Genomic DNA, 113,675 nt, shown 5'->3' with positions numbered 1-113,675 from the left:
TCGCATGCCGGCGGGTGTGTCGGGACGGATCTCGACCCGCTCCGTACCCGGCTCGACATGCCACCCCACCGGCACGGTCAGGTGTGTTCCCGCGACCGAGAAGTCGGTTCCGGCGGGAGCAGTCGAGGTCGTCGTCGCAGCGGTCGACGTGGTGGTGGGGTCGGTGTACCGGGTGGGCCCGGCAGGGACCATGGACGGCTCCGCGGCGCGTGGTCGCTCCGTCGCAGGCGCGGGCGACCGTCCGCTGGTCAGTGCCGCGACCCCGAGACTGACGCACACCAGCGTGGTCGCCACCGCCGCCACCAGGATCGGGCGTCGGGTCGTGCGCCGACGGTCCACGGCCGCTGCGGCGGCTCGTTCGGCCAGCCACGCGCCCGTTCTGCCGGGCGTCGGCTCGGCCGGCGCGGACGGTGTGGACGGTATGGACGGTGTGACGGGCGGAAGTGGAAAGGGACTCGCGCTCGCGCTGGGGACCACGGCTGCCGCCATCTCCTCGTCGTCCACCGTCACCACCGTCAGGTCGCTCATCTCCTCAATTACGGCCCGCGGCAGGGTGTCACCCGCGCCGTGGACGACGAGTCGACAGGCCGCCGCGGCGGCCAGCGCACCGTCCACCGCGGCACGAGTGCGGGACACCGTGAGCGCACCGTCCCCTCCGATCGTGGGCTCGGTCAGGACGCAGTCCACGACGTCGCTGCTGATGACCGTGCTCACCACTGTCGACACCGTGGTGCGATGCGGAGTGCGATCCAGAACGACTGTGCGGCAGCGTGTTCCTCCGCACGGGCAGGGGCGGGCCGACTGCGCCGCGTCTCGTGCGACGAGCGCCGACGACACGAGGAGGACGTCGCGCGCGAGGGGTCGTGCGGCCGCGGTGAGGACGCTGCAGCGCACGGCCCCCCAGTGCGGTGGGTGCACCAGCACGAGGTCGTGGTCCCCGCCGTGCACACCCGCATGGTGCAGGGCGTCGGTGAACATGTCGGACACCATCGTCGACACCTCGACCTCCTGTCCGTCGGCGAGGGTGACGACGCGGTCGTCGATGTGGCCGAGGACGTCCACGGACGCGGAACCGTCTGCGGGAGTTCTCGACAGCACCCCGAACCGTGAACACCACACCGCGTCCACGGTCGTGACGAGCCCGACGGGCGACGTCACTGCTCGTCCGGTGCGGTCTCGCACAGCGCGATCTGCACCAGTGCCGACGTTCCGCGTCCGACCAGCACACCGCGTCCGGGTGGGAGTTCGGTCGGACGGACGGAGCCGAGCAGGACACCCTCCTCTCGGCTCCCGCTCATCACCAGTCCCGGTGATGCCAGATCCTTGAGCCTCGCCAGGACCGGTTCGTACAGCGCCCGAGCGGATCCGCCGCACCGACGTGCGACGACGAGGTGCAGACCGACGTCCCGCGCCTGCGACAACAGTTCCAGCAGTTCGGTCAGCGGGTTTCCGTGCGGCGTGACGACCAGGTCGTAGTCGTCGACGACCACGACGATCTCGGGTCCGGTCCACCAGGATCGCGCAGCAAGTTCGCGACGAGTGGTGTCCGGTCCCGGACGGCGGGCACGCAGGTACGTCGCGAGTTCGGCGACCATCGTCGTGGCCTGTTCGACCGTGGACGCGTGACCGGCGAGCCGATCGGACGGGATGTCGCCGAGCAGGGTTCGCCGGTAGTCGACGGCGAGGATTCTCAGCGACGCGGCGTCGTTTGCCGACGCGAGCGACCGGCACATCGATCGCAGCAGACTGGTCTTCCCGCAGCCCGAATCGCCGAGGACGAGAAGGTGCGGATGCTCGGCCAGATCGAGAACGACCGGCGCGAGATCGTTCTCGTCGACACCCACCGGGACGGTGCCGACGAACGTCCCCGAGGCGGACGGTGGCCACCACGCCGACACGGACGACAGAAGGTCGTCGCGCTCGAGTCGCCGCGGTAGCAGTCGCACCGGCGGCGTCGGTGCGTCACCCCGCCACCGGTGGACCGACTCGGCGATCGCGCGGTCGGTCCCGTGACCGAGATCGTCCGTGTCGGCTGTGCCGTCGACGCGCGGAAGCGCGACGAGCAGATGCAATCCGTCCGGGGTGATGCCTCGACCGGGTCGACGCGTCGGGACGTGCATCGCCCGCGCTCTGCCGATGTCCGAGTCCGACGGATCACCCATGCGCAGTTCGAGTCTCGTGGTGACGGCATCCTTCACCACGGGACGGAGCTCGGCCCACCGACTCGCGGCGAGGACGACGTGCACCCCGTACGACAGTCCGCTCGACACCAGCTGGTGCAGGGACGGTTCGAGAGCCTCGAACTCGGCTCTGATCGTGCTCCACCCGTCGACGACCAGAACGATGTCCGGCAACTGCGGTGCACCGTCGCCGTCCGATTCTCGCCTCCGCCGTACGTCGGCCATCGACCGGATCTCGCCGGTGCGGAACGACTCCTCGCGGCGTCGAACGGTTCCGACCACGTCGGCGACGATGCGTCGCACGGCGTCCGCTTCCGAGCGGACCGCGACGGATCCGACGTGGGGCAGGCCGACCAGACGTCCGACGGATCCACCGCCGAAGTCCAGGACGTGGAACTGCACGTGGTGCGGGGAGTACCGCAGAGCCAGATCGAGGACGAGCGTGCACAGCGCGGTGGACTTGCCGGACTGCGGCCCACCGACGACCGCGACGTGCCCGGACGCACCGGTGAGGTCGAGTTCGAGTGCGTCGCGCCGCTGGTCGTACGGCCGGTCGACGAGTGCGACCACGGCGCGCAGTGACCCCGCCGCGTCGGGCCGGTCGCCGTCGAGTGCCGTGTCCGGTGACACCGAGTCGAGTGTGACGGGCCGGTCGAGCGGCGGTAGCCACACGCGGTGTGCGGGACGCCCGTGACCGCGCACCCGCGCGACGACGGCGGAGAGGACTGTTCCGCCGTCCGACGACTCGGACGGAGACGGTGGTTCGCCCGCCGGTTCGAGGACGGTCTCGTCGAGCAGCGGCACCGGTGCCGCAGTGAAGAGACGGGGCACGGTCGAGCCGACTCCGACCGAGGATGCCGCCGGCCCGTCGCTCCGCTCACGGGGACCCGAGACGTACATCGCGGTGAAGCGCACCAGCTCACTGGAGTCCGTTCTGAGGAATCCCACTCCCGGACCCCCGGTCACGTGATGCGCGTCGGCGACACCCAGTACCGATCGAGATTCGGAGGCCGAGAACGTCTTCAGGCCGATGCGGTAGGAGAGGTGGCTGTCGAGTCCGCGCAGCCGACCCTCGTCGAGCCGCTGGCTCGCCAGCAACAGATGGATGTGCAGCGAGCGTCCGAGTCGGCCGATCGCCACGAAGAGTTCGGCGAACTCCGGGAACCGGGTCAGCAGTTCGGAGAACTCGTCGACGACGACGAAGAGCGCCGGAAGAGGCGCGAGTGCGGCACCACCCTCGCGCGCACGGGTGTAGTCGGAGACGTTCGCGTAATTGCCGGCGGCTCTGAGCAGTTCCTGCCGTCGAGTCATCTCGCCCGCGAGCGCGTCGCGCATCCGCTCGACCATCTGCGCTTCCTCGGACAGATTGGTGATGACGGCCGCGACGTGAGGCGCCGATTCCAGTCCGAGGAACGTGGCCCCACCCTTGAAGTCGACCAGGACGAGATTCAGGACATCGGGCGGGTGCGTCGCGACGAGTCCGAGCACCAGGGTCCGCAACAGTTCCGACTTTCCCGATCCCGTGGCGCCGATACAAAGTCCGTGCGGTCCCATACCCCCCTCGGCGGCCTCCTTGAGGTCGAGCTCGACGACGCGACCGTCGTCGTCGAGTCCGAACGGGACACGCAGTCTCGACCGCCCGGACCGGGAGGACCAGGCGACGCTGGGGTCGAGACTGTCGGGAGACGTCATGCCGGGCAGGTGTTCCCATGCTCGGACGCGCGGGCCACCCTCCGCCCGCACGACGGTGTCGGCCGTCCGGAATCGAGCGAGTCCCCGCGCCACGACGGCGGCGGTGACGACGTCCACACCGTCCGCGGTACCGAACATCTCGACTCCGGCCGCGCTCCGTGCGCCGAGCGCCGGCCCGTCTGCGCCGTCGCCGACGACCAGGACGAGTGTGCGATCCGCGGCGCCGTCCCGGCCCACACCGGACACGGTCAGGACCGTCACGTCCTCGCCCCTCGTCACGGTCTCCCACGCCTCGGCATGCTCGACACCGTCCTCGACACCGCGATCCACGACGACGATGCGATGGGGCCGCGTACCGGACGACGAGTCTGCCGCCGGGACGGCGAGGTCCCGCGCTGCCTCCGCCGACGATCCGAAGGTCAGCCGCCGTCGCCCGCCACCGTCCGACGTCGTCTCGTCCCCGTGGTGCGGCAACCACTTCGTCCAGTCCCACGTGGCCGCGGTGCGGTCGTCCACGACGACGACCACAGAGAGGTCGTCCGGTCCGTGAAAGGTGCATGCCTGCAATACCATCGAGCGTACGAGCGCTCGCGCCGACTCGACGGGGCCGTCGACACCGATCTGAGAGAAGGCGCGCAACGAGACCGCGGTGGGAAGGTCCGACACGATGGAATGGGCCCGGACGAACGAGCGCAGGAGGGCGGCCGACACCGGCTCGAGGCCCTCGGGCGGACCCGTGTCCGGTGTGACGAGACGAGTGGCGAGTCGTTGGTCGCCCACGCCCACCCGCAGATGGACGAAGTCGTCGTCGGTCGACCGCCTCTCCCACATGCGCGAGGTTCCGGCGAACGAGGACAGCATCGACGGATCAGGATGGGAGAAGGCCAATGCCTCGTGCTGCGCCGACGCCGTCGACCGGACTCGCTCGCGCATCCCACCGAGATACGTCAGATAGTCCTTGCGCGATTCGTCGAGCTCGGCCGTCCGGGGCCCGCCACCGCGGCCTCCCCCGGCGAACATCCCGAGCATGGACACCACCATCATGGCCGGGAAGAGCAGCGTCATCGGGTTGGCGGCCGCGCCCGACGTGATCATGAGGGCCACCATGCCGACCATCGCGACCACCATGACCAGCGGCAGCATCTTCAGGAGCGGGTTCCCCGGAACCACCCGCGGAATCTCCGGCGGCGGCTCCATCTCGACGGTGCCGCCCGGCACCCGCGGCGCGTCCTCACGCGGCGATCGACCCTGGACCACCCGCGTGTCCACCGCCGTCGCGTACTCGCCCTCACGTCCGACCACCACGTCCACCCCCCAGTGGCTCGCCACCCCGTTCGGCGAGTCGGGTCAGACCGTAACGCCGGACGCCGACGACCGGGAGGGAAGACGACGAGGGTTGTGGACGAACCCTCGTGCCTGTGCATATCGCGAGGCGATGTCACCGAACTGACCTATAGTGCTCGCACGACCCGCGGTGCGACCGCGAGAAGAAGTTCGGGGGGACTTTCGATGACCATCGCGCCGACCGCTGCGCCGATGTCCACGACGCGCGAATCCGCGGTACGCCGGATCGACTCGGCGATCCTGCGCATCACCGTGATCACGGGGGACGTCGAGGTGGACGTCTCGGTACCCGGCGGAGTCGCCGTCGCCGCGACGGTGCCCGCGCTGACGGCGCTGATCGACGAGCGCGCCGGCTCGGAATCTCCGCCGGGCCCACGGTCGCTCTCCACCATGGTGGGAGTGCCTCTCGACGCACGTCTCTCATTGCTGGACAACGGCGTTCGGGACGGCGACGTCCTGGTTCTCCACCGTGGACGAGAGTCGTCACCGCCGGTCTTCGACGATCTGACGGAGGCGGTGGCCGTCCTCGGCAACGGCCGCTCGTGGACCCGGTCCGACTCGGTCGTCGCAGCCACCGTCGTGTCGTCGGCGGCCCTGGCGGCCGCGGGATGGACCGCGACGAGAACGAGCGGAGTCCCTGCGGCGGCGAGTCTCGCCGTCCTCGCGCTGCTCACCGTCGTGGCCGCGTGTGTGTGCACCGCGGCGCGCGTCCCCTCGGCCCTGAGCTTCGGGCTCAGGTCCGCCGGGTGTCTCCTCGCGTTCGCCGCGGGCACGATGCTCGTTCCCGGCCAGGATGCCGCGGCCGACGCGGTGCTCGGGTTCGCGCTGAGCGCGGCGGCCTCCGTCGTCACCTCGATGATCGCCGCCCGCGAGGGTCGCGCCACGTTCACCGCGGTGTCGACGGTGAGCCTCGTGGGCGCCGTCGCCGCTGCTGTCGAGGCGCTGAGCGACGTGCCCACCGTGACGATCGCGGCGATCACCGCCGGAGTGTGCACCCTGGCGCTCACCCGCGCCCCTCGACTGTCGGCCGCACGAGCCGGAATACGCCTTCCCCCGGTGCCACTCGCCGATGCCGGCGCTCGTCTCGACCATCCGGGACACGAGGGACCGCCGACGCGGCCGTCGGAGGCCGCCCTCGTCGCCGCACACGAATCCGCACTCGCCGACGTCGGTGTCGTCGCGGAACGAGCTCGCACGGCTCAGCAGTACCTCACCGGCTACACCACGGGGTTGTCCCTGCTCGCCTCGGTGGGAGCGATCGTCGTGGCCACGCACGACATCGCCGCGACCGTCGATCCCGGCAGACTCGCTACCGCTGCCGCGATCGCCCTCGTTCTGTGCTGCCGAGGCCGCGCGGGCGTCGATCGTCTGCGCTGCGCCGTCGCTGTCACCGCGGGTGTCGCGGCCGTCCTCGTCGTCCTCGCAGTCGGTGCGTCCACACGTCCCGACCTCTGGCCGTGGTGGACCGGGGCGGCGGTGACTGTCGGGGTCCTCGCGATCCTGATCGGTGTCGTCGCGCCCGGTCGGCGGTTCTCCCCCGTCGCGCGCCGGGCCGCTGAACTGGGCGAACTCGCCGTCGTGGTCTCGATCGTTCCCCTGGTCTGTCTCGTCGTCGGGGCGTACTCGGCAGCGCGTGGCCTGTGACGAGCCAGCGGCGACCAGGCAGGACGGCCGCATGTCTCGTCGCAGCCGTGGTCGTTCTGGCCGTGCCCACGGCGGGTACAGCAGCTGCGGACACACCGATGATCGACCCCGGACTGCTCCCCGAGCCGGCTGCCGCGGCCCCGTCCGAACCGACCGAGCAGCGCACGCGGTGCGCGGCCGTCTCCGAGGTGCCCGTGACGGCGGTGGTACCCGCGGCTCAGAGGACGCTCCGGTTCTCGGACGTGTGGAGCCTGACCCGAGGCGCCGGTCAGATCGTCGCCGTCATCGACACCGGCGTCGCACCACATCCCCTCCTTCCGACTCTGCGCGCGGGCGGCGACTACGTCTCGACGGGCGACGGGCTCGAGGACTGCGATGCTCACGGCACCGTCGTCGCGGGGCTCATCGCTGCTCGGCCTGCCCCGGGTTCCGGCTTCGCCGGCGGAGCGCCGGACGCCACGATCCTCTCGATTCGTCAGTCCAGTGCAGCCTTCGCCGCGACGTCCTCCGAGCGGGAGGCCGACGAGAACGGTTCCACCTCCGCGGGGTACGGCGACGTCGAGTCGATGGCCGCGGCGATTCGCACCGCTGTCGACGCGGGCGCGGACGTCGTCAACATCTCGGAGGTCGCCTGCGCGAGCGCTGGATCGTCGATGGGCGACGGCGCGCTGGGAGCTGCGGTGCAGTACGCGGCGGTGGACAAGGACGCCGTGATCGTCACTGCTGCAGGGAATCTGGACGGCCGTCGGTGCCGGACACAGAACGACCTCACCCGCGGCATTGATCGACGAGACACGGCGCTGCCGGTGACTCTCGCGTCGCCGGCGTGGTTCGACGAGTACGTCCTCACCGTGGGATCGCTGGACCCGGACGGGCGGCCGTCGTCGTTCAGCTTGAACGGGCCGTGGGTCGACGTCGCGGCTCCGGGTACCGAGGTCACTTCCCTGGGTATCACGGGTGCCGGCCTGGCCGACGGCACCCTCGACGACGAGGGACGCCGAACAGCGTTCACGGGAACGAGTTTCGCCACCCCGTTCGTCTCCGCGACGGCAGCCCTGGTGCGAGCGCGTCATCCGGAGCTGTCCGCGGCGGACGTCATCGACCGCATCGTGACGACGGCGCACTCACCGGCAGGTGACTGGGACTCGGCTGTCGGCCACGGCAGTCTGGATCCGGTCGCGGCGGTGACGGGCAGCGCGGTCGCACGGGGTGACGACGCGTCCGTACGACTGTCCCCTCGCACCACACCGCCGGTCACCGACCGTCGCGACGCACTACTCGCCCTGGCGTCCTCCGTCGGGATCCTGCTGCTCGTCTGCGGCGCACTGGCGGTACGCGCGGTGGTCCGGCGTCAGGACCCGTCGTGACCCACTCGAGCCGCATCGACGGTCAGCGCCGGACCGGGCGGCAGCAGTCCCACGACGGGCCACGGCGCCGGTGCCGGATCGCCGAGCCCGAGCGCCTGCGCGTCCTGCGTGAACGGGACGCCGAAGCGGGTCCCCGCGTCGGCGACGTAGAAGGCGGAATCGCGGCGTGGGTCGTCGGCCGCCTGCCCGGTGGTGGCGACGTACAGGCCGGACCCCGGTGCCACGAAGAAGGTGTCCAACGCATCCCCTGCACCGTCCGCCCCGGCCAGCGACACGGCGCGCGCGTCGGCCGTCGCGCCGATCGTCATCCTCGTCTCCGCACCGCGACCCGTCGACTCGTCCGGACCGACCCACTCCACGCAGGTGGCGTCGCCGCCCGTCACGATGGTCGGTGGTCGCTCCGGGAACGTGTCGACCGCCAATGGAGCAGCGGTTCTCGGAGCCCGAGCGATCACGTCGGGCGGGACGGCGTCGACACCCACCCGGCCTGCCGAATCGGAGAAGCGCAGGAGCTGCGCCGTGGCCGCTCCGATCGCCTGCACGCCGTCCTGCAGAACGACGTAGTGCTCACTGCGGTCCCCCAGATCGACCGTCACCACGGATCCGACGGGCCGACCCCCGATCGGGTACGGGGCAGCAGCGCCCGACCCGATCACCCCGGGAGTCACGATCTCCGGCGCTTCGGGCACCGCGTCGAAGAGCCCCGCGGACACCGGAGTGGGCACCGCGTCCTCCAGGCCGAGGGCTCGGGTCACCGCGGTGTTCTGCAAGTCCACCCGTGCGCGCACCTGTCCGTGCACCAGGTAGTCGACGCCGTCCCGTCGCCACACCAGCGCGTCGTCGGGGTCGAGCACGCGACGCGGTGCCACGGACTGCGTCCCCACCGGTTCGACGGTCACATCGGTCGTGCCACTGCCCGACTCCTCGCACACGGACCAGACCATCGCACCCGTCGTGACGGGAAGTGCCTGCGGGGCACCGCCGATGCCGATCGCGGCGCCTCGAGCACGTCGAGCGATCTCGTCCGGACCGACCGCGGTGGGCTCGTCCGGCCGTCCGACGAACAACCGGGCGGACGCCAGATCGGACGCGGGGTGAAGCGTGTCGTCCTCGACGACGTACAGAGCGCCGCTCTCGTCGTCCAGCACGATCACGGCATCACCGATACGTGCGGCCGGTCGGACGAAGGCGAGAGCCGCACAACCGGCGAGGATCAGGACCGCCACGACGACGCCGACCGCGGAGGCCCGCGCCGTCGATCGCAGAGGTTCGTGCCGCATCGACGTGTCGCCCAGGACCAGTGCGTGATCGAGCCGTCTCATCGAGAACCGATGCGCGCCGATCTGCCATCGCGTTGTCGGTGTTCCTGCCATCGAGATCCCCTGCCCTCGGTGCCGCTGCGACGCGGCCCGGCCCCCCGCCGGACACGCAGGACCCGATGGAGGAGTCCCGCGTGAGGGCACAGTACATCGACCACAGAGAAGGAGCCACGATGTCCGAGAGTCGCCCGGGGATGACGGCCGCACGCGACGTCGTGGTGTCGCAAGCGGTGGCGCTCGGCGTGGCCGTCGCCCTGACGACGTCGGGAGTGCCTGCGCGATGGGCGATCACGGCCGCGGTGGTCGTCATGATCGGACTCAGCCTCCCCCGGGACGGGCGTCCTGTCGTAGGTCACGTCTCGACGTGGCTGCGGCTTCTCGCGCGTCGCCCGGTACCCGCGCGCACGGTGCTGTCGTTCGACCGTCCCGGCGGTCCGATCGGAGTGGTGTGGAACGGATCCGACCTGACGATCGTCGCGGAACTCGTCGTCGAACCGGCTGCGAGCGGATGGTCGACGGTCGGCTCACGCGGCGCGACACCCGATGCGGTGGTGCCGCTCCGCGACCTCGTCGACCGACTGTCGCAGTGCACGGACGCGCCCACCCACCTGGGTGTCTCCTCCATCGGCACGCGCCCGGTTCGGGGTCGTCGCGCCGCGGACGCATACCTGTCCATGGCCGGACCACTGGCGTCGGTGGCGCGACGGCGAACCTTCCTCTCCCTCTCGACCGACGTCCACGAGGGTGCGCCGGCCGCAGCACGCCGGGGCGGAGCTGCTGCGGGGTCGGTGCAGATGCTGGCCACGACCATGGCCCGACTGCAGCACGTCATGCGCACCCATCGTCTCGTGGGCAACCTTCTCACCGCCGATCAGATTCGTGCAGCGGATCTCCTGGTGACGAGCGGGGCCCCCCTCCGTCACGTGCGTCCGCAGTGGCGCTTCGCCCGGCTCGGCGGATCGACCTGGCGCACCCGGTCGCTCCCACCGTCCGCCTGGAACGCGGCGGCGGTCGACTCGATCGGCGATCACGACGCGGACGTCACGAGTCTCGCCGTCCGGGCGACCCTCTCGACCACCACCACCGCTGCGACGGCGACGTACGGCTACCTGTCGGCCGACGTGCCGCAGCGCCGATCGATCCGGGTCGCGGGATCCAGAACGCTCGACGGCCTGCATCGACACGGTCTCGAGGACATTCTCGTGTCGTCCGCCCGGCCGGCGACGCCCACGCACCCCGTCGAGGCTGCGCAGTGGGGCACTCTCGCGTTGCCGGTCGCGGGATACGGTCAGGTCGTCGGTGTCGACTCCGACGGAACCACGGTCACCGCGCGACTGTTCGGCAGGGACGTCCACACCGTCGACGTCCACGGCGAGCTGTACGTGGTCCACCAGATCGTCTTCCGCTCCGTGGCCGTCGGCGCGGTGGTCCTGGTGATGACCGACCGACCCCATGCATGGCGCCATCTCGCCGTCGCGGTCGCGGATTCGGGCACCCTCTCGGTGGTGACTCCCGTGTCGGACGTCGAGTCCGACACCGCGGTGGATCTCGTGGTCGCCGATCATGCCGGAGACAGACCGACTCCGGTAGCAGGAACGGTGTTGCGGGTGAACCCGGCCTCGTCGACCGGCGCGACCGACATCGTGATCGACCAGTCCTCGGACGTCACCGACGAGGTGATTCTCACGATGGCGTCGCGGAGCATCACTCTGCGGCTCGTCACCACCGCGGCCGAGACCGAGGCCATCGGTCGACCGCGAGGTCTCTCGCGACCGGTCTCAGCCGTGCGGGTAGGGCTGCCCGGCGCCCTCTGACCACCACAGCAATTGATCGATCATTCGCTGTGCGCCATCGATCGCGGCACCGTCGGACGTCTCGCCGTGCGCGTCGAACGCCTTCTTCACTCGGGGAAACAGCACGGCGTCGCGCACGGAGGCCATGTGCAGCTCCGCCACCACCTGGCGCAGCTGCTCCACGGCGCGCACTCCCCCGGCCGTGCCGCCGTAGGAGACGAAACCCACCGGCTTGCCACGCCATTCGAGCTTCACCGAGTCCAATGCCAGCTTCAGCGATGCCGGGTAGCCGTGGTTGTACTCGGGAGTGACGAGCACGAAGGCGTCGCAGCCGTCCACCCAGCGGGTCAGCTCGTCGACACCGGGGCCACCCGAGAGATCCATCGGCAGAACGACATCCGCGAGGTCGAGTACTCGGGCTTCGAACCGCCCGTCCGCCGAGGCACGGCGCACGAACCACCGCGCCACCGTGGGGCCGACACGCCCCGTCCGGACCGAACCGATGATCACGCCGAGAAGAGGAGCCATGCCTGAAGAGGCTAGCCGCAGCAGGCACCGGGCAACGAGCGCGTGGCCCGGGTCGTGCGACTCCGATCGGCCAGCTCCGCATCGGCTGGATAATCGACGCGCACCAGCGACAGACCGTGAGCCGGGGCCACGGTGATCGAACTCGACCGCGCACCGGCCCCCAGCAGGCCGCGTACCCAGGTGAGGTCGCGGCGTCCTTCACCCACAGCCAGCATCGCCCCGACAAGGGAACGCACCATCGACCAGCAGAACGCGTCCGCGCTCACGTGCGCGGTGAGATCGTCTCCGTCCCGCACCCAGTCGAAGCGCTGCAGCTCTCGCACAGTGGTCGCGCCCTCACGGCGTTTGCAGAAGGCGACGAAATCGTGGAGGCCGACGAGGGTCGACGACGCGTCCTGCATCGCCGCCACGTCGAGTGTGCGGGTCCATGGCACCACGAAACCCGCTCGCAGGGGCGGAGTTCCGTAGGGCGCGGTGGACAGTCGATACGCGTAGTGGCGCCGCAGTGCGGAGAACCGGGCGTCGAAATCGTCGGACACGAACGTCACGCGCAGGACGCGGACGTCCGGCGGCAGGAAACGCGCGAGTCGCCGCACCAGCAACGACGGGTCGGGTGCGCGGTCGGGATCGCGAGGGTCGATGCGGGCCAACGCGGTTCGCGGCACGTCGACGTGCGCGACCTGCCCCTCGGCGTGCACGCCGGCATCCGTCCGCCCGGCCACGGTGAGCTCGAGTGGGGTGCCGAAGATGGCGGACAGTCGCTCTTCGAGCACACCGCACACGGTCCGTTGGTCGCGTTGTCGAGCCCAGCCGGCGAAGTTCGTTCCGTCGTAGGCGATGTCGAGACACAGTCGAACGACGTCGGAGGAGCCATGTGACAAACGGGCGAGCCCGCCACCCCCGGAAGGGGTGACGGGCTCGCCCAGAGAGTCCGAGGACACTTTTACTTCTTGTCTGCCTCATCGGCGTTGGCCGCGTGAGCGTCCTCTGCCTCGACACCCTCGATGACGGCGTCTGCATTCTCGACCTGAGCGTCGGTTGCCTCGGCCTCGACGGCCTCGACGACGTTCTGATCGGATGCAGCCTCGTCAGCGGCGGTCTCGTCGTTCGTGGCGGCAGGCGCGGCCTGCGATGCCTGGACACGACGAGCACGGTCCGCCTCGTTGGACACCGTCTGCTCGCGAACGAGCTCGATGATGGCCTGAGGAGCGTTGTCGCCCTTGCGGGGGACAGTCTTGATGATGCGGGTGTAGCCGCCTGCGCGCTCGGCGAAGTGCGGGCCGATCTCTGCGAACAGAGTGTGAACGACGTCCTTGTTGCGGATGTCCTTCATGACCTCACGACGGTGAGCCAGCGAGCCGGCCTTCGCGTGCGTGATGATCTTCTCGGCGTAGGGGCGGAGGCGCTTGGCCTTCGACTCCGTGGTGGTGATCCGTCCGTGCTCGAACAGCGCCGTGGCCAGGTTGGCGAGAATCGCCTTCTGGTGCGACGCCGATCCGCCGAGACGGCGACCCTTGGTGGGCTTGGGCATGTCAATCTCTCCTGATCAAGAGCTCGGGACGCGAGTGCGTCAGAGCTGTTCGGTCTCGGCGTAGTCCTGCTCGGCGCCGTCGGCATCGCTCACGGCGGTGTCGGTGTCGCTCCAGGTACCGGTGGCGGCGTCGTATCCGGCGACAGTGCTCGGATCGAACGTCGCGGGGCTGTCCTTGAGCGAGAGGCCGAGCGAGTGCAGCTTGACCTTGACCTCGTCGATGGACTTCTGTCCGAAGTTACGGATGTCCAGCAGATCCGACTCGGTACGGCCGACCAGCTCGCCGACGGTGTGAACACCCTCGCGCTTGAGGCAGTTGTAGGACCGGACGGTGAGGTCCAAGTCCTCGATCGGCAGACCGAAGGATGCGATGTGATCGGCCTCGGCGGGCGAGGGTCCGATCTCGATGCCTTCTGCTTCGACGTTGAGCTCACGGGCAAGCCCGAACAGCTCGACCAGGGTCTTGCCCGCCGAGGCGAGCGCGTCCCGCGCGGTGATGGAGTTCTTGGTCTCCACGTCGAGAACGAGCCGATCGAAGTCGGTGCGCTGCTCGACGCGGGTGGCCTCCACCTTGTAGGTCACCTTCAGCACGGGCGAGTAGATCGAGTCGACCGGGATACGGCCGATCTCGGCGCCCGACGCCTTGTTCTGAACAGCCGGAACGTATCCGCGGCCACGCTCGACGACGAGCTCGATCTCGAGCTTGCCCTTGTCGTTCAGGGTCGCGATGTGCAGATCCGGGTTGTTCACGGTGACGCCGGCCGGAGGAACGATGTCGCCTGCGGTGACAGTGCCGGGGCCCTGCTTGCGGACGTACATGGTGACCGGCTCGTCCTCTTCCGAGGACACGACGAGACCCTTGAGATTCAGGATGATGTCGGTGACATCCTCCTTCACACCGGGGACCGTGGTGAATTCGTGCAGAACGCCGTCGATACGGATGCTGGTGACAGCAGAGCCGGGAATCGACGAGAGAAGCGTGCGGCGAAGCGAGTTGCCGAGGGTGTACCCGAAGCCAGGCTCGAGGGGCTCGATGACGAACTTCGAGCGGTTGTCAGCGATGACCTCTTCGGTCAGCGTGGGTCGCTGAGAAATGAGCATTGATGTCCTCCTGGGAAGAGCGTCCGCTATTTGACGCTCGGGATGTGGCCTACGGCCCCGTGCGCCTTTTGCGTATCCGGAGATACGCAAGAGGCGCACGAGGCGCGAAGCGCCTTACTTCGAGTAGTACTCGACGATGAGCTGCTCGGTCAGCGGGATGTCGATCTGCGAACGCTCCGGCTCCTGGTGGACCAGGATGCGGAGACGGTTCGGAACGACCTGCAGCCAACCGGCAACGGGACGATCGCCATAGGTCTCACGGGCGATCTGGAACGGCAGCGTGCTCAGCGACTTCTCGCGGACGTCGATGATGTCGTACTGCGAGACGCGGTAGCTGGGGATGTCGACCTTCTTGTTGTTGACCAAGAAGTGGCCGTGCGTGACCAGCTGGCGTGCCTGACGACGCGTGCGAGCGAGGCCCGCACGGTAGACGACGTTGTCGAGACGCGTCTCGAGGATGCGGAGCAGGTTCTCACCCGTCTTGCCCTTGAGGCGGTTCGCTTCCTTGTAGTACAGCGAGAACTGCTTCTCCATGACGCCGTAGGTGAAGCGTGCCTTCTGCTTCTCCTGCAGCTGGAGCAGGTACTCGCTCTCCTTGATACGCGCGCGGCCGTGCTGGCCGGGCGGGTACGGGCGACGCTCGAAGGCCTGGTCGCCTCCGACGAGGTCGACGCGCAGTCGACGCGACTTGCGGGTGATGGGTCCGGTATAACGAGCCATGTTCTGTTACTTCCTTCCCGCTAGACGCGACGGCGCTTGGGCGGACGGCAGCCGTTGTGCGGCTGGGGGGTGACATCGGAGATGGTGCCGACCTCGAGGCCTGCCGCCTGGAGCGAACGGATCGCGGTCTCGCGGCCGGAGCCGGGACCCTTCACGAAGACGTCGACCTTCTTGACGCCGTGCTCCTGCGCCTTGCGCGCGGCACTCTCGGCAGCGAGCTGAGCGGCGAACGGAGTCGACTTGCGCGAGCCCTTGAAGCCCACGTGGCCCGAGGACGCCCACGAGATGACGTTGCCCGACGGGTCGGTGATCGACACGATCGTGTTGTTGAACGTGCTCTTGATGTGAGCGCTGCCGTGCGGGACGTTCTTCTTGTCCCTGCGGCGCGTCTTCTGGGTCTTCTTCGGACCGGAGGTGCGTGACTTCGGGGGCATTACTTCGCCTTCTTCTTGCCGGCAATGGTGCGCTTCGGTCCCTTGCGGGTGCGCGCATTGGTCTTCGTGCGCTGTCCACGGACGGGCAGACCACGACGGTGGCGAAGGCCCTGGTAGCAGCCGATCTCGATCTTGCGACGGATGTCGGCCTGCACCTCGCGGCGCAGGTCGCCCTCGACCTTGAGCGACTCCTCGATGTACTCGCGGAGCTTGGTCAGGTCCTCGTCGGTGAGGTCCTTGCTCCGGAGGTCGGGGCTGACGCCCGTGGCGGAGAGAATCTCCTGCGAACGGGTACGGCCGATGCCGTAGATGTAGGTGAGTGCGATCTCCATGCGCTTCTCGCGCGGAAGATCCACACCGGCTAGACGTGCCATGTGGCGTTTTCCTTCATTCGTGCGGAGGTCTGCTCCCAGTCCGTCCCCATACATGTGGTGCTCGGGGCCCCGGCCTCCGCGGCCGGGGGTGTACTACCCGCGTGTGGGCAGCTGGTGCTGGGAGGTCTTCTTCTGGCATGTGGAGCCAAGTAGATCTTCGAGAGGGGGTTGATCAGCCCTGACGCTGCTTGTGGCGCAGGTTGTCGCAGATCACCATGACCCGGCCGTTACGGCGGATCACTTTGCACTTCTCGCAGATCGGCTTGACGCTCGGCTTGACCTTCACGTCTGTTCGATCTCCTGGTCGCGTCCGAGAGTCACGCGCGAACGCGTCGAACCTCGGACATGGTTGATCCCCGGCTCACGAGGAACCGGGGACTCTTGACTACTTGTAGCGGTAGACGATTCGCCCGCGTGTGAGGTCGTAGGGAGACAGCTCGACCACGACGCGATCCTCGGGGAGGATGCGGATGTAGTGCTGCCGCATCTTGCCGCTGATGTGGGCGAGCACCTTGTGACCGTTCTCCAGCTCGATGCGAAACATCGCATTGGGCAGGGGTTCGACTACTCGGCCCTCGACCTCGATTGCGCCGTCCTTCTTTGCCATGTCCTCCGCGATCCTGGCTTGTCACACCTGATTGACTCGTAACCACACTTCGTGCAGGCACGCGTGAACGCACCGACGTTCCATGTTACCGGGTCGGAGCGAGCAGGCCAAACCAGCCGTCCACAGGCGCGGAGCACCCTCAGCCCGAATGGCCCCGATAGGTGCCGAAGGACCAGTGCACTCCCTCGGGATCGAGGCAGGTGAAACCCTGGCCGCCGTAGTCCTCGTCGCGCAGGGGTTCCACGATACGGGCGCCGGCCTCGCGCGCGCGATCGTGCAGTCGCGTCAGTTCGTCCTGTCCCACGGCAACGTAGACGGCGCCGACTCCGGGCGGCAGGCCCGCGATGGTGCTGTCCGGTCGCACGGAGCCGAGCATGACGGCTCCGCCGCCCGGGCGGACGAGCTCGGCGTGGTCGATGCGCTCCCCCTCGCCGTACACGGCGGCCTCGGTGAAGCCGAGGACGTCGACGAGGAAGGCGATCGCGGCACGCGCGTCGTCGTAGCGGAGTGCGGGCCAGACGACGGTCGGGGTGGTCTCGGTGTGCTGTGTCTCGGTCATGCCGTCGATCCTGTCGCCGCGGAGGTGCGCTCGTCTTGTACGGATGCGAACACCTCGTTCGCACGCCACACGGAGGGAGCCGACCCCGCCAGCGCGCGCCAGTCCCGCGCCATGTGCGCCTGGTCGAAGTAGCCGCAGACCGACGCCACCTCGGCGAGCCGGGGCGGATCGGCCACCCGCAACATCGCATGGGCCCGGGCGAACCGCCCCAACCGGACCGCGTCCCGCGGTGTGACCGCGTACTCGGAGGCGAACCCGGTCTCGAGTCGTCGCCGGCTCCACCCGACCTCCGCGGCGACCTGCTCGACCGACATCGCGGTGGGTCCGGTGGTCCGTGCCCACGCCCGCTCCAGCCGGGCATCCGGCTGCGGGGCCCGGCCCAGTCGCGCGCACAGCGTGCGGTCCAGCAGCGCGAACACCGCACGCCACTCGGTCGCTGCGTGCACGCCGTCGAGAAGCCGAGAGGCATCGCGCCCGAGCAGGTCCTGCAACGGCACGATGTACTGGCGCAACTCGGCGGGCGGGACGTGGAGCAGCGCGCGGCACCCCGCAGGCGTCAGCGTGATCTGGACACCGTGCTGCTCGCCGTCGTGCTCGATCACGACGGGTTCGGTCCCCAGACCCGATGCGAGGGCACCGAACTCCCCCGGCCGCTGGTCCGCCATCGCGGTGCGGGAGATCGTGAGCGGTGGCCCGATCGGCAGAATGATCGTCAGGTCGACGGACGGCATGCCGACGTGCGAGCCCGGCGCGAATCCGGAGAGGCGGTACCCCTCGTAGCGACGCACGAGGCCGCGGAGGGGCCGCGACGGTACCGCGGTCGCGCCGTCCGACACGGCTGTCATGGGCACACGGTAGAACGGTACGAGCGAGGCCGCACGGCATTCGTGCACACGCTGCGGACGAGGAGGACCGATCGATGGCCGAGGATCCAGGACGCGTCGAGAAGGCGTTGGTGTCGATCCTCGACAACGGGAGCCGACTGCAGGGCCCCGCCGTCGAGAAGTACGTCTGGCGAATCCGCCGGGCGCACCCCACCGAGTCGCCCGCGCAGATCATCGGTCGCCTGGAGAAGACGTTCCTGAACGCCGTGACGGGAAGCGGCGGGGCTGCCGGCGCCACCGCCGCGGTGCCCGGCATCGGCACCGTCGCATCGGTCGCTGCCGTCGGCACCGAGACGGCCTTCTTCGTCGAGGCCTCCGCACTGCTCACCCTGTCGGTGGCCGCCGTCCACGGCATCGCCGTGCACGACCACGAACAGCGACGTGCGTTGGTGCTGGCGGTCGCTCTCGGCGAGTCCGGCCGGGAGATCGTCGGCAAGACACTGGGCCGCGGCAACGTGGGCCGCGTGCTCACCGCCGGGATCCCCGGCGCGAACCTCGGCAGTCTGAACAAGCGGCTCGTCCGCAAGTTCGTCGCCAAGTACGCCGCGAGGCGTGGGGCGGTCATGCTCGGCACGCTGCTGCCCGCAGGCATCGGAGCCGTCATCGGCGGTGCCGGCAACCGCGCGTTGGGCAAGGGCGTCATCACCAATGCACGCGACGCCTTCGGGCCCCCGCCGGCGCGGTGGCAGGACGCACCGGGCGTCGTCGAGCCGGACGCCTGACACGTGCACGTCACCACCGAGACGAGCCCCGGACACGCGCTCGAGGCGCGTGACCTCACCAAGACGTACGGCACCGCGGTCGCCGCCTCGCGGATCGGATTCGTCGTACCGCGCGGATCCGTGACCGGGTTGTTCGGACCCGTCGGTTCCGGCACGTCGACCACACTGAGAATGCTCCTCGGGCTCGTGCAGCCCGACGAGGGTGCGGCGCTGGTGGAGGGCGTGCCGTACGCGGCACTCGTCGAGCCGGGCCGCACCGTCGGCGCTGTGCTGGGCGGCGGCGCGCACCCCCGCCGGACGGCGCGAGCTCACCTGCGCACTCTCGCGCCCGTCCTCGGTGTCGCCGACTCTCGCGTGGAGGAGGTGCTCGCACTCGTCGGTCTACACGACGTCGCCGGTCGCCGCGTCGGCGAGTTCTCTCTCGGGATGCGGCAACGCCTCGCGCTCGCGGCGGCGCTGCTCGGCACACCCCGCATCCTCGTGCTGGACGAGCCGACCGACGGTCTCGACCCCGGCGGCATCGTGTGGCTCCGCGACTTCCTGCGCGGATTCGCTCGTGCGGGCGGCTCCGTTCTGGTGTCCGGCCACGTCGTTCGCGAGCTCGAGGGGATCGTCGATCACGTGGTGATCCTCGACCGCGGCTCGGTCGTCTTCCACGGCAGCATCGGCGAGCTCCGTGGTACCCGTCCCACCCGCATCCTGGTGCACAGTTCCAACCCCGCCGCCCTCGCTCTGGGGTTGGCCGCGTCCGGCCACACCGACGCCGTGCTGGGTCCCGACGGCCGACTCGCCGTCACCGGCGTCGGCGAGACCGTGATCCGGTCGACGGCGCACGCGTCCGGGGTGACCGTCCACGGAACCGTGGTGTCCGCCGTGGACCTCGAACAGATCTATCTGTCCCTCGCGACCCCGGTCGGTCCGCATCCCGCCCTCACCGGAGCTCGGCGATGAGCCCCACGGCAGGCGGTCTGCTCCGATCGGAGATCCGCCGGGTCGGATCGTTGCGGTCGTGGTGGGCGCTGGGTCTGCCGCCCGTCCTGATCGGCGGATTCGCCAGCGCCGTGTACGCCGCCATCGCGTCGTCGGACGCGCTCACCGGCGTCGACGACGCGAACCGCGTCGCTGCTCTCATCGGGTTGTACGTCACCGTGGGCGTGTCGGTGCTGTTCGCCGCCGTGTTCGGCGCGGTGCACGCCGCCACCGACCTGCGCCACGGCGCCGCGTCCACGACCTTCCTCGCCGCGCCGCGTCGCGGTCAGGTGGTGGCCGCCAGGATTCTCGTCTCGGCCGCCGTCGGTGCGGCGTACGCCGTGGTGTCCGTCCTCGTCAGCGTGGCGTCGCTCGCACTGTTCGGGGGCAACGCAGTGGTGGACGACGGACTGTTGATCGCGATCTGTCTCCTCGGCATCGTGGTCTCCGCGCTGTGGTGCGTCCTCGGCTGCGGCCTCGGGCTGCTCACCGGCTCCCCCGCCATCGCGGCGATCGTCGTGGTCGCGTGGCTACCGATCGGTGAGCTCGTCGTGATCGCGGTGCTCAGCGGGATCGGCGCGGACGCGGTCGCCGCCCTGCTCCCCGGAGCCACCACCGTCGCCGTCCTGGCGGCGGACAGGGGGACGAACGGCGACATGCTGCTCCCGTTCTCCGCAGCCGTCATCGGACTGCTGCTGTGGACCATCGGCATCGCCGGAGCCGGGTGGCTGCGCACCACTCGCCGAGACGTGTCGTGAGCACTCCCGATTCGCGAGGGTGGATCCGCAGGCTGGCGTCGGACTGCTTCGCGCATCGCCGCGTCGCGGTGGGCGCACTCGCGGTGACCTTCGTGGCCGCGGCCATCGACATCATGTTCCCCCTCCTCACCCGCGCCGCCGTCGACGGCGCATCCGCCAGTCGGACCGACGACATCGCCACCATCGCCGCGGCCATCGCCGGACTGGCCGTCGTCCGCTTCGCGTGCCAGTTCGGGCGGCGCCTCCTCGCCGGCGCTCTGTCCATCGACGTGCAACACGGACTGCGCCAACGCCTGCTCGCGTCGCTGCACCGCCTCGACGGAGAGCGGCAGGACGAGGTACAGGTCGGTCAGGTGGTGTCGCGATCCATCACCGATCTGCAGCTCGTTCAGGGTCTGCTCGCCATGGTCCCGTTGTCGGCGGGCGCCCTGCTGCAGTTCGTGCTGGCTCTCGGGGTGATGGCGTATCTGTCGCCGTTGCTCACCCTGGTGGCGCTTGCCGTCGTGCCGGCCATCAGCGTGCTGGTGGTCCGCATGCGCCCCACCCTGTACGCGGCCACCTGGTCGGCCCAGCAGCAGGCCGCGGAGCTGGCCGGGCACGTGGAGGAGACGGTCACCGGCGTGCGCGTCGTCAAGGGCTTCGGCCAGGAATCGCGTGCCGTGGACACGCTCGAGCGCATCGGTCGCCGGCTGTACGCCGAGCGCCTGCGCGCCGCCGTCGTGAACTCCCGATTCGCCCCCGGCATGGCGGCGCTGCCGCAGCTCGGTCTGGTGGGTGTGGTGGCCCTGGGCGGGTGGCTGGCTCTGTCCGGTTCCATCACCGTCGGCACGTTCCTGGCCTTCGCGAGTTATGTCGCCACGATGGCCGCCGTGACCCGGACGCTCACGTCCGTCGTGGTCATGGCCCAGCTGTCCCGTGCCGCGGTCGAGCGGGTGTACGGCGTCATCGACACCCGGCCGGCGCACGAGGAACCCGAGAATCCGGTGCCGATCCCGGACGGACCACTGGGGCTGCGTCTGCGCGACGTCCGCTTCGGTTTCGACCCCGACGCCCCCGTGCTGGACGGACTCGACCTCACCGTCACTCCGGGCGAGACGGTGGCGGTGGTGGGCCCTTCCGGTAGCGGCAAGTCGACCCTGTCCATGCTCCTGCCGCGGTTCTACCGACCGTCGTCGGGCAGCATCGTGCTCACCTCCGAGGACGGCGACGTCGACATCGCCGACCTGTCCGCCGACGACCTCCGCGCGGCGGTGTCGGTCGCGTTCGACGATCCGTTCCTGTTCTCCTCCAGCGTCGCGCGCAACATCGCCCTCGGTGCCCCCGACGCGTCGGAGGCGCGTGTCCGCGACGCGGCCACGCGCGCCATGGCCGACGACTTCGTCCGCAACCTGTCCGACGGATACGACACCACGGTGGGTGAGCGCGGTCTCTCGCTGTCCGGTGGCCAACGCCAACGCATCGCGCTCGCGCGGGTCCTGCTGTCCTCCCCGCGTGTCCTGGTCCTCGACGACGCCACCTCGGCCGTCGATGCCCGCACGGAGGCGGCGATCTTCGACCGACTGCGTTCCGGTCCACGCCGGACGACGGTGGTGCTCGCACACCGCCGGTCGACGCTGGCGCTGGCCGATCGTGTCGCGGTCCTGGACCGGGGGCGCATCGTCGACATCGGCACCGAGGCCGAACTCGACGAGCGGTGTCCCCTGTTCCGCGCCTTGATGTCCGGCGCCGGCGAGAAGTCCGAACCGGCGCAGGACGACGCGCCCGCCGGCCCCCTGTGGCCGGACGACGGCGACTCCACCGAGTTCGCGTCGTCGCCCGCCTCCCGTGCGAGCGCGGACGGCGCCGCTGCCGGCGGCCCTCCCGGCCCTGGCGGTCACATGGCGTCGTCACTCGGCGGCGCCGTGCCCACCGAGGCGATGACCGAGATCGTGACCCGCCTCGCTCCGGCCGACGAGGACCCGCGTGTCGACGTCGCAGCGGCTCGGCGGGACGAGTCGACGTTCACCCTGCGGCGCACCCTCGCTCCCGTCGCCGGACTGCTCGCGGTGGTCATGGTCTGCCTGGCGTTCGACTCGGCCGTCACCATCGCCTTCCCGTCGATCGTGCGGTTCGCCGTCGATCACGGTGTCGCCGAGAGGTCCACCGGAATCCTCGCGGCGGTGTCGGGCATCGCGCTGGCGCTGGTGATCGTCGACTGGCTCGTGGTCCGCACCATGACGGTGGTGACCGCGCGCGCCGGCGAGCGCGTGCTGTTCGGGCTCCGCGTCCGCAGCTACGCGCACCTGCAGCGCCTCGGCCTCGACTACTACGAGCGAGAACTGTCCGGCAGGATCATGACGCGTATGACGACCGACGTGGACGCCTTGTCGGCGTTCATGCAGACAGGTCTCTCGACGGCCGTCGTCAGCCTCCTGACCATCGTCGGCGTGTCGGCCGCGTTGATTCTCACCGACGGCGTCCTCGCCGCGGTGGCCCTGTCGGTCGTCCCGATCCACGTGGTGGCGACGCTGGTGTTCCGTCGCATCTCCGCTCGCGCGTACTCGACGTCACGCGAGCGCATCTCGGCCGTCAACGCGGAGTTCCAGGAGAACGTCACCGGGCTACGGGTCACACAGGCGTACCGGCATCAGCCGGCCGCGGCACGCTCCTTCCTCGCCCGCTCCGAGTCGTACCGCCGCAGCCGGATGCGGTCGCAACGGGCCATCTCGGTCTTCTTCCCGTTCATCGCGTTCCTGTCGGACCTCGCCCTCGCCGCCGTGGTCCTCGTCGGTGCGTACCGCGTGGCCGACGGTCGCACCTCGGCCGGCGCTCTCGTTGCTTTCGTGCTGTACCTGGGCCTGCTCTTCGGTCCCATCCAGCAGTTGTCCCAGGTGTTCGACGGCTATCAGCAAGCGTCCGTGGGTCTCACCCGCATCGGTGATCTGTTGCGCACCCGCAGCTCGATCGAGCAGGCCGGGTCGTCCACACCGGTCGCGGTCCCACCGCGACTGCGCGGCGACATCGCGCTGAAGGACGTCACCTTCCGCTACGCCGGGGCCCCTCGTGATGCGCTGACGTCGGTCGATCTGCACGTTCCCTCGGGATCGACGGTGGCGCTGGTGGGCCGCACCGGCGCCGGCAAGTCGACCATCGTGAAACTGATGGCGCGGTTCTACGACCCGACCACCGGGGACGTGGTCGTGGACGGCGTGCCGGTACGGTCCTACCCGCTCGGCGACTACCGCCGACGTCTGGGAGTCGTTCCGCAGGAGGCCCACCTCTTCAGCGGCACCATCGCCTCCAACATCGCCTTCGGGCGTCCGGACGCGACGCGCGCCGACATCGAGAGCGCGGCCCGCGCCGTGGGGGCACTGCCCGCCATCGCCGCACTCCCCCTCGGCATGGCCACGCCCGTCGGAGAACGCGGCCGAGGCCTCGCGGCGGGAACCCGGCAGTTGCTGGCGCTGGCGCGCGCCGAGCTGGTCGATCCGGACATCCTGTTGCTCGACGAGGCGACAGCGACCCTGGACCCGGCGACGGAACGAGCCGTCCTGGACGCCGGCCGCACCGTGACCACCCGTCGGACATCGGTGATCGTGGCGCACCGCCTCGCGACCGCCGCGCGGGCCGATCTGGTCGTGGTGGTCGACGACGGACGCATCGTGGAGAGCGGAACTCACGAGAATCTGGTGCGCTCGGACGGTTTCTACGCCGAACTGTGGGAAACCACGGAGGGACGCACGACGGCTGCGAGTAGCACGGGTCACACATCCGGCGACGGCACGACCACGCCACACACCGGTGAAGCCGATCACAAGGGTGATCCGGACACACGGCCGCGGACCGAAAGGTCTAACCTTGATCGTGCCGTGCGCTGAGCGAGAACGAAGAAGGAAACGAGGCGAACACCTGCCGTGAGCAGCAGCTCTACAACACAGTTCGGACAGAATCAGTGGTTGGTCGACGAAATGTACCAGCGTTTCAAGACCGATCCGTCGTCGGTCGACGAGAGCTGGCACGAGTTCCTCGCCGACTACACGCCCGAGCAGAACGGTAGCGGCGATCCCGCCACCGACACCGAGACCACCACAGCCGCACCCGCTTCGGCGAAGGGCGCGAGCGACAAGTCCGCTGCGCCGGAGGCGGACAAGTCCGCTGCGCCGAAGACCGAGAAGGCTGCTGCGCCGGAGGCCGACAAGCCTGCCGCAGCGAAGTCCGACAAGCCTGCACCGAAGGCGGAGACCAAGCCCGTGACCACAGCTGCCCCCGCGAAGTCGACCGCCGCCGCCGGGCCGGCCGAGAAGAAGTCCGCCGCCGTGCCGCCTGCACAGCCGGAGTCGGACACGCCGAAGGAGGACACGACCAAGGTGCTCCGCGGCGCCTCGGCCGCGGTCGCCAAGAACATGGCCGCCTCGCTGCAGATCCCGACGGCCACCAGCGTGCGCGCCATCCCCGCGAAGCTGATGATCGACAACCGCCTCGTGATCAACAACCACCTCGCGCGCACCCGCGGCGGCAAGATCTCGTTCACCCATCTCCTGGGCTATGCCATCGTGCAGGCGGTCAAGTCGTTCCCCAACATGAATCGGCACTTCGCCGAGATCGACGGCAAGCCGAACGCCGTCACCCCCGCGCACACCAACCTCGGCCTCGCGATCGACCTGCCGGGCAAGGACGGCTCGCGGTCTCTCGTCGTCGCCGCGATCAAGGGCTGCGAGGAGTTCACGTTCAACCAGTTCCACACCGCCTACGAGGACATCGTTCGTCGTGCGCGCGACGGCAAGCTCACGGCCGCCGATTTCAGCGGCGTCACGATCTCGCTGACCAACCCGGGCACCATCGGCACCGTGCACTCGGTTCCGCGTCTGATGAACGGTCAGGGCACCATCGTCGGCGCCGGCGCCATGGAGTACCCGGCCGAGTTCCAGGGCTCGAGCGAAGAGCGCATCGCCGAGATGGGCGTCGGCAAGCTCATGACGCTCACCTCGACGTACGACCATCGCCTCATCCAGGGTGCGGAGTCGGGCGACTTCCTGCGCACGATCCACAACCTGCTGATCAGCGACGAGTTCTACGACCAGATCTTCCACGGTCTGGCCATCCCGTACGAGCCGATCCGGTGGCGGCGCGACCTGCCCACGGGCGGCGTCGACAAGAACACGCGCGTCCTCGAGCTCATCGCGGCGTACCGCAACCGTGGCCACCTCATGGCCGACACGGACCCGTTGATGTTCACCAAGGACAAGTTCCGGATGCACCCGGACCTCGACGTGATCAGCCACGACCTGACGCTGTGGGACCTCGACCGCGAGTTCCAGGTCGGCGGCTTCCACGGCGAGGACAAGATGAAGCTGCGCGACGTGCTCAGCGTGCTGCGAGACTCCTACTGCCGTCACGCCGCCATCGAGTACACGCACATCCTCGAGACCGATCAGGTCGCCTGGCTCCAGGAGCGGGTCGAGGCCAAGCACGTCAAGCCGACGGTCGCACAGCAGAAGTACATCCTCAGCAAGCTCAACGCCGCCGAGGCCTTCGAGACGTTCCTGCAGACGAAGTACGTCGGTCAGAAGCGCTTCTCGCTCGAGGGCGCGGAGTCCGTCATCCCGATGATGGACTCGGTCATCGACCAGTCCGCGGAGCACGCCCTCGACGAGGTCGTCATCGGCATGCCGCACCGCGGTCGCCTGAACGTGCTCGCCAACATCGTGGGCAAGCCGTACTCGAAGATCTTCACCGAGTTCGAGGGCAACATGAACCCCGCTGCCGCACACGGCTCGGGTGACGTGAAGTACCACCTCGGAGCCGAGGGCAACTACATCCAGATGTTCGGCGAGAACGACATCAAGGTGTCGCTCACGGCCAACCCCTCGCACCTCGAGGCGGTCGACCCGGTCCTCGAGGGCCTGGTCCGCGCCAAGCAGGACATGCTGAACAAGGGCGACTCGTCCGACGGCTTCTCCGTCCTGCCGCTCATGCTGCACGGCGACGCGGCCTTCGCAGGCCAGGGCGTGGTGGCGGAGACGCTCAACCTCGCACTGCTGCGCGGGTACCGCACCGGCGGCACCGTGCACATCGTCGTCAACAACCAGGTCGGGTTCACGACGGCACCGGAGCACTCGCGCTCCAGCGAGTACTGCACCGACGTCGCGAAGATGATCGGCGCGCCGATCTTCCACGTGAACGGCGACGACCCGGAGGCGTGCGCCTGGGTGGCCCGACTGGCGGTCGACTTCCGTCAGAAGTTTCACAAGGACGTCGTCATCGACATGATCTGCTACCGCCGTCGCGGCCACAACGAGGGTGACGATCCCTCGATGACGCAGCCGGCGATGTACGACGTGATCGACACCAAGCGCAGCGTCCGCAAGAGCTACACCGAGTCGCTCATCGGTCGTGGCGACATCAGCCTCAAGGAGGCCGAGGACGCACTCCGCGACTACCAGGGGCAGCTCGAACGCGTCTTCAACGAGGTGCGCGAACTCGAGAAGTACACCCCGGAGCCCAGCGAGTCGGTCGAGCTCGACCAGCAGCTGCCCGCCAAGCTCACCACCGCGGTGGACAAGTCGGTCCTGCACCGCATCGGCGACGCGTTTGTCAACGTTCCGGACGGCTTCACCGTGCACCCGCGCGTGCAGCCCGTCCTCGACAAGCGTCGCGAGATGGCCTACGAGGGCAAGGTCGACTGGGCGTTCGGCGAGCTGCTCGCACTCGGCACGCTCATCGACGAGGGCAAGCTCGTGCGTATGTCCGGCCAGGACACCCGCCGCGGCACGTTCACGCAGCGCCACTCGGTCATCATCGACCGCAAGACCGGCGAGGAGTACACGCCGCTGCACAACCTGGGCAGCGACGATCCGGGCAAGTTCCTGGTCTACGACTCCGCGCTGAGCGAGTACGCGGCGGTCGGCTTCGAGTACGGCTACTCCGTGGGCAACCCGGACGCTCTCGTGCTCTGGGAAGCGCAGTTCGGCGACTTCGTCAACGGCGCGCAGTCGATCATCGACGAGTTCATCTCGTCCGGTGAGGCCAAGTGGGGCCAGCTGTCCGACGTCGTGTTGCTTCTGCCGCACGGCCACGAGGGCCAGGGCCCCGACCACACCTCGGGACGCATCGAGCGGTTCCTGCAGCTGTGCGCCGAGGGATCGATGACGGTCGCGGTGCCGTCCACACCGGCGAACTACTTCCACCTGCTGCGTCGTCACGCACGTGACGGCATCCAGCGGCCCCTGGTCGTGTTCACGCCGAAGTCGATGCTGCGCAACAAGGCTGCGGTCAGCAACATCGAGGACTTCACCGACGGCAAGTTCCACTCCGTGTTCGACGAGCCGACGTACGACTCGGGCGACGGCGACCGCAAGAAGGTCGAGCGGGTGCTCATGGTCAGCGGCAAGCTGTACTACGAGCTGCTCGCCTTCAAGCAGAAGAACAAGCGGGACGACGTCGCCATCGTGCGGGTCGAGCAGCTCTACCCGATCCCGAGCCGCCGCATCGCGGAGGCGCTGGACGGCTACCCGAACGCCACCGAGTACCGGTGGGTCCAGGAGGAGCCGGCCAACCAGGGTGCCTGGCCGACGTTCGGTCTCGCGTTCCCGGAGCTGCTGCCCGAGCGTCTGTCCGGCATCAAGCGCGTCTCGCGGCGTCCGATGTCCGCACCGTCGTCGGGTTCGAGCAAGGTCCACGCGGTCGAGCAGGCCGAGATCATCGACACGGCCTTCAACGGGTAGACATTCACCTGTGACGCTGCCACTGAGCCGGGTCGAGTTCACTCCACGGAGAGGATTCGACCCGGCTTCGTGGTATCTGCAGGTACCCGTGGTCGCCGAGATCGTGCGCACCGGGCTCGACTTCGACAGTCCTGTGACCGTGATCGTCGGGGAGAACGGAACCGGGAAGTCGACGCTGATGGAGGCGCTGGCCGCGTGCTGGGCCTTCGGACTCGGTGCGGCCGACGCGATGTGGTCACCCGGCGGCGGAGCGCAGGACACCGACCTGCACAAGCACCTGACATGCCACGGTGCTCGACCTCGGCCGCAGGGCGGGTGTTTTCTGCGCGCCGAGACGATGCACGGGTTGTTCGAGTCCGCGGACGCACGGCGAGTCCGCGACACCGACGTCGTCTACAACGCGCTGTCCCACGGACAGTCGTTTCTGCGCTATGTCGCGGATCGCCCTGTCGCAGTGGGGCTCTGGTTGATGGACGAGCCCGAGGCGGCCTTGTCGTTCCAGTCGTGTCTCGCGTTGATCTCGGTGATGAAGGAACTGGTCGAGGAGGGCTCGCAGATCGTGATGGCGACGCACTCACCGGTGCTCGCGGCCATGCCGGGAGCACGCCTGCTCGAACTCGGCGAGGACGGTCTGTCGTCGACGACGTGGGAGGAGGCGCAGGTCGTCCGGGACTGGTCGGCGTTCTTCGACGCCCCCGACCGGTTCCTGCGCCACCTCTGACACGATCAGGCGGTCGGAGCCTCCGGCAACGTGACGACCTGACCGGCGAACGACAGGCCGGCACCGAACCCGAGCAGCAGGGCGGTGTCGCCCTTCTTCGCCTTGCCGGTGCGCAGCACCTCCTCCACCGCGAGCGGGATCGAGGCGGCCGAGGTGTTGCCGGCCTCGGCGATGTCGTGCGCCACCGGGATGTCCTCGGCGAGCTCGAGGCTCTTCGCCAGCAGATCGGTGATGCGGGAGTTCGCCTGGTGCGGTACGAAGACGTCCAGCTCGGAGGCCTTCACGCCCGCCTTGTCGAGGGCCTCGCGCGCCACCTTGGCCATCTCGAACGCCGCCCAGCGGAAGACCGCGATACCGGTCATCGCGATCCACGGACGATCGGCGTTCGGATCCTCCTTCAGGTCCGCGAAGTACTGCAGCCAGTCCTTGTCCTGCTTGATGGCGTCGGCCTGCGAACCGTCCGAACCCCAGACGACCGGTCCGATGCCGGGCTCCTCGGTGCGGCCGACGACCATGGCACCGGCGCCGTCGCCGAAGATCATGCGCGTGCCGCGATCGTCGGGTCGCGTCGTGACACTCAGGTGCTCGGTGCCGATGACCAACACCTTGTCCGACGTGCCCGCGCGGACCATGTCCGAGGCGAGCGCGAGGCCGTAGCAGAAGCCCGCGCAGCCCGCGCCGAGGTCGAAGGCGCCGGGACCACCGGTGCCGAGAGCGTCCGCGATGATCGACGCGGCGGGCGGTGTGAGCAGCAGGTGAGTGGATGTCGCGATGATGACGCAGCCGATCTCGGCGGCGTCCACGCCGGAATTCTCGAGGGCACGGCGTCCGGCCTCGATCGACATGGAGACCACGTTCTCGTTCTCACCGGCGAAGCGGCGGGACTCGATGCCCGTACGGGTACGGATCCACTCGTCGCTCGAGTCGATGGTCTTGCAGATCTCCTCGTTGGTGACGACACGCTCGGGCCGGTAGGCCCCGATTCCCAGGATTCCTGAGTGTCGCGTCTCGGTCGGGATACTGATCTGCGCGCCCATCGAAGGCCGTCCTCTCGTGCTGCCGACCGCCGCTCGTGCGCCGGTGTACGCCCTCACGTTACTGGTGCGGACCCGTCGATCGAAGGGGGTGTCTCTCGAGGTGTCATCCCGCGTCGGCACTCGCCCACGACAACTCGGTCGTGTCCGCCGTCGGCAGCACCACGGCAGGCAGCGCGTGCACCAGCAGTTCGATCAGCTCGTCCCGGCTGAGGTCCTCCTGGTTCAACCAGGTGATGGTGACCTCCTCGCAGAACGCCACCCAGCCGCGGATGGCCAGTGCGATACGCGGGGTGCACTCGACACCGAGCAGCGGGAACTGCGACACCGTTCGTTCGACCATGACGTCGCGGGTGCGCTCGAAGACGGCCCGCATGTCGGGATCCCCGCTCGCGGTGCCGCGCAACAGCGAGACGTAGCTGGAGCGGTGCTCGGTGACGTAGTCGACGTAGGACGCGAGCGCCACGGCGAGCGTCGTCAACGGGTCGAGCCCGACGGGCGGCTCGGTGGCGTCGAGCATCTGCCGGCTGGTGTGCTCGACGATCGCGACGTGGAAGTCGTGCTTGGACGAGAAATAGTGGAAGAGCAGCCCACGCGACACGCCCGCCTGGTCGGCGATGTCCTCGACCGAGATGGCGTCCAGCGTGCGCTCCGAGAGCATCTCGACCCCCAGGTCGATGAGCTGGGCCCGCCGCTGTTCCGGACTGAGCCGCGTTCGCTTCACGCTGTCCATGCGCTCCATACTACTGAACGTTCGTCAGTAACTGTTGACCTGCGCTCAATAAGGACCTAGTCTGAGTTCATGAGTCTTCCAGTCACAGATACCGAAGCTGTCGCTGCACGCTACGTCGACACCATCATCATCGGCAGCGGTTTCGCGGGACTGGGCGCCGCGATCAAGCTGAGCCAGCAGGGAAGCACCGACTTCCTCGTCCTCGAGCGCGGCAGCGACGTCGGTGGCACATGGCGCGACAACACCTACCCCGGTGCCGCCTGCGACGTGCCCTCGCACCTCTACTCGTACTCGTTCGCGCTGAACCCGGACTGGACCCGCTCGTTCTCCCGTCAGCCGGAGATCCAGAAGTACATCGAGAGCGTCGCGCGGCAGTACCGCGTGTACGACCGTCACGTCTTCGACTGCCACGTCGAGTCGGCCCGCTGGAACACCGCCACCTCGCAGTGGGACATCGTGACCACGCAGGGAAACTTCACGGCGAAGAAGGTCGTGTCCGCCGTCGGCGCCCTGTGCGAGCCGAATCTCCCGGACATCGCCGGCATCACCGATTTCCAGGGCGAGATCTTCCACTCGGCCCGCTGGAACCACGACGCGAGCCTCGAGGGCAAGCGCGTCGCCGTCATCGGCACCGGCGCCTCCGCGATCCAGATCGTCCCGGCCATCGCGCCGACGGTCGCCCATCTCGACGTCTACCAGCGCACCGCCCCGTGGGTCCTCCCGCGCTTCGACCGCGAGTACACCCGCATCGAGAAGCTGGCGTTCAAGCACCTCCCCGGCTACCAGCGTCTGTCACGCACCGGCATCTATGCCGCGCGTGAGACCCAGGTCGTCGGCCTCACCCGCGTCCCCAAGCTCATGAAGGCGTTCGAGTTCATCGCGCGCCGACAGATCGCGAAGGGCATCCGCGACACCGAGCTGCGCCGCAAGGTCACACCGAACTTCCGCATCGGCTGCAAGCGGATGCTGATCTCCAACAACTACTACCCGGCACTGGATCGACCGAACGTCGACCTGGTGACCGACGGTATCCGTGAGGTCCGGGCGCACTCGATCGTGACGGCGGACGGCACCGAGCGCGAGATCGACGCCCTGGTGGTCGCCACCGGATTCCACGTGACCGACTCCCCCACCTTCCAGGGGATCTTCGGCAAGGACGGCCGCTCGCTCGCCGAGGTCTTCGACGAGCGCGGACAGCAGGGATACAAGGGCGCCACGGTCGCAGGCTTCCCCAACCTGTTCTTCCTGGTCGGACCCAACACGGGCCTGGGCCACACCTCGATGGTGTTCATGATCGAGTCGCAGCTGAACTACGTGATCGACGCGCTCAACACGATCGACAAGCACGATCTCGGTGTCGTCGAGGTGCGCCGCGAGGTGCAGGACGAGTTCAACGCCGACCTGCAGACCAAGCTCAACAAGACGGTGTGGCTCAACGGCGGGTGCGCGAGCTGGTACCTCGACAAGCACGGCAACAACACGACGCTGTGGCCGGACTTCACCTTCGAGTTCCGCCGCATCACTCGCAACTTCGACCTCGAGGCGTACGACGCCCTCGCGGCCGGCGACGTCGCGAGGCCTGTGAGCGCAGTCGACGGCACCCCCGCCCCTGCGACGACCGACAACGACGACGAGAAGGCGATCTCCCGATGAGCGAGTTCCGTGGCCGAGTGGCCGTGGTGACCGGGGCCGGATCGGGTATCGGCCGCGCGCTGGCTCTCGAACTGGCCTCGCGCGGAGCACGACTCGCACTGTCCGACGTCGACTCCGTCGGCCTGGCCGCCACCGTGGCGGCCGTGGAGCAGCGCGGCGCCGAGGTCCGCAGCGACCACCTCGACGTCAGCGAACGCGGCAGCGTGCTCGACTACGCCGAGACCGTGCGTCGGCACTTCGGTGTGGTGAACCAGGTCTACAACAACGCCGGTATCGCCTTCCACGGCGACGTCGAGAAGACCGAGTTCAAGGACCTCGAACGCGTGATCGACGTCGACTTCTGGGGCGTCGTCAACGGTACGAAGGCATTCCTCCCGCATCTCATCGAGTCGGGAGACGGTCACGTGGTCAACGTGTCCAGCCTGTTCGGCCTCCTGTCGATCCCGTCCCAGTCCGCCTACAACGCAGCCAAGTTCGCCGTGCGCGGCTTCACCGAGGCGTTGCGCCAGGAAATGCTGATCGCCCGCCACCCGGTGCACGTCACGTGTGTCCACCCGGGCGGCATCAAGACGGCGATCGCTCGCAATGCGACCGTCGCCGAGGGCCAGGACCAGAAGTCGGTGGCCGAGTTCTTCGACCGTCGACTCGCGAAGACCACCCCGGAGCAGGCCGCCCTGGTGATCCTGCGCGGAGTGGAGAAGAACAAGGCCCGCGTGCTCATCGGCAACGACGCCCGTGCGCTCGACGCCCTCGCCCGCGTCACGGGATCGCGGTACCAGGACATCATCGTCAGGCTGTCCTCGCGCGTCCTGCCGCGGACCACCACCCAGCGGTAGGGCTGACGGTAGGTTCGGGCGATGCGACCGATGACTCTGCCGTTGCCCGTGGTGTCGCGAGTTCTGAAACCGGTGTTCCGTGTGATTCTGAACCCGCACCTCCCGGTTCCGGTGCAGCGCACACTGCTCGAGGTCGCGGCCCGGTCGCTACCGCTGCCGGAGGGCACGGTGATCCGCAGCGAGACCGTGGGCGGTGTTCCGGTCGAACGGGTCACCGTCGGTGCCACCGTCCGCCGCACCGCCGTGCTGTATCTGCACGGCGGTGCGTACACGCTGGGGTCGCCGCTGACGCACCGTGTCGTCACGTCGTCGCTCGCTCGGGACAGTGGCGCCGTCGTGGTGGCGGCGCACTACCGACTGGCTCCGGAGCATCCCTGCCCGGCCGCGCTCGAGGACGCACTGGCCGTGTTCGACGGGCTGGTCGCCGACGGGTTCGACGCGAATCATATTGCTGTCGTAGGCGATTCGGCCGGCGGGGGTCTGGCCGCAGCGACGACACAGGCGCTCGTCGACCGTGGCACACCACCGTCGTGCGTCGCGATGATCTCCCCGTGGGCCGATCCGGCGGACCAGGACTTCCCGGCACCGCGCGACTTCCTGCTCGACGCACGATGGTTGCGGAACTCGGCTCGGCAGTATCTCGGGGACGGTGACCCGACCGATCCGCGCTACGCCCCCGCCCGTGGCACGTTGACCGGCTTCCCCTCGACGTTGATCCAGTACTCCGCCGGCGAGATCCTGCGGCCACAGATTCTCCGATTCGCCGACGCATTGACCGAGGCCGGCGTCTCCGTACGGTGCACCGAGCTCACGGATCTGTGGCACGTCGCCCACCTGCAGGCCACCCTGCTGGCCGAGGCGGCGGCAGCGGTCCGGGAGATCGGCGCCTTCGTCCGCGACGCGACAGCCTGGTCAGAACGACTGCATCCCTAGCCAACTCGCGGCGATCGCGCCCGGATCCTCGCCGTCGCGGACACGATCGACCATCTCCGCGAGATCCGCGGTGGTGAGTTCGCCGGCAACGACCTGCAGCGGACGGTCCAGTGTCTCGTCCACGGCGCCCTTGCGCACGAGGGGGACGAGGACGTCGGCGGTGAGGCCGTCCCGATCGTCGGCGAGCACCACGTCGGTCGCATCGACCTCGGCGACCCGGTCCGTGGCCCGGACGACCGTCACCTCGGTGGGGCCGGCAGGAGCGAACGCACAGTCGTAACTCTCGGCGAGGGCACGCGTCACCGCGGCCACATCGACGGCCGGGTCGATCGCTGCGGAGAGGCGGGAACACTGCGGAGACAGAGCCGACAGAGTGGCTTCCGGGAGAGCCGATCCCGCGGCCGCGGTGACGGACACCGTCGGCCCGTTCTCGGCGAGACCCTGGTCGGTGACGGCCAGCCACTCCGGCAGTGCGCGCGCCAGATCGGCGTAGACGTCCTCGGGTGCCCGCGCGGTGGACGACGGATCCAGTTGTGCCAGCAGCGATCCGGTGAAACCGGGGACGAGCGCGACCGAAGCGTCGTCGAGGCCGGCGAGCGCGCCGGTGAGACCGTCGACCGTGTCCACCCGAGCGGCCGCTCCCCCGCGCGACAGCGCGTCGGCATACAGGTGCGCCAGTACCGTCTGCACCGGAGTTCCCGTGTCGGCGACCACCAGCGGCTGCGGCTGCGTCGTCCCCGCGGGGCCGCCGGTGCTCGAACACCCGGCCACCACCGAGGTCGCGAGCAGCGCCGCGACGACCGACCTGCAGACCCGCATCGACCATCCTCTCGAACCCGCCACCGGCGTTCCGGCGCCGAAAGCGGGCCGGTGTCGGGGCCTATCGTTACACTCGAACAGTGAACACGACACGTCGCACCACCTCACGTTCCGTGCGCGTCGCCGCCACCGCTCTGGTGGCCGCTGCAGCACTCACCCTGTCCGCCTGCGGCGGCGACTCCGATCCACTGAGCAGCGGCGGTGAGGGTGGTAGCGGAGGCGATCCGAACACCATCGTCGTCGGTTCCGCGAACTTCACCGAGTCCGAGATCATCGCCAACATCTACGCCGACGCGTTGAAGGCCAACGGCTTCGACGCCAGCACGCGCCTGTCCATCGGCAGCCGTGAGGCCTACATCCCGGCCGTCCGCGACGGCTCCATCGACCTCATCCCGGACTACACCGGAAACCTGTTGCTGTACTTGGACCCCGAGGCCACGGCCACGGCCCCCGACGAGGTGAACACCGCCCTCACGGCGGCACTGAGCGATGACCTGCTGGCATCCACGCCGGCCCCCGGCGAGGACAAGGACGCCGTCGTCGTCACGCGGGACACCGCGACGCGCTGGAACCTGACCAACATCGCCGATCTCGCGCCGTACGCGGGTGAGGTCAAGTTCGGCGGGCCGCCCGAGTTCGCCGAGCGTCCCGTCGGCCTGCCCGGTCTGCGCGACAAGTACGGCGTCGACATCCCGGCCGCCAACTTCGTTCCGATCTCCGACGGCGGCGGCCCGGCAACCGTGGCCGCCCTGGCGGCGGGAGACATCACCGCGGCCAACCTGTTCACCACCACGCCTGCCATCGTCGAGAACGACTTCGTGGCACTGGGCGACCCGGACAACAACTTCCCGGCGCAGAACGTGGTTCCCGTCTACAACGCGTCGAAGAAGTCGGACAAGCTCACCGCCGTTCTGGACGCCGTCTCGGCCAAGCTCACGACGGTCGAGTTGCTCGCGCTGAACCAGGAGGTGTCGGGCGACGCGAAGACCGAGCCCGCCGCCGCCGCGAACGCCTGGGTCGTCGAGCAGGGTCTGGACAAGCCGGTCTCGTGATCTCGTTCGAGGGAGTCACCAAGCAGTACCCGGACGGAACGCTCGCGGTCGACTCTCTCGATCTCCGGATCGAGGATCGATCGTTCACCGTCTTCGTCGGCCCGTCGGGCTGCGGCAAGACGACCTCGATGCGGATGATCAACCGGATGATCGAGCCCACGTCGGGCACGATCAGCGTCGACGGTCGAGACATCTCGACCGTCGACGCCGTCAAGCTCCGGCTGGGCATCGGTTACGTCATCCAGAGCGCCGGCCTGTTGCCTCACCGCACCGTCGTCGACAACGTCGCCACCGTTCCGGTGCTGACGGGTCGTTCGCGCAAGGAGGCCCGTCGCGACGCGATGGAGGTCCTCGAGCGCGTCGGCCTCGATCTGTCGCTGGCCACGCGGTACCCCTCTCAGCTCTCGGGCGGCCAGCAGCAGCGAGTCGGAGTCGCCCGTGCCCTGGCGGCCGATCCTCCGATCCTGTTGATGGACGAGCCGTTCAGCGCCGTGGATCCGGTGGTGCGCGAGGACCTGCAGACCGAGATGCTCAGGCTGCAGGCCGATCTGAAGAAGACCATCGTCTTCGTCACGCACGACATCGACGAGGCCGTCAAACTCGGCGATCGCATCGCCGTCTTCGGCACCGGCGGGACGTTGCAGCAGTACGACACTCCCGACGTGGTGCTGTCGGCTCCCGCGACCGACTTCGTCGCGTCGTTCGTCGGGCGGGACCGCGGGTACCGTGGACTGTCGTTCCGGCACGGTGACGAGTTGTCCGTGCACCCCATCACGACAGCGTCGGAACAGGACGCGGCGTCCGTCCGTCTCGACGAGGGCCAGTGGCTGCTCGTCGTCTCCGCCGAGGGCCGTCCGCGAGGCTGGATGGACGTCACCGGTCTCGAGGCCCTCAAGTCCGGCGCGAGCATCGCGGACAGCACCTCCGCGGGCGGCTCGCTGTACCCGCCGTCGGGCGATCTGCGGCAGGCGCTGGACGCGGCCATCTCGTCGCCCTCCGGCGTCGGCGTGGCGGTCGACGCGAACGGTGCCGTCCTGGGCGGGATCGACGCCACCGAGGTGGTGGCGTTGCTGGCGGACCAGCGTCGAGCCGAGGACCGCGAGCGCGGCCGCCAGTACTTCGAGAAGCCCTGATGCGCTGGTTGATCGACAACATCGACATCGTCCTCGAGCTGACGCGGACCCACCTGTACCTGTCGCTGGTACCGCTGCTCGTCGGACTGGTCGTCGCTGTGCCCGTGGGCGCGGCCGTACGCACGGTGGGCTGGCTGCGGCGTCTGACCCTGGTGGTGGCGAGCGTCGCGTTCACGATCCCCTCGCTCGCACTGTTCGTCACCATCCCGCTCATCGCGGGACTGCAGGTCCTCGATCCGCTGAACGTGGTCATCGCGCTCACGGTGTACTCCACGGCGCTGCTCGTCCGCGCGGTGCCCGAGGCACTCGACTCGGTATCCCCCGCCGTCGTCGACGCGGCCACCGCGGTCGGCTTCGGACGGTTCCGCCGCGCCGCGACCGTCGAACTGCCGCTGGCACTTCCCGTGCTCGTCGCGAACGTCCGCGTCGTCGCGGTCACCAACATCTCGATGGTGTCGGTCGGATCGGTCATCGGCATCGGTGGTCTCGGACAGCTCTTCACCCAGGGCTACCAGCGCGACTATCCCGACCAGATCCTGGCGGGCATCATCGCGATCGTCGTGTTGGCCCTGGTCTTCGACGCTCTGCTGTTCCTGCTCGGGCGGGCGCTGACGCCGTGGACCCGCGCCGGCGCGCCCTCGACGCGCCGGCGACGAGTGACGGAGGCCCACGCATGAGCATCTTCTCCGACGCGATCGGCTACATCCTCGACGGCGCCAACTGGTCCGGCGGCACCGGTATCGCGACGCGTCTCACCGAGCACGTCTGGTACAGCTTTCTCGCCGTGCTGTTCTCCGTCGTCGTGGCGGTTCCACTGGGACTGCTGATCGGGCACCTGCGCCGCGGCGAGGTGGCCCTGGTCGGCCTCGTGAACAGCCTGCGCTCGCTGCCGACGCTCGGCGTGCTGACGTTCCTCGTCCTGCTGCTCGGGCTGGGCCTGGTGCCCCCACTGATCGCCCTCGTGCTCCTGGGCATCCCGCCCATTCTCGCCGGGACGTACGCAGGTGTGGCCAACGTCGACGCCACCGTCGTGGACGCGGCACGGGCGATGGGCATGACCGAACGCCAGGTGTTGCTCCGGGTGGAGATTCCCAACGCGCTGCCGCTGCTGCTCGGGGGCATCCGCAACGCCACCCTGCAGGTCATCGCCACCGCCACCGTCGCCGCCTTCGTCAACCTCGGCGGCGTCGGGCGGTACATCTTCGACGGTCTGGCGCTCTACAGCTACGACCGGGTGGTGGTCGGTGCGATCCTAGTGGCCGTGCTGGCTCTCGTGGCGGACGGCCTGCTGGCCCTCGCGGTGTGGGCCTCGGCGCCCGGGACGGGGCGGCTGCGCCGCGCGCCCCGTCTCTGAGACTTCTCAGGCGACGCCGTCCGCCTTCGCGGCCGCGGCCACCGCCGCAGCGACGGCCGGAGCGACCCGCGGGTCGAGTGGGCTGGGCACGATCATGTCGACGCTCAGATCGTCGCCGACCACGGACAGGATCGCGTCCGCGGCGGCGAGCTTCATGTTCTCGGTGATGCGCCGCGCTCCCGCATCGAGAGCACCACGGAACACACCGGGGAACGCCAGCACGTTGTTGATCTGATTGGCGAAGTCGCTACGTCCGGTGGCGACGATGCCGGCGTACTTCTTCGCGTCCTCCGGATGGATCTCCGGGTTCGGGTTCGAGAGAGCGAAGACGATGCTGTCGTCGGCCATCGAGGCGATGAGCTCGTGCCCGATCTTTCCCGCGGAGACCCCGAGGAACACGTCCGCATCGGTCAGGGCGTCGGCGGCCGCCCCGGAGAGGCCGCGCGGGTTGGTACGCGAGGCGAGGTCCACCTTCACGGGATTGAGGTCGGCGCGGTCCGCACCGACGATGCCCTTCGAGTCGAGCACCACCACGTCCGAGATGCCCGCGGCGAGCAGGATGTTCGCGCACGCGACACCCGCGGCTCCCGCACCGGAGATGACGACACGCAGACCCGCGAGCTCGCGCTTCTGCACTGCCACAGCGCCTTTCAGCGCAGCCAGCACGACGATGGCCGTGCCGTGCTGGTCGTCGTGCATCACCGGGCAGTCGAGTGCCTCGACGACGCGCTTCTCGATCTCGAAGCACCGGGGTGCCGAGATGTCCTCGAGGTTCACGGCTCCGAAGCTGGGGCGCAGTCGGATCAGCGTCTCGACGATCTCGTCCACGTCGTTGGTGTCGAGCACCAGCGGGATCGAGTTCAGGCCGGCGAACTTCTTGAACAGTGCTGCCTTTCCCTCCATGACGGGCAGCGAGGCGCGCGGGCCGATGTCGCCCAGACCCAGCACCGCGGAGCCGTCGCTGACCACCACCACGAGTCGCTCGGTCCAGGTGTACTTGTTCACCAGCTCCTGATCGGCGGCGATCGCACTGCTCACCTTGGCCACCCCGGGGGTGTACGCGATGGAGAGGTCGCGCTTGGTCTCGAGGGGCGCGGTGAGCTCGACGGACAGCTTGCCGCCCACGTGGCTGAGGAAGATCTCGTCGTCCGTGATGGTCGTGAGGTCTTCGCGGGCAGGCCGGAGGCCGGTCGTGTCGTCGGTGGCAGGCCGGAGGCCGGTCGTGTCGTCGGTCGGATCTGTTGCGGCGGTCACTGGGGGCGCTCCTTCATCGTCCGCACGAAGAGTGCGGAACACAGGCGTGAGGGGAGGTCGAGATGCGCGCCCGGGGGATGGGAACCGAGGGCACACGACATCTCGATGCGTGCGCGGCGGGTGAGCCGACTTCGCGCGCCACCGACGAGCGGTGACCGGGGTCGATCACCACGGGGTGGCGGTGATCGCGAGTGGAGCCAGTGTGCCACCGCCGGTTCCTCGGGAGCAAACAGGTGCCGGTCGGCCCCACGACTGCGTCGTCAGCCCCACCACTGACTCGTCAGCCCCACCATTGCGTCCACAGCAGGGCTCCCGCGACCACCAGCACGCCCAGGGAGCCGAGGAACGACACCCCGCGCGAGCGATGGTCGGCGATGCGTTGGAGCAGGAGCGCCGCGACGACGGCGGCGACGTGCCACGCGATGGACGCGGTGCCGGGACCGGGGAATCCCCGATCACCGCCGACGACGGCGGCAGCGATGACGAGCGCCGTCAGGACGACGAGACCCGCGGTGATCGATCCGCTGAGGGCCTTCACCGGCGGCCTCCGGGTACGACGAGCGGCACGCCCGTCGCCCGGCTCACCAACGCGTCGAACTGGTCCTCGGCGGTGGTGCGGGCCGCGATCGGCGTCGTCTTGTTGGTGCCGTGGTAGTCGGAGGATCCGGTCACGACGAGACCGTGCTCGCGCGCGATCTCGCGCAGGACGTCCGCGTCCTCGGGGCTGTGGTCGGGGTGATCGACCTCGAGTCCGCCGAGTCGCCCACCGGCGGCGAGTTCGAGAATGTGCTCGATGTGCAGGAGTCGACCTCGCGTGCGCGCGCGGGCGTGGGCGATGACGGGCACTCCCCCGGCGTCGGCGATCATCTCGACGGCGAGGTCGAGTGGTGTGTCCGCCTTCTCGACGTAGTACTTCCCACCGGTCCGCAGCAGGTCGGTGAACGCGTCGTTCACGGTCTCGACGACTCCGGCCGTGACGAGTGCACGGGCGAGGTGCGGGCGGCCCGCCGACGGACCGGCCGCGGCGAGGATGGTGTCGGCGTCGACGTCGTAACCGTCGGCCGCCATGCGGTCGATCATGCTGCGCAGGCGCACTTCCCGCTCTCCGCGCAACCGGCTGCGTTCCTCGGCGAAGGCGACGTGCCCGGGGTCGAAGAGGTACGCGAGCAGATGCACCGTCACCGGGTCACCGTCGGCTCCGCGGCCCTGGCACGACATCTCCATGCCGCGGACCAGGGTGGGCGCCCCGGGCGTCGCGGTCACCGCGGCCACGGCCTCGTCCCAGCCGTGGGTGGTGTCGTGGTCGGTCAACGCGATCACGTCGAGGCCCGCGGCGGTCGCCGTGGCGATCAGCTCGGTGGGCGTCTCGGTTCCGTCCGACGACGTGGAATGGGTGTGGAGATCGATCAGCACGCGCTCAGTCTGTCAGGTGGGCGAGCGGTCAGGTGGGCGGGCGCAGCGACGCCGCCGAGCGCCGCGGATCGGCGATGTCGATCCCCGCCTCGGTCCACGCGTCGCGCAACGCGTCGGCTCCGCGCAGGCGCACCCACGCCGCCTCGGTGCCGGTGATCGGCACGGCCCGCAGGAACCGCACCGGATCGTACGGTTCGGGCAGGTCGAGATCGGCAACCCCGGACTCGGACGTCAGCAGCACCGCCGTGAACGGAGCACCGGGCCAGAGAGGCTCGCCGGCGTCCAGCAGGGCGTCGGGCACCAGCACGATGCCCTCCACCGCGGGCGACGCGGCGAAGACGGCGAGCGTGCGCCAGACCTTCGCGACGGATTCGTCGACTCCGCGCAGCGCCAGGATCAGCTCGGCCCGCGGACCGCGTTGCGAGTCGGTGACCATGTCGGACGGGTCGGCCATAGGATGCCGCGAGCACCCGAGTGTGGCGAACCGCACGACTCCCTCGACGTCGGCAGCGAACAGCAACACCTCCAGTGGCTCGAGGCCCAGGAAGGTCACGGAGGCGCTGGACGGGTCGTCCTGACCGAGCACCGTCTGCAGATGGGTTCGCACCTGCGCTGTCACGTCGCTCCCACTCACGTCGTCCATCCAACCCCACGACGTCCGTACCGGCTCCGACGGGACCGGCGTGCCGGTACGGTCCTGCGTGTGGTGACTGTGCTGACGGTGTCCGACGAGGTGGTCGAAGGCCTGTGGAACGCGCGCACACTCCCGTTCGACGTCGACCTGGTTCTCGGTGCCGGCGACCTGCCGTTCGAGTATCTCGAGCACCTCGCGGAGGCCGCCGACGCCCCGTGCGTCTTCGTCCCCGGCAACCACGACGCCGACCTCACCGGGTACTCGGCCGGTCGAGCCGGCTGGATGCGTGCCGGGCTGCCGTCGAGCTGGCCCGGTCCGGACGGCGCCGTCAACGCCGATCGACGGATCGTCAGCGCCGCCGGTCTGCGGATCGCGGGGCTGGGCGGGTCCATCCGCTACCGCGACGGACCCAACCAGTGGACGGAACGGCAGCAGAAACGGCGCTCCGGGTCGTTGATCCGGACCCACACCTGGCACCCGCTGCTGCGACGCGGAGCGGACGCACACGGGGTCGACGTCCTGCTGACCCACAGCCCACCCTTCGGTCTCGGCGACGCCGAGGACGCACCACACCGCGGTTTCCGGTGTCTCGATCCGCTCACCGAGCGGTTGCGGCCTCAGCTCCTCGTCCACGGACACATCCACCCGCACGGCACGAGACCGGCCGACCGACAGCTGCACGGAGCCACGGTGATCAACACCGTCGGCTACGCCCTGATCGACATCACCCCGGGCGGCGACACCGCGCCCATCATCGAGAGGCGACGTCATGGCTCGTGACACCGGATTCCCCGCTGCCGATGCGCAGAACGACTTCTCCCGCCAGCGCCGGCGCGCGGACGTGGCGCGGTTGGTCGGCTGGCTGCGCCGTCAACCGGACGACATCAACACGATTCTGCCGTTCGACGAGGTTGTCGCGGCCCTGGGCAAGGTGCGGGAGCGCCGCGTCGGACTCGAGGTCATCCGGGTCGACTCGATCGTGGGCAGCGTGGATCGCACCCGCGACTTCGACCGGTACTTCCGCCCCACGTCGACGCGGACGCGCGAACGCTGGCAGCGCCTCGCCACCGCCTGGCGACGCGGGGAACCGATGCCCCCCATCGAGGTGTACCGCGTCGGCGGCATGCATTTCGTCATCGACGGGCACCATCGCGTGTCCATCGCCTGTGCGATGCACAGTCTCACCATCGAGGCCTACGTCACCGAGATCATCACCCGCATCTCACCTGACGGCATCTCCACGAGGGGCGACCTCCTGGTGAAGGATCACCGGCGCATCTTCCTCAGCCGCGTCCCCCTCACCGGGAAGTCGCGAGAGGCGATCGAGTTCACGGATCCGTGGCAGTACGCCGAACTCTCGGATGCGGTGGAGGCCTGGGGTTTCCGTCTGATGCAGGAGCTCGGCGAGTTCGTCGACCGCCGCACCGTCGCCCGCCGGTGGTTCGGTGAAGAGTTCCTGCCGGTCGTCCGGATGGTGCGGTCCGTAGGGGGCATGCTGACCCGCCACACCGACGCCGAGGCCTACATGTGGGTGGCGCGTGAGCGTTATCGCTTGGTGCGCAGCCACATCTGGAACGACGAGATCATCGCGCAACTCAAGGAGGCCGCCCCGAACTGAGACGGGCGCCGACCGAGACGACGACGGCCCCCACCGTGCGGTGGGGGCCGTCGTCGCGTTCGAGCGGTCAGAGCGTCAGGTTGGCACCCGACTCGACGTCGAACACCGACACGCGCTTCTGGTCGAACCACAGCTCGATGGACTCCCCCATGCGAGCGGCGGACTCGGCCGAGAGTCGAGCGACCAACTGGCCGCCGTCCGCGCCGGAATCCGCAGCCAGCTCGTCGAGTTCGCGCGAGGTGACCTTGGGGCCCTCGGCGGAGAAGTAGATGTACTTGTCCGACCCCATCGACTCCAGCACCTCGACGCGCGCCGAGAACGTGCTGCCGTTGATCTTCTGGTACGACTCGACGAGCGAGGCGTCCTCGAGATGCTCGGGGCGGATGCCGACGACGACGTCCCCCTTCGCGTTCTTCGAGGCGATCTTCTGCCGCGCCTCGTCGCTCAACCGGATCTCACCGAGCGAGGTGGTGACCCCGCCCTCGGTCAGACGACCCGACACGAAGTTCATGGACGGCGACCCGATGAAGCCCGCCACGAACAGGTTTCGCGGGTGATCGTAGAGCTCCTGCGGCGAGCCGATCTGCTGCACCAGTCCGCCGCGGAGCACGACGACGCGGTCGCCGAGCGTCATGGCCTCGGTCTGGTCGTGCGTCACGTACACCGTGGTGGTCTCGAGACGCTTCTGCAGCTGGGCGATCTCGGTCCGCATCTGCACGCGCAGCTTGGCATCGAGGTTCGACAGCGGCTCGTCCATGAGGAACGCCTTGGGGCTGCGGACGATCGCGCGTCCCATCGCGACGCGCTGACGCTGACCACCGGAGAGGTTGGACGGCTTGCGGTCGAGGTGCTGTCCGAGGTCGAGGATGCGGGCGGCGTCGTCGACCTTCTTCGCGATGTCCTCCTTGCTCATCTTGGCGAGCGTCAGAGGGAAGGCGATGTTGTCGCGCACCGTCATGTGGGGGTAGAGCGCGTACGACTGGAACACCATCGCGATGTCGCGATCCTTCGGCGCCCGCTCGTTCACGCGCTCGCCGGCGATGCGCAGCTCGCCGCTCGAGATGTCCTCGAGGCCGGCGATCATGTTGAGGGTGGTGGACTTTCCGCAGCCGGAGGGTCCGACCAGGATGATGAACTCGCCGTCGGCGATGGTGATGTCGACGTCGCTCACCGCCGCGGCACCGTCCGGGTACAGCTTGGTCACTTTGTCGAGAACGATTTCGGCCATGGACTTATCCCTTCACTGCGCCGGACGTCAGGCCCGCCACGATACGACGTTGGAAGAACAGGACGAAGATGATGATCGGGATGGTGATGACCACGGCCGCAGCCGCGATCGAGCCCGTCGGTTCCTCGAACTGCGAACTACCGGTGAACTGTGAAATCGCTGCCGGCACCGTGACCGAACGCTCGGTGGCCGTCAACGAGATGGCGAGCAGCAGGTCGTTCCACGCGAAGATGAAGACGAGGATCGCCGCGGTGACGATGCCCGGTGCCGCGAGCGGTGCGATGACCTTGCGGAACGCCTGTCCCGGGGTGGCACCGTCCATCTTGGCGGCCTTCTCCAGCTCCCAGGGGATCTCACGGAAGAACGCGGAGAGCGTGTAGATGGCGAGCGGGAGCGCGAACGTGATGTACGGGATGATCAGGCCCGGCCAGGTGTCGAACAGTCCCAGCGCACGCTCGATGTCGAACAGCGGTGTGACGAGCGAGATCTGGGGGAACATCGCGATGAGCAGCGCGGCACCGACGAGGAGCTTCTTGCCGGGGAAGTCGAGACGAGCGACGGCGTAGGCCGCCATCGTGCCGATGACCACCGCGATGAGCGTGGTGATGAGACCGATGCCGATGGAGTTGATCAGGGCGCTGGTGAACTGGGACGTCTGGAAGATGCCCTTGTAGTTGTCGAACGTCCACGTGGTGGGGATGAACTTGCCGTCGGCGATGTTCGCCACCGGCTTGAACGACAGGCTGATGATCCACACGAGCGGGATCAGCGCGTACAGCAGGACGAGAAGGTTGACGATCGACCAGCCGGCCTTCGTCTTCGTGGTGGCTGCCATGGGTCAGCGTCCTTCCGCGTCGGAGCCGGGTGCGGACGCCCCGAACAGTTTGATGAAGACGAAGGCGATGATGGCCACGCAGAAGAAGATCAGCACACTGATGGCCGAGCCGATACCGAGGTTGAACGCCCCGAAGAGGTTGTCGTAACCCAGGATCGACAGTGAGCCGGTGCTGTTGCTTCCCTTCGTCAGAACGTAGATGTTGTCGAAGATGCGGAAAGCATCGAGCGTGCGGAACAGCAGCGCCACCAGGATGGCCGGCTTCATCAGCGGAATGATGATGCGGATCAGGCGGGTCCAGGCACCGGCGCCGTCCACCTGGGCGGCCTTGGTCAGGTCGTCCGGAACCAACGCGAGACCGGCGAGCAGAAGCAGCGCCATGAACGGCGTCGTCTTCCACACCTCGGCGAGAACCACGATGGCCAGCGATGGAATCTGCTGTGTCAGCGGTGCACTGCCGTCGGGCAGGAGATTGGCCAGGTAGCCCGTCTCCGGTGTCCACGCGTAGTACCAGCTGTACGCGGCGGCGACGGTGACGATGCCGTACGGGATGAGGACCACGGTGCGCACCAGTCCGCACCCGAAGATGGTGCGGTGCATGACCAGGGCGACGGCGAGTCCGAGGACGAACTCGATGGCGACCGAGATGACGGTGATGGCCACCGTCACGGCGAACGCCGTCCACCAGTACCCGTCGGTGAGGACGGAGACGTAGTTGGAGAGACCGACGAATTCTTTGTCGTCGGGGAATGCCAGGTTGTACTTCTGCAAGCTCAACCAGAACGCGTAGATGATGGGATACGCGGTGACGGCGAGCATCAGGATCGCGGCGGGAGCGATCAGCAGCAAGCCGAGTTTGCGCTCCGCCTTCTTCCCCTCGGACAACGCTTCGGCCGCTTTCGCGTGCTTCTGCGTGCGCCGGGGCTCGTCGGTGACGGTCATGGGATCAGCCCTTCGGAGTTCACGGCCTGGCGCACCAGGTCGGCGAGCTTGTCGACGTCACCGACCGGATCGATGTTCTGCGGCGGGTTCAGTGCGTCGGTGAGAAGAATCGAGATGGACTGGTAAGCAGGCGAGACGGGCCGTACTGCCGCACTCTCGATCGAGCCGAGAACGCCCTCCCATGCCGGGTAGGCGGCCTGGAACTCGGGATCGTCGTAGAGCGAGCGGATCACCGGCGGCACACCGCCGTCGACGGCGTTGTTGCGCTGGTTCTGCTCGTCGGTCAGGCACGCGACGGCGGCCCACGCCTCGTCGGGATGCTCGGTGGTCTTGGCGACACCGATGTTGAACCCTCCGATGGTGACCTTGGCGGGCTCACCGGGGTTCACCGAGGGGTACGGCGCGCTGCGGAACACCTCGTTCACCGCCGCGTCCTGCTGGTCGGCGGGAACGGTGGACAGGTCGAGGAAGGACACGCCGCCCGCGGCGGCGTTCTCCTTGAGTCCGGGGAGCACGAACGGGTAGTTCACCTCGGCGAACATGGTGCCCGCCTCGACGCCGAGACGTGCTGTGCCCTCGTCACTCTGGGAGACCGAGGGGTCGGCGCCGGGAGCGGTCGCGACGCTCTTGATGATCGAGAGCGCCTTCTCGGTGGCCGCGCGGTGCTCGGGGGTGTCGTTCAGTGTCACGGTGGTGCCGTCCTCGCCGACGACGGATCCGCCGGCACTCTCGAGGAGGGTGTTGAACCAGACCATGAAGCCCTCGTACTGCTTCGCCTGCACACCGATGGCCGCGGGCTTGCCGGAGGCGGCGTTCTCGCCGGCGGTGGCGATGAGGTCGTCCCACGTCGCCGGCGGCTGGCCGTTCGGCACCATGTCCGGGCGGTACCAGAGCAACTGGGTGTTGGAGTTCAGCGGGACCGCGTACAGCTTGCCCTTCTGCTCCGTCTCGGGATCGAGCCACTCGGCGGTGGCGAGCGGGCCCTCGAGCACCGATCCGTCGCGCAGCTTCGCCTCGAGATCGTCCGGAACCGGCAGTGCCCAACCGGCTTCGGCGAACTCGGCGGTCCAGACCACGTCGAGTGTCATCAGATCGAGCGTGCGGTCGTTGCCCGCCAGACGGCGAGCGAGCTGCAGGCGCTGATCGTTGGCGCTCTTGGGGAGCGTGCGCTGCTCCACCCGGTACGCGCCGCCCGACTGCTCGGTGCACGCCTGCGCCGCCGCCGCGTACTGCTCCGCGCCGTCGGCGGCGGTGTAGAAACTCAACACGATTCCGTCGTCGGAGGATCCACACCCCGCCAACAGACTTCCGGCCACCACCGCGGCGGCCCCTGTCGCTGCGAGTTTCCTCGCCCTGTACCTCTTCGGCACGACCGCCTCCTCTGCCGCAAGAGAAGGCGCCACAGTCGGCCCGACTCCGCAGCGTGTGCTTCGTTGGACACGCATTCCCTGCGAAGTGGAACCTAGTCGAAAGCTGAGAGGAAAACGGTGGCTTGTTGCAATCCCGTGATGCTTTCGGTACCGACGGGTCGGTGGTGAGAGGTCAGATGGCGAGACGCGCCAGCAGATCGCGCGCCTTCTCGGCCGTCTTCGGCTCGCACAGCACGTCGTACCGCCCCGCGACCAACTGCATCGTCGACGCGAAGTCGCGCTGCCCCTTGGTCGCCGCATAGGGAATGGTGGCCGAGATCAGTCCGAAGACGATGCCGCCCAGCACACCGACGAGAAGTGCACTCAGGTAGTTGGTGTTCGTGATGATTCCGAGAACGAGTCCGAGGAAGACACCGAGCCAGGCACCCGAGATGATGCCGCCGCCAATCACTTTGGCCCAGGTGAGGCGACCGATGACACGCTCGACCTGCATGAGGTCGACGCCCACGATGGTGACGTCCTGGACCGAGAACTCCTGATCGGAGAGGTAGTCGACCGCGCGCTGCGCCTCGGCGTAGGTGGGGTAGGAACCGATGGGCCAGCCCGACGGCGGGGTGGGAAGGCCCTGCCCGGGGCGGCCGGACTGCGACATGGGGTTCGTCATGACTCCATTGTGCCTGCCTGCGGGTCGGTCGTGGGGTCCGGTGCGGGCCGCGAACCGCTGCGGACCATGCCGGCCGCGTCGGCGGCCTCGACGAGGGCCCGAGCCATCCGATGACCTGCCTCGTCGACCATCTCGTCCCCCACCATGACCGCCCCGCGTGCTCCCCCGTCGACGGAGAGGTACCGACGGTAGGTCTCGACGATGTCGTGGGCGCGGTCGACGTCGGCCTGACGCGGCGAGAAGGTCTCGTTGGCGATGTCGATCTGCGAGGGGTGCAGCACCCACTTGCCGTCGTAGCCCAGAGCCGCGGAATGCCGGGCGGCGCGGGTGAACCCGTCGGTGTCGCGGACCTGCACCCAGGGGCCGTCGATCGCCTGGAGCCCGTGGGCCCGTGCCGACAGCAGGATCGTCATCAGCACGTGATGGTAGGCGTCGCCGCGCTCGTAGCCGGGCGGCTGCTCCCCCACCGTGAGAGTGCGCATGCCGACGTCGGCCATGAAGTCACCCGGCCCGAACACCAGGGTCTGCACCCGCGGCGAGGCCGTCGCGACGGCGTCGATGTGGAGCAGACCCACGGCGTCCTCGATCTGCGGCTCGATCCCGATGCGGCCGACCGGCAGGTCCGACTCGCGTTCGAGTTGTGTCAGAAGCAGATCGAGCGCCTGCACCTCACCGGCCGAGCGCACCTTGGGCAGGACGAGGGCGTCGAGGTGGGCACCCGCTCGACCGACCACGTCGAGCACGTCGCGGAACGTGGCCTCCGTCGTCCAGTCGTTGACCCGCACGAGCCGGAGCTGCGTGCCCCATCCGTCCCATCCGAGCGCGTCGGCGACGTCGATGCGCGCCTGCGCCTTGGCGGCCGGCGCGACCGCGTCCTCGAGATCGAGGAAGACGGCGTCGGCGGGCAGGCCCAGCGCCTTCCGCATCATCTTCGGACTGCTGCCCGGCACGGCGAGCACGGAGCGTCGGAGGCGGGCGCGCGGCACTGTGGTGGTCACCACGGCACACTATCGGCCCGCACCGCGTGCGAGGCCCCCGTCTACTGTTGCGCCCATGGCAGCAGTGAACAAGGTGTTCGCCGCCAGGCTCGCGGGCCTCGTGGTGCTCGGACCCGACGGTGAGAGCATCGGCCGCGTCCGCGACATCGTCGTGACCGTGCGCGTGGGCCGCCAGCAACCGCGCGTTCTCGGCCTCGTGGTCGATCTGGCGACACGGCGCAAGATCTTCGTCCCGATGCTGCGCGTGACGGCCGTCGAACCGACGTCGGTGACGCTGACCACCGGCAACGTCAGTATGCGCCGCTTCGTCCAGCGACCGGGCGAGGTGCTGGCCCTGGCCCAGGTGCTGGACTCGCGGGTGCGGACCGACGATCCGGACGCCGAGGACCTGCACGGTGTGGACTGTGTCGTCGTCGACCTCGGCATCGAGCAGACCCGCACGCGGGACTGGGTCATCGCGCGCGTCGCCGTACGCCCCCACCGCACCCGGCTGGGTCGGCGCGGCAGCATCCACGTGCTCGACTGGCAGAACGTGCAGGGCCTCACCTGGTCCGATCTGTCCCTGCCGGGGCAGGGTGTGTCGCAGCTTCTCGCCCAGTTCGAGGGACTCCGGCCCGCCGACGTGGCCGACGCGATCCGCGACCTCCCGGAGAAGCGGCGACTCGAGGTCGCCTTCGCCCTGGACGACCAGCGCCTCGCGGACGTCATCCAGGAGATGCCCGACGACGATCAGATCGACCTGGTGCAGGCGCTCGCCCCCGCCCGCGCCGCCGACGTGCTCGAGGCCATGGACCCCGACGACGCGGCCGACCTGCTCGGCGAGTTGCCGGAGCCGGAGGCCGAATCCCTGCTGCGCCTGATGGATCCGCAGGACTCCGAGCCGGTGCGACGTCTCCTCGAACACTCCCCCGACACGGCGGGTGGTCTGATGACACCCGAACCGGTGGTGCTGAGTGCGTCCGCGACGGTCGCCGAAGCACTCGCTCGCGCGCGCAACCCCGACCTCACGCCCGCCCTCGCATCGCTGGTCTTCGTCGTGCGACCGCCGACGGCCACGCCCACGGGCCGCTACCTCGGCTGCGTCCATCTCCAGCAGTTGCTGCGCGAACCGCCCGCCAGTCTGGTCGGCGGCGTGATCGACACGACACTGTCGACGCTCTCCCCGGACGACAGTCTCGCCGCCGTCACGCGATACTTCGCGGCGTACAACCTGGTCTGCGGACCGGTCGTGGACGCCGAGGAGCATCTCATCGGCGCCGTGACCGTGGACGACGTCCTGGACCACCTTCTTCCCGACGACTGGCGCGAACAGGAGCACGTGGGACATGAGTGAGAAGTCGGCGGCGACCGCCAGACAGCGCCTCGACACCCCACGCGGATCCCGACGGTTCAAGCTCGACTTCGACGTCGACTCGGTCGGCCGGACCGGCGAGAACGTCGCGCGGTTCCTCGGTACGGGGCGATACCTGGCGATCCAGACGGGGATCGTCATCGTGTGGATCCTGCTCAACGTCTTCGCCGTGAGCCTGCAGTGGGACCCCTACCCCTTCATCCTGCTCAATCTGGCGTTCTCGACGCAGGCCGCCTATGCGGCCCCGCTGATCCTGCTCGCCCAGAACCGGCAGGACGACCGCGACCGGGTGTCGCTCGAGGAGGATCGCTCGCGCGCCGCGCAGACCAAGGCGGACACCGAGTTCCTCGCTCGTGAGCTCGCCGCGCTCCGCATCGCGGTCGGCGAGGTCGCCACGCGTGACTACCTCCGCCGCGAACTCGACGACCTGCGCGCGGCGCTGCTCGATCCCGCGCAGGCGGCGGTCGAGGAACAGAAGGCGCGCAAGAAGTCTCGCAAGAAGCCGGTCGACGAGGACCCCACCTCGTACGCCGCCGCCTCTCCCGCCGAGGAAACAACTCGTTTCGACCACAGCGAGGACACGCGACGGTAACCTCGGTCACACTGCGCGTCGGGTCTCGGTGAGTGCGCAGCTGAGTGTCCGTGGGGGTTTGTCGTATGCGCGTCGGTCGAGACTCTCGACTCGGAGGTGCACTGAGTGCCTCGATTCTTCTCCTCAGTGCGGTCACGCTGGCCGCCGGCTCGGTGACGCCGAGTTCCGCGCACAGTTCCGTCGCGATGGCGGCCGCCGAATCGGTTGCGGCGCCCACACTCTCACCGCGGGAGCGCGCTGTCGGCCTGGTCGAGCCCGCCGAGCGGCAACCGGTCGCGTTCCGCTCCCCGAAGCCTGCCGTCGCCGCACCCGCGGGCGCCCCGGCCACTGCTGCGGCGCCGCTGTCCGCCGTACTCGTCGGCGCACTCGGCATTCCCGAACTCGTCCTGCAGGCCTACCGCTCCGCCGAGGCACAGCTCGCCACCTCGACGCCGGGCTGTCACCTGCCGTGGCACCTGCTCGCCGCCATCGGGCGCATCGAGTCCGGCCATGCGGGCGGCGGCCGCACCGATGCCGCCGGCACCACGATCACGTCCGTGCTGGGCCCGGTGCTCGACGGACGATCGGCCGCGGACGCGGTCATCACCGACACCGACGGCGGCGCGCTCGACGGTGACGCGGGGCACGACCGCGCGGTCGGCCCGATGCAGTTCATCCCCGCCACCTGGGCCGGTTATGCCGCGGACGGCAACGGCGACGGTCGCAGCGATCCGAACAACGTCTTCGACGCGGCTCTCGCCGCGGGCAAGTACCTGTGCTCGGGCGGCCTGGACATGACCAATCCGGCGCAGGCGACCACCGCCGTCATGCGCTACAACAACTCCGCCGCCTACACCGCCAACGTGCTGGCCTGGTCCGCGGCGTACTCCGGCGGCGGCACCCCTGTCGTCGGCCGGATCGGCGAGGCGGCGCCCTCCCCGGCGGACGCACTGGCCGTTGCCGCGGCGGCCGCCGCCGGCGGCGAGATCACGGATCCGACGACCGCGGCCCCGACGTCGACAGCGACGACCGCGATGCCGGACACCTCGCTCACTCCGGCGACACCGCCGCCGGCGTTCGGCATCCCCGGACTGCCGCCGCTCCCGGTCATCGAACTCCCCACGATCCCGTGTCTCCTGTGCCCTCCCGCACCAGTGGCACCACCCGCCCCACCTGAGCAGGACACATCCGTCACGACGCCGTGACCGCCCGTGGCCCACATCACGGGCCGGTAACGGATCGGCAACGGATCAGGTAGCCTCGCTCCGACAGCAAAGGTCGGAAGAGTCCCGAAACGGGGCGGGAACAGTCGTCGCGGATCACAAATCTCGCGGCGGCGAGGAGGTTGTGTATCCGTGGGTCGGCACCGCAAACGATCGTCGTCCACCCTGCGACGGAACACGGTCATCGCGCTGACCGGTCTGATCCCCGCGGGAGCGATCACCGTCGCCAGTGGCTACGGCGCCAGCGCCGACATTCCGTTCCTCCGGACACACACCACGGCCAGCGAATCCGCCCTCGAGCCCACCGACGTGACCCCGGCAGTGGATGTCGCGCCCGCACCCACCACGCAGTCCGCGCCCGAGCCCGTGGTTCCACCCGCGCCGGAGCCGGCTCCCGCACCCGCGCTGCCCGAGTCTCTCGCGGCCGGCCCGCTCGGCGTCCCGGGCATCAACGTCGCCGCCTACCGGAGCGCCGAGACCCTCCTGGCGCAGACCACCCCCGGCTGCTCGATGAACTGGGCCCTCCTCGCCGGTATCGGGCGGGTCGAGTCCACTCACGCCAACGACGGCAAGGCGGGTGCCGACGGGACGTTGTTCGAGCCGATTCTCGGACCGGTCCTGGACGGCAGCCTCGCCGGCAACAACGTGATCATGGACACCGACGGCGGCGAGCTCGACGGCAACCCCACGTACGACCGCGCCGTGGGGCCGATGCAGTTCCTGCCGGCCACGTGGAAGCACTACGCCACGGACGGGAACGGGGACGGCAGGGCCGACCCGCAGAACCTGTTCGACAGCGCCGCCACCACCGGGAAGTACCTGTGCGACGGCGGCCTGAACATGGCGGATCCGATCCAGGCCACGCAGGCGATCCTGCGCTACAACAACTCCATGGCCTACGTGGCCAACGTGGTCGCGTGGTCGGTCGCCTACTCCACCGGCATCGCCCCCTCCGAAGCGGACCTGCCCCGAATTCACTGACGCGGTACCGCATACCATGGACACATGCCCGTAGCCACCGAATCGGATGTTCGCAGCGCCCTCGCGCGCGTGAACGATCCCGAGATTCGCAAGCCCATCACCGAACTCGGCATGGTCAAGAGTGTCGCGCTCGGGAACGACGGATCAGTGGACGTCGGCATCTATCTGACCACCGCCGGGTGCCCGATGAAGACCGAGATCTCCGACCGGGTGCGCAAGGCCGTGGCCGACGTCGCCGGTGTCGGTGAGATCCGCGTCGAGCTCGATGTCATGAACGACGAGCAGCGCACCGAACTGCGCAAGTCGTTGCGGGGAGATTCTGCCGAGCCGGTCATCCCGTTCGCTCAGCCCGGCTCCCTCACCCGCGTGTACGCGGTGGCGTCGGGGAAGGGCGGTGTCGGCAAGTCGTCGGTAACCGTCAACCTGGCCGCGGCGATGGCCGCGAAGGGACTGTCGGTGGGCGTTCTCGACGCCGACATCTACGGCCACTCGGTGCCCCGCATGCTCGGTACCGACGCCCGCCCCACGCAGGTCGAGCGCATGATCATGCCGCCCGTGGCGCACGACGTGAAGATGATCTCGATCGCGCAGTTCACGCAGGGCAACACGCCCGTGGTCTGGCGCGGACCCATGCTGCACCGCGCCCTGCAGCAGTTCCTCGCCGACGTGTTCTGGGGCGACCTGGACATACTTCTGCTGGACCTGCCGCCGGGCACCGGCGACGTCGCCATCTCGGTGGCCCAGTTGATCCCCGGCGCCGAGATCCTCGTCGTGACCACCCCGCAGCAGGCTGCGGCCGAGGTCGCGGAACGTGCCGGAGCCATCGCCCTGCAGACGCGTCAGCGTGTCGTCGGAGTGGTGGAGAACATGTCGTGGCTCGAGCTACCCGACGGATCGCGAATGGACATCTTCGGTTCCGGCGGCGGCCAGGCCGTGTCGGAGCGACTCACCACCGCGGTCGGAGCGAAGGTCCCGCTGCTGGGCCAGATCCCGCTCGACACCGCAGTGCGCGAGGGCGGCGACTCCGGCGTGCCGATCGTGCTCAGCGATCCGGAGTCGCCCGCGGCCAAGGCCATGATCGAGGTGGCCGAGAAGCTGTCGGTCCGCAGTCGTGGCCTGGCGGGCATGAGCCTGGGTATCGACACCACCCGGCACCTGTAGGCGTTCGGGAGAACTCAGGTCGCGTCGGGGTCGATCGGGGGACGGTCCCCGGTCGGCAACGGCGCCGACCCGGTGGACTTCGTCATGTTCGGTGTACCCGCCTGCGGTGTCGACGACTGCGTCCCGGACTGCGGCTTCTCGTCGAACTTCCCGGTGAAGATCGAGTCGTCGCCGTCGAGCAGGTGCTTGGTGATGACCGCGCGTGGGGTCATCCCGCGAAGCTGGTTCAGGTCGGCGAGAGGCTTGCGCAGATCGTCGAAGTCCGTCCCCAGCTCGTCCTTGAGCTGTTGGCTGGCGCCACTGGCGTAGTCACGGACCTGCCGGAGCGACCGGGTGGTCCAGGTGATGGCCCCGGGCAGACGCTCGGGACCGAGGATGACGAGTGCGGCGACGAGAAGAACCATCATCTCGCCCCAGCCGATGTTCGAGAACACGTCTACACCTTACGCATCCGACACCGGAGTGACCGTCACGTCGACGGTCCGCCCCGAGCGGACGAGTTGCACCTGCACCGGCCGACCGATCTCCTGCTCCTGCACGGCGACCGTCAGCTCGTCGGCACCGGAGACGGTGCGGTCGCCGACGCGGACGATGACGTCGCCCTCCGCGATACCCGCCTGCTGTGCGGGGCCGCCGGCGGTGACGTTCGCGATCTGGGCCCCGGTGAGCGCGTCGTTGACGACGGACCGCGCATTGACGCCGATGTCCGGATGATTCATCGCGCCGGTCCGGATGAGGGACTGCGCGACCTCGGTGACGTCGTCGATGGGGATGGCGAAACCCAGTCCCACTGATCCCCCGCTCTCACTGCGGATCGCCGAGTTGATGCCGATGACGCGGCCCTCGGCGTCGATCAGGGGACCGCCGGAGTTACCGGGGTTGATCGCCGCGTCGGTCTGGACCGCGTCGATGACGGCGTCGGTGTCCGTGCCCTCCCCGGACAGTCGAACGGGACGGTCGAGCGCGCTGACGATACCGCGAGTGACCGTCTTGCTCAGTCCCAGTGGCGATCCGACGGCGACGACGTCGTCGCCGACCGCCACGTCCGACGAGCGGCCCAGCTGGGCGACGCTGAGGTCCGCGACGTCCGTCTTGAGCACGGCCAGATCGGTCTTCGTGTCGCGGCCGACGATCTGCGCGGGCACCTTGGTGCCGTCGGAGAAGGTCACGTTGAGCGTCGCGCCCGGGTTGGTCGCGGCCATCGAGATGACGTGGTTGTTGGTGACGATGTAGCCGGCCCCGTCGATGACGACTCCCGAGCCGGTACCGGCATTGCCACCGAACGTCTCCTGGACCGACACCACGGACGGCAGGACGGCTTCGGCGACCCGGGCCACCTGGCCCTGCGGGAGTTCGCTGCCACCCTGTTCCAGCGTCACGCGCGAGCTGGTCAGCGAGCCGCCCAGATCGGCCGCGACACTACCGACGACGCCGCCGAGCAGACCGATGACCAGCGCGACACCCGCGAGCGAGGCGAGAGCGCCGGCGGAGACTCGGCGGCCGAACAGCACTTCGCGAGCGCCAAGTCTCGTGCCGGGTGTCAGCGGCGCAGGTTCCGGTTCGTCGAGTGCGGGCGACACCGTCGTGACCGCCGACGACGGCACGCGCCACGGGTTCTGCGGTTCGGGCTCCTGCTCGACCTCGGGGGCCTCGGGCTCGCGCACCAGGGAGTCGGTGACGCCGGGTGGCCGACCGAAGGCCTCGGTGAGGACGGGATCGGGCGCCGCGACGCGGATCGACGGACTGTCCCGGCGCCGGGTCTGCGCGTCACCGAAGGAATCGCGGATGCCGTGGGGGCGACCGAACGCCCGCACCACGTGCGCGTCGATGGTGGGCCGGTAGAGCGGACGCGGAGGAAGTCGCGGCGCATCGTCGTCGGGTGCTCCCCCGTCCGCCGTGGAAGCCGTGGGGTCCGGTCGGTACTCGTCGGCTGGAGTCACCTCTGCACGCTACCGGCGCCGGAAACGTGACCCGACGACCGACCCCAGGCCATGACGCAGGCCGGAACCGATGCCGGGTTCGGATCGACCGGGTTCGGGAGACGTGCAGTGCGGGATCTGGTGCAGGAGACCCAGGAGTGAGGACGGCATGGACATCTCCGGCGAGCGCTGCAGGGCGACACGGGCCTGTTGCTGCGCCTCGACCTCGGCGGCACACGAGGCGCACTCGGACACGTGCCGCGCGGCGCGCAGGTAGGCGTTCATGCGCAATTCGCCGTCGACGTAGGCGGCCACTGCCTCACTGGCGAGGTGGTCGGTGGGGCTGAACTGCCGAGGATCACGAAACCGAGTCATGCTGCCTCCACTTCATGCCGTGCCGATGTGCGGATCGTCCCGGGGTGAAACGCACGGCACCGGCCGGAAGTTCCCGGTCCGCATCCGTCCCCACAGAACGGTACTCGCGCCGGCGGCTACTCGGCCGAGGTCAGCGACTCGCGGGTACGCCGGCTGGCGGCGAGGTGGTCGCGCAGCGCCTGGCGGCCACGGTGGATACGGCTGCGGACTGTGCCGAGCTTGACCCCCAGCGTCGCGCCGATCTCTTCGTAGGACAGACCCTCGATGTCGCACAGCACGATGGCTGCGCGGAATTCGGGAGCGAGCGAGTCGAGCGCCGCCTGCAGATCCGGATCGAGCCGGGCGTCGTGGTAGATCTGCTCGGGATCGGGGGTGTCGGACGGCACCCGGTCGTAGTCCTCCGGCAGCGCCTCCATGCGGATGCGGTTGCGGCGACGCACCATGTCCAGGAACAGATTCGTCGTGATGCGGTGCAACCAGCCCTCGAAGGTGCCGGGCTGGTAGTTCTGCAGCGAGCGGAACACGCGGATGAAGGTGTCCTGCGTGAGGTCCTCGGCATCCTGCGCGTTGCCGGACAGCCGGTAGGCGAGGCGGTAGACGCGGTCGCCGTGCTCGCGGACGAGTTCGTCCCAGGACGGCATCGACGTCGCGTCTCCGGTCGCGTCGAACACCGCGGTGCCGGACAGCTCCTCCGGACCGTCGACGGTCTGCTCGGACTCGGCGGCGGGGCGGGAGGTCGGGGAGGTGAGAGCAGCGTGTTCGCGCGGGCTGGTGATCATGTGGATCGTTCAATCCTCCTACTCGGGCGATCATCGCGGCGTGGTGTCGACGTGCGATGTGGTGTTACCCGTGTTCGGCGCGACCGAAGTGTGAGGACGATCCGACGAACCCGCGTAGGGAAACTATGTCGCGGGCAGGTGTGCGACCCGTGTGAGGAGGCTGAGTGTGGGCTGAGAGTCTGGCGGCGCAGTGTCCGGCCGCGGGGAGTTCGCGGGCGGGTTAGGGTCCTGTCGTGACTGCCGACGCCGCCAAGATGCTGCACTACGCCGAAGCCTCCGTCGTGGAGGACGAGATCCTGCAGGCCGCGCGCGAGCGCGCCGTCGATCTGGGCGCTGCGCCGATACCGGCGTCCGTCGGTGCCGTGCTCAGCATGGTCGCGCAGTTGTCCGGAGCTCGCACGGTGGTCGAGGTGGGAACCGGCGCCGGCGTCAGCGGGCTGTGGCTGCTGGACGGGATGCGGCCCGACGGGGTCCTCACCACCATCGACACCGAACCGGAGCATCAGCGCGCCGCCAAGGAGGCGTTCCGTTCCGGCGGCATCGGAGCGTCGCGGACCCGGTTGATCAACGGCCGCGCCCTCGACGTGCTCCCCCGCCTGGCCGATGCGTCCTACGACCTCGTGTTCGTCGACGCGACGCCGCGCGACCACGTCGGGTTCCTGACCGAGGGCGTCCGAATGCTGCGCCCCGGTGGGGCCCTGATCCTGCACAACGCCCTGCTGGGTGGACGCGTCGCCGACGCCTCGTCGCGGGACGAGGCCACCGTCGCGGTCCGCGCGGCCGCCCGCGCCATCGCGGAGAACGACGACCTGACGGCGGTCGTCCTTCCCCTCGGCGACGGTCTGCTGTGTGCCTCGCGCGTGCCGGAGTGACCTAGATCCAGACACCCTTGCCGACGGCGACCACGCCGTTGGCGCTCACGTTGAACCGCTCGCTGTCCCGCTCGCGATCGACGCCGATGATCTCGCCGTCGTTCACCACCACGTTCTTGTCCAGGATGGCGTTGCGAACCACCGCGTTCCGACCGATGCGCACCCCGGGCATGATGACGCTGCCCTCCACGGTGGCACCCGCGTCGATGATCACCGACGAGCTGAGCACCGAGTTGCGCACCGTCGCACCGGACAGGATCGATCCCGCTCCGACGATCGACTCCTGCGCCAGACCGCCCTGCACGAACTTGGCGGGCGGCAGGTTGTCCGCGCTGCCGCGGATCGGCCACCGCTTGTTGTAGAGGTTGAAGATCGGGTGGACCGACACCAGGTCCATGTGCGCGTCGTAGAACGCGTCCAGGGTGCCGACGTCGCGCCAGTAGCCCTTGTCCCGCTCGGTCGCACCGGGGACGACGTTGTCCTTGAAGTCGTACACCGATGCCTTCCCGGCCGCGACGAGCGCGGGAATGATGTTGCCGCCCATGTCGTGATCGGAGTCCGAGTCCTCGGCGTCGGCACGGATGGCGTCGACGAGCACCTTGGTGGTGAAGACGTAGTTACCCATCGACGCGAACGTCATGGTGGGGTCGTCCGGCGTTCCGGGCGGGTCCGACGGCTTCTCGAGGAACTCGGTGATGTTGCCCGAGGCGTCGCTGTCGATGCAGCCGAATGCCGTTGCCTCGGCGCGCGGTACGCGGATGCCGGCCACCGTGACACCGGCACCGGAATCGATGTGCTGCTGCACCATCTGTTCGGGGTCCATGCGGTACACGTGGTCCGCGCCGAACACGACGATGTACTCGGGATCCTCGTCGTACACCAGGTTCATCGACTGGAAGATGGCGTCGGCACTGCCGGTGTACCAGCGGGGCCCGAGCCGCTGCTGCGCGGGCACGGGGGTGATGTATTCACCCGCGAAACCCGACAGCCGCCAGGTCTGGGAGATGTGCCGGTCGAGCGAGTGCGACTTGTACTGGGTCAGAACGCACAACCGCAGATAGCCGGCGTTGACTAGATTGCTCAGCACGAAGTCGATCAGGCGGTACGCACCACCGAACGGGACCGCGGGCTTCGCGCGATCGGCTGTCATCGGATACAGGCGTTTGCCCTCACCTCCGGCGAGCACGATTCCGAGTACATGCGGCTGGGTCCTCACAACAGCCAACCTATCCGGTTGTGACGAGCAATCGCTACGTATAGGCCGAATGCACACCGACGCGTTACGTTCCTCTCATGCGAGTGGCGATGATGACGAAGGAATATCCCCCCGAGATCTACGGCGGCGCGGGCGTTCACGTGACGCAGCTGGTCGACCGTCTCCGCGCCCTGTGCGAGGTCGACGTGCACTGCATCGGCGCGCCGCGCGACACCGCCGTCGTGCACTCGCCGGACCCGGCCCTGGCCGACGCGAACCCGGCGTTGACCACGCTCTCCACGGGCCTGCGGATGGCGAACGCGGCCGGCGACGCCGACGTGGTGCACTCGCACACCTGGTACACCGGCCTGGCCGGTCATCTCGCGGCCGAGCTGTACGGGATCCCGCACGTGCTCACCGCGCACTCGCTGGAACCGCGCCGACCCTGGAAGGCCGAGCAGCTGGGCGGCGGTTACCGCATCTCGTCGTGGTCCGAGCGCAACGCCATCGAGTACGCCGACGCCGTCGTCGCGGTCAGCGACGGCATGAAGGCCGACGTGCTGGACTGCTACCCGCGCATCGATCCGGACCGAGTTCACGTGGTGCGCAACGGTATCGACACCGAGGTGTGGCATTCAGGCGGCCCCGCCGACGGCGCCCCGTCCGCGCTCGAGGCGATCGGCGTGCGCACCGACGCACCCATCGTCGCGTTCGTCGGCCGCATCACCCGGCAGAAGGGCGTGGGGCACCTCATCGCCGCGGCCCACTCGTTCGACCCGTCCATTCAGCTGGTGCTGTGTGCGGGTGCGCCCGACACCCCGGAGATCGCGGTCGAGACCGAGCGCGCCGTCACCGCCCTGTCCGAGAGCCGCGGCAACGTGTTCTGGGTCCGCGAGATGCTGCCGACCGAGCAGATCCGCCAGATCCTCTCGGCGGCCGCCGTGTTCGTGTGTCCGTCGGTGTACGAGCCCCTCGGCATCGTCAACCTGGAGGCGATGGCCTGCGAGACGGCCGTCGTCGCGTCAGACGTGGGCGGCATCCCCGAGGTCGTGGCCGACGGCCGCACCGGGGCCCTCGTGCACTACGACGCCGCGGACACCGCCACGTTCGAGGCGGACCTGGCCGCCGCGGTCAACGACCTCGTCGCCGACGAGAGTCGAGCAGCGCGGCAGGGTGTCGCCGGTCGAGAGCGCGCCGTCGCCGAGTTCTCCTGGGAGTCGATCGCGCAGCAGACGATGGAGGTCTACACCGCGGCGCGCGCGTAGACGCCGAGGGTCACCGACACGGTGACCTCGCGCGCGGGCGGCATCTCGTCGACCCGCGCGCGCAGATCCGCCGGCGGGATGTGGCGCGCCGACGGCCCCATGCTCACGACGTCGACGATCTCGTCCCGCGTGAGCGTGGTCGAGTAGGTGATCGGGACCCGGCGCACCCGCTCGAACCGGCCGCCGAGCGTGTCGCCCAGCCTTTGCGTCTTGTTCTCGTCCACCCGAACGAGACCGAGATCGTCGACCAGCTCGACGAGATGACGCTCGGTGGGGGTGAGCACCACCAGCACCCCGGCGGGTGCGAGGACGCGCGCGAGTTCCTCGGCGTTGCGCGGCGAGAACACCGACAGGGCGGCATCGATCACGCCGGAGCGGACCGGAATGCTCTGCCAGACGTCGGCGACCACCGCGGATGCTCGCGGGTGCGATCGCGCGGCGCGGCGCGCAGCGGCCTTGGACACGTCGAGACCGACGCCGACGGCATCGGGAACGCCCGCGTCCAGCACTCTGGCGAGGTAGTGCCCGGTACCCACTCCGACGTCGAGCACACGGCGACGGTCCCCCACGGCGTCGGCCACGGCGTCCATCAGCGGGTCGTAGTGCCCGCGGTCGAGGAACTCCGCGCGCGCAGCGACCATCTCGGTGGAGTCGCCGACGATCTTGCCGCCGGACCCGGAGAGCAGGCTGACGTATCCCTGGCGCGCGACGTCGAACGTGTGCCCGCGGTCGCACAGCAGCGCAGCCGATCCCGAGTCCGGATCGTCCGCCTCGAGGTCCGACCCGCAGTGTGGGCACGCGAGCAGGGCCACCGCATCGTCGTTCACGGTTCCTCCGCTCGTCGTGGTGGGTCGCTCGTTCGGTCGGGACGAGAACAGCCCCACCGGTCAGGGTCGGCCGGTGGGGCTGTTCTCACGGTGATGACAGGTGTGGTGTCAGCTGGTGACGCCCTTGAGCTCGTCGCCCAGAGCGGCTGCCTCGTCGGGAGTCAGTTCGACGACCAAGCGTCCTCCGCCTTCGAGTGGAACCCTCATGACGATTCCTCGTCCCTCTTTGGTCGCCTCGAGCGGACCGTCCCCGGTCCGGGGCTTCATGGCCGCCATTCTCTGCTCCCTCCAGATCTGCGCTGCCCTGCATCGCGCGCTGCATCAATTCGGTCGCGCCTCGCCGGGGTCCGACGAGGCTCGTGCACTTATTCTTCCCTATCCTCCGGATCCGTGGGCAACGGACACCCTCGAACGAGCGGGACACGGGTGTGTACTAGCGCGCGGGAACCCAGCATCCGGCGAGGTGATCGTCCACCATTCCGGTCGCCTGCATCAGCGCGTACGCCGTGGTGGGACCGACGAACGCGAACCCCGACTTCTTGAGAGTGCGCGCGAGAGCGGTGGACTCGGGTGTCACCGCGGGAACGTCCTGCAGGCTAGTGGGGCGACCGCGTCGCGGCGGTGCGAACGACCACAGGAGCGCGTCGAGATCGAGGTCCTGATCGACGATGGCCCGCGCATTGCGCACCGCGGCAACAATTTTCGCGCGGTTGCGGACGATGCCCGCGTCACCCATGAGGCGTTCGACGTCGTCGTCTCCCCACCGCGCGACGACAGTCGGATCGAAGTGCGCGAACGCCGTTCGAAAGGCGTCGCGCTTGCGCAGAATGGTGATCCACGAGAGCCCCGACTGGAACGCCTCGAGGGTGACCCGCTCGTAGAGCGCGTCGCGACCGTGGACGATGACGCCCCATTCCTCGTCGTGGTACCGGGCGTACAGCGGATCGGTCGTCGGGTCACCGGCCCAGAGGCAGCGTGCCCGTCCGTCCGAACCGATCCGGAGACCGGACTCAGACGTCGTCACCGGGCGCGTCCTTCGCGACGGGTTCCGACGGCTCCGCCTCGCGCAGGCGTAGCCGCAGGCTGTCGATCTCGACTGCGAGCCGATCGAGGGCCCAGTCGACCTCGCGGGCGTCGTACCCGCGCAGTGTGAGGGAGAAGCGCAGCGCTCGCACGTCGCGCCCGGAGATGCCCCGTGCGGGCAGCGCGGTGGCCGTGGTCCCCTCCGGCAACGGTTCCATCTCCTCCCCGCGGCCGAAGACGACGGACGCGAGGAGGAACAGGGCCGCGGCCACGACCGCGATCACGACGACGTACAGCAGGATCGTCACCATGACGCGAATCCTGTCACGGCGAGTCGACAGGATCCGCGGCGGTGGTGCGACTCGTCAGCCCCCCGACTTCTCGGCCCCCGTCTTGCCCGCCCACGGCCGCACCGTGCGCATGGGCGGCCGGTCGGCCAGCGAGACGTCGGTGATCGAGGGCACGAAGGTCTCCCCGTCGAGGACGAACTGCGTGAGACCGGCTCCCGAGTCGGCGATGCCGGCGCGCGCCAGCATGGTTCCGACGATCTGACGGCTCATGGCCCCCAGCTCCACGAGCGGCCGGTTGCGGTGGCGCCGAACTCCGAGGTTCACCTGTCCGATCGCGTCCATGCCCAACCTGTCGTACGTGTCCATCAGCAGACCGATCTCCACGCCGTACCCGGGCGCGAAGGGCACCGAGGACAGCAGTTCGCGGGTGCCCGCGTACTCCCCGCCCAGTGGCTGGATGACCCGACCGAGCTCGGGCCGCAGCGCGGCCAGCAGCGGCCTGGCCACCAGTTCGGTCACGCGCCCACCACCGTGTGCTTCCGTCGACCCGCTCAGCGGCCGCCGGTAGTACCCCTTGACCAGATGGATTCCGTCCCCCATGAGCAACGGCCCCAGGAGCTTGGGCACGAACTGCGGGTCCGGATCGATGAGGTCGGAGTCCACGAACGCGATGATGTCGCCCGTCGTGGCCGCGATCGCGCGCCACAACACCTCCCCCTTGCCGGGAGCGGGGGCGAGTTCGGGAACCGCCTCCTCCCGGGAGACGACGGTGGCACCGGCGGCCGTCGCACGCACGGCGGTCCGGTCGGTCGACCCGGAGTCGAGCACCACCAACTCGTCGACCAGTCGCCCGAGGAGCGGCGAGATGGTGTCGAGGACACCGGCGACGGTCTCCTCCTCGTTCAGAGCGGGAAGAACGACCGAGACGGTCCGGTCACCCTTCGCCGCCTCGAGTTCTTCGAGGGTCCAGGAGGGTGATTCCCAGCTGTTCTCGCGATCCCAGTCGGTCGCGGGGGTGAGCATGCCTGCGAGTGTCATGCCAGCCCCCGTACCGTCCGGGCGGGAGCCCTGGTGCCTGCTATCGCTGCCACCATGTCGACCACCCGTCTCGTCGCTGCCACCTCGTGCACCCGGAACATCCGAGCACCCTGTGCTGCCGTCAAAGCTGTCGCGGCCAATGTTCCCTCCAACCGTTCGGCAAGTCCTACACCCAGAGTCTCCCCGATGAAATCCTTGTTGCTCAGTGCCATCAGGACAGGCCATCCGGTGTTTACAAGACTGTCGATCCGACGCAACAGTTCGAGCCCGTGATAGGTGTTCTTGCCGAAATCGTGGGTCGGATCGATGATGATCCCGTCCGCTCGCACGCCCGCGGCGAGTGCGTTCTCGGCCGATCGAGTCACCTCGGAGAGCACGTCGGCGACGACGTCGGCGTAGCGCACGCGGTGCGGCCGGGTGCGGGGGATCGCTCCGCCGGTGTGAGAACAGACGATGCCGGCACCGACCTCGGCGGCGACGTGGACGAGCTCGGGGTCCGCGCCGGCCCACGTGTCGTTGATCAGATCGGCGCCCTCGGCGCACGCGAGCCGAGCGACCTCGGACCGCCAGGTGTCCACGCTGATCACCAGGTCGGGGTACGCGGCGCGGATGGCGGCGACGAACGGCACGACCCGTCGGGTCTCCTCGCCGGCGTCGACCGTGGCGCCGGGTCCGGCCTTCACACCGCCGATGTCGACGAGATCGGCGCCCTCGTCCACCGCACGGCGGACCGCGTCCATCGCGGCGTCGTCCTCGAACGTCGCGCCGCGGTCGTAGAAGCTGTCGGGGGTGCGGTTGACGATGGCCATGACCAGCGCACGGTCGGTAGCGACCGGTCTGCCGCACAGGGTGTCGGCGGGGACGGACGTCTCGGGTGCACTCACACCTCCATGATGCCCGTCCCCGAGGGCCTCTCAGCCCTTGGGCAGCTTGCCGGCTCCGACCTCGTCGACGTACTCGTCGTAGCTCTCGACGTAACCGCCGGACTTGCCCTTCAGGACGAACAGGTCGCCGTCCCCGTCGCCGTAACCCACCTTGCGAAGCTCGACCTTCTTGCTCTTGAACGTGGACGTGGCCTCGAGCGAATCGACGACGCGGATGAACAGCGGCACGGCGTAGCCGGGCAGGTTCTTGTAGGCGTGCTCGGCGAAGTTCGCACCGTCGAAGCTCTTGTCGTGGCGCAGGGTCACCGCCGCCATGCCCGCCTTGCCGTCGGTGCCGGGGACGTCGACACCGAAGACCACGGCCTGATCGACATCGGGGTGCGAGTTGAGTGCGCCCTCGACCTGGGTGGTGGCCACGTTCTCGCCCTTCCACCGGAAGGTGTCGCCGAGACGGTCGACGAACGCGACGTGCCGGAAGCCCTGCTGACGCACCAGATCTCCGGTGTCGAACCAGCAGTCGCCGTCCTTGAAGCCGTCCTTGAGGAGCTTCTTGTTCGTGGCCTCCTCGTCGGAGTACCCGTCGAACGGCGCGCGGTCGGTGATCTTCGACAGCAGGAGGCCGACACCGCCGGACCCGACCTTGCGCAGTCGGCCGTTGTCGTCCCGCTTGGCCTTGCCCGTCTCGTCGTCGTACTCGACGACGGCGTACGGCAACGGGCAGAACCCTGCGGTGCGGTCGATGTTGAAGGCGTTGATGAACGCGATGTTGCATTCGCTCGCGCCGTAGAACTCCGCCACGCGCTCGATGCCGAAACGGGTGGTGAACTCCTCCCAGATCTCCGGGCGCAGCCCGTTGCCCACGATCAGCCTGATCGTGTTGTCGGAGTCCTGCGGGGTCTCGTCCTGCGTCAGCAGGTAGCGGCACAGTTCACCGATGTAGGTGAATGCGGTGGCCTCGTTCTCGCGGACGTCCTTCCAGAAGTTGGACACCGAGAACTGCTTGCCGATGGCGATGGTGGCGCCGGACGCCAGCACGGACGACAGGGACACCGTCAGCGCGTTGTTGTGATAGAGCGGCAGGCAGCAGTAGAGGACGTCGTTCTTGTCGAGACGCACGCCCATGCTGCCGAGGCCGGACATGGACTTCATCCAGCGGAAGTGGCTCATCAGGCTCGCCTTGGGCATGCCCGTGGTGCCGGAGGTGAAGATGTAGAACGCCTTCTCCTTGGCCTGGATCTCGGCCGTGGTGGCAGGGTTCTCCGCGCTCGCCGACGCCGCCTTCTCGTCCAGCTCGTCCGCGTGCAGGATGACCTTCTCCGGGAGCGCCTCGTCGAGCGACTCGAGGGCCTCGACGCAGTCGCCGTCCACGACGAGGACGCGCGCGTCGAGGATGCCGAGACTGTGCTCGAGCACGTCGCCGCGCTGATTGAAGTTCAGCATTCCGGCCGTGGCACCGAGCTTGACGGTGGCCAGGGCCACCAGCAGCGTGCGCATCGAGTTCTTGGCCAGGACGCCGACGACGTCGCCGCGCCGGACGCCCCGGTCGGTGAGCACGCTGGCGTACCGGTTCACCAGATCGTTGGCCTGGCCGTACGTGAGGGTGTCGCCCTCGAAACGCACGAACGGGTGGTCCGGCGTCTTCGCCGCGACGCGCTGGAAGATGTGGCCGATCGACTCCTTGTCGTCGGGCTTGCGCAGGAACCCGGGCACACCCCGGAGGACACTGGGCAGCGCTGCCGTCATCTTCGGAAGTGTGGCGGCGATGTCGAGCAATCCGACCTTGTGACGAGCCTCGGCACCCATGTTGTGGTTCCCTCCCCTGGCGAGCCGGCTGCGTCTCCGGCTGTGACGACGCTTACCTTACTGATTGGTAATGTTCACGGTGCGCGTGCCCTGCACGAGCCCACACGCCGTCAGAGCCGCGTCCACGTCCGCCGTGACGACCAGGCGATCGAGCGAGCGCTCGGAGACGAATCCCGTCCCGACGAGCGAGCGCATCCAGTCGAACAGCGGTGTGAAGTGATTCACGGGGTCCAAGACTACGACCGGCTTGTCGTGCATTCCCAGATATCCGGCGGTCCAGGTCTCGAACAGTTCCTCGAGCGTGCCGATCCCGCCCGGGAGCGTGATGAACGCGTCGGCCCGGTCGTCCATGATGCGTTTACGTTCGCGCATCGTCTCGGTGACCACCAGCTCGTCGGCATCGATGTCCGCCACCTCGCGGTGCACCAGGGCCTGCGGGATGACGCCCACCGTGAACGCCCCCGCCGCGCGTGCGGCCGCCGCGACGGCGCCCATCATGGAGACGTTGCCGCCCCCGGACACCAGCGTGCCGCCGCGACGTCCGATCTCGGTGCCCACGGCGGTGGCCAGATCGAGGTGGTGCTGCTCCACCGGGCCGGACGCGCAGTAGACGCAGACCGCGATCGATCCGGTCACTGCTCGGTCTCGCTCGCCCGCGACTCGGTCGCCGCGATCTCGGCCGCCCGGCTCTCGTCGACCCAGCGGACCACCTCCGCGATGCTGTCCGTGCAGCGGATCAACTCGAGGTCCGCCTCGGACACCGTGCCGGCGGCCACCAGCGTGGTGCGGATCCAGTCGAGCAGCCCGCCCCAGAACTGCGTGCCGAACAGGATGATGGGGAACCGGGTGACCTTGCGGGTCTGCACCAGCGTGAGTGCCTCGAACAACTCGTCGAGCGTGCCGAATCCGCCCGGCATGCAGACGAACGCCTGCGAGTACTTGACGAACATCGTCTTGCGGACGAAGAAGTAGCGGAAGTTGACACCCAGGTCCACCCACTCGTTGAGCGACTGCTCGAAGGGCAGCTCGATACCGAGGCCGACCGAGAACCCGCCCGATTCGCAGGCTCCCTTGTTGGCGGCCTCCATCGCGCCCGGTCCCCCGCCCGTCACCACGGCGTAGCCGGCGCCGGCCAACGCGGTGCCCAGCTCGACGCCGAGCGCGTACTCCGGGGACTCGCGCGACGTCCGCGCCGACCCGAACACCGTGACGGCCCGTGGCAGTTCCGCCAGAGCGCCGAAGCCCTCGACGAACTCGCTCTGGATCCGCAGCACCCGCCACGGATCGGTGTGCAGCCAGTCGGCGGAGCCCCGCGAGTCGAGGAGCCGCTGATCGGTGGTGGACCCGCCGAACTCCCGTCGGTCCATGACGGGCCCGCGGTAGTTCGTGGACCTCTCGCCGGTGTTCTCGCGGCTCTCGTGCTCTCCCATGAGGGAGAGGCTAGTGGGCGTCGGTGACGGTCAGATACCGGCGCAGGACGTCGGCGACATCGGTGATCTGCTGCACCGGTACGCGCTCGTCACGCTTGTGCGCGAGGTTGGGATCGCCGGGACCGTAGTTCACCGCCGGGATGCCCAGCGCGGAGAACCGGGAGACGTCGGTCCAGCCGTACTTGGCGCGGAACTCTCCCCCAGCCGCCGTGACCAGTGCCGCCGCCGCGGGTGCGGCCAGACCCGGCAGCGCGCCCGGCGACCTGTCGGTCACCTCGACGGTGAGATCGAGATGCTCCACGTCGGTCGCCTCGCGCACGTGCTCGATCGCCTGCTCCACACTGCGGTCGGGGGCGAAGCGGAAGTTGACGTCGACGAACGCCTCGTCGGGGACCACGTTCCCTGCGACGCCGCCGCTGACGCGGACCGCCTGCAGTCCCTCCCGGTACACGCAGCCGTCGATGTCCACGCTGCGCGGCGTGTACGCGGCGAGCCGGTCGAACAGCGGGCCCAACTTGTGGATCGCGTTGTCGCCCAGCCACGATCGCGCCGAGTGGGCGCGCGTCCCCGTCGCGGTGAACCGCATGCGGAGCGTCCCCTGGCAGCCCGCCTCGATGTAACCACCCGACGGCTCACCGAGGATTGCGACGTCGCCGCGCAGCCATTCGGGCATCTCCCGCTCGATGCGGCCCAGACCGTTGGCCGACGCCTCGATCTCCTCGCAGTCGTAGAAGATCAGCGTCAGGTCCGCGGTGGGCTCCGCGACCGTCGCCGCCAGGTGCAGGAACACGGCGTCCCCCGACTTCATGTCGACGGTTCCGCATCCGTGGAGGACGTCACCCTCGGCGTGCCCGGGCTCGCGGCGACTCGGCACGTTGTCGGCGATGGGGACCGTGTCCAGGTGACCCGCGAGGATCACCCGCGTCGGGAGCCCCCGATTCGTCCTGGCCAGCACGGCGTCGCCCGAACGCACGATCTCGAATCCCGTGGTCTGCTCGCGCAGCGCCCGCTCCACCGCGTCGGCGAGCGCGGCCTCGTCGCGCGAGACGCTGGGAACGTCCACCAGCGCCGCCGTGAGGTCGATGGGATCGGCGTGCAAGTCCAGGGAGATCGGTGCGCTCACGCAGCCGACCTTACGTTCGCCCGGCCGTCCGGTCGTCCTCTAGGCTCGGTCCCCGTGACCACAGGAGCATCGGCAGTCGGCATCGCACACATCACCGCGTCGGGAACGGTGCTCGACACCTGGTTCCCCGCTCCCGAGCTCGCCGAGGTGGCCGAGACCGGCACCGCGCGACTCGACGCGGCGGACGTTCCCCCGGAACTGGCCGCGCTGGTCGGACACGACGACGCCCGCGATCTCGACATCGTCGCGGTGCGCACCACCATCTCCTCCCTCGACGACGCCCCGGTCGACGCGCACGACGTCTACCTGCGCCTGCACCTGCTCTCGCACCGCCTCGTCCGGCCGCACGGCCTGAACCTGGACGGTCAGTTCGGCCTGCTGTCCAACGTGGTGTGGACCAACTTCGGCCCGGCGGCCGTCGACGGCTTCGAGGTGACGCGCGCCCGTCTCCGTGCACGGGGCGCCGTCACCGTCTTCAGCGTCGACAAGTTCCCGCGTCTCGTCGACTACGTGCTCCCCACCGGTGTCCGCATCGGCGACGCCGGTCGCGTGCGCCTCGGCGCCCACCTCGCGTCCGGCACGACGGTCATGCACGAGGGTTTCGTGAACTTCAACGCCGGCACGCTCGGCTCGTCCATGGTCGAGGGCCGTATCTCCGCCGGCGTCGTCGTCGACGACGGCTCCGACGTGGGCGGCGGCGCCTCGATCATGGGCACCCTGTCCGGCGGCGGCAAGGCCGTCATCTCGGTGGGACAGCGCTGCCTGCTCGGGGCCAACGCGGGCCTCGGCATCTCCCTCGGCGACGACTGCGTCGTCGAGGCGGGGCTCTACATCACTGCGGGCACCAAGGTCACCGGCCCGGACGGCACCGTCGTCAAGGCGGCCGATCTCAGTGGGCAGTCGAACATGCTCTTCCGTCGTAACTCCGTTTCCGGTGCCGTCGAGGTCGTGCCGTGGAAGGGTACGGGCGTCGAGCTCAACTCGATCCTGCACGCCAACGACTGATCGATTCGGCGGCAGGCTGCGTCCGGGGGGACCGTGAGCCAGGAAGCGATACAGCAGGAACCGCGACTCGAATCGGTGCCGACCGACGATCTGGGTGACGCGGACGCCCACACGTGCGAGGGGCTGGTGCGCGGCGCTTTCGGTGAGCGCTTCACCCCGCACGACTGGCAGCACGCCCTCGGTGGCACCCACGTGATCCTGCGCGACGGCGACCGCATCATCGGCCATGCCGCTGTGGTGCCGCGCCTCCTCCACCACGGCGGCGACGACGTCGACGGCGGCTTCGTCGAGGCCGTCGCCCTGGACCCGGAGTTCCGGGGCACAGGGCTGGGTGCGCGGCTCATGGCCGCGATCGAGGAGCAGATCGAGTCGGAGGACATGGTCGGCGTGCTCAATTCCCTTCCCGACGCCGTCGGGTTCTACGAGCGGCGCGGTTGGGTGCTGTGGCGCGGACTGCTCGGCGGCATCGGCAACACGGAGGAGCCGACACCGCCCGAGGAAGACGACGCCGTCATGGTGTTCCGTCCCGAGCCCCGTCTCGATCCGGACGGCACGCTGCTGGTCAACAATCGCGTCGGGTCGCGCTGGTAGTCCCACCCTCCCGAACATGTGAATCACCGTTCCATCCTTGACACCAGTGCGGAACGGGCGTTCACTTCTTGCCATGGTGTACCGACGGACCGCTGCGGTCCAGGAGCGGCTCGATGCAGCCCGATCTCGAATCGTCACCGCTGCACTGTCTCTCGTCGCCGAACGCGGGTACGCCGCATGCTCGATGGCCGACGTGGCCGCCCGCGCCGGCATCGGGGTGGGCACCGTCTACCGCTACTTCCCCGGCAAGGGCGAACTGTTCGCCGAGGTCTTCCGCGACGCCTGCAGCCGCGAGGTCGCCGCCGCCACAGCGGCGGGTGTGCGCGCCGCCGCGACCGGTACCCACACCGACAGCCTGCTCGCCTCGGTCCACACCTTCTGCGATCGCGCTTGTCGCGCACCGACTCTCGCGTACGCGCTGCTGGCCGAGCCCATCGACGCACTCGTCGACACCGAGCGCCTCGCCTTCCGGCAGTCGTTCGCGGACGCGTTCGCCGCCGCCATCCGTGCCGCCGTCGAGGCCGGTGAACTCCCGGACCAGGACGCGTCCCTGACGGCGGCGTGCATCGTCGGCGCCATCGGCGAGGCACTGGTCGTCCCACTCGCCCGCGGTGAGGCCGACGCTCGCGTTCTCGCCGCACTCGAGACCTTCACACTCCGCGCCCTCGGCGCCCCGACCGACAGGAGAGCGTCATGACCCCCACGCACACCGTCACCAATCAGGTTCCGCCGCTCATCGGTCACGACGTCGCCGACCACCCGGTCGTCCTGGAGGCCCTGCACCGCGAGGGCGCCGACGACGCGCTCGACGAACTGCACCGGCTCGGTCGGCTGGCCGGGAGCGAGCAGGCGCAGCGCTGGGGCGATCTCGCCGAGGAGCATCCGCCCGTCCTGCACACGCACGACCGCTACGGGAACCGCATCGACGAGGTGGTCTACGACCCGGCGTACCACGAGTTGATGCGCACGGCAGTCGAGTTCGGCATGCACGGGGCGCCGTGGCGCGATCCGTCACCGCACGCTCACCTGATCCGGGCCGCGAAGTTCAGCGTGTGGGGTGCGGTGGACGCGGGGCACGGGTGCCCGATCTCCATGACCTACGCCGTCGTTCCCGCACTCCGGGCGAACGCGGAACTGTCCGCGCTGTACGAACCGCTGCTCACCTCGTCGACGTACGACCCCTCGTACCGTCCTCCCGCCACCAAGACGGGTCTGATCGCGGGCATGTCGATGACCGAGAAGCAGGGCGGTTCCGACGTCCGGGCGAACCGCACGACGGCCGTGCCGCAGCCCGACGGCTCGTACCGGATCACCGGCCACAAGTGGTTCACGTCGGCGCCGATGTCGGACGTCCTGCTGGTCCTCGCGCAGGCGCCCGGCGGCCTGTCGTGCTTCTTCCTCCCCCGCGTCCTCCCGGACGGCACCCGCAATGCCATGGCGATCCAGCGCTTGAAGGACAAGCTGGGCAACCATTCCAACGCCTCGAGCGAGGTGGAGTACGACGACGCGACCGCCTGGCTCGTCGGCGACGAGGGTCGCGGCGTGCGGACCATCATCGAGATGGTCAACATGACGAGGCTGGACTGCACCCTGGGGTCGGCCACGGGAATGCGGGCGGGCACCGCTGCGGCCGTGCATCATGCGGTGCACCGGCAGGCGTTCGGGAAGAACCTCGTCGACCAGCCGCTCATGCGCAACGTCCTCGCCGATCTCGCGATCGAGTCCGAGGCGTCGACGACCGTCGCCCTGTGGCTCGCGGCGCTCACCGATCGGGCCGCCGCGGGCGACGAGCGTGCCGCCGCACTGCGGCGCATCAGCCTCTCCGTCAGCAAGTACCTGGTGTGCAAGCGCGGCCCGGCGCATGCGGCGGAAGCTCTGGAATGCCTGGGCGGCAACGGGTATGCAGAGGAGTCGCGCATGCCGCGGCTCTACCGGGAGGCACCCCTGCTGTCGGTGTGGGAGGGCTCGGGCAACGTCGCGGCGCTCGACACTCTGCGCGCCGTTGCACGACAGCCGGAGACGCTCGCCGTGTTCTTCGACGAGCTCGACGGCTGCCGCGGAGCCGATGCGGCGCTCGACACCGCGGTGCGGGCGCTGAAGGACTCCTTCACCGACATCGCCACCCTCGAACAGCGGGCACGCCGCGTCGTCGGCGAGATGGCGCTGGCGCTGCAGGGCTCGCTGCTCGTGCGGCACGGCCACCCCGCGGTCGCCGACGCGTTCACGACGAGCCGACTCGGCGGCGACTGGGGCAGCGTGTACGGCACCCTGCCGACCGGGGTGGACACGGCCGCCATCATCGAACGATCGACGCCGAAGGTCCCGGCATGACCGACGCACCCGCCCCGTGGCGGGAAGGGTGGGACGAGGGAGCCGACTCCCCCTTCACCGGCCGCACTCCACAGCAGGACTCCCAGACGTTCCGGACGCTCACCTACGAGGTCGACGGGCGGATCGCCCGGATCACCTTCGACCGACCGGAGCACGGCAACGCCATCACCGCGGACACCCCCGTCGAACTGGCGGCGGCCGTCGAGCGGGCGGACCTCGATCCGCGGGTGCACGTGATGCTGCTGTCCGGTCGCGGAAAGGGGTTCTGCGGCGGCTACGACCTGTCGATCTACGCGGAGAATCTCGATCGGGGCGACAGCGGGTCCGCGGACACCACGGGGACGGTTCTCGACCCCGTCGTCCAGGCCCGCAACCACGATCCGTCGGGCCAGTGGGACCCGATGATCGACTACGCGATGATGAGCCGATTCAACCGCGGATTCGCCAGCCTGCTGCACGCGAACAAGCCGGTGGTGGCCAAGCTGCACGGTTTCGCCGTGGCGGGCGGTACCGACATCGCGCTGTACGCCGACCAGATCATCTGTGCGGACGACACGCGGATCGGCTACCCACCGACCCGTGTCTGGGGCGTTCCCGCCGCCGGGATGTGGGCACACCGCCTCGGCGATCAGCGCGCCAAACGACTGCTGTTGACTGGTGACTGTCTCACCGGAGCGCAGGCGGCGCAGTGGGGTCTCGCCGTCGAATCGGTGCCCGCGGATCGACTCGACGCCCGCACCGAGGAACTGGTCGCCCGCATCGCGCGCATGCCGATCAACCAGCTGATGATGGTCAAGCTGGCGCTCAACAGTGCGCTGATCAGCTCCGGCGTGCACACCTCCACGATGATCAGCACGGTCTTCGACGGCGTCGCCCGGCACACCCGCGAGGGCTTCGCGTTCCAGACGCGCGCTGCCACCGTCGGATTCAGGCAGGCCGTTCAGGAACGCGACGAACCGTTCGGTGACGCGAAGCGGAGGTGACGTGAGAACGGGGGGAACAGGCCCCACGATAAATCGGTTGGCTCCGAGTACGGCTCGATGAGACAGTCGAGCGGTACGTGAGGAGTCGTGTGTGTCCACCGGAGTGCTCGATCGCGGAACGACGAGTGCGGTCGAGGCGTCCCCCGCGAGGGTGACCTCGTCGCTTCGCCGCTTCGCCCCGTTCCTGGCGCCGTATCGCTGGTACTTCGTCGGGTCCATCGTGGTCTCGCTGATCGCCACGCTCACCGGCCTGGTGATCCCGCTCGTCATCCAGAGCATCATCGACGGCCCGATCACCCGCGGCGACGTCGCCGGCGTGTGGTGGCCCGCGGCACTCGTGCTGCTGCTCGGAACGATCGACGCCGCCGGTATCTGGATCCGCCGGTACCTGGTGTCGGGGCCGTCGAGTCAGTTCGAGATCACGGCACGCGCGCACGTGTTCGCGAAGCTGCAGCACGTGTCGGTGGCCGCGCACGACAGCTGGGAATCGGGCCAGCTGCTCTCCCGCGCCATCTCCGACCTGTCCGCGCTGCGCCGCTTCGTCGCCTTCATCGGACCGTTCATCATCATCAACGCGGTGACCCTCGTCGTGGGACTCGGTGTCCTGCTCTCCCGCGCATGGCAGTTCGGCGTCATCATGCTCGTCGTGGCGATCCCGCTGGTGTGGGCGTGCGTCCGGTTCGAGGAGCTCTATCGCGTCGTCGCACGCGACGCCCAGGACCAGGCCGGCGACGTCACCACCACCGTCGAGGAGTCCATCCACGGCATCCGGGTGCTCAAGGCGTTCGGCCGCAGCGCCCACCTGGGCCGCCGCTTCCTCGCGCAGGCCGCGACGCTCCGCACGACCGAGCTGACCAAGGTGCGGTACCTCGCGATCCTGTGGACCGTCATCGTCGGACTGCCACCGGTGGCCGTCGGCGGCATGCTCGCCTACGGGACGTACGCCATCGTGACGGGGACCCTGACGGCCGGAACCCTGGTGGCGACCATGGCCATCGTCGCATTCCTGCTGTGGCCCATCGAGTCCTTCGGTTTTCTGCTCGCCGAGCTGAACAACGCACGGACGGCGGCGGATCGGTACTGGGAGATCATGGACACCCCGGACACCATCGTGGATCCGGTCTCCCCCGTTCCCCTGCCCGACCCGGTGCGGGGGCACATCCGCGTCGACCACGTCTCCTTCGCATTCCCGGACGCGTCCGACCACCTCCTGCGCGACGTCACGTTCGAGGTGCGTCCGGGTGAGACGGTGGCACTCGTCGGCAACACCGGAACGGGGAAGTCCGTCCTGACGACGCTGATTCCTCGGCTGTTCGACGTCGACGGTGGCGCCATCACTCTCGACAGTGTCGATGTCCGATCGATGCGGCTGGCGGATCTGCGCTCGGTGGTCTCGGTCGCCTTCGAGGAGCCGGTGCTGTTCTCGGCCAGTGTGCGCGAGAACGTCGCGCTGGGCCGTCCCGACGCGACCGACGAGGACGTCGCGGAGGCCCTCGAGATCGCGCACGCGACGGACTTCGTCGAGAAGCTCCCGTGGGGCCTCGACACCCGGATCGGCGAGCAGGGACTGAGCCTGTCCGGCGGTCAGCGCCAGCGTCTGGCGCTGGCGCGGGCAGTGCTCGGCCGGCCCCGCGTGCTGGTGCTGGACGATCCGCTCTCCGCGCTCGACGTGGACACCGAGGCGAAGGTCCAGCGCCGGCTGCGCACCGTGCTCGCGCACTCCACGACCGTGCTGGTGGCGCACCGCCCCTCGACCGCCGCGCTCGCGGATCGCGTCGTGCACCTCGGCCACGGCACGGTGATGGAGACCGGGACGCACGAGCACCTGCTCGCCACCTCGGCGGCGTACCGCGACGTGATGGGCTCGATGTCCGGACCGGAGCGAGACCATGGCTGACACCGACTGGCGAGGCGTCGGCGGTGAGGACACCGACGTGGACCGGGCCGGCAATCTCGTCCTGGCCGGGCGCTCACGTCGACTGCTCTTCTCGCTGCTGCGCCCGCACCGCCGCCGCACGGTCCTCGCGATGGCGATCATCTTCCTGGACAACCTGGCGTTCGTCGCCGGACCGCTGTTCATCGCCCACGCCCTCGACACCGGCGTCGCCGCTGCCGTCGACGGACGATGGGCGCCGCTGGTGTGGACCGTGGCGGGATACGTCGTGGTCGGGTTCCTCGGCGCCGCCACGACGTACGCGTTCCTCATGGTCTCGGGGCGCCTGAGCCAGGACATCCTGTTCGATCTGCGCGAGCGGGTGTTCCGCCACACGCAGGCACTGTCGCTGTCCTTCCACGAGAAGTACACGTCCGGCAAGGTCATCTCGCGACTGACGAGCGACGTCGAATCGCTGCAGACGCTCCTCGAGAGCGCGCTCAACGATGCGTTGACCGCGATCCTGTCGATGGTCTCGATCGCCGTCATCCTGTTCTGGCTCGACGTGCCGCTGGCCCTCGTCGTGCTCGCGGGTTTCGTTCCGCTGCTACTGATCACACGCTGGTCGCAGCGCCGCCAGCGCCGCGCCTACCGACGCACCCGGGTGTCGATCGCGCGCGTCGTGGTGCACTTCGTCGAGTCGATGGTCGGCATCCGCGCCGTCCAGGTGTTCCGCCGCGAGCGCCGCAACAACGCGATCCTGCTCGCGGAGGACACCGAGTACCGGGACGCCACCACCACCGCGCTGCGCGGAATGGCGAGCTACACCGGCATCGTGCGCTGGATCGGCAACGCCACCCTCGCCGTCATCGTGGTCGTGGGCAGCATGCGGGTCATCGGCGGTGCCCTCGACATCGGCGTGCTCGCCGCCTACGTGCTGTACCTTCGCCGGTTCTACGGGCCGCTCGACGAACTCGCGCAGGTGTTCAACGCGTACCAGTCGGCCGCGGCGGCGCTCGAGAAGATCTCGGGCGTGCTGGAGGAGGAACCGACCGTGGCGCCGCCCGCCTCCCCGGTACCGATCGGAGTCGTGGCCGGCGACGTGGAGTTCGATCGGGTCTCGTTCGGCTACGCCGCGGACGCGCTGGTGCTGCAGCCCTTCTCGCTGCACGTGCCGGCCGGACAGGTGGTCGCCATGGTCGGCGCCACCGGTGCCGGCAAGTCCACGGTGGCCAAGCTCCTCGCGCGGTTCTACGACCCCACTGACGGCCGGATCCGTCTCGACGGCATCGATCTCCGCGACCTGGCCGACGACGACCTGCGTCGCAACGTCGTCATGGTGACGCAGGAATCGTTCCTGTTCTCCGGATCGATCGCGGACAACATCCGCCTCGGCCGACCGTCCGCGACCGACGACGAGGTGCGGGCGGCCGCCGACGCCGTGGGCCTCACCCCGTTCCTGGCCGCACTGCCGCGGGGCATCGACACCGACGTGCGCAAGCGCGGTGGACGTCTGTCCTCCGGACAGCGACAGCTGGTGGCTTTCGCGCGGGTATTCCTCGCCGCACCGTCGGTGATCGTGCTCGACGAGGCCACGTCCAGCCTCGACATCCCCGGCGAGCGCCTGGTCCAGCGCGCCCTCGAGACGATCCTGCACGGCCGGACCGCACTGATCATCGCGCACCGCCTGTCGACGGTCGCGATCGCGGACCGCGTTCTCGTCATGGCCGACGGACGGATCGTCGAGGACGGCACCCCGAAGGCACTCGTCGCCGGCGACGGCAGGTTCGCGCACCTGAACACGGCGTGGCAGGAGAGCCTGGTCTGACGCGGCCGATTCCGGAGCGTGCCCCCTGATGGTGGATACTTCTCGACGCCGCACCAGGAAGGGCGCCATGACCGAGACGACCGCCAGCCCCTCACTACGCCAACGTATGGGCTACGTCACAGGACGAACTCTGCCCGCACACCTGCACGCGTGGGTCGTGCAGGACGTGACGGGTCCGGGCGCGACCCGGCGCTACGCCACGCGGTGCCTCGCACCGCTCGTCCCCGTACTCGTCGCGCTGCTGTTCCTTCCGGCGCCCTGGCTGATCCGCACCGGCGTGGTTCTGTTGCTGTTCCTGCCGTTCGTCTACTTCCTGCTGGCGCTGAAGACGGTGTACCTCCGTCACCGACTGGTCAGCCACGGACTCGATCCGCACCTTCTCGATGCTCGACGATCCGTGAGAACCGACTCCGACCGGAGCCGGTACGAGTCGCGGTACCGTCCCGCGCCCTGAGGGCTCGTCAGACCGCCGGCTCGGTGGCGTCGTCCACCTCGGCCGGTGTGGCGTCCGACATCAGCTCGGTCAGCACGTCGAGTACCCGCGGATCGGACAGCAGCGCGAGGTGCCCGGTCCCGACGAGGGTGTGCAACTCCGTCATCGGCCCCCGTGCGCTGCGCAGCGTCACCAGTCCGTCTCCCACGGCGTCGGCCCACCAGGCCGTGTCGTCGGCGGCCAGGGTGGCGGCGACCGCGACGTGTCGGATCCCGGGGGCGAGCGCCACGTCCGTGGCCAGTCTCAGGTCGTCCACGCCGCGGCTGCGGACGTCGAGCAGGTCCGCCCACACCACTGTCTGCCGCACCTTCCGCAAGGCACGGGAGAGGTGGTACACGCCCGTCGCGAGCGGTGCGCCCTCGTGCGGTGTGCCCAGGTAGCAGGCCGTGCGCACCAGCGGCAGCCAGGTCGCCCTGCTCGCCTCGACCGCACAGGCGCGCCGCACCACGAGACCGCCCATCGAGTGACCGACGAGATCGATCCGCTCGACGGGGACGGGCCAGACCGCGATCAGCTCGTCGAGGAGGCCGGCCAGTGCCGCCCCGTTGTCCTCGATCCCGGCGCCCGTGTTGTACCGCAGACTGACCGCGCTGATGCCGTGCGCGGCCAGTGCCTCGCCGTAACTGCCCCGCCCGTCGTGGCGGTAGTACCAGGCCTGCTCGGTCTCCCCCAGCCCGTGCACGAGCACGGCGACGTGACCCGTGGCCTTCGGATACGCGGTGGTCAGCATCGCGGTGTCGTTCCCGACGATGCGGCGCTCGTGATGCGGCCCGAGTTCCACCGTCAGGTCGTTGCCCTCGGCGGCGAGCCGGTCGCCCAGCAGCCCGTTGACGGCGCCGACCACGACCGATCCGGCCGCGGTGGACGTGACCGCGTGGGACACGCGGTCCTCGGGCAACAGCCGGGACACCGCGGTGACAGCCTCGGCGGCTGCCACACCGCCCCCGCGCACAGCCTCGTAGACCAGGTCGGCGATGCCCTCGTTCAGGATGCGCACGGGTGCCGCGGAACGGCCCAGCACCCCGAACACCAGGTCGTTGATCGCGCGGTGGGTCCCCTGGACGGGGCGGCTGAGGATGTCGATGGCCGTGGCCACGACGTCGGCAGCGCCCGCTACTTCGTTCCGATCGCGATTCGAGTGCACACGTGTACTCTAACCGTCACGCCACCTTGACGACGAGCTTGCCGAAGTTCTTGCCCTCGAGCAGCCCGAAGAACGCCTCGGGAGCGTGTTCGAGACCCTCGACCACGTCCTCGCGGTAGCGGAACGATCCGTCCTCGATCCACTCGGCGACATCGCGCAGGAAGTCCTTGTAGAGCTCCGGAACGAACTCGCTCTGGATGAAGCCGCGGATGGTCAGGCTCTTCGTCAGCACGCGCGTGAAGAAGCCGGGCAGCCGATCCGGGCCCTCCGGCGCCTGCGTGTCGTTGTACTGCGCGATCAGACCGCACACCGGCACGCGTGCGTAGAGGTTGAGCCGCGGGAGCACGGCCTTCGCGACGGCGCCGCCCACGTTCTCGAAGTAGACGTCGATGCCGTCCGGCGTCGCGGCCTTCAGCTGATCCTTGAAGTCCGGCGCCCGGTGATCGACGGCGGCGTCGAAGCCGAGCTCGTCGATCAGGTAGGCGCACTTCTCCGGGCCGCCGGCGATACCGACGGCGCGCGCACCCTTGATCTTGGCGAACTGACCGACGGCCGAGCCGACGGGCCCACTGGCCGCGGCGACCACGACGGTCTCCCCCGCCTTCGGCTGCCCGATCTTCGTCATGCCGGAGTACGCGGTGAAGCCGGGCATACCCAGGACGCCCAGCGCGGTGGACACGGGCGCCTTCTCCGGATCCAGCACTCGCACGGACGACGCGTCGACGACGGCGTGCGACTGCCACCCCGTGTAGCCGAGCACCACGGCGCCGACCGACACGGCGTCGCTTCGGGACTCGATCACCTCGGAGACCGTGGCGCCCACCATCGTCTCGCCCACCTCGACGGGCTCCGCGTACGACTCGGCGTCGCTCATACGGCCGCGCATGTAGGGGTCCAGCGACAGGTACAGGGTCTTCAGCGAGACCTGCCCGTCACCGACCTCGGGAAGATCGACCGTCTCGGTCCGGAAGTTCTCGGCAGTGGGTGCGCCGGTGGGACGCGAGGCCAGGACGATGCGAGTGGAGGAGGTCATGTCTCCCGACGCTACTCCAACAGGTTCTTGCGGACCTTGCCCATCCCGTTCCGCGGCAACGCGTCCACCACGCGCACCTCACGCGGCCGTTTGTGCACCGAGAGCTGTTGTGCCACAGAGTCGATGACGGATCGCGGCTCCACCTCGTCACCCACGACGAACGCCACGATGCGCTGGCCGAGGTCGTCGTCGGGCAGTCCCACGACCGCCACCTCACGCACTCCGGGAACGCCGAGGATCGCCGTCTCCACCTCGCCCGCGCCCACGCGGTACCCACCGGTCTTGATCAGGTCCGTCGACTCCCGGCCGACGATCCGATGGAAGCCCGCCGGATCGATCGCCGCGACGTCTCCCGTCCGGAACCACCCGTCCTCCGTCCAGCAGGCCGCGGTGGCCTCCGGCTTGTTCAGGTAGCCGTCGAAGAACCGGCCGCGCACCTCCAGCGAGCCGATGGACTCCCCGTCTCGTGGGACCTCCGACCCGTCCTCACCGCGCAGCCGAGTCTCGATGCCGCGCAGCGGAACTCCGACCCAACCGGGTCGTCGCTCACCGTCGGCGCGCGTACTCAGCGTGATGAGGGTCTCGCTCATGCCGTAGCGCTCGATCGGCTCGAGACCCGTGAGAGCGGCGATCTTCTCGAACACCGGCACCGGCAGCGGGGCACTGCCCGAGATCAACAACCGAGCGTGGGACAGCGCCGCGGCGGACTCCGGGTCGGCCGCCACCCGCGACCACACGGTGGGCACCCCGAAGTACATCGTTCCCCGCGCCGCGGCGTACCGCTCCGCGGAGGGCTTGACGGTGTGGATCACCCGACTGCCGAGTCGGAGCGGACCCAGGACACCCAGCACGAGCCCGTGCACGTGATAGAGCGGGAGTCCGTGCACCAGAGTGTCGTTCACTGTCCACCCCCACGCCTCGGCGAGCGCGTCGATGCCGGCGGCGAGTGCACCGCGGCTGAGGATCACGCCCTTCGGAGGGCCCGTGGTTCCCGAGGTGTAGAGCACGAGTCCGGTCGCGTCGTCGGACGGCTCCGCGTAGCTGTGCCAGGACCGTGCGTGCATGCGGACCGGGACGGCGGGCAGACCGCCGTCGTGCTCGGGGGCGACACCCAGCCACCCGCGGGCACCGGAATCCGCGAGGATGTGCTCGATCTCGGTGGGCCCCGAGTCCGGGGGCACCGGCACCACGGCCACTCCGGCGATGAGCGCACCGACCACGGCGACGACGGTGCGGGCGGTCGGCTCCGCGAGGACGGCCACCCGGTCGACGCCCATGATGCGCTCGGCCACCGACGTGGCGGCCCCGAGCAGATCGCTTCGAGAGAGGACGACGTCACCGACGGTGACCGCGTCGTCGACGTCGCCGCCGTGGGTGATCGCGTACGAGTTCAGTGACCGGAGCAGCACACCGAGCAGTCTCTCACGACGCCCGCAGCTGCTCCGTGACCTCGACGCACATGCAGCCCCCGGCGACCGCGGAACAGTCGACGACGAGGGTGTGCCGGACGGCGTGCAGCAGAACACAGGCGTCGTCGGTGCACTCGACCGCACCGTGCGAGTGGACGACGAGCGTGCCGTGACAGTGGTCGAGAGCGCCGAGACACTCGACGCATCCCGTCAGCGAATCCTTCATGACTCCATCTGTACCACCGGCCCCCGACACGTCCTCGACCTCGCGGCGGCGCGTCGTCAGAAGAAGACGGTGAGAACGGTCGCGATGGACGCGGTGCCGATCATGGCGATCACCAGGACGGCCGCGACCATCTTCACACCGGACCGGGACGAGACAGGAGCGTCCGACCACTCGTCGAACGCCTCGACGTCGACGCCCTCCTGCGCGAAGTAGTGCACCTCGCCGGGCGGCTCCCACTCCTCGCCGCTGGCACGCACCCGGGACTCGAGCACCGCGAGCCGCTCGCGCACGCGAGGCGGATAGGCCCGCGACGGCGCGTTGATGGGCAGCCGACGCGCGAGCACCAACGGCGTCGGACACGCGGCGACGAACGAGTCGAGCGCGTGCCGCACCAGCGGGTCGGCGTCGTCTCGATCGGTGAGGAACCAGGCCGCACCGGCACCGGCCGGGTCGTCCATCGCCAGGCACGCGTAGCCGAGGAGGTCGAGCGCGGGTTGCGAGGCGGCGTCCTGATCCAGGAGCGCGGTCAGGCGCTTGCGCGCACTCCACGGTTCCCCGCGGGCCAGATCCTCCTGCGCGCGGTCGAGCGCTCCCACGGCGGGGCCTCAGACCGTGAGACGGGCGACGGCGGCGGCGATGCGCTCGTCGGTCGCCGTCAGCGCGATGCGGACGTGGGTGCCGCCGTCGGGACCGTAGAACTCCCCTGGAGCGACGAGGATGCCGCGTTCGGCGAACCAGCGCACGGTGTCTCGACACGGTTCACCGCGCGTGGCCCACAGGTACAGGCCGGCCTCGGAGTGATCGATGGTGAATCCGGCCGCCACCACGGCGGCGGCGAGCGCGGTCCGACGATCGCGGTAGCGCTCGCGCTGCACGTTCTCGTGGTCGTCGTCGCTCAGCGCCGCGGTCATGGCCGCCTGCACCGGAAGAGGGACCATCATGCCCGCGTGCTTGCGGACCGCCAGCAGTTCCGCGACCAGGGCGGGATCGCCGGCCACGAAGCCTGCGCGGTAGCTCGCGAGGTTCGACGTCTTGGACAGCGAGTGCACGGCCAGCAGGCCGGTGGTGTCCCCGCCGCACACCTCGTCGTCGAGGATCGAGACGGCGCGTCCCTCCCAGGTGAGTCCGAGGTAGCACTCGTCCGACACGACGATCGTGCCGCGCTCGCGGGCCCACTCGACCACCTTGCGCAGATGAGCGACACCGAGCACCCGGCCGCTGGGATTGGACGGCGAGTTCACGAACATCAGGGACGCACGTTCGGGACCGACGCGCGACACCCCGTCCGCGCGTAGGGTGCGACATCCCGCGAGCAGGGCCCCGACCTCGTAGGTGGGGTACGCCAGCTCCGGGATGACGACGAGATCGTCCGGGCCGAGCGCGAGCAGGGTCGGCAACCAGGCGATGACTTCCTTGGTGCCGATCACCGGCAGGATCGAACGATCGTCAAGCCCGCCGATGCCGTAGCGGCGTGCGAGCGCGCCGACGGCCGCCGCCCGCAGTTCGGGTGTGCCCACGGTCGTGGGGTACCCCGGCTGCGCGGAGGCCGCCGCGAGGGCGTCACGGATGACGTCGGCGACCGGGTCCACGGGCGTACCCACGGACAGGTTCACGATGCCGTGCGGATGCGACCGCGCCAGGGCGGTGACGTCGGCCAGCGTGTCCCACGGAAACTCGGGCAACAGGCTCGCCAGGGATCGACGAACAGCGGGCGACCGACGCGAGACGACGGGTGCGTCCGTCACGCTCAGTTCTCACCCATGGGGGGCAGAGCCTTGATGAACGGCGGGTCGAAGTCGGTCTTGCCGACCTTGGCCGCGCCACCGGGCGAGCCCAGTTCGTCGAAGAAGTCGACGTTGGCGCTGACGTAGGCGGACCACTGCTCGGGAACGTCGTCCTCGTAGAAGATCGCTTCGACGGGGCACACCGGCTCGCAGGCACCGCAGTCCACGCACTCGTCGGGCTGGATGTAGAGCATGCGTCCACCCTCGTAGATGCAGTCGACAGGGCATTCCTCGATGCATGCCTTGTCGAGGACATCGACGCACGGTTCAGCAATGGTGTACGGCACTGAGGTTCTCCTTAGCCTTTCCGAACTCTGAGCGTGTCACGGCCCCGCGGGGACGCGTTCGACGCGGACGTGCTGTTCTGCTCGACCCACCGGCGCCCCAGCTTCGCAGCTCGGGACAGTGCGCCGCGCTCGCCGAAGTACCCGGCGACCGCACCGACCACGGGCAGGTTACCGAGCCACCGGTAAACGGTACGGCTGCGGGGCCGCTTGTCCAATTCGTCGGTGACGGCCTTGAGGATCTTGGTGACCGACCACAAGGTCGACAGCAGCGCGAACGGGGACCGGGACAAGCGCCCGGACGGCTCGGTCACCCGGCTGTCGTCCGTGACGCCGTCGACGTCGGGTTCGGGCGCATGGACGCTGGCACCCTTCGGCAGCTCGCGGTTGCACAGCACCGATGCCAGCAGGCGGACCTGCTCGTCCTGCTCGGTGATGCCGTACTCGCGGGCGACGGCCACCAGGACGATGGCCTGGTTCGCGAACCCGAGGACGTCGCCGAGCGGAAGTCGGCGAGCGAGCACACCGAAGATGCCGGGGAACGCCACCGCCACGGTGCCGATCCCGCCGACGCGGCCGACCCACCACGAGACGCGCTGGTCGACGGTCATCGACTCCCACGCCTTGGTTCCCGGTGTGTCGGCGGCGTCGAACACCGACGCGACGGCGTTCAGCGCCGTGTCGACCTTCGTGCCGCTCGCGTCCGCCTGCTCGCGGAACGTGCGCTTCTTGAGGCCGAGCGGGTCGCGGTCCGCGAGCAGTTCGAGTACCGGCACGATCACGCGCACGGCGGCCTTGAGAACTCCGGCGACGCGCTCGTCGCCCAATCGATCAGCGCTCATGCTGCTTCCGTCCGATCTGCGTAGGCGGTGGTGCGCTCGACTGCGCGTCGTCCGATTCCCTCGGCGATCGCGTGTAGTTCCTCGACGGTCTTCTCCGATCCGTGCTGCGATCCCGCCATCCGCGAGATCGTCTCCTCCATAAGCGTGCCACCCAGGTCGTTGGCGCCGCCGTTCAGCATCACCCGAGTTCCCGTCACGCCGAGTTTCACCCAGCTCGTCTGGATGTTGTCGATGCGGCCGTGCAGCATGATCCGCGCCAGTGCGTGGACGGCGCGGTTGTCGCGCTGCGTCGGTCCGGGCCGCGACGCCCCCGCCAGGTACAGCGGCGAGCTCTGGTGCACGAACGGCAGCGGCACGAACTCGGTGAATCCGCCGGTGCGGTCCTGGATGCGCTTGAGCACGTTCAGGTGTCCCACCCAGTGCGACGGGTTGTCGACGTGGCCGTACATCATCGTCGAGCTCGACCGCAGTCCCACCTCGTGCGCCGTGGTGACGACGTCGATCCACGTCTGGGCGGGCAGCTTGCCCTTTGTCAGTACCCAGCGGACCTCGTCGTCGAGGATCTCCGCCGCCGTTCCCGGGATGGTGTCCAGTCCGGCCTCCCGCAGTTCGGTCAGCCAGTCGCGCACCGACTGACCACCGCGCGAGGCCCCGTTGACGATCTCCATGGGCGAGAAGGCGTGCACGTGCATCGACGGCACCCGCGCCTTGACCGCGCGCACCAGGTCGGCGTATCCGGTCACAGGAAGCTCCGGATCGATGCCGCCCTGCATGCAGACCTCGGTGGCGCCGAGGACGTGCGCCTCCCAGGCCCGGTCGGCGACCTCGCTGGTGGACAGCGAGAACGCGTCGGCGTCGCCCTTGCGCTGGGCGAAGGCGCAGAAGCGGCACCCGGTGTAGCAGATGTTGGTGAAGTTGATGTTCCGGTTCACGACGTACGTGACGTCGTCGCCGACGACGTCGCGGCGCAGCTGGTCGGCGAACGCGGTCACCGCGTCGAGGGCCGCACCCTCGGCGGTGGCCAGCGCCAGGTACTCCTCGTCGGTGCAGTTGCCGGGATCCTTCTCCGCGGCACGCAGTGCGGCGACCACGTCGCGGTCGACGCTGTCCAGCGTCGCCAGGTGCGCCACCTGCTCCCGGATGGACTCCCAGTCACCGAACGCACTGCCCATGTCGCTGCGCGTCTCGGTGTTGCGGCCCTCGGTGTCGATGCCGGTGTTGAGGTCGACGCGGCCGGTGGACTCCCACACCTCGTCGGGTTCCTGCCACGGCAGACCGGACGGGATCGTCTCGGGCACCGCGAGCCCCGTGGCGTCGTCGGCGAGCGCACGCACGTGCGCCGAGATCCGCGGGTCGATCCACGGTGAGCCCGCCAGGACGTACCGCGGCTGCACCGCCGTGCGTTCGGTCAGCGTGAAGCCGGCGTCCGCGGACAGCTGTGCGAGGGTGTCGAGATTCGGCCACGGCCGCTCGGGATTGACGTGGTCGGGGGTGAGCGGCGAGACACCGCCCCAGTCGTCGACGCCCGCGGCGAGCAACGCCGCGCACTCCTGCGCGGACACCAGATTCGGCGGCGCCTGGATGCGCATGGCCGGGCCGAGAAGGATGCGGGACACTGCGATGGTGGCGAGGAACTCCTCCAGGCCGGCATCGGGTGCGGAGCGCATCGCGGTGTCGTCCTTGGCCAGGAAGTTCTGCACGATCACTTCCTGCACGTGACCGAAAGCCTTGTGCGACTTACGGATCGCCATGATCGACTCGGCACGGTCACGGATCGTCTCGCCGATGCCCACGAGGATGCCGGTGGTGAACGGAACGGTGAGGCGGCCGGCGTCGGTGAGCACGCGCAGACGCACCTCGGGGTCCTTGTCGGGGCTGCCGTAGTGGGCCTGCCCCTTCTCCTCGAAGAGTCGACGCGAGGTGGTCTCGAGCATCATGCCCATCGACGGCGCGACCGGCTTGAGGCGCGACATCTCCTCCCAGCTCATCACTCCGGGATTGAGATGCGGGAGCAGACCCGTCTCCTCGAGCACGCGGATCGACATCGCCCGCAGATAGTCCAGCGTGGAGTCGTAGCCGCGCGCGTCCAACCACTCCTGCGCCTCGGGCCAGCGAGCCTCGGGGCGGTCGCCGAGCGTGAACAACGCTTCCTTGCATCCCAGTTCGGCACCGCGCCGCGCGATGTCGAGCACCTCGTCGGCCTCGAGGAACATCCCGTGCCCCTCGGCGCGCAGCTTGCCGGGGACCGTCACGAACGTGCAGTAGTGGCACGTGTCGCGGCACAGCCGGGTGAGGGGAATGAACACCTTGCGCGAGTAGGTCACCGTGCCGGGACGGTTCTCGGCGAGCAGTCCCGCGTCCCGCACCCGCGCCGCGGACGCGCACAGATCGGTCAGGTCGTCGCCGCGGGCGTGCAGCAGTGTCGTCGCCTCGTCGACACTGATCACCACACCGTCGCGGGCACGGCGCAGCGCACGTCGCAGCGCCGATGCGGTCGGCGCCGGGCTGTCGGGAGGCGTCACTCGGGTGTCGGCGCGCGCGGAAGTACTCGGATCGGGCAACATCGTCACCGTTCGATCATGCGCCCTCCGGCCGGAGGCGTGCCACAGCAGGGGTGATGCGACGTGTCCGACAACAGTCCCGGTGTGGTCCTCACCGATCCCGCGCATCGCCCCGATCCGCGGGCGAAGATTCTGTGGGCCGTGGCCGCCGCCCTGCTGTGGCTCCCGGTGGCCGTCGCCGTGATCGTGTGGGCCGTGGTGCTCGCGGTGAACGTCGAGCGCCCGTCCTGGACGCCCGTGGTGGCCGCTGCCGTCGCCGTGGTGGTCCTCGCGGCAGCGCACGTGACCGTCGCGCCGCAGTGGCGCTACCGGGTGCACCGCTGGGAACTGAGCGACACCGCCGTCCACACGCGCACCGGCTGGGTGACTCAGGAACGGCGCATCGCTCCCCTGTCCCGCGTGCAGACCGTCGACACCGAGCGCGGACCGCTCGACCGGGCACTCGGACTGGCCACCGTCACGGTGACGACCGCGTCCTCCGCGGGGGCTCTGGAGATCGCGGGGCTCGACCTCGCGACCGCCGATCGCACCGTCGCCGCCATCACCGCGGCCGCGGCACGCTCGCGAGGCGACGCCACGTGACGCAGGACGCCGGCGTGCGCGTCGACGAGTTGCCGTGGCTGCGACTCGACAAGCGCATGCTCCTGATCCACCCGGTCACCGAGCTGGTCCGCCTGCTGCCGGTGCTCCTGCTGTCCCTCGTCCTCGGATCGCAGAGCGGCACGCACGTCTGGGGCCTGATCGTCGTGGTCCTCCTCGTGGGCGCGGCGATCCTGCGCTGGTTCACCACCGGGTACCGCATCGGCTCGGACGACGTCCAGCTGCGCCGCGGGCTCTTCCAGAAGAAGGTGCTGTCCATTCCGCGTGGCCGCATCCGCAGTGTGGACGTGCGAGCCGGGCCGCTGCACCGACTGCTGGGACTGTCGATCCTCACCGTGGGCACCGGTCAGCAGAAGTCGGACAAGGCCGACTCGTTCGAGCTGAACGCCCTCGCCTCCGACCTGGTCCCCGCCCTGCGTGAGGAGTTGCTGGCGGGCACAGGCCGGACGGTGGGAGTGGATCCGGTCGCAGTGACCGAACCCGCCGTGACGCCCGAACGTGAGATCGCCCACTTCCGCACCGGGTGGGTTCGATTCGCCCCCTTCACGGCCACGGGCATCGTCGTCGTCGGTGCCGGATTCGGGCTCGTGTTCCAGTCCGGGTTCGCCGGTGACATTGCCTCCTCGCCGGCCCTCGACGACACCTGTCAGGCCATTCTGCGCCTCGGCATCGTGGTCGCGGTGGTCGTCGCCGCGGCCCTGCTGCTCGTCGTGTCGAGCATCGTCTCCGTGGTGCGCTACCTGGTCGTCTACGGCAATCTCTCCGTGACCGACGACGGCACCAGGCTCCGCGTCGGCCACGGACTGCTGTCGACGCGGCACACGACGCTGGACCGCGACCGCCTCCGCGGCGCGACGCTGCGTCGACCGCTGGTCCTGCGGTGGGCGCGCGGAGCACGCCTGGATGCCGTCATGACCGGGGTGTCCGCCTCGGAGAAGGAGTCGTCGCTGCTCCTGCCGCCCGCTCCCCTGCCGGCCGCCCGCCACACGATGGACGACGTGCTGGCGGGTCTGCCGGAGAGCGCGCCGGCCACGGTGACACTGCAGAAGCACGGACCGGCGGCCCTGCGGCGCAGGCTCACCCGCGCCGTCGGGCCGGTCCTGCTGGTCGCTGTCGCACTCCTCGTGGTCCGGTCGACCGGCCGGGACGTCCCGATCGCCGCGTGGATCGGCGTCGCGCTCCTCGTAGTGGCCGCCGCCGCCCTGGCGTTCGACCGGTACGCCGCCCTCGGCCACCGTGCCCACCCGGGAGTTCTGATCACCGAGCACGGCAGCCTCGACCGGCGACGCGTCGTCCTCGACACCGACGGCGTGGTCGCCTGGGGTGTCCGGCAGACCTACTTCCAGCGACGCGCCGGTGTCGCGACCATCGTCGCCGCCACCGCGGCCGGCACGGGCCGCTACACGGTCCTCGACGTACCCGCCGACCACGCGTGGTCGATCATCGAGAGTGCGCAGCCCGGCGCCGGCGACGCCTGGGTGGAGCGCCCGTGACACCCGCCTCCGGACCACCGAGGACCATCCCCGAGCTCGATGTGGCGGTGTCGGAGTGCCGTGCGTGTCCGCGCCTCGTGGAGTGGCGTGAGCTGGTGGCGCGCGAGAAGCGTGCCGCGTTCCGTGACGAGACCTACTGGGGCCGACCGGTTCCGGGTTTCGGCCCCGTGGACGCTCGACTGTTGATCGTCGGTCTGGCGCCGGCGGCTCACGGCGCGAATCGCACCGGGCGGATGTTCACGGGCGACCGCAGCGGCGACGTTCTCTACGCAGCCATGCACGCCGTCGGCCTCGCGTCGCAGCCCACCGCGACCCACATCGCCGACGGCCTCGAGCTGATCGGCACCCGCATCACGTCACCGGTGCACTGCGCTCCCCCGGCCAACAAGCCGACACCGCAGGAGCGCGACCGATGCCGTCACTGGTTGGAGACGGAACTGCACATCCTGGCGCCGACCGTTCGGGCAGTGATGGTCCTGGGCGGATTCGGCTGGCAGGCATTGCTTCCCGTCCTCGAGGGCGCGGGGTGGACGATCCCCCGACCGCGCCCGAAGTTCGGCCACGGTGCGCACGTCGTGCTGACGTCACCCGAGGAGGAATTGCCGGACCTGCATCTGTTCGGGTGCTTCCACGTCAGCCAGCAGAACACCTTCACCGGACGGCTCACGCCGGCCATGGTGGAGCAGGTGCTCGCCGCGGCGGCCGACGCCGCCGGTATCGATCGGAGTCAGCCGCGTCCGAGCTCGGCGAACTGACCCATGCGCAACGCGAACAGTTGAACCACAGCGGGAAGCAACCCGCCTGCCACGAGGACCAGGGTGCGCCAGTCGGCCACGACGAGCACGTCTCCACCCGGTCCCCCCAGCATGGCCAGCACGAGACCCACGAAGAATCCCGCGACCGGGAGAGCGGCGCGGGAGACGTTGTGCGTCACCGAGAACGCGACCCGCACGAGGATCACGTTGACGATGCCGGCGAGGACACCACTGATGGGGAACGGAGTGCTTCCGAGATACAGCGGGAGGAACAGCACCGCGGTCACGGCGCACAGGAACCCGTCGAGCACCAGTGCGCCGACGATCGACGCCTTGATGCCGGACACCACGCCCTCCCCGGCGTGGCCCGTCATCGCGCCGATCCTGTAAGCGCCGTGAACGTCAGCGAGGAGGGAACCCGATCGACGTGAGGTAGTTGCTCACGAACGTCGCGAAACCGCCCACGGAGTTCAGGTAGATCTCGCGCTGCAGATCGGCTGTGGGTCGCAGGGAATCCACGAACGCCACGATGGCGTACTGAAGATCGAAATTCATGGGAGGAGCTCCTTCGAGTCGAACTCACCGGGTACGTCCGACCCCGTCCGGTGATGCCGCTCACAGCATAACCCGGCACCGTGCCCGCTTCGGACCCGCACACCGTCCGTGCGCAGACACTGGGGGCCGTCACACGATTCCCGCGAACAGGTCGGTCTCGCGCCCCGACGAGTCGACGGGTCCGAGTTCGCCACGGACGAGGATGTACTGCTCGTCCTCGAGGACCGGCTGCGCGATGTCGTTCGACAGGGCGTAGACCCGACCGGACTCCGCGACGGTGACCTGAGTTCGGTGCGCGCGCAACGCGAGTCGCTTGAGATCGAGCACCGGGCGGACGTCGACGGACGTGGTGATCGTGTCGTCGGGCACGCTCGGCAGCTCGCCCTCGACAGGCATGCGCCACTGCTGGGGGACGTCGCCGAGGTCGCTCAGGCCTGCGGTCAACTGATGCAGACCGGTGACCGTCCAGTACATCTTGTCCACCGACCAGGCCGGCCCCGTCTCGGCGAACCGGGCAGGGTCCTCCGCCGCCTCGACGGCCAGTCCAGCCAGCCGGTGCACCTGCATGTGGTCCGGGTGGCCGTAGCCGCCCTCGGGGTCGTAGGCCACGAGGACCTGCGGGCGCACGTCACGGATGACCTCGACCATCGCGCCGACGGCCTCGTCCGGGTCGGCGTTGACGAAGGCACGCGGGTGGCGTGCCGCGGGGGTTCCGGCCATGCCCGAGTCGCGCCAGTGCCCGGCACCGCCGAGAAACCGCGGCGGCCGGCATCCGAGCGCCTCGAGCGCCACGGTCAGCTCGTGGATGCGGTACCCGCCCAACTGATCCGCGCGATCCGCGACCAGTCCGGCCCACGTCTCCCCGATCACCTCACCCTCCTCGCCGAGCGAGCAGGTCAGGACCGTCACGTCCACGCCCGCCTGCACGGCGCGGGCGATGGTGCCGCCGGTGGTGATGGTCTCGTCGTCGGGGTGCGCATGGACGACCAGCATCCGGGGCCGCTCCGTCACGGCGTCACCCGCATCCAGTCGTCCGCGTCCCCGAAGACACCGAGTTCGACGGGCCCCGCGAGCGTCGCGCCGCTCACGCCGGGACCCACGGCGACGACGGAACTGTCCTGCGCGATGGGAAGCACGGTGTGCAGGTTCCACAGCTGCGGCTGCGCCGCGATGACGGCCTCGGTCGGGTTCACGTCGCCTCTCAGGCTCTGGTCCATCGCCGGCTCGAGCGACGGATCGCAGATTCCGGACAGGTTGCTCGCCGCCACCGGGTCGGCGTCGGAATCGGGTGCCGTCGTCGTCGACGTCGCGAGATCGGTTGCTGCACATCCGTAGCGCGACGACCAGGCGGTGGCCACATCGGTACCCACGTGGCTCCACCCGACGACGGCGTCGACGGTGCCCTCGAGCAGCGCGGTGCCGTACAGCTCCTCCGGATCGGTGGGAGCGACGCTCGCGTCGACACCCGCGTCGCGGAGTTGGTCGGCGGCCGTGTTGGCGACGGCGACCGCGACCGCGTCGTTCTCGGGAGCGCCGATCACGACGGTCAGCGCGCGAGTGGTACCCGGCACCGGCGTCGTCGTCGCGGTGGGTTGGCCCGAGGTGGGAGCCAGGGCCGGCGGCAAGGGCACCGGAACGAATCCCGCGTCGGCGAGCAGTTGCAGTGCCTGGTCCCGCGGGAGAGTCTGCGGAGCCGTGGGAACGTAGCCGGGCTGGGACGGCGAGAGGACCTGCGCGCGAACGGTGTTCGCAGCCGTGCCGGTGCCGGACGCGACGGTCGACAGCAGGTCCACGTCCAGGAGACCCATGACGCCGCGGCGCACGTCGGCGTCCGCGAGCTCGGGCACCCGGCCGTTCAACGTCAGTTCGAGGGTCCGCGAACGGAACCGGGTGTCCGTGCGGACATTGGGGATGGCGCCCAGTTGCGCCAGTGTCGCCGAACCCCCGCGCACCTCGGCGATCTGGGCGTCGCCGGAGCGCATCGAGTCGGCCAGCTGGGCGTCGCTGCCCCCTCGTCGGAGCAGGATCTGATCGGGCGTGGAGGGTGACCCCCAGTAGCGATCGTTGCGCTCGAGCAGGATCTCGTCGCGGCCACGATCGATCGACTCGATGCGGAAGTGTCCGCCGGAGACGGACACGTTGTCGCGCAGTCCGCGCTCGAAGCCACCGAGCGAGTCCTTGAGCAGATGGGAGGGCAGGAGATTCTGGAAGAGCTCGCGCCACGCGGGGTACGGGGTCGTCATCGTCACGGTGACGGTCTTGCCGCCGTCGGAGGACGCGATGTCGTCGATCGCCTCGTAGCCGGCGGGATCCACCACACCGGGCGCGTCGATCATCTGTTGCCAGAGGTAGCGGAAGTCCTCGGCCGCGATGGGGGCACCGTCCGACCACTGGGACTCGTTGCTCAGCCGGTAGGTGATGGTGAACGGGGCCTGCGACGTCACCTCGGCCGAGAGCACCAGCGACGCGTCGGGTAGCCACTCGACTCCCGTACCCACGGAGGCGGGGCGGAAGGGGCTGGGGAACACCAGCGTGGACACCGCGGTGTTCGCGGGCGACTGGTCGGCCAGCAGGTGCGGGTTGAATCCCGTACCGACATCGTCGATGGCGACGACGACCGGATTACCCGTGGCCGCCGGCGCTGCGGGCGGCGTCGTCGTGGCCGTCTCGGTGCTCTGGATCGGCGGCGGCGGGTCAGCCGTGCACGCGGACAGCGCGAGCAGGGCAGCGGCGACCGCCGCACCCACCCGCGCCACCGACATGATTACAGAGCAGCCTTGTCGCGAGACTTGCTGCGCGAACGCTCACGCGCACGCTCGTTCGAGTCGAGGTGCACCTTGCGCACGCGGACGACCTCGGGTGTGACCTCGACGCACTCGTCGCCGGCACAGAACTCCATGGCCATCTCGAGGTCGAGCTTCTTCGGCTTGGCCAGGGTCTCCATGACGTCGGCGGAGGACTGACGCATGTTGGTCAGCTTCTTCTCGCGGGTGACGTTGATGTCGAGGTCCTCCTGGCGCGGGTTGATGCCCACGACCATGCCCTCGTAGGTGTCGGCGCCGGGCTCGACGAAGAACGTTCCGCGATCGGCCAGCTGGATCATGGCGAACGGGGTGACGCTGCCCTGACGGTCCGAGACGAGCGAGCCGGTGTGGCGCGCACGGATCTCGCCGGCCCACGGTGCGTACCCGTGGAAGACGGCATTGGCGATGCCGGTGCCGCGCGTGTCGGTGAGGAAGTCCGTGCGGAAGCCGATGAGACCGCGCGAGGGGACGATGAACTCCATGCGAACCCAGCCTGCGCCGTGGTTCGTCATCTGGACCATCTTTCCCTTGCGGGCGGCGAGCAGCTGCGTGACGCCGCCGAGGTACTCCTCGGGAGTGTCGATGGTGAGCTCCTCGAAGGGCTCGTGCAGCTTGCCGTCGACCTGGCGGGTGACCACCTGCGGTTTGCCGACGGTGAGCTCGAAGCCTTCGCGGCGCATCTGCTCGACCAGGATGGCGAGCGCGAGCTCGCCACGACCCTGGACCTCCCACGCATCGGGGCGACCGATGTCGAGGACCTTGAGAGAGACGTTGCCGATGAGCTCCTGGTCCAGACGCGACTTCACCATGCGGGCGGTCAGCTTGTGGCCGCTGACGCGTCCGACGAGCGGGCTGGTGTTGGTGCCGATGGTGACCGAGATGGCCGGCTGATCGACGGTGATGCGCGGCAGGGCGACCGGGTTCTCGAGGTCGGCCAGCGTGTCACCGATCATGATGTCCGGGAAGCCTGCGACGGCGACGATGTCACCGGCGACACCCTTCTGACCGGGAACGCGCTCGACACCGATGGTGGTGAGCAGCTCGGTGATCTTGGCCTTCTGCACGACGGGCTCGCCGTCGACCTCGCGCATCCAGCTCACGGTCTGGCCCTTGTTGAGCTCACCGTTGTGGATGCGGACCAGGGCGAGACGGCCCAGGAAGGCGGAGGCGTCGAGGTTGGTGACGTGAGCCTGCAGCGGCGCCTCGACGTTGCCCTTCGGTGCCGGGATGTAGCTGAGCAGGATCTCGAACAGCTCGTCGAGGTTCTCCGCGTCGGGAGCGTGGCCGTTCTCCGGCTGCTTCGTCGACGCCTTGCCCTCACGGCCGGAGGCGTACAGGACGGGGAGGTCGAGGGCCAGCTCGGCGGCCTCGGAGGCCTCGTCGTCGAGGTCCGACGCCAGGTCGAGGAGCAGGTCGTGGCTCTCGGAGACGACCTCCTCGATACGCGCGTCGGGACGGTCGGTCTTGTTGACCACGAGAATGACGGGCAGCGACGCGGCGAGCGCCTTGCGGAGCACGAAGCGCGTCTGCGGCAGCGGGCCCTCGGAGGCGTCGACGAGCAGTACGACACCGTCGACCATGGACAGGCCGCGCTCGACCTCGCCACCGAAGTCGGCGTGGCCGGGGGTGTCGATCACGTTGATGACGGTGGTGCTGCCGTCGGCGTTGCGCTTGTGCACGGCCGTGTTCTTGGCCAGGATCGTGATGCCCTTCTCCTTCTCCAGGTCACCCGAGTCCATCACGCGGTCGATGGCCTCGGCGCGTTCCTCGAAGGCACCGGACTGGCGCAGCATCGCGTCGACGAGCGTGGTCTTGCCGTGGTCGACGTGCGCGACGATGGCGACGTTGCGGAAGGTGGTGGGTACGGTCTGACTGGCGGTGGGGCTGGTCACGCGTGAAATCTCCTGGGTCGAATGCGGGGTGAAGAGCGAGCGGCTTCCTCTCCCAGAGAGCGCGCTGCGTCGCCGACGAGAAGCGCGACCGGATCAGTTTACTCGGTCGGCTCGGGTGACGGCGGTCACGCAGGCCGGGACGGTCGGCACGGGCTCCACCTCAGGGTACCCTCACCCGATGTCCTCGGCATCGAAGGTCGCTCGCGGCAAGGCCAAGAAGAAGTGCTGCCGCAGCAAGACTCGCTGTCTGACGTGTCCGGTGGTGATCATGCGGATGAAGAAGCTGGAACAAGCAGGTGTCACGGGCAAGGACTTGAAGAAGGGCCTGAAGAAGGCCCGTGCGGCCTGACTACAGCAGCGCCGCGAGATCAGGCAGCCACGCGGCGTCCGCCGGCACCAGATCGACTCCGCGCAGATCCGCCGCATCCACCCAGCGGAGGGCTTCGTGCTCGAGCGCCGTCGCCGTCCCCGCGAACCGTGTCACCGCGTAGGCGCGCAGTGTGAGAGTCGCCGAGAGCGCGACGTCGACACCGACCGGCTCACCGACGGTCACCTCGATACCCAGTTCCTCGCGCAGTTCCCGGACCAGTGCGTCCTCGGGGGTCTCGCCGGGGTCGACCTTGCCGCCGGGCAGTTCCCACAGTCCCGCGAGTTCCGGCGGGGAGGCGCGACGCGCGAGCAGCAGGCGCCCGTTCTCCACGAGGGCGCCCGCGACCACCAGCGCGGGCTCGGGAACTGGCACCATCGCAGTATGGCCGACTTGCTGAACGACACGGAGATCGACGACGCACTCACCCGCCTGACCGACTGGCAGCGCGACGGGGACACACTGGTCCGCACCATCGAGTCCGCGAGCTTCCCCGAGGCGATCGACCTCGTCCGGCGCGTCGCGGAGGAGGCCGAGTCGGCGGACCATCACCCGGACATCGACATCCGGTGGCGTTCGGTGACCTACCGGCTGTCGACGCACTCTGCGGGTGGACTCACCGGGAAGGACGTCCTGCTCGCAGCCGCGATCGACCGTCTGGCGAGGTGACGCGGCGGCCCACCACCGCGATCCAGACGAACAGAGCCAGGGTGCCGACGGCGTAGACCGATCCCGCCAGAGCGAGTGGCCACGGACGCGAGATGTCCCAGATGGACGGTTGTTCGAAGCTGAGGATCCACGGCACGCCGATCAGGGTGACCACGAGCCAGTATCCCGCGAGCACGCGCGCTCCCGGCGCACCCGACAACGGTCCGTGCATCAGCCAGATCAGCATGGGCACCACCCAGACCCAGTGGTGGGACCAGGAGATCGGCGAGATCATCAGGCCCACGAACGAGACGACGACGAGCGTCCCCAGGCGATCGTCGCGTGCCAGCGTCCGCCAGGCCAGGAAAGCCGCGGCCAGCACCACGGCCGCCGCGACCAGCCACACCGGACCCTGGCCGACGTCCTGCCCGGCCACGCGTGACAGCGCTCCGCGCAGGGACTGGTTCCACACCGAGCCGACGGGACCGATCCGGTCCGCGTCGCCCAGCAGGGTGGTGAAGTACGTCGTCGCGGCGGACCCCACGAGCAGGAAGCTGATCGCGACCGTCCCCGCGAAGGCCACGGCAGAGAACGCGGCGGCGGCCCACCGACGCTGCGCCAGGAAGTAGAGGCCCGTGATGGCGGGGGTGAGTTTGACGCCTGCCGCGACGCCGACCAGGGCACCCGACAGCCACCAGCGGGAGCTGCGGGCCGCGAGCATCGCCAGCAGGACCAGGAACACGTTGACCTGGCCGTAGTCCAGGGTGGTGCGCATGGACTCGGTCCACAGTCCCACCGTCGTCCAGAGCAACGCCGCCCGGCGTCCGGACCAGAGGCCCGAGTCGACCATGCCCTGCGCGAGCCGGACCACCGCGTACAGCGCGGCGATCGTGGCGATCATCCAGGCAGCGCCCACCACCGGGAACGGCAGGAAGTGCAGCGGATAGAACACGAGCGCGGCGAACGGTGGGTACGTGAAGGGCAGGGGGAAGTCCGGGGTCTCCTCCGAGTAGGTGAAGTCGTAGAGGTCACCGCTGAACAGGCGGGCCGAACCGTCGACGTACACGTGGAGATCGACCCAGTTGCTGCCGTTGGGGGTGGCGACGGTCCACACCACACGCAGGATCAGCGAGATCACGAACAGGGCCGGTGCTGCTGCCAGCAACGCGCGCCCGGCCGATCGCCGTACTTCACTCACGAGTGTTCTTCCGATCGACGGGGGTCGAAGCCAGAGCGCAGCCTATCCGCACCATCCGACGTGACTCTTCTGCACCACGGGGCCACCGCGTTGTCACACGACACGGCTCACAGCAGTAACGATCGCATCACTGTTCACTCTGACAACACCAGACACTCTATTAACAGACTACGGTTCGAATCGGAGCGAGCGACACGGGTCGATCGACCGGTGAGCTGCTGTACAACCGTCACTCCGTGTACATAGAGTGACCCCGCGCCCGACTGCCTCGCACGGCGGTGACGGGCAGATAGTGCATCGTGGGTCGCCTCGGATCGGTTCGAGGCGGCCGGAGGAGAAACGGGGACATCATGCGGGACATCGGGACAACGGGAACGCGCGTCGCAGCGCGACGTGTTCTGGGCGGAGTGGCCGTCGCCGCCGCCTGCGCTTTCGTCGCACCTGCCGCGGCCGGCGCAGCCCCCGCCCCCGTCATGCCGCTGCCCGCCGAGGTTCCGGTGGTGCCGGGCTACGAGGCACTGGCCGCCCTGGCCCCCACTCTGCTCGACGCCGCGGAGCGCGACGCCGCGTCGCCGCAGAGCGATCTGCTGGTGCGCGCGAAGGCGCTGCTGGCCACGGCCCCGCTGTCGGACCAGGCGAAGCGCATCCTCACCAGCATTATCACGTTCCTCGACGGCAGCGGCGGCGGCGGCCCGGAGATCCCCGAGAACGGCCCGGTCATCTCCCAGTTCTTCTACCCCACCGTCGGCAAGGGCTGCATCTCCGCCACGGCCGACTCAGTCGCGAGTGCGCTGGCGGTGCCCGGCCCGGCCCAGTTGCCGCCTCCCGGACCCGCAGCCGGTCAGGCCGGCTTCGTCTTCACGGCACTCGGCACCGCGCCGCTCGCCGACGTGCAGGCAGCGCCGCTGACCGCGAACTGGGTCAACGTCGACACGGGCCGCACCGGAGCAACCGTGCTCACGGGTGCCGCGGGGATCAACCCCGACGGCCCTGCCACGCTCTCGGCGCTCGCGGACACCGGGACCGGTCGCGTCCTGGCTGCCGTCTCCGGATCGATCAGCACCGAGGCCGGCATCACGTGCAGCTTCCTGCCGACCATCGGTGCCTTCGTCGTCTGACGATCGGAACGAGACCGGCGTTCAGGAACCGAACGCGGTCGAGATCTGGGTGTAGATCGCTCCGGCGATCGCGTACAGGTAATCGATGAGCTCCATGGTGGCGCCTCTCTATAGGTGTGACTGCTGTGACAGGTGTGTCGTGAGAGGTCGCCGCCGCGTTACGCGGACAGGCTCCACTGCCCGTAGTCCTCGCGCAGCACGGTGTTGACGTCCACACCCACTCCGTCGATCGCTCGCTTGTCGATCTCGATCTGATGCAGGTGGGCAGCCGGGTTCACGTACCCCTTCGGCGTCCCCCAGTTGTGCTGCCAGTACCAGGCACCGAGTCCCGCTGCCGCCGCGAGATCGATGGTCGGCGAGTTGGCGTACACGCCCGTGTTCTCGGCGCCGACCACCGACTGCCAGCCGAGCAGGTACGGCGCGATCATCGCGGCGAACTCGACCGCGGTCGGGTTGTCGTCGATCGACGCGTAGATGGGCCGATCCGCCGGTCCGCCTGCCTCCGTGTGCACTTCGAGGCCGCGCGTCGCGTGCTTCACGCCGGCGGCGAATCCGCCACGCCAGTCGGCCGTCGCCCCCTTGCCGAACTGGTAGCACGACACCACCTGCAGACCGGCCGCGGTGAGCTCGTCCGCCTCGGCGGCTGTCATCGGCTTGCCTGTCATCCAGGCGGCACCGGGTCGACGGTCGGAGACGTAGCGGATGGCGCCCAGATGACCTGCTGCCGCGATGGCGGAGGCAGAGGGCACTCCCCCGGCGTAGTCGACGATCGTGCCCAACGCTGCGGGTGCTGCGGGCGCGGCAGAGGCGACGCCACGAGCGGCGACGCCCGTGACCCCGACCGCGACGGAACCGGCGGCGGCATAGCGGAACAATTGACGACGCGACACGTGCACTGGGGACTACCTCTCGATTCGCCCGGCGCGCCTTCCTCGACTTGACGGCTCGGGCTGGTAACTTCTCACGATTTCCGGCGCTATTGCACCACAGACCTCAGGGACCTCGCTAGTCCCGTGAGTCCCCCGGTCCCCACGGTTCAGTACCACTGCGTCCAGAACCGCGTGAGCACGCCGCCGCTCTGGGCCCACCCCGCGGGGATGCCGGACAGCTCGTAGAGGGAGTACACCGCGTCGAAGAAGACGCGATTGACCTGCGGTACGAACAGCAGGGCCACCACGATGAGAACTCCGTAGGGCCCGATCTGCGCGAAGGACCGCCGCGCACCGGGCGACAGGTAGGGCTCGATCGCCCCGAAACCGTCCAGGCCCGGCATCGGGATCAGGTTCAGCACCACGGCGACCACCTGCAGGAAGGCGAGGAAGCTCATTCCGAACCAGAAGGAGGCGTGCTCACTGCCCGGCGCCCACACCGCGATGATCGCCAGAAGAACGACCGCGAGAACAAGATTGGCGAACGGGCCGGCCAGGGACACCGTCGTGCGCTGCCGCCTGGTCATACCGCTGGTGTTCAGCCACACGGCGCCGCCCGGCAGACCGATCCCGCCCAGCGCGACGAAGATCAGCGGCAGCACGATCGACAGACCGGGCACCGTGTACTTCAGGGGGTTCAGCGTGAGATAGCCGCGCGCGGCGGTGTCGTGATCACCGAAGCGCCAGGCCGTCACCGCGTGGGCGAACTCGTGGAGACACAGGGACACCACCCATCCACCGATGACGAGGACGAAGACACCGGCGTACGACAGGACGTCGCCCGGCCTGGTCGAGTTCCAGGCCAGAACACCGCCGATCACGGCGACGGCGACGACCGCGAGGAAGACGGGGCTCGGCCGGACCGAGGTGGACGTGGACATGTCGTCAGGGTAGGTCGGTCACCTGAGCGCTTCCCGCACTCGATCGACGGCCTCCCGCAGACAGTCGGAGTACGCGTCGGCGTCCATGACGTCGTCGCTCGTCACGATCGAGAGGGTCACCACGTCGCCGATGCCGTGCACCCCGTGCGTGATGCCGACCGCCGGCGAGAGGGCCGGGAACCCGGCGCTCAGCACGACGGGCCGACCGCTCAGCGTGAGGTCGGCGACGCCTCGGTTCACACTGGAGACCACCGTGTGACCCGCCACCGTCGTCGGCGCCATCGACAGGTCGGCGCGGTCGACGTCGCGCCGGACGATCACCGCGGGAACGGTCTCCGTCGCACGATCGCCGACCCCGAACGCGGGGTGCTCCAGCCGGCGGCGCCGATCTCGCAGGGAGTCGTCGATCGCCCGTGCCCGAGCGCGGAGATTCTGCACGGACGGGTGCAGGTCCACCCCCGCGTTGTGAAAAGCGTTGGCGGCAGCGATTGTTCGACTCTCCCGCGGTATGGCGATCATGACCTCGGCCCCGAGGTCGTCGGGAACCGGCTCGCCCAGAGACGCGAGATGCCGACTCATCGCGTCCGACACCACGACGAGCGCGGCCACGGTGACACTGACGGTGTCGGTGCGGAGGTCCGACGCCGGGCACACCACGCATCGGATGCGGGTGATCCCGCCTGCCGGACGGGACAGCACCGTCGGCGCTCGGGGAAGCGGCGGGGCGGGGACGACGCCGGCCGCCGTGTCGGCCGTGCGCCGACGATCGGCCACCACCGCCTCGCGTGCGCGACGCACCATGCCGATCACTCGCGCGGGAAACTCGACGGCACCACGTGCGACCGCGAGGGGCGCCGGCAGCACCACCGTGCGCACCGCCGGGGGCGGCTCGTCCGTCAACAGCGCGCGAGCCAGCGCCGACACCCGCCCGCCGTCTCCGAGGGAATGCGCGATCTGCAGGACGAGCACCGTCGCCGAGCCCGTCGTGCCGGGCACCCCGTCGACGCGCGGGTACAGATGCACGCGCCACGGCTCTCGGCGCGGGTCGACCTGGTCCCCGAAGGACTCCGCCACGCGGTCGAGGCACTCCTGCCACGTCCCGCCGGCGTGGACGCCGACCCGGTCGCGGGTCACCTCCGTGGGCACCCAGTAGGGGTAGTCGGCCGTCCACCGCGTTTCCCGCAGACGGACCGACAGTCCGTCCACCACGTGCGCTCGACGCACGAGAGCCGCGGCGGCGTCGTCGGGGTCGTCGAGCGCACCGTCGAACGCGTAGAGCAGGAACTGGTCGCTCGGCAGACGCCGCGACAGCCAGTACATGCGGGCGTCGGTGGCGGTGAGCCGACCGGTCACGTCGGTGTCAGTCGCGCCTGCACAGGCAGAAGAGGTGACCCACGGGGTCCTGCAACACGCGGAACCCCGGGTGTTCGCCGTCCTCGTCCAGCACGCGGGCACCCTGCTCCACAGCGAAGGCCTGCGCCGCCTCCATGTCGTCGACCACGAGATCGAGGTGAATACGGATGCCCTCCCGCGGCCAGTACAGCGGGACGAAGTCGGGAGCTTTCTGGAAGGCCAGACGCGAGCCGCCGGTGCCCTCGATCACGGTCCAGTCGGGATCGTCCTGCACCACCTTCCACCCCAGCAGTGCGGTGTAGAAACGCCCGAGCGCCACCGGATCGGGACAGTCGAGAACCGTGTAGTCCATGTCGATCGTGGGTCGTGTCATGTCCGGATTCTAACCAGGGGTGCCGACACCCGAGAGACTTCCCGCTTGTCGGTACCCGGTCAGGACAACCCATTCCGCATCGTCGCGCCACGGTGCCACCGACCAGGTGGAGAAGCGCTGAACGGCCGTGAAGCCGGCCTCCAGGACGTCTCGTTCGGCCCGGTCGGCGGTGTACTCCCGGTCCGTCGCGAACCCCAGGATCACCACCCCGCCCGGCACCACCGCCTCGTGCCAGCGCCGGAGCACCGTCGGCTCGGTGCCCGGGGCGAGGAAGACCATGACGTTGCCGGCCGCCACGATCGCGTCGAACGACCGCGGCTCCAGATGCATCGTCGCCAGGTCGCCCTGCACCACCGTGATGCCGTGCTGTCGACGCGCCTCCTCGACCAGGACCGGGTCGAGATCCACGGCGGTCACCGTGTGTCCGCGCCGCGCGAGTTCCGCACCCAGTCGTCCGGTTCCGCATCCTGCGTCGAGGACGCGCGCGGCTCGGGGCAGCACGGCGTCCACGAAGCGCGCCTCCCCGTGCATGTCCGCGCCCGACGCCTCCAGTTCCCGGAAGCGCGCGACGTAGGCGTGGGAGTCCTCGGCGCTGCGCTCGGCCGACCACCGGGTAGCGGTCACCGGTCGAGGTAGAAGCGAGCGGTCTCGGTCGCCACGTCGGACACCGCGGACGCCAGCCCGGGCTCGAGATCCAGGGCATCGGCGAGCTCGCCACCGCGCAGCCCCTGCGAGCGCAGCAGGTCCCACGCCTTCTCCACCAGACGTACCGACGTCGCGTGATCGAGTTCCGGCCGATTGGACCGCAGAGCCGTCGCCGCCCAGTCCGCGTCGAACGTGCCGTTGGGCGGTCCGAACACCCGCTCCCCCGTCGAGTAGGGCTTCGGGTCGGTCCCACCGGCGTGTGTCATGCCCGTGACGCTATCCCCTGTCGGCAGCGGGCGCCGCGATGCTCGTCTCGATCCCCGCCGACCACGCGTGGGGCAGGTCCTCGGACTGCTCGTCGGCGCTGTCGGCGTCGGACTCGAGGAGATTCTCTCCGCGCCCGCCGCCCGCGGCAGTACGGTGACCCGAACGGGGGGAGAACATGGCGCTGTCACGCAGCATCGATCGACTGATCTCGGGGCGGATCACACCGGAGATGGCGGCCGATCCACACGCCGCCATCCTGCCGACCCCCATCGCCGGCGACTCCTTCTTCGACGCGCCGGATCAGGACCTGTCACCGGGTGCCCTCGTGCGTCACCGCGATGCGACAGGATGGTTCCCGCGACCTCGAACCCGACTGCGCCAGTTCATGGTCGGCTCCACCGACGCTCTCGGCCGTCCGGTGCCCGTCACCGCCACGCTGATGGAACCGAGGAGGCCGTGGCGCGGCTCGGGTCCCCGGCCAGTGATCGTGCACAACGTCGCGATCGACTCGCTCGGCACCCGATCGACACCGTCGTGTCGCATCGTCCACGGCGTCGGTCAGGACTTCCCCACGGTGGTTCCGCTCTGGCTTCAGCGCGGGTACGCGGTGCTGATCCCGGACCATCAGGGACCGCGCATGGCCTACGCCGAAGGGACCATGGCAGGGCACGCCGTGCTCAACAGCATCCGTGGACTCGTCGCGCTCGACTCGTCCTACGCGACGAGCCCGACCGCGCTCTACGGATACAGCGGCGGCGCCATCGCGACGGCCTGGGCCGCGCAACTGCACCCCTCCTACGCGCCCGAGCTCGTCCTGCGCGGCGCCGTGGCCGGAGGATCACCCGTCGACGTGGGCCTGCTGCGCGGCACCATGAACGGCACCCTCGGAGCCGGCCTCTTCGGGGCGGCGATCATCGGCATGGCGCGTGAACACCCGACCCTGGTCGAGCAGTTCAGCCCCACCGGCATCGTCCTCGCGTCGATGATCAAGGACCTGTCCGTCGTCCCGCTGGCCCTGTCCGGGCTGGCGCGGTTGCGACTGGAACGGCTGTCCGTGGACCCGGGCGTGTTCGAGTCCGCCGCCGCGCGCGCCGTCATCGAGGCCAACACTCCGGGAGCGGACGCGCCCGTCGTTCCCGTGGCGTTCTATCACGGTGCTGCGGTGCCCCGGTTCGCCGATCGGTGGATTCCCGAGCAGGGCGTCCTGAACCTGGTCGACGCGTGGCGCGGACGCGGCGCGGACGTCGAGTACCGGCCCGTGTTCGGTGACCACTTCGTGGGCGCACTGTCCGGTCTGCCGTTCGCGATGCGGTGGATCGACGCGCGCTTCCGGGACGGCTAACCGTCCACCACCCACCAGGCGGCGTACGGCGGCAGCCACACGGTCTCGTCGTCGACCGACCCGACACCCGTCAGCACCTCTCGCGGAGCCACGAGTCCCGAGCGGCCGAGGACGGACGCCGCCACCGGGCGATGCGTGTCGCTCACGTTGAACAGGGCGACGAGTGTGCCGCTCGGGTGGCGGCGGCGGACACCCAGCACCCCGTCGTCCAGATCGTCCAGCACGTCGACCGGCGCCTCGGCATGCAGCATGGGCAGATCCGACCGCACCCGGGCGATGTGCGCGATGCCGTCGAACACCCGCTGCGCATCGGAACCCTGCTCGTGGCGACGCGCCCTGTCGGCATCGGTCACGCGCGGTCGGTGCAGCCACCGGTTGTCGTCCTCGTGGCCGGGTTCCGCCGCCCAGTCCGGATCACCCGGCGAGCCGATCTCGTCCCCGCTCCACACCACGGGGATCCCGCCCCAGACCGCGACGAGGGCGTGGGCGAGGAACAACCGGGCGAACGCGCCGTCCGGATCCCGTCGCTCCGCACCGAGTCCCGAGAGCGCCGCGGCCGTCCCGCTGATCCGACGGTCGCCGGTGTCCGGGTTGTGTTGGAACACCAGACCTTCCGCCCACGACTGCGGGAACTCCCCGGAGTACCAGTCGGCGAGGAAGTGCCGGTGGCCGGCGCCGGACAGGCCCGTCGCGGCCGCGTCGCCGTCGTCGATCGCCCACCCGATGTCGTCGTGGCACCGCACGTACGTCACCCACGTCCCGCCCGGCGGAGTCGGCGGCAGTGTCGACAGGGCGTGGCGCGCCAGCTCGGTACTGCCCGAGGCCAGCATCGACCACACCTGGACCATGAGGCTGTTGTGATAGGCGATGTCGGACACCCGACCGGTGTGCGATCCGGTTCCCAGGTAAGGCAACAGATCTCGCGGTCCGACGATGGCCTCGGCCTTGAACAACAGCGCAGGCGAGGCCATGCGCGCCGTCGCCCGCAGAATCTGCGTGATCGCGTGCACCTCGGGCTGATTCTGGCAGTTGGTTCCCAGCCGCTTCCACAGGAAGGCGATGGCGTCGAGACGGACCACCTCGATCCCAAGATTCGCGAGAGCGGCGACGATGTCGACGAACTCGACCAGGACCGCGGGGTTGGCCCAGTTCAGATCCCACTGCCACTCGTTGAAGGTCGTCCAGACCCAGCCGTCGACGCCGTCGTCCCACGTGAAGTTCCCCGGTGCGAAGTCGGGGAACACCTCGGGAAGCGTGCGCTCGTAGGCATCGGGCGTCGACCTGTCGGGGTGGATGTGGAAGTAGTCGCGATGGACTGCGTCGCCCTGACGCGCCTGCACCGCCCACTCGTGTTCGCGAGCAACGTGATTGAGGACCAAGTCGATCACGGGACTGATCCCGCGCTCGCGCAGGGTGGTGGCGAGCGCCCGCAGATCGTCGACCGTCCCCAGGTCTTCCCGCACCGTGCGGTAGTCCATGACCGCGTACCCGCCGTCGTTGTCGCCCGGACGCGGCGTGAGCAACGGCATCAGGTGCAGGTAGGTGACACCGAGATCCGTCAGGTGGTCCAGCCGATCCGCCAGACCGGACAGAGTGTCGCCGAAACGGTCGACGTAGCAGGCGTATCCGAACATGGTGGGCTGCTGGAACCAGTCGGGCTCCAGCAGACGCCGCTCGTCCAGCCGGTGCAGCTCGTCGGGCCGATCCGCGAACGCGTGTGCCGCGCGCTCGACGAGAGTGCGCGCCACCGCATCGGGCTCCGCGTACACGGCGGTGACGGCCTCGTGGAGATCGGGCCACCAGCGCTCGACACGGAGAGTGAAGGTGTCCCGCCGGTGCGGCGGGAGCGGGGCGAGTGCCGCACCGATGATGTCGTGGATCGTGTCGGGTACGGCGGTGCGCGGCATGGTCGGGATTCTTCCACGCCCTGCAGTGGGTAGCCTCGAACTGCAGCTCACACGATCAACGAGAGGACGACCGATGGTGAACTTCGGCGAGATCAAGCGCAAGCTCGACCAGAACGAGGAGAAGGTCGAACAGGCACTGGACAAAGCGGGCGACGCGGCCAAGAAGAAGTTCGCCGGTCACGACTCTCAGATCGACGGCGCACTGGACAAGGCCAAGGACGCCATCGGCGAGAAGAACAGCGACCGCACCGACGGTCCTCCCGCCTAGTGGTCGCGGTGGGGAACTTTCTGACGGGGGTGCTCGACGAGGCGCTCGACCGTACGGTCGTGCCCGGCTACTCCCGCATCGGGTCGGCCGTCCGTCGTCGATTCTGGGCGGCCGATCCCGCCCCGTTCCCCGCCCCGATCGACGTGATCGTCACCGGCGGCAGCTCGGGTCTCGGCGCAGCCACCGCTCGGCAGCTGGCCGTGCTCGGTGCGCGGGTGCACCTGGTCGGGCGATCGGCGCGGCGGCTCGACGCCTCCGCGACCGAGATCCGCCACACCGTTCCCGGCGCCGAGCTCGTCGCGCACGAGTGCGACATGAGCGACCTCGATGCCGTGGCTGCACTGGTCACCACCCTGACCGCTCAGCTGACGTCGATCCACGCGGTGGTGCACTGCGCCGGCGTCATGCCGCCCGAGCGCACCGAGACGGCACAGAAGCACGAGATGGCCTTCGCGACCCACGTGCTCGGGCCCGTCGCGCTCACGATCGGGCTACGCGAGCTGTTCGATGCGGGGTCCCGCGTCGTGTTCGTCTCCAGCGGCGGTATGTATCCGGTGCCGCTGCAGACCACCGACGTCGAGTTCGCTCACGGCGAGTACTCCGGCCTCACCGCCTACGCCCGCACCAAGCGCATGCAGGTGGTGATCACCGAGCAACTGGCGGAGCGCCTCACCGGGCCAGACGATCCCGTCGTGCACAGCATGCACCCGGGGTGGGCGGCCACACCCGGTGTCACGGACTCCATTCCGATGTTCGGCTCGGTGATGAAGCCCATCCTCCGCACGGCCGACGACGGAGCCGACACCATCGTGTGGCTCGCCGCCGCCGATCAGCCACTCGCGTCCACGGGGATGTTCTGGCACGACAGACGACCGCGCCCCACGCACTACCCGTCCTGGCGGCGGGACTCGCCGGAGGCACGGGAAGCGCTGTGGAGCGCGGTCGTGGAGGCCACGGGTATCGACCTCGGCTGACGTCTCCGTCAGAGGAGATCGGTCAGGTTCGACACGATCGAGGACCAGACCCACGGTTGATTCCAGATCCAGAGCGAAAGCATGGCGGTAGTCCTCACTGCAGGGAACATCTGTCCCTGACAGTCAAGACGCGTCGTTGCAGGCGTGCACCTCGGACGGCGGAAGTCGGTGACGAGTCACTGTCACGCCCGATGCATCACGACATTCACGACGTTCCCGTCAGGAGCGCGCACGAGGAATCGTCGAACTCCCCACTCCTCCGTGGTGAGCGGATGCACGATGTCGTGACCGCGACGGACGGCCTCCTCGTACGCCGCATCGACGTCGTCGACGTGAGTCGACATCGCCGACTCCACCGGACTCGTCGCATCTCGCGTCACCAGTTGTACGTGTGCGCCGGTCTCCGGTGACGTGAAGCGGGCGACCCAACCGAGATCGAACTCCTCGACCGCGAGTCCCAGGAAATCGGTGTAAAACGACTTCGCCTCGGCGATGTTCTCGACCGACAGGTTGGTGGTGATGCGCTCGACTCGCATGGTGCGCATTCTGCCCCTCTCGGCCTGTTCGTGTCGGTGCCCACTGCTACCTTCGCACACATGTTCGAACAGGGGTGGGCGACGCGTGATCCGGAGGCCATGGGCCTACCCGGAAACCTCGCCGACGTCACTGTCGACGGCGTCCTCGGCGCACTGACCCACGCCACCGCCGGCGCCTCGTACCTCGAATGGACCCGCTACCAGGCCGCGGCGGAACTGCACACCCGACTGGTTGCACCGCTGGACACCGCCGACCGCCGCCGCTTCGACGCCACCACCCACTGCGCCGCACGCATCGCCGCAGTCCTGTCGATCACCCAGGGCGCAGGCGAGGGCATTCTCACCCGTGCCGTGGCCCTGCGAGACCGTCTGCCCGACGTTGCAGCCTGCCTCCGCGACGGCCTCGTGACCCCGAAGTACATCCACACCATCATCGCCCGCACCGACCTCGTCGACGGCACCGACCATGCCCACCAGGTCGATGCCGAGATCGCGGCGGCACTACGGCGACGCGGCTCCTGGTCCGCTGGCCGGATGCGCGACATGGTCGACCGCATCATCTATCGCCACGACCCCGACGCCGTCCGCGAGCGTCGCACTCGCGCGAAGGACGACCGCGGCTTCTGGATCGACCCCGCACCCGACGGCATGGCTTATCAGTGCGCCACCATGCCCGCCGAGAACGCCGTCCTCATCGCCGCTGCTGTCGACGATCTCGCCGGACGCATCTGCCCGAAAGACCCGCGCAGCGCCGGCGCCCGACGCAGCGACGCTCTCTTCGCCCTCGCCACGCGCACGCCGTTCGAATGTCAGTGTGACCGTGACGACTGCGACGCTCCCGGCTGGACCGGCGAGGACGGTCTCCTGACCACCGTCAACGTGCACGTCGTCGCCGACGCCGCCACCGTGAACGGGGACACCGCCTCCGCACAGCAGGGCAACCCGGGTTTCCTCGCGGGCCACGGCGTCATCTCCGCCGAACACGTCGCCGACCTCGCCGCGCGCCCCGACGCCGTTTCGAGGCCGGTCGCCGCCACCAACCCGGCCTCGCAACCGGCGGATCCCTACCGCCCGTCCAGTGCCCTCGACACGTTCGTGCGCATCCGCGATCAGTACTGCACCTGGCCCGGCTGCAGCAACGCCGTCTGGACCGGCGACCTCGACCACATCACCGAGTACGACCACGACGACCCCGCGGCCGGTGGACAGACGACCGACGTCAACCTCGGCGCCAAGTGCCGCTTCCACCACAATCTGAAGACGTTCGGCGACTTCGTCGACGACCAGTACCTCGACGAGGACACCGGACGCGTCGTCTCCACCATCGCCACACCCGAGGGACGCGTGATTCCGGGCCCGGCACACAACGGGTACGACCTGCACCCCGGACTCGCCGAGATCACCTTCGATCAGCCGGCGCAGGCCCCTCCGGATCCCCCGCGCACATCACCTACCAGACGACGAACCCGTCTGGCGGACAAGCATGCCCGGCGGCGGTCCGAACGCTCTCGAAACCGACGCAGACGAGAGTTCGCCGACAACGACGACCCACCACCGTTCTGACGGGACGTCAGTCCAGGCAGAACTCGTTGCCCTCGTCACCGACCATGCCGACGCCCACACGGCCGTTGGAAGGGAAATATTCGGGCGCCCTCAGCGTTCTCCGGTGCATGAAGAACATCGGGTTTCTGTCGTTCGGGCACTGGTCACCGTCGCCGCACTCGCAGACGCGCTCCGCATCGGACGTGCTGCTGCAGTCGATCGACCTCGCGGTCGCCGCGGAGGAACTCGGTGCCGACGGCGCGTACTTCCGCGTCCATCACTTCGCGAACCAGCTCGCGTCGCCGTTCCCTCTGCTCGCGGCAGTCGGCGCCAAGACCAGTCGTATCGAGATCGGCACCGGCGTCATCGACATGCGCTACGAGAACCCGTTCTACATGGCCGAGGACGCCGGGTCCGCCGACCTGATCTCCGGCGGGCGGCTGCAGCTCGGTGTGAGCCGGGGATCGCCCGAGCAGGTCATCGACGGCTTCCGTTACTTCGGCTACGCCCCGGCCGAGGGCACCGACAGCGGAGACATGGCCCGTGAACACACGCGCATCTTCCTGGACCTGTTGGAAGGCAGGGGCTTCGCGGAGCCGAACCCCTCCCCCATGTTCCCCAACCCGCCCGGCCTGTTGCGCCTCGAACCGCACTCCGACGGGTTGCGCGAGCGCATCTGGTGGGGTGCAGGTACTCGTGCGACCGCCGAGTGGACCGCGCAGCAGGGCATGAACCTCATGAGCTCGACCCTGCTCAGCGAGGACACCGGCGTGCCGTTCCACGAACTGCAGGCCGAGCAGATCGAGCGCTTCCGCAAGACGTGGTCGGACGTCGGTCACTCGTTCGAACCGCGAGTGTCCGTGAGCCGCAGCATCTTCCCGATCGTCGACGACGTGGATCGTGCGTACTTCGGCCGCGAGGGCGGCAGCGGCGATCAGGTCGGCTACATCGACGGCGGCATCGCCCGTTTCGGCAAGACCTACGCCGGCTCACCCGACAAGCTCATCGCAGAGCTTGCGCGGGACGAAGCCGTCGCCGCAGCCGACACGCTGCTCCTGACCGTGCCCAACCAGCTCGGCGTCGAGTACTGCGCACACCTCATCGAGTCGGTGCTGACGCACGTGGCGCCGGAGTTGGGCTGGCGGTAGCAGTCCCGCTCACACGTTGAAGCGGAACTCCACCACATCGCCGTCGGCCATGACGTATTCCTTGCCCTCGATGCGGACCTTGCCGGCCGACTTGGCGGCGGCCATGGATCCGGCGGCGACGAGGTCGTCGTAGGACACGACCTCCGCCTTGATGAAGCCCTTCTCGAAGTCGGTGTGGATGACACCGGCGGCCTGGGGTGCGGTGTCGCCCTGATGGATGGTCCACGCGCGGGACTCTTTCGGACCCGCCGTGAGGTAGGTCTGCAGTCCGAGGGTGTGGAAGCCGGCGCGGGCCAGGGCGTGCAGGCCGGGCTCGGTCTGACCGATGCTCTCGAGCAACTCCATCGCGGATTCGTCGTCGAGTTCGACGAGCTCGGACTCGATCTTGGCGTCCAGGAACACCGCGTCGGCGGGTGCGACAGCGGCCTTCAGCTCGGCGACCTTCGCGTCGTCGGTGAGTACCGACTCGTCGGCGTTGAAGACGTAGAGGAACGGCTTGGTGGTGAGCAGGTTCAGCTCACGCAGTGACGACGCGTCGAACGTGTCCTTCACCGAGTACAGCGTCGTGCCGCTGTCGAGGATCGTCTGCGCTTCCTTGGCCGCGGCGACCATCGGCGCGCGGTCCTTCTGCGTGCGAACTTCCTTCTCGAGACGCGGGATCGCCTTCTCGAGAGTCTGCATGTCCGCGATGATCAGCTCGGTCTCGATGACCTCGATGTCGGCGGCCGGATCGACCTTGCCGTCGACGTGCACCACGTCGTCGTCCGCGAACACGCGCACGACCTGGCAGATGGCGTCGGCCTCACGGATGTTCGCGAGGAACTTGTTGCCCAGGCCGGCGCCCTCGGACGCACCCTTCACGATGCCCGCGATATCCACGAACGTGACCGGCGCCGGAAGGATCTTCTCCGAACCGAAGATCTTCGCGAGTTCGTTCAGCCGCGGATCCGGCAACGGGACGACGCCCTCGTTCGGCTCGATGGTGGCGAACGGATAGTTCGCCGCCAGCACGTCGTTGTTGGTCAGCGCGTTGAAGAGGGTGGACTTGCCGACGTTGGGCAGTCCGACGATTCCGAGGGTGAGGCTCACAGGGAGGAGAGTCTACGTGCCGCCCCCGGCCGCCCTGTCAGTACGTGTAGTCGGTGCCCGATCCCGCCGAGATCGCGAAGGCGATGAGCAGCACGTAGAAGAGGATGAACAGCGCGAAGAGACCCGCGAAGATGTAGAGCGAGTACTTGCCCAGCTGCTTCGTGCGTTCCGACGCGTAGTGCGCACCCTGGTAGTCGCCCAGCGACCACCGCGGAAACACCGAGCTCGAGTGGTTGAACGCGGAGAACGCCAGCGGCCAGAAGAAGATCAGCGCGGCGGCGGCCCAGCCGGCGTTGGTCGGCGGCAGCGGCGGCGGCCCGTACTGCTGCTGGGGATAGCTCGGCTGCTGCTGCTGCGGGAAGGCTCCGGTGGCCGGGAAGGCTCCGGTGTCCGTCGGCCCCTTCGTCAGGTCGGGCTCGTACGACGAACCGGTGTACGGCTGCTGCGGGTACTCGGGGTGGTCTGACACACGAGCATCGTAGGCAGTCGGGGCGCGCGAGTGGGGTCTCGTTGTCATGTCGTGACGTTCGGCGACGGTCCTGGACCGCTCGGCGCAACGATCCGCACACGCCAGGCCCACAACCGCACGAAATGTCGGTCGGTCTGCTTACAGTGACTGCGATCACACGATGATCGCCGCCCCTTCACCGCATGCCAGGAGCCCGCAGATGACTGCCGTGTCCGACAGGGGGAACTCGCACGTCGAGTTCCTCAAGACCGACGACGACCTCCCCCCCGTGGGCGTCGTGGACCGCTCACCCATGACCGTGCCGAAGCGCGTGATCTTCGTGATCATCGGTCTGCTGGGCGCCATCGCGTGGACGGTCATCGCGATCATTCGCGGCGAGCAGGTCAACGCCGTGTGGTTCGTCGTGGCGGCGGTCTGCACGTACATCTTCGCGTTCCGGTTCTACGCACGCCTCATCGAGAACCGCATCGTCCATCCGCGGGACGATCGGGCCACTCCCGCCGAGATCCTGGAGAATGGCAAGGACTACATGCCGACGGACCGTCGGGTGCTGTTCGGCCACCACTTCGCCG

At 69.2% G+C, this 113,675-nt stretch carries 114 protein-coding genes (2 of these 114 cut by a window edge); 45 read left to right on the top strand and 69 right to left on the bottom strand.

From position 1 onward, the window contains the following. Positions 1 to 1,158 carry the 5' portion of a type VII secretion-associated protein gene (locus JOE30_RS21680; protein ID WP_204866869.1) on the bottom strand. 300 nt of this gene lie to the left of the window's left edge, so only the first 1,158 of its 1,458 coding nucleotides appear in the window; its start codon is at positions 1,156 to 1,158; its stop codon lies beyond the left edge, outside the window. Then, a complete protein-coding gene (gene eccCa, locus JOE30_RS11830; protein ID WP_204870308.1) occupies positions 1,155 to 5,069 on the bottom strand; it encodes a type VII secretion protein EccCa in 3,915 nt (1,304 codons plus the stop codon). The genes JOE30_RS21680 and eccCa overlap by 4 nt, the downstream gene beginning before the upstream one ends. Positions 5,070 to 5,381: 312 nt before the next feature. Here eccCa and eccD point away from each other — a divergent pair, with 312 nt between their 5' ends. Both eccD and mycP read left to right on the top strand, forming a co-directional pair. Next, positions 5,382 to 6,860: a type VII secretion integral membrane protein EccD gene (eccD, locus tag JOE30_RS11825; RefSeq protein WP_204866867.1), complete on the top strand. Its 1,479-nt coding sequence runs from the start codon at positions 5,382 to 5,384 to the stop codon at positions 6,858 to 6,860. A 98-nt stretch (positions 6,861 to 6,958) separates the two neighbouring features. Further along, entirely contained in the window at positions 6,959 to 8,227 is a 1,269-nt protein-coding gene (gene mycP / locus JOE30_RS11820; RefSeq protein WP_204866865.1) for a type VII secretion-associated serine protease mycosin, read from the top strand. On the opposite strand, the gene eccB is transcribed toward mycP, so the two are convergent. Further along, complete coding sequence (gene eccB / locus JOE30_RS11815) at positions 8,212 to 9,600, bottom strand: type VII secretion protein EccB (RefSeq protein WP_275581298.1); 1,389 nt, start codon at positions 9,598 to 9,600, stop codon at positions 8,212 to 8,214. The two genes, mycP and eccB, sit on opposite strands and share 16 nt — an antisense overlap. Positions 9,601 to 9,719: 119 nt before the next feature. Here eccB and JOE30_RS11810 point away from each other — a divergent pair, with 119 nt between their 5' ends. After that, complete coding sequence (locus JOE30_RS11810) at positions 9,720 to 11,360, top strand: type VII secretion protein EccE (protein WP_204866861.1); 1,641 nt, start codon at positions 9,720 to 9,722, stop codon at positions 11,358 to 11,360. Here JOE30_RS11810 and JOE30_RS11805 read toward each other — a convergent pair. The 11 genes from JOE30_RS11805 to JOE30_RS11755 all read right to left on the bottom strand — a co-directional run bounded on the left by JOE30_RS11805 (position 11,325) and on the right by JOE30_RS11755 (position 18,038). Then, the gene (locus tag JOE30_RS11805) at positions 11,325 to 11,867 is read right to left on the bottom strand and encodes an NADPH-dependent FMN reductase (RefSeq protein ID WP_204866859.1); all 543 of its coding nucleotides are present in this window, start codon (positions 11,865 to 11,867) and stop codon (positions 11,325 to 11,327) included. The genes JOE30_RS11810 and JOE30_RS11805 overlap by 36 nt on opposite strands. Before the next feature lie 11 nt (positions 11,868 to 11,878). Continuing rightward, positions 11,879 to 12,718, bottom strand: a complete 840-nt coding sequence (gene truA / locus JOE30_RS11800; RefSeq protein ID WP_204870307.1) for a tRNA pseudouridine(38-40) synthase TruA — start codon at positions 12,716 to 12,718, stop codon at positions 11,879 to 11,881. A 92-nt stretch (positions 12,719 to 12,810) separates the two neighbouring features. Further along, positions 12,811 to 13,398, bottom strand: coding sequence for a 50S ribosomal protein L17 (gene rplQ, locus JOE30_RS11795; protein ID WP_027503821.1), 588 nt, complete (start codon positions 13,396 to 13,398; stop codon positions 12,811 to 12,813). Between the two features lie 39 nt (positions 13,399 to 13,437). Continuing rightward, positions 13,438 to 14,499, bottom strand: coding sequence for a DNA-directed RNA polymerase subunit alpha (locus JOE30_RS11790; RefSeq protein ID WP_204866857.1), 1,062 nt, complete (start codon positions 14,497 to 14,499; stop codon positions 13,438 to 13,440). Between the two features lie 114 nt (positions 14,500 to 14,613). After that, positions 14,614 to 15,219, bottom strand: a complete 606-nt coding sequence (gene rpsD, locus JOE30_RS11785; protein WP_027503823.1) for a 30S ribosomal protein S4 — start codon at positions 15,217 to 15,219, stop codon at positions 14,614 to 14,616. Positions 15,220 to 15,239: 20 nt separating this feature from the next. Continuing rightward, complete coding sequence (gene rpsK / locus JOE30_RS11780; RefSeq protein ID WP_027503824.1) at positions 15,240 to 15,653, bottom strand: 30S ribosomal protein S11; 414 nt, start codon at positions 15,651 to 15,653, stop codon at positions 15,240 to 15,242. Continuing rightward, positions 15,653 to 16,027, bottom strand: a complete 375-nt coding sequence (gene rpsM / locus JOE30_RS11775; RefSeq protein ID WP_027503825.1) for a 30S ribosomal protein S13 — start codon at positions 16,025 to 16,027, stop codon at positions 15,653 to 15,655. Before rpsM ends, rpsK begins: the two co-directional genes overlap by 1 nt. A gap of 172 nt (positions 16,028 to 16,199) precedes the next feature. Continuing rightward, on the bottom strand, positions 16,200 to 16,313 hold the full coding sequence (gene rpmJ, locus JOE30_RS11770) for a 50S ribosomal protein L36 (protein WP_009679193.1): 114 nt from the start codon (positions 16,311 to 16,313) through the stop codon (positions 16,200 to 16,202). 99 nt (positions 16,314 to 16,412) lie between these two features. After that, on the bottom strand, positions 16,413 to 16,634 hold the full coding sequence (gene infA, locus JOE30_RS11765) for a translation initiation factor IF-1 (protein WP_005140011.1): 222 nt from the start codon (positions 16,632 to 16,634) through the stop codon (positions 16,413 to 16,415). A 139-nt stretch (positions 16,635 to 16,773) separates the two neighbouring features. Further along, on the bottom strand, positions 16,774 to 17,193 hold the full coding sequence (locus JOE30_RS11760; protein ID WP_204866856.1) for a VOC family protein: 420 nt from the start codon (positions 17,191 to 17,193) through the stop codon (positions 16,774 to 16,776). After that, the gene (locus JOE30_RS11755) at positions 17,190 to 18,038 is read right to left on the bottom strand and encodes an AraC family transcriptional regulator (protein ID WP_204866855.1); all 849 of its coding nucleotides are present in this window, start codon (positions 18,036 to 18,038) and stop codon (positions 17,190 to 17,192) included. The genes JOE30_RS11760 and JOE30_RS11755 overlap by 4 nt, the downstream gene beginning before the upstream one ends. A gap of 74 nt (positions 18,039 to 18,112) precedes the next feature. Between JOE30_RS11755 and JOE30_RS11750 the strand changes: the two genes are divergently transcribed. Genes JOE30_RS11750 through JOE30_RS11725 form a run of 6 tightly spaced genes read left to right on the top strand, consistent with a single transcriptional unit; the run spans position 18,113 to position 28,950 of the window. Further along, the gene (locus tag JOE30_RS11750) at positions 18,113 to 18,799 is read left to right on the top strand and encodes a hypothetical protein (protein WP_204866854.1); all 687 of its coding nucleotides are present in this window, start codon (positions 18,113 to 18,115) and stop codon (positions 18,797 to 18,799) included. A 3-nt stretch (positions 18,800 to 18,802) separates the two neighbouring features. Further along, positions 18,803 to 19,750, top strand: coding sequence for an ATP-binding cassette domain-containing protein (locus tag JOE30_RS11745; RefSeq protein WP_204866853.1), 948 nt, complete (start codon positions 18,803 to 18,805; stop codon positions 19,748 to 19,750). Further along, complete coding sequence (locus tag JOE30_RS11740; protein WP_204866852.1) at positions 19,747 to 20,526, top strand: hypothetical protein; 780 nt, start codon at positions 19,747 to 19,749, stop codon at positions 20,524 to 20,526. Before JOE30_RS11745 ends, JOE30_RS11740 begins: the two co-directional genes overlap by 4 nt. After that, positions 20,523 to 24,383, top strand: coding sequence for an ABC transporter ATP-binding protein (locus JOE30_RS11735; protein WP_204866851.1), 3,861 nt, complete (start codon positions 20,523 to 20,525; stop codon positions 24,381 to 24,383). Before JOE30_RS11740 ends, JOE30_RS11735 begins: the two co-directional genes overlap by 4 nt. 36 nt (positions 24,384 to 24,419) lie before the next feature. Further along, positions 24,420 to 28,229: a multifunctional oxoglutarate decarboxylase/oxoglutarate dehydrogenase thiamine pyrophosphate-binding subunit/dihydrolipoyllysine-residue succinyltransferase subunit gene (locus JOE30_RS11730; RefSeq protein ID WP_204866850.1), complete on the top strand. Its 3,810-nt coding sequence runs from the start codon at positions 24,420 to 24,422 to the stop codon at positions 28,227 to 28,229. A 10-nt stretch (positions 28,230 to 28,239) separates the two neighbouring features. Then, positions 28,240 to 28,950 (top strand): AAA family ATPase, encoded by a 711-nt coding sequence (locus JOE30_RS11725; protein WP_307806153.1) that lies wholly within the window; start codon positions 28,240 to 28,242, stop codon positions 28,948 to 28,950. A 5-nt stretch (positions 28,951 to 28,955) separates the two neighbouring features. On the opposite strand, the gene JOE30_RS11720 is transcribed toward JOE30_RS11725, so the two are convergent. Together JOE30_RS11720 and JOE30_RS11715 are read right to left on the bottom strand one after the other, a co-directional pair. After that, entirely contained in the window at positions 28,956 to 29,987 is a 1,032-nt protein-coding gene (locus JOE30_RS11720) for a beta-ketoacyl-ACP synthase III (protein WP_027503832.1), read from the bottom strand. Between the two features lie 103 nt (positions 29,988 to 30,090). Beyond that, on the bottom strand, positions 30,091 to 30,717 hold the full coding sequence (locus tag JOE30_RS11715) for a TetR/AcrR family transcriptional regulator (protein WP_204866848.1): 627 nt from the start codon (positions 30,715 to 30,717) through the stop codon (positions 30,091 to 30,093). A 69-nt stretch (positions 30,718 to 30,786) separates the two neighbouring features. On the opposite strand from JOE30_RS11715, the gene JOE30_RS11710 reads away from it, so the two are divergent. The 3 genes from JOE30_RS11710 to JOE30_RS11700 are packed head-to-tail and all read left to right on the top strand — an operon-like array spanning position 30,787 to position 34,139. Next, on the top strand, positions 30,787 to 32,370 hold the full coding sequence (locus JOE30_RS11710; RefSeq protein WP_204866846.1) for an NAD(P)/FAD-dependent oxidoreductase: 1,584 nt from the start codon (positions 30,787 to 30,789) through the stop codon (positions 32,368 to 32,370). Continuing rightward, a complete protein-coding gene (locus JOE30_RS11705; protein WP_204866844.1) occupies positions 32,367 to 33,206 on the top strand; it encodes an SDR family oxidoreductase in 840 nt (279 codons plus the stop codon). The genes JOE30_RS11710 and JOE30_RS11705 overlap by 4 nt, the downstream gene beginning before the upstream one ends. 21 nt (positions 33,207 to 33,227) lie before the next feature. Further along, the gene (locus JOE30_RS11700) at positions 33,228 to 34,139 is read left to right on the top strand and encodes an alpha/beta hydrolase (protein ID WP_204866842.1); all 912 of its coding nucleotides are present in this window, start codon (positions 33,228 to 33,230) and stop codon (positions 34,137 to 34,139) included. Here JOE30_RS11700 and JOE30_RS11695 read toward each other — a convergent pair. After that, the gene (locus JOE30_RS11695) at positions 34,119 to 34,958 is read right to left on the bottom strand and encodes a glycine betaine ABC transporter substrate-binding protein (RefSeq protein ID WP_204866840.1); all 840 of its coding nucleotides are present in this window, start codon (positions 34,956 to 34,958) and stop codon (positions 34,119 to 34,121) included. The two genes, JOE30_RS11700 and JOE30_RS11695, sit on opposite strands and share 21 nt — an antisense overlap. An 80-nt stretch (positions 34,959 to 35,038) precedes the next feature. Here JOE30_RS11695 and JOE30_RS11690 point away from each other — a divergent pair, with 80 nt between their 5' ends. From JOE30_RS11690 to JOE30_RS11675, 4 genes are read left to right on the top strand one after another with little or no spacing between them, the layout of a single operon-like run. Further along, on the top strand, positions 35,039 to 36,010 hold the full coding sequence (locus JOE30_RS11690; RefSeq protein WP_204866838.1) for an ABC transporter substrate-binding protein: 972 nt from the start codon (positions 35,039 to 35,041) through the stop codon (positions 36,008 to 36,010). After that, positions 36,007 to 37,143: an ABC transporter ATP-binding protein gene (locus tag JOE30_RS11685; RefSeq protein WP_204866837.1), complete on the top strand. Its 1,137-nt coding sequence runs from the start codon at positions 36,007 to 36,009 to the stop codon at positions 37,141 to 37,143. The genes JOE30_RS11690 and JOE30_RS11685 overlap by 4 nt, the downstream gene beginning before the upstream one ends. Beyond that, positions 37,143 to 37,820 (top strand): ABC transporter permease, encoded by a 678-nt coding sequence (locus JOE30_RS11680; RefSeq protein ID WP_204866835.1) that lies wholly within the window; start codon positions 37,143 to 37,145, stop codon positions 37,818 to 37,820. The genes JOE30_RS11685 and JOE30_RS11680 overlap by 1 nt, the downstream gene beginning before the upstream one ends. Continuing rightward, the gene (locus tag JOE30_RS11675; protein WP_204866833.1) at positions 37,817 to 38,497 is read left to right on the top strand and encodes an ABC transporter permease; all 681 of its coding nucleotides are present in this window, start codon (positions 37,817 to 37,819) and stop codon (positions 38,495 to 38,497) included. The genes JOE30_RS11680 and JOE30_RS11675 overlap by 4 nt, the downstream gene beginning before the upstream one ends. 6 nt (positions 38,498 to 38,503) lie before the next feature. On the opposite strand, the gene JOE30_RS11670 is transcribed toward JOE30_RS11675, so the two are convergent. The 4 genes from JOE30_RS11670 to JOE30_RS11655 form a co-directional block, all read right to left on the bottom strand. Continuing rightward, positions 38,504 to 39,652 (bottom strand): NADP-dependent malic enzyme, encoded by a 1,149-nt coding sequence (locus tag JOE30_RS11670; protein WP_204870303.1) that lies wholly within the window; start codon positions 39,650 to 39,652, stop codon positions 38,504 to 38,506. Between the two features lie 379 nt (positions 39,653 to 40,031). Beyond that, positions 40,032 to 40,289 carry a hypothetical protein gene (locus tag JOE30_RS11665; protein ID WP_027503843.1) on the bottom strand — a complete coding sequence of 86 codons (258 nt, stop codon included), beginning with the start codon at positions 40,287 to 40,289 and terminating at the stop codon, positions 40,032 to 40,034. Next, positions 40,286 to 41,164 (bottom strand): PHP domain-containing protein, encoded by an 879-nt coding sequence (locus JOE30_RS11660; protein ID WP_204866831.1) that lies wholly within the window; start codon positions 41,162 to 41,164, stop codon positions 40,286 to 40,288. The genes JOE30_RS11665 and JOE30_RS11660 overlap by 4 nt, the downstream gene beginning before the upstream one ends. A 28-nt stretch (positions 41,165 to 41,192) precedes the next feature. Next, positions 41,193 to 41,807, bottom strand: coding sequence for a suppressor of fused domain protein (locus JOE30_RS11655; RefSeq protein WP_204866828.1), 615 nt, complete (start codon positions 41,805 to 41,807; stop codon positions 41,193 to 41,195). A 60-nt stretch (positions 41,808 to 41,867) separates the two neighbouring features. On the opposite strand from JOE30_RS11655, the gene JOE30_RS11650 reads away from it, so the two are divergent. Together JOE30_RS11650 and JOE30_RS11645 are read left to right on the top strand one after the other, a co-directional pair. Continuing rightward, positions 41,868 to 42,578, top strand: a complete 711-nt coding sequence (locus tag JOE30_RS11650; protein WP_204866826.1) for a metallophosphoesterase — start codon at positions 41,868 to 41,870, stop codon at positions 42,576 to 42,578. Beyond that, positions 42,568 to 43,416 (top strand): hypothetical protein, encoded by an 849-nt coding sequence (locus JOE30_RS11645; RefSeq protein WP_027503847.1) that lies wholly within the window; start codon positions 42,568 to 42,570, stop codon positions 43,414 to 43,416. Before JOE30_RS11650 ends, JOE30_RS11645 begins: the two co-directional genes overlap by 11 nt. 67 nt (positions 43,417 to 43,483) lie before the next feature. Here JOE30_RS11645 and JOE30_RS11640 read toward each other — a convergent pair whose 3' ends face one another. From JOE30_RS11640 to JOE30_RS11615, 6 genes are all read right to left on the bottom strand, one after another. Continuing rightward, on the bottom strand, positions 43,484 to 44,644 hold the full coding sequence (locus JOE30_RS11640) for an ABC transporter ATP-binding protein (RefSeq protein ID WP_204866824.1): 1,161 nt from the start codon (positions 44,642 to 44,644) through the stop codon (positions 43,484 to 43,486). Positions 44,645 to 44,648: 4 nt separating this feature from the next. Further along, positions 44,649 to 45,479 (bottom strand): carbohydrate ABC transporter permease, encoded by an 831-nt coding sequence (locus JOE30_RS11635; protein ID WP_042574700.1) that lies wholly within the window; start codon positions 45,477 to 45,479, stop codon positions 44,649 to 44,651. A 3-nt stretch (positions 45,480 to 45,482) separates the two neighbouring features. Then, positions 45,483 to 46,421, bottom strand: coding sequence for a carbohydrate ABC transporter permease (locus JOE30_RS11630; RefSeq protein WP_239532357.1), 939 nt, complete (start codon positions 46,419 to 46,421; stop codon positions 45,483 to 45,485). Beyond that, positions 46,418 to 47,791 carry an extracellular solute-binding protein gene (locus JOE30_RS11625; protein WP_307806152.1) on the bottom strand — a complete coding sequence of 458 codons (1,374 nt, stop codon included), beginning with the start codon at positions 47,789 to 47,791 and terminating at the stop codon, positions 46,418 to 46,420. The genes JOE30_RS11630 and JOE30_RS11625 overlap by 4 nt, the downstream gene beginning before the upstream one ends. A gap of 172 nt (positions 47,792 to 47,963) precedes the next feature. Beyond that, entirely contained in the window at positions 47,964 to 48,455 is a 492-nt protein-coding gene (locus JOE30_RS11620; RefSeq protein WP_027503852.1) for a general stress protein, read from the bottom strand. Further along, complete coding sequence (locus JOE30_RS11615) at positions 48,452 to 49,453, bottom strand: CoA ester lyase (protein WP_307806151.1); 1,002 nt, start codon at positions 49,451 to 49,453, stop codon at positions 48,452 to 48,454. Before JOE30_RS11615 ends, JOE30_RS11620 begins: the two co-directional genes overlap by 4 nt. 55 nt (positions 49,454 to 49,508) lie before the next feature. Between JOE30_RS11615 and JOE30_RS11610 the strand changes: the two genes are divergently transcribed. The 5 genes from JOE30_RS11610 to JOE30_RS11590 all read left to right on the top strand — a co-directional run bounded on the left by JOE30_RS11610 (position 49,509) and on the right by JOE30_RS11590 (position 54,740). Then, entirely contained in the window at positions 49,509 to 50,786 is a 1,278-nt protein-coding gene (locus tag JOE30_RS11610) for a magnesium transporter MgtE N-terminal domain-containing protein (protein WP_027503853.1), read from the top strand. Beyond that, positions 50,779 to 51,396, top strand: coding sequence for a DUF1003 domain-containing protein (locus JOE30_RS11605; protein ID WP_204866821.1), 618 nt, complete (start codon positions 50,779 to 50,781; stop codon positions 51,394 to 51,396). The genes JOE30_RS11610 and JOE30_RS11605 overlap by 8 nt, the downstream gene beginning before the upstream one ends. Positions 51,397 to 51,461: 65 nt before the next feature. Continuing rightward, the gene (locus JOE30_RS11600; RefSeq protein ID WP_204866819.1) at positions 51,462 to 52,580 is read left to right on the top strand and encodes a lytic transglycosylase domain-containing protein; all 1,119 of its coding nucleotides are present in this window, start codon (positions 51,462 to 51,464) and stop codon (positions 52,578 to 52,580) included. Between the two features lie 150 nt (positions 52,581 to 52,730). Next, positions 52,731 to 53,579 (top strand): lytic murein transglycosylase, encoded by an 849-nt coding sequence (locus tag JOE30_RS11595; protein WP_204866817.1) that lies wholly within the window; start codon positions 52,731 to 52,733, stop codon positions 53,577 to 53,579. Between the two features lie 24 nt (positions 53,580 to 53,603). Further along, complete coding sequence (locus JOE30_RS11590; protein WP_027503855.1) at positions 53,604 to 54,740, top strand: Mrp/NBP35 family ATP-binding protein; 1,137 nt, start codon at positions 53,604 to 53,606, stop codon at positions 54,738 to 54,740. Positions 54,741 to 54,754: 14 nt separating this feature from the next. On the opposite strand, the gene tatB is transcribed toward JOE30_RS11590, so the two are convergent. The 4 genes from tatB to sigE form a co-directional block, all read right to left on the bottom strand. Then, positions 54,755 to 55,174 (bottom strand): Sec-independent protein translocase protein TatB, encoded by a 420-nt coding sequence (tatB, locus tag JOE30_RS11585; RefSeq protein ID WP_204866815.1) that lies wholly within the window; start codon positions 55,172 to 55,174, stop codon positions 54,755 to 54,757. Between the two features lie 9 nt (positions 55,175 to 55,183). Further along, positions 55,184 to 56,680: a trypsin-like peptidase domain-containing protein gene (locus tag JOE30_RS11580; RefSeq protein WP_204866813.1), complete on the bottom strand. Its 1,497-nt coding sequence runs from the start codon at positions 56,678 to 56,680 to the stop codon at positions 55,184 to 55,186. 9 nt (positions 56,681 to 56,689) lie between these two features. Then, positions 56,690 to 57,034, bottom strand: coding sequence for a hypothetical protein (locus JOE30_RS11575; protein ID WP_204866811.1), 345 nt, complete (start codon positions 57,032 to 57,034; stop codon positions 56,690 to 56,692). Between the two features lie 116 nt (positions 57,035 to 57,150). After that, complete coding sequence (gene sigE / locus JOE30_RS11570) at positions 57,151 to 57,813, bottom strand: RNA polymerase sigma factor SigE (protein ID WP_204866810.1); 663 nt, start codon at positions 57,811 to 57,813, stop codon at positions 57,151 to 57,153. A gap of 254 nt (positions 57,814 to 58,067) precedes the next feature. Between sigE and JOE30_RS11565 the strand changes: the two genes are divergently transcribed. Next, positions 58,068 to 58,685, top strand: a complete 618-nt coding sequence (locus JOE30_RS11565) for an O-methyltransferase (RefSeq protein ID WP_204870300.1) — start codon at positions 58,068 to 58,070, stop codon at positions 58,683 to 58,685. 1 nt (position 58,686) lies between these two features. On the opposite strand, the gene glgC is transcribed toward JOE30_RS11565, so the two are convergent. Next, positions 58,687 to 59,901 carry a glucose-1-phosphate adenylyltransferase gene (glgC, locus tag JOE30_RS11560; RefSeq protein WP_204866807.1) on the bottom strand — a complete coding sequence of 405 codons (1,215 nt, stop codon included), beginning with the start codon at positions 59,899 to 59,901 and terminating at the stop codon, positions 58,687 to 58,689. A 77-nt stretch (positions 59,902 to 59,978) separates the two neighbouring features. On the opposite strand from glgC, the gene glgA reads away from it, so the two are divergent. Next, positions 59,979 to 61,145: a glycogen synthase gene (gene glgA, locus JOE30_RS11555; RefSeq protein ID WP_204866805.1), complete on the top strand. Its 1,167-nt coding sequence runs from the start codon at positions 59,979 to 59,981 to the stop codon at positions 61,143 to 61,145. Here glgA and JOE30_RS11550 read toward each other — a convergent pair. From JOE30_RS11550 to dapE, 10 genes are all read right to left on the bottom strand, one after another. Then, positions 61,124 to 61,972 carry a methyltransferase domain-containing protein gene (locus JOE30_RS11550; protein ID WP_204866803.1) on the bottom strand — a complete coding sequence of 283 codons (849 nt, stop codon included), beginning with the start codon at positions 61,970 to 61,972 and terminating at the stop codon, positions 61,124 to 61,126. The genes glgA and JOE30_RS11550 overlap by 22 nt on opposite strands. A gap of 108 nt (positions 61,973 to 62,080) precedes the next feature. Further along, entirely contained in the window at positions 62,081 to 62,248 is a 168-nt protein-coding gene (locus JOE30_RS11545; RefSeq protein ID WP_003406247.1) for a DUF3117 domain-containing protein, read from the bottom strand. 157 nt (positions 62,249 to 62,405) lie between these two features. Then, the gene (locus JOE30_RS11540; RefSeq protein WP_204870299.1) at positions 62,406 to 62,969 is read right to left on the bottom strand and encodes a DNA-3-methyladenine glycosylase I; all 564 of its coding nucleotides are present in this window, start codon (positions 62,967 to 62,969) and stop codon (positions 62,406 to 62,408) included. Positions 62,970 to 62,982: 13 nt separating this feature from the next. Beyond that, complete coding sequence (locus JOE30_RS11535) at positions 62,983 to 63,306, bottom strand: DivIVA domain-containing protein (protein ID WP_204866802.1); 324 nt, start codon at positions 63,304 to 63,306, stop codon at positions 62,983 to 62,985. A 54-nt stretch (positions 63,307 to 63,360) separates the two neighbouring features. After that, positions 63,361 to 64,308, bottom strand: a complete 948-nt coding sequence (locus JOE30_RS11530) for a glucosyl-3-phosphoglycerate synthase (RefSeq protein WP_204866801.1) — start codon at positions 64,306 to 64,308, stop codon at positions 63,361 to 63,363. Between the two features lie 11 nt (positions 64,309 to 64,319). Beyond that, positions 64,320 to 65,132 (bottom strand): dihydropteroate synthase, encoded by an 813-nt coding sequence (gene folP / locus JOE30_RS11525; protein ID WP_204870297.1) that lies wholly within the window; start codon positions 65,130 to 65,132, stop codon positions 64,320 to 64,322. Between the two features lie 105 nt (positions 65,133 to 65,237). Further along, on the bottom strand, positions 65,238 to 67,010 hold the full coding sequence (locus tag JOE30_RS11520) for a long-chain-acyl-CoA synthetase (RefSeq protein ID WP_204866800.1): 1,773 nt from the start codon (positions 67,008 to 67,010) through the stop codon (positions 65,238 to 65,240). 57 nt (positions 67,011 to 67,067) lie between these two features. Next, on the bottom strand, positions 67,068 to 67,646 hold the full coding sequence (locus JOE30_RS11515; protein WP_204866799.1) for a TIGR00730 family Rossman fold protein: 579 nt from the start codon (positions 67,644 to 67,646) through the stop codon (positions 67,068 to 67,070). Further along, positions 67,643 to 68,440, bottom strand: a complete 798-nt coding sequence (locus JOE30_RS11510) for a TIGR00730 family Rossman fold protein (RefSeq protein WP_204866798.1) — start codon at positions 68,438 to 68,440, stop codon at positions 67,643 to 67,645. Before JOE30_RS11510 ends, JOE30_RS11515 begins: the two co-directional genes overlap by 4 nt. A 10-nt stretch (positions 68,441 to 68,450) precedes the next feature. Further along, positions 68,451 to 69,563 (bottom strand): succinyl-diaminopimelate desuccinylase, encoded by a 1,113-nt coding sequence (gene dapE, locus JOE30_RS11505; protein WP_204866797.1) that lies wholly within the window; start codon positions 69,561 to 69,563, stop codon positions 68,451 to 68,453. Positions 69,564 to 69,617: 54 nt separating this feature from the next. Between dapE and dapD the strand changes: the two genes are divergently transcribed. From dapD to JOE30_RS11465, 8 genes are all read left to right on the top strand, one after another. Next, positions 69,618 to 70,568: a 2,3,4,5-tetrahydropyridine-2,6-dicarboxylate N-succinyltransferase gene (dapD, locus tag JOE30_RS11500; RefSeq protein WP_204866796.1), complete on the top strand. Its 951-nt coding sequence runs from the start codon at positions 69,618 to 69,620 to the stop codon at positions 70,566 to 70,568. Between the two features lie 33 nt (positions 70,569 to 70,601). Next, the gene (locus JOE30_RS11495; protein WP_204866795.1) at positions 70,602 to 71,159 is read left to right on the top strand and encodes a GNAT family N-acetyltransferase; all 558 of its coding nucleotides are present in this window, start codon (positions 70,602 to 70,604) and stop codon (positions 71,157 to 71,159) included. A gap of 73 nt (positions 71,160 to 71,232) precedes the next feature. After that, positions 71,233 to 71,856, top strand: coding sequence for a TetR/AcrR family transcriptional regulator (locus tag JOE30_RS11490; RefSeq protein WP_204866793.1), 624 nt, complete (start codon positions 71,233 to 71,235; stop codon positions 71,854 to 71,856). Next, entirely contained in the window at positions 71,853 to 73,490 is a 1,638-nt protein-coding gene (locus JOE30_RS11485) for an acyl-CoA dehydrogenase family protein (protein WP_204866791.1), read from the top strand. The genes JOE30_RS11490 and JOE30_RS11485 overlap by 4 nt, the downstream gene beginning before the upstream one ends. Continuing rightward, positions 73,487 to 74,473, top strand: a complete 987-nt coding sequence (locus JOE30_RS11480) for a crotonase/enoyl-CoA hydratase family protein (protein WP_204866789.1) — start codon at positions 73,487 to 73,489, stop codon at positions 74,471 to 74,473. Before JOE30_RS11485 ends, JOE30_RS11480 begins: the two co-directional genes overlap by 4 nt. 91 nt (positions 74,474 to 74,564) lie before the next feature. Further along, on the top strand, positions 74,565 to 76,370 hold the full coding sequence (locus JOE30_RS11475; protein ID WP_204866787.1) for an ABC transporter ATP-binding protein: 1,806 nt from the start codon (positions 74,565 to 74,567) through the stop codon (positions 76,368 to 76,370). After that, complete coding sequence (locus JOE30_RS11470) at positions 76,363 to 78,174, top strand: ABC transporter ATP-binding protein (protein ID WP_204866785.1); 1,812 nt, start codon at positions 76,363 to 76,365, stop codon at positions 78,172 to 78,174. The genes JOE30_RS11475 and JOE30_RS11470 overlap by 8 nt, the downstream gene beginning before the upstream one ends. A gap of 67 nt (positions 78,175 to 78,241) precedes the next feature. Beyond that, a complete protein-coding gene (locus JOE30_RS11465) occupies positions 78,242 to 78,628 on the top strand; it encodes a DUF5313 family protein (RefSeq protein WP_204866783.1) in 387 nt (128 codons plus the stop codon). A 7-nt stretch (positions 78,629 to 78,635) separates the two neighbouring features. Here the strand turns inward: JOE30_RS11465 and JOE30_RS21675 are convergent, their stop codons facing one another. The 9 genes from JOE30_RS21675 to JOE30_RS11420 are packed head-to-tail and all read right to left on the bottom strand — an operon-like array spanning position 78,636 to position 87,953. After that, positions 78,636 to 79,811 (bottom strand): alpha/beta fold hydrolase, encoded by a 1,176-nt coding sequence (locus tag JOE30_RS21675; protein ID WP_204866781.1) that lies wholly within the window; start codon positions 79,809 to 79,811, stop codon positions 78,636 to 78,638. Between the two features lie 16 nt (positions 79,812 to 79,827). Further along, entirely contained in the window at positions 79,828 to 80,844 is a 1,017-nt protein-coding gene (locus JOE30_RS11455) for an NADP-dependent oxidoreductase (RefSeq protein WP_204866779.1), read from the bottom strand. Between the two features lie 11 nt (positions 80,845 to 80,855). Continuing rightward, a complete protein-coding gene (locus JOE30_RS11450; RefSeq protein ID WP_204866777.1) occupies positions 80,856 to 82,253 on the bottom strand; it encodes an acyl-CoA synthetase in 1,398 nt (465 codons plus the stop codon). A 13-nt stretch (positions 82,254 to 82,266) separates the two neighbouring features. Next, complete coding sequence (locus JOE30_RS11445) at positions 82,267 to 82,479, bottom strand: hypothetical protein (RefSeq protein ID WP_204866775.1); 213 nt, start codon at positions 82,477 to 82,479, stop codon at positions 82,267 to 82,269. A gap of 56 nt (positions 82,480 to 82,535) precedes the next feature. After that, positions 82,536 to 83,075: a DUF6584 family protein gene (locus JOE30_RS11440; RefSeq protein WP_027503877.1), complete on the bottom strand. Its 540-nt coding sequence runs from the start codon at positions 83,073 to 83,075 to the stop codon at positions 82,536 to 82,538. Positions 83,076 to 83,084: 9 nt separating this feature from the next. Then, the gene (gene dapC / locus JOE30_RS11435) at positions 83,085 to 84,173 is read right to left on the bottom strand and encodes a succinyldiaminopimelate transaminase (RefSeq protein ID WP_204870295.1); all 1,089 of its coding nucleotides are present in this window, start codon (positions 84,171 to 84,173) and stop codon (positions 83,085 to 83,087) included. A 53-nt stretch (positions 84,174 to 84,226) separates the two neighbouring features. Further along, the gene (gene fdxA, locus JOE30_RS11430) at positions 84,227 to 84,550 is read right to left on the bottom strand and encodes a ferredoxin (protein ID WP_204866773.1); all 324 of its coding nucleotides are present in this window, start codon (positions 84,548 to 84,550) and stop codon (positions 84,227 to 84,229) included. An 11-nt stretch (positions 84,551 to 84,561) separates the two neighbouring features. Further along, positions 84,562 to 85,389 (bottom strand): hypothetical protein, encoded by an 828-nt coding sequence (locus JOE30_RS11425; RefSeq protein ID WP_204866771.1) that lies wholly within the window; start codon positions 85,387 to 85,389, stop codon positions 84,562 to 84,564. Then, entirely contained in the window at positions 85,386 to 87,953 is a 2,568-nt protein-coding gene (locus tag JOE30_RS11420) for a bifunctional FO biosynthesis protein CofGH (RefSeq protein ID WP_204870294.1), read from the bottom strand. The genes JOE30_RS11425 and JOE30_RS11420 overlap by 4 nt, the downstream gene beginning before the upstream one ends. Positions 87,954 to 88,013: 60 nt before the next feature. Between JOE30_RS11420 and JOE30_RS11415 the strand changes: the two genes are divergently transcribed. From JOE30_RS11415 to JOE30_RS11405, 3 genes are read left to right on the top strand one after another with little or no spacing between them, the layout of a single operon-like run. Continuing rightward, positions 88,014 to 88,532, top strand: a complete 519-nt coding sequence (locus JOE30_RS11415) for a PH domain-containing protein (protein WP_307806149.1) — start codon at positions 88,014 to 88,016, stop codon at positions 88,530 to 88,532. Further along, on the top strand, positions 88,529 to 90,043 hold the full coding sequence (locus JOE30_RS11410) for a PH domain-containing protein (RefSeq protein ID WP_307806148.1): 1,515 nt from the start codon (positions 88,529 to 88,531) through the stop codon (positions 90,041 to 90,043). Before JOE30_RS11415 ends, JOE30_RS11410 begins: the two co-directional genes overlap by 4 nt. Then, positions 90,040 to 90,798 (top strand): uracil-DNA glycosylase, encoded by a 759-nt coding sequence (locus tag JOE30_RS11405; RefSeq protein WP_204866769.1) that lies wholly within the window; start codon positions 90,040 to 90,042, stop codon positions 90,796 to 90,798. The genes JOE30_RS11410 and JOE30_RS11405 overlap by 4 nt, the downstream gene beginning before the upstream one ends. Here the strand turns inward: JOE30_RS11405 and JOE30_RS11400 are convergent. The 5 genes from JOE30_RS11400 to typA form a co-directional block, all read right to left on the bottom strand. Next, entirely contained in the window at positions 90,771 to 91,172 is a 402-nt protein-coding gene (locus JOE30_RS11400; RefSeq protein WP_204866767.1) for a hypothetical protein, read from the bottom strand. The genes JOE30_RS11405 and JOE30_RS11400 overlap by 28 nt on opposite strands. A 28-nt stretch (positions 91,173 to 91,200) precedes the next feature. Continuing rightward, positions 91,201 to 91,353, bottom strand: a complete 153-nt coding sequence (locus tag JOE30_RS11395) for a glycoside hydrolase family 6 protein (RefSeq protein WP_162246780.1) — start codon at positions 91,351 to 91,353, stop codon at positions 91,201 to 91,203. Between the two features lie 129 nt (positions 91,354 to 91,482). Further along, positions 91,483 to 92,364 (bottom strand): N-acetyl-1-D-myo-inositol-2-amino-2-deoxy-alpha-D-glucopyranoside deacetylase, encoded by an 882-nt coding sequence (gene mshB / locus JOE30_RS11390; protein ID WP_307806147.1) that lies wholly within the window; start codon positions 92,362 to 92,364, stop codon positions 91,483 to 91,485. Then, a complete protein-coding gene (locus tag JOE30_RS11385; RefSeq protein WP_204866764.1) occupies positions 92,361 to 94,115 on the bottom strand; it encodes an ABC transporter family substrate-binding protein in 1,755 nt (584 codons plus the stop codon). The genes mshB and JOE30_RS11385 overlap by 4 nt, the downstream gene beginning before the upstream one ends. A gap of 2 nt (positions 94,116 to 94,117) precedes the next feature. Next, a complete protein-coding gene (gene typA, locus JOE30_RS11380) occupies positions 94,118 to 96,049 on the bottom strand; it encodes a translational GTPase TypA (RefSeq protein ID WP_037183854.1) in 1,932 nt (643 codons plus the stop codon). Between the two features lie 178 nt (positions 96,050 to 96,227). Here typA and JOE30_RS11375 point away from each other — a divergent pair, with 178 nt between their 5' ends. Then, a complete protein-coding gene (locus tag JOE30_RS11375; protein WP_204866762.1) occupies positions 96,228 to 96,398 on the top strand; it encodes a hypothetical protein in 171 nt (56 codons plus the stop codon). Here JOE30_RS11375 and JOE30_RS11370 read toward each other — a convergent pair whose 3' ends face one another. Beyond that, positions 96,399 to 96,791 (bottom strand): (deoxy)nucleoside triphosphate pyrophosphohydrolase, encoded by a 393-nt coding sequence (locus JOE30_RS11370; RefSeq protein ID WP_307806146.1) that lies wholly within the window; start codon positions 96,789 to 96,791, stop codon positions 96,399 to 96,401. It abuts the gene before it with no gap. Positions 96,792 to 96,800: 9 nt separating this feature from the next. Here JOE30_RS11370 and JOE30_RS11365 point away from each other — a divergent pair, with 9 nt between their 5' ends. Continuing rightward, positions 96,801 to 97,085, top strand: coding sequence for a 4a-hydroxytetrahydrobiopterin dehydratase (locus tag JOE30_RS11365; protein WP_204866757.1), 285 nt, complete (start codon positions 96,801 to 96,803; stop codon positions 97,083 to 97,085). Here JOE30_RS11365 and JOE30_RS11360 read toward each other — a convergent pair. Then, positions 97,033 to 98,262 (bottom strand): mannosyltransferase, encoded by a 1,230-nt coding sequence (locus JOE30_RS11360; protein ID WP_204866755.1) that lies wholly within the window; start codon positions 98,260 to 98,262, stop codon positions 97,033 to 97,035. The genes JOE30_RS11365 and JOE30_RS11360 overlap by 53 nt on opposite strands. Before the next feature lie 350 nt (positions 98,263 to 98,612). On the opposite strand from JOE30_RS11360, the gene JOE30_RS11355 reads away from it, so the two are divergent. Continuing rightward, positions 98,613 to 99,380 carry a hypothetical protein gene (locus JOE30_RS11355; RefSeq protein WP_204866753.1) on the top strand — a complete coding sequence of 256 codons (768 nt, stop codon included), beginning with the start codon at positions 98,613 to 98,615 and terminating at the stop codon, positions 99,378 to 99,380. A gap of 158 nt (positions 99,381 to 99,538) precedes the next feature. On the opposite strand, the gene JOE30_RS11350 is transcribed toward JOE30_RS11355, so the two are convergent. The 7 genes from JOE30_RS11350 to JOE30_RS11320 all read right to left on the bottom strand — a co-directional run bounded on the left by JOE30_RS11350 (position 99,539) and on the right by JOE30_RS11320 (position 104,005). Further along, positions 99,539 to 100,276, bottom strand: a complete 738-nt coding sequence (locus JOE30_RS11350; protein WP_204866752.1) for a DUF1906 domain-containing protein — start codon at positions 100,274 to 100,276, stop codon at positions 99,539 to 99,541. 140 nt (positions 100,277 to 100,416) lie between these two features. After that, positions 100,417 to 101,190, bottom strand: coding sequence for a site-2 protease family protein (locus tag JOE30_RS11345; RefSeq protein ID WP_204866750.1), 774 nt, complete (start codon positions 101,188 to 101,190; stop codon positions 100,417 to 100,419). An 18-nt stretch (positions 101,191 to 101,208) separates the two neighbouring features. After that, positions 101,209 to 102,543, bottom strand: a complete 1,335-nt coding sequence (locus JOE30_RS11340; protein ID WP_204866748.1) for a wax ester/triacylglycerol synthase domain-containing protein — start codon at positions 102,541 to 102,543, stop codon at positions 101,209 to 101,211. Between the two features lie 7 nt (positions 102,544 to 102,550). After that, positions 102,551 to 102,916, bottom strand: coding sequence for a VOC family protein (locus tag JOE30_RS11335; RefSeq protein WP_204866746.1), 366 nt, complete (start codon positions 102,914 to 102,916; stop codon positions 102,551 to 102,553). A gap of 9 nt (positions 102,917 to 102,925) precedes the next feature. After that, the gene (locus JOE30_RS11330; RefSeq protein WP_307806145.1) at positions 102,926 to 103,540 is read right to left on the bottom strand and encodes a class I SAM-dependent methyltransferase; all 615 of its coding nucleotides are present in this window, start codon (positions 103,538 to 103,540) and stop codon (positions 102,926 to 102,928) included. Continuing rightward, complete coding sequence (locus JOE30_RS11325) at positions 103,537 to 103,827, bottom strand: hypothetical protein (protein WP_204866744.1); 291 nt, start codon at positions 103,825 to 103,827, stop codon at positions 103,537 to 103,539. Before JOE30_RS11325 ends, JOE30_RS11330 begins: the two co-directional genes overlap by 4 nt. Before the next feature lie 10 nt (positions 103,828 to 103,837). After that, positions 103,838 to 104,005, bottom strand: coding sequence for a hypothetical protein (locus JOE30_RS11320; protein WP_204866742.1), 168 nt, complete (start codon positions 104,003 to 104,005; stop codon positions 103,838 to 103,840). Between JOE30_RS11320 and JOE30_RS11315 the strand changes: the two genes are divergently transcribed. Beyond that, entirely contained in the window at positions 104,004 to 105,170 is a 1,167-nt protein-coding gene (locus tag JOE30_RS11315) for a lipase family protein (protein WP_204866740.1), read from the top strand. The two genes, JOE30_RS11320 and JOE30_RS11315, sit on opposite strands and share 2 nt — an antisense overlap. Here JOE30_RS11315 and JOE30_RS11310 read toward each other — a convergent pair. Then, positions 105,167 to 107,077: an alpha-amylase family protein gene (locus JOE30_RS11310; RefSeq protein WP_204866738.1), complete on the bottom strand. Its 1,911-nt coding sequence runs from the start codon at positions 107,075 to 107,077 to the stop codon at positions 105,167 to 105,169. The genes JOE30_RS11315 and JOE30_RS11310 overlap by 4 nt on opposite strands. A gap of 73 nt (positions 107,078 to 107,150) precedes the next feature. Between JOE30_RS11310 and JOE30_RS11305 the strand changes: the two genes are divergently transcribed. Both JOE30_RS11305 and JOE30_RS11300 read left to right on the top strand, forming a co-directional pair. Beyond that, complete coding sequence (locus JOE30_RS11305) at positions 107,151 to 107,345, top strand: antitoxin (RefSeq protein ID WP_037183861.1); 195 nt, start codon at positions 107,151 to 107,153, stop codon at positions 107,343 to 107,345. An 8-nt stretch (positions 107,346 to 107,353) separates the two neighbouring features. Further along, positions 107,354 to 108,319, top strand: coding sequence for an SDR family NAD(P)-dependent oxidoreductase (locus tag JOE30_RS11300; RefSeq protein WP_307806144.1), 966 nt, complete (start codon positions 107,354 to 107,356; stop codon positions 108,317 to 108,319). 182 nt (positions 108,320 to 108,501) lie between these two features. Here JOE30_RS11300 and JOE30_RS11295 read toward each other — a convergent pair whose 3' ends face one another. After that, positions 108,502 to 108,855 (bottom strand): VOC family protein, encoded by a 354-nt coding sequence (locus JOE30_RS11295; protein ID WP_204866735.1) that lies wholly within the window; start codon positions 108,853 to 108,855, stop codon positions 108,502 to 108,504. 60 nt (positions 108,856 to 108,915) lie between these two features. Here JOE30_RS11295 and JOE30_RS11290 point away from each other — a divergent pair, with 60 nt between their 5' ends. Together JOE30_RS11290 and JOE30_RS11285 are read left to right on the top strand one after the other, a co-directional pair. Beyond that, positions 108,916 to 110,418 carry a DUF222 domain-containing protein gene (locus JOE30_RS11290; protein WP_204866734.1) on the top strand — a complete coding sequence of 501 codons (1,503 nt, stop codon included), beginning with the start codon at positions 108,916 to 108,918 and terminating at the stop codon, positions 110,416 to 110,418. A gap of 107 nt (positions 110,419 to 110,525) precedes the next feature. Further along, positions 110,526 to 111,545, top strand: coding sequence for an LLM class flavin-dependent oxidoreductase (locus JOE30_RS11285; RefSeq protein ID WP_204866733.1), 1,020 nt, complete (start codon positions 110,526 to 110,528; stop codon positions 111,543 to 111,545). A 9-nt stretch (positions 111,546 to 111,554) separates the two neighbouring features. On the opposite strand, the gene ychF is transcribed toward JOE30_RS11285, so the two are convergent. Both ychF and JOE30_RS11275 read right to left on the bottom strand, forming a co-directional pair. After that, the gene (ychF, locus tag JOE30_RS11280) at positions 111,555 to 112,634 is read right to left on the bottom strand and encodes a redox-regulated ATPase YchF (protein WP_027503913.1); all 1,080 of its coding nucleotides are present in this window, start codon (positions 112,632 to 112,634) and stop codon (positions 111,555 to 111,557) included. 37 nt (positions 112,635 to 112,671) lie between these two features. Beyond that, on the bottom strand, positions 112,672 to 113,103 hold the full coding sequence (locus tag JOE30_RS11275) for a CD225/dispanin family protein (protein ID WP_307806143.1): 432 nt from the start codon (positions 113,101 to 113,103) through the stop codon (positions 112,672 to 112,674). 199 nt (positions 113,104 to 113,302) lie between these two features. Here JOE30_RS11275 and JOE30_RS11270 point away from each other — a divergent pair, with 199 nt between their 5' ends. Beyond that, positions 113,303 to 113,675, top strand: partial view of a carbon starvation CstA family protein gene (locus JOE30_RS11270; protein ID WP_204866731.1) — the beginning only. It continues 1,901 nt past the right edge of the window; the window shows 373 of its 2,274 coding nt (coding positions 1–373); the start codon lies at positions 113,303 to 113,305; the stop codon falls past the right edge of the window.

This window comes from Rhodococcus sp. PvP016 (genome assembly GCF_017832185.1).
Taxonomy (GTDB): Bacteria; Actinomycetota; Actinomycetes; order Mycobacteriales; family Mycobacteriaceae; genus Rhodococcoides.
The sequence above is the reverse complement of the archived record's forward strand: the minus strand, read 5'-3'. Positions and strand labels throughout refer to the sequence as shown.

Excerpts from the sequence above, each read along its gene's own strand:
- eccCa (WP_204870308.1), bottom strand. The coding sequence starts at position 5,069 with ATGGAGCCGCCGCCGGAGATTCCGCGGGTGGTTCCGGGGAACCCGCTC.
- eccD (WP_204866867.1), top strand. The coding sequence starts at position 5,382 with ATGACCATCGCGCCGACCGCTGCGCCGATGTCCACGACGCGCGAATCC.
- mycP (WP_204866865.1), top strand. The coding sequence starts at position 6,959 with ATGATCGACCCCGGACTGCTCCCCGAGCCGGCTGCCGCGGCCCCGTCC.
- eccB (WP_275581298.1), bottom strand. The coding sequence starts at position 9,600 with ATGGCAGGAACACCGACAACGCGATGGCAGATCGGCGCGCATCGGTTC.
- JOE30_RS11810 (WP_204866861.1), top strand. The coding sequence starts at position 9,720 with ATGTCCGAGAGTCGCCCGGGGATGACGGCCGCACGCGACGTCGTGGTG.
- JOE30_RS11805 (WP_204866859.1), bottom strand. The coding sequence starts at position 11,867 with ATGGCTCCTCTTCTCGGCGTGATCATCGGTTCGGTCCGGACGGGGCGT.
- rplQ (WP_027503821.1), bottom strand. The coding sequence starts at position 13,398 with ATGCCCAAGCCCACCAAGGGTCGCCGTCTCGGCGGATCGGCGTCGCAC.
- JOE30_RS11790 (WP_204866857.1), bottom strand. The coding sequence starts at position 14,499 with ATGCTCATTTCTCAGCGACCCACGCTGACCGAAGAGGTCATCGCTGAC.
- rpsD (WP_027503823.1), bottom strand. The coding sequence starts at position 15,219 with ATGGCTCGTTATACCGGACCCATCACCCGCAAGTCGCGTCGACTGCGC.
- rpsK (WP_027503824.1), bottom strand. The coding sequence starts at position 15,653 with ATGCCCCCGAAGTCACGCACCTCCGGTCCGAAGAAGACCCAGAAGACG.
- rpsM (WP_027503825.1), bottom strand. The coding sequence starts at position 16,027 with ATGGCACGTCTAGCCGGTGTGGATCTTCCGCGCGAGAAGCGCATGGAG.
- infA (WP_005140011.1), bottom strand. The coding sequence starts at position 16,634 with ATGGCAAAGAAGGACGGCGCAATCGAGGTCGAGGGCCGAGTAGTCGAA.
- JOE30_RS11760 (WP_204866856.1), bottom strand. The coding sequence starts at position 17,193 with ATGACCGAGACACAGCACACCGAGACCACCCCGACCGTCGTCTGGCCC.
- JOE30_RS11755 (WP_204866855.1), bottom strand. The coding sequence starts at position 18,038 with ATGACAGCCGTGTCGGACGGCGCGACCGCGGTACCGTCGCGGCCCCTC.
- JOE30_RS11750 (WP_204866854.1), top strand. The coding sequence starts at position 18,113 with ATGGCCGAGGATCCAGGACGCGTCGAGAAGGCGTTGGTGTCGATCCTC.
- JOE30_RS11740 (WP_204866852.1), top strand. The coding sequence starts at position 19,747 with ATGAGCCCCACGGCAGGCGGTCTGCTCCGATCGGAGATCCGCCGGGTC.
- JOE30_RS11720 (WP_027503832.1), bottom strand. The coding sequence starts at position 29,987 with ATGGGCGCGCAGATCAGTATCCCGACCGAGACGCGACACTCAGGAATC.
- JOE30_RS11715 (WP_204866848.1), bottom strand. The coding sequence starts at position 30,717 with ATGGACAGCGTGAAGCGAACGCGGCTCAGTCCGGAACAGCGGCGGGCC.
- JOE30_RS11710 (WP_204866846.1), top strand. The coding sequence starts at position 30,787 with ATGAGTCTTCCAGTCACAGATACCGAAGCTGTCGCTGCACGCTACGTC.
- JOE30_RS11705 (WP_204866844.1), top strand. The coding sequence starts at position 32,367 with ATGAGCGAGTTCCGTGGCCGAGTGGCCGTGGTGACCGGGGCCGGATCG.
- JOE30_RS11700 (WP_204866842.1), top strand. The coding sequence starts at position 33,228 with ATGCGACCGATGACTCTGCCGTTGCCCGTGGTGTCGCGAGTTCTGAAA.
- JOE30_RS11695 (WP_204866840.1), bottom strand. The coding sequence starts at position 34,958 with ATGCGGGTCTGCAGGTCGGTCGTCGCGGCGCTGCTCGCGACCTCGGTG.
- JOE30_RS11680 (WP_204866835.1), top strand. The coding sequence starts at position 37,143 with ATGCGCTGGTTGATCGACAACATCGACATCGTCCTCGAGCTGACGCGG.
- JOE30_RS11675 (WP_204866833.1), top strand. The coding sequence starts at position 37,817 with ATGAGCATCTTCTCCGACGCGATCGGCTACATCCTCGACGGCGCCAAC.
- JOE30_RS11655 (WP_204866828.1), bottom strand. The coding sequence starts at position 41,807 with ATGGACGACGTGAGTGGGAGCGACGTGACAGCGCAGGTGCGAACCCAT.
- JOE30_RS11645 (WP_027503847.1), top strand. The coding sequence starts at position 42,568 with ATGGCTCGTGACACCGGATTCCCCGCTGCCGATGCGCAGAACGACTTC.
- JOE30_RS11640 (WP_204866824.1), bottom strand. The coding sequence starts at position 44,644 with ATGGCCGAAATCGTTCTCGACAAAGTGACCAAGCTGTACCCGGACGGT.
- JOE30_RS11635 (WP_042574700.1), bottom strand. The coding sequence starts at position 45,479 with ATGGCAGCCACCACGAAGACGAAGGCCGGCTGGTCGATCGTCAACCTT.
- JOE30_RS11630 (WP_239532357.1), bottom strand. The coding sequence starts at position 46,421 with ATGACCGTCACCGACGAGCCCCGGCGCACGCAGAAGCACGCGAAAGCG.
- JOE30_RS11620 (WP_027503852.1), bottom strand. The coding sequence starts at position 48,455 with ATGACGAACCCCATGTCGCAGTCCGGCCGCCCCGGGCAGGGCCTTCCC.
- JOE30_RS11610 (WP_027503853.1), top strand. The coding sequence starts at position 49,509 with ATGGCAGCAGTGAACAAGGTGTTCGCCGCCAGGCTCGCGGGCCTCGTG.
- JOE30_RS11605 (WP_204866821.1), top strand. The coding sequence starts at position 50,779 with ATGAGTGAGAAGTCGGCGGCGACCGCCAGACAGCGCCTCGACACCCCA.
- JOE30_RS11600 (WP_204866819.1), top strand. The coding sequence starts at position 51,462 with ATGCGCGTCGGTCGAGACTCTCGACTCGGAGGTGCACTGAGTGCCTCG.
- JOE30_RS11590 (WP_027503855.1), top strand. The coding sequence starts at position 53,604 with ATGCCCGTAGCCACCGAATCGGATGTTCGCAGCGCCCTCGCGCGCGTG.
- JOE30_RS11575 (WP_204866811.1), bottom strand. The coding sequence starts at position 57,034 with ATGACTCGGTTTCGTGATCCTCGGCAGTTCAGCCCCACCGACCACCTC.
- sigE (WP_204866810.1), bottom strand. The coding sequence starts at position 57,813 with ATGATCACCAGCCCGCGCGAACACGCTGCTCTCACCTCCCCGACCTCC.
- JOE30_RS11565 (WP_204870300.1), top strand. The coding sequence starts at position 58,068 with ATGCTGCACTACGCCGAAGCCTCCGTCGTGGAGGACGAGATCCTGCAG.
- glgA (WP_204866805.1), top strand. The coding sequence starts at position 59,979 with ATGCGAGTGGCGATGATGACGAAGGAATATCCCCCCGAGATCTACGGC.
- JOE30_RS11545 (WP_003406247.1), bottom strand. The coding sequence starts at position 62,248 with ATGGCGGCCATGAAGCCCCGGACCGGGGACGGTCCGCTCGAGGCGACC.
- JOE30_RS11535 (WP_204866802.1), bottom strand. The coding sequence starts at position 63,306 with ATGGTGACGATCCTGCTGTACGTCGTCGTGATCGCGGTCGTGGCCGCG.
- JOE30_RS11530 (WP_204866801.1), bottom strand. The coding sequence starts at position 64,308 with ATGCTCACCCCCGCGACCGACTGGGATCGCGAGAACAGCTGGGAATCA.
- folP (WP_204870297.1), bottom strand. The coding sequence starts at position 65,132 with ATGGCCATCGTCAACCGCACCCCCGACAGCTTCTACGACCGCGGCGCG.
- JOE30_RS11520 (WP_204866800.1), bottom strand. The coding sequence starts at position 67,010 with ATGGGTGCCGAGGCTCGTCACAAGGTCGGATTGCTCGACATCGCCGCC.
- JOE30_RS11510 (WP_204866798.1), bottom strand. The coding sequence starts at position 68,440 with ATGGGAGAGCACGAGAGCCGCGAGAACACCGGCGAGAGGTCCACGAAC.
- JOE30_RS11490 (WP_204866793.1), top strand. The coding sequence starts at position 71,233 with ATGGTGTACCGACGGACCGCTGCGGTCCAGGAGCGGCTCGATGCAGCC.
- JOE30_RS11485 (WP_204866791.1), top strand. The coding sequence starts at position 71,853 with ATGACCCCCACGCACACCGTCACCAATCAGGTTCCGCCGCTCATCGGT.
- JOE30_RS11480 (WP_204866789.1), top strand. The coding sequence starts at position 73,487 with ATGACCGACGCACCCGCCCCGTGGCGGGAAGGGTGGGACGAGGGAGCC.
- JOE30_RS11470 (WP_204866785.1), top strand. The coding sequence starts at position 76,363 with ATGGCTGACACCGACTGGCGAGGCGTCGGCGGTGAGGACACCGACGTG.
- JOE30_RS11465 (WP_204866783.1), top strand. The coding sequence starts at position 78,242 with ATGACCGAGACGACCGCCAGCCCCTCACTACGCCAACGTATGGGCTAC.
- JOE30_RS11455 (WP_204866779.1), bottom strand. The coding sequence starts at position 80,844 with ATGACCTCCTCCACTCGCATCGTCCTGGCCTCGCGTCCCACCGGCGCA.
- JOE30_RS11445 (WP_204866775.1), bottom strand. The coding sequence starts at position 82,479 with ATGAAGGATTCGCTGACGGGATGCGTCGAGTGTCTCGGCGCTCTCGAC.
- JOE30_RS11425 (WP_204866771.1), bottom strand. The coding sequence starts at position 85,389 with ATGAGCGCTGATCGATTGGGCGACGAGCGCGTCGCCGGAGTTCTCAAG.
- JOE30_RS11420 (WP_204870294.1), bottom strand. The coding sequence starts at position 87,953 with ATGTTGCCCGATCCGAGTACTTCCGCGCGCGCCGACACCCGAGTGACG.
- JOE30_RS11400 (WP_204866767.1), bottom strand. The coding sequence starts at position 91,172 with ATGACGGGCCACGCCGGGGAGGGCGTGGTGTCCGGCATCAAGGCGTCG.
- JOE30_RS11395 (WP_162246780.1), bottom strand. The coding sequence starts at position 91,353 with ATGAATTTCGATCTTCAGTACGCCATCGTGGCGTTCGTGGATTCCCTG.
- JOE30_RS11385 (WP_204866764.1), bottom strand. The coding sequence starts at position 94,115 with ATGTCGGTGGCGCGGGTGGGTGCGGCGGTCGCCGCTGCCCTGCTCGCG.
- JOE30_RS11375 (WP_204866762.1), top strand. The coding sequence starts at position 96,228 with ATGTCCTCGGCATCGAAGGTCGCTCGCGGCAAGGCCAAGAAGAAGTGC.
- JOE30_RS11365 (WP_204866757.1), top strand. The coding sequence starts at position 96,801 with ATGGCCGACTTGCTGAACGACACGGAGATCGACGACGCACTCACCCGC.
- JOE30_RS11355 (WP_204866753.1), top strand. The coding sequence starts at position 98,613 with ATGCGGGACATCGGGACAACGGGAACGCGCGTCGCAGCGCGACGTGTT.
- JOE30_RS11345 (WP_204866750.1), bottom strand. The coding sequence starts at position 101,190 with ATGTCCACGTCCACCTCGGTCCGGCCGAGCCCCGTCTTCCTCGCGGTC.
- JOE30_RS11335 (WP_204866746.1), bottom strand. The coding sequence starts at position 102,916 with ATGACACGACCCACGATCGACATGGACTACACGGTTCTCGACTGTCCC.
- JOE30_RS11325 (WP_204866744.1), bottom strand. The coding sequence starts at position 103,827 with ATGACACACGCCGGTGGGACCGACCCGAAGCCCTACTCGACGGGGGAG.
- JOE30_RS11315 (WP_204866740.1), top strand. The coding sequence starts at position 104,004 with ATGGCGCTGTCACGCAGCATCGATCGACTGATCTCGGGGCGGATCACA.
- JOE30_RS11320 (WP_204866742.1), bottom strand. The coding sequence starts at position 104,005 with ATGTTCTCCCCCCGTTCGGGTCACCGTACTGCCGCGGGCGGCGGGCGC.
- JOE30_RS11310 (WP_204866738.1), bottom strand. The coding sequence starts at position 107,077 with ATGCCGCGCACCGCCGTACCCGACACGATCCACGACATCATCGGTGCG.
- JOE30_RS11305 (WP_037183861.1), top strand. The coding sequence starts at position 107,151 with ATGGTGAACTTCGGCGAGATCAAGCGCAAGCTCGACCAGAACGAGGAG.
- JOE30_RS11295 (WP_204866735.1), bottom strand. The coding sequence starts at position 108,855 with ATGCGAGTCGAGCGCATCACCACCAACCTGTCGGTCGAGAACATCGCC.
- JOE30_RS11290 (WP_204866734.1), top strand. The coding sequence starts at position 108,916 with ATGTTCGAACAGGGGTGGGCGACGCGTGATCCGGAGGCCATGGGCCTA.
- JOE30_RS11285 (WP_204866733.1), top strand. The coding sequence starts at position 110,526 with ATGAAGAACATCGGGTTTCTGTCGTTCGGGCACTGGTCACCGTCGCCG.